The following is a 102,570-nucleotide window of genomic DNA, read 5'->3' as shown; positions in this document are numbered from 1 at the left end:
GCACGGCTTTGATACGGTCACGGACGCGCCCATCACGAGTCGTATCGTGCATCAATTCAAGCGCTTCTTTTTGGGCATCTGTCAGGGTAATTTTCATGGCGCGATTTTGATCTGATAGGAATGAAAAATCAAGCATCTTCAATGACGATGGGTATATAGATATTACAATCTACATATAGGTCAATATTATAATGTTGAATTATGAGCTTTAATTTTGTTTAAAAATAGCTGCTTTCAGTACTACGTAAATTCAAGTCCGGTTACTTAAATTTTAATGTGTTGGTTGTAGTGAGTAACCGGTTTTTTCAGACTTGAATAATAAACTGTTAACTGGGTAATTCAGATTTTCTGAATAATAATATGTTTTAAAATAAACAACTTATTGATGATGGGTTGAGAACATGAAAAATATTATTAATGAGAAGGTTATTGAAGATCTTATTCATTGGATTGAAAAAAACATTGAGAATGAGTTAAACATTGAAATCGTCGCTAAAAAGTCTGGTTATAGTAAATGGCATTTGCAACGGATTTTTAAAAATATAACAGGAACTACTCTAGGTAGCTATATAATCGAACGACGTTTGTCTAACGCTGCTATTTCTATCTGTTCATCGAAAAATACACTTTACAATGTGGCGTTACAGTATCAGTTTGATTCTCAACAATCTTTTTCCCGATCATTTAAAAAACATTTTGGTATAACGCCAAGTGAATGGAGAAAAAATTTGAACTCTAATAATGTTTTTTCCTTGGTTTATAAGGCGGAATAGTGACATCAATAAGAAAGAAGAGTTGATGTGCTTAATTAAGTTTCTGCCGTTTGGTCATTATCAGATTATGGCCTTGACCGATGACTAGAGACACGATGAATAAATTGGAATTCTGGCCCAATTTACGAAAAAACGGTGAAGTATTTGACCAATTGGCAGAAACGTTAGATTTTTTTCATAAAACTGAAAGTTAACCCGGGTTACATAGCAATGAAAAAAAATAGGGCCATTAATTTAAATAGAGCATTAACGGTGGGAGAAGTAGCAAAACGTAGTGGAGTGACGGTAGCGACAGTACATTTTTATGAATCTAAAGGATTAATCAAAAGCTCACGCAATCAGGGAAATCAGCGCCGTTTTCCTGCGGTTGTGCTGCGTTATATCGCAATTATCAAAGTAGCACAGAGCACAGGTATTCCTTTGAAAGAAATACAGGAAATACTCAGTCAGTTTCCCCCTAATAGTAAACTTACAGCTGAACAATGGCGAATAATTTCCTTGCACTGGCGGGATTCGCTGGAGCAGCGCATAACAAAATTAACCCGGTTGCGTGATAATTTGGATGGTTGTATTGGTTGTGGCTGCCTTTCATTGACAGAATGCCCATTACGTAATCCCAATGATATTTTAGGCGAAACAGGTTCAGGGCCCATCATTTTATTACAAAAAGAAAAATAATTTATTCCACAAAGGGATCGGTAACATAGTTCCCGGCATTATGTTCTCAAAGGGACGGTTTTTTTAGCGAAAACAAGAATACCAAATCATCATGTCGTTCAGTTTCTTTTCACAAAACGTTAACCACTTTTAATAAAAACCCCTCAAAAAATAGTGACATTTCTCACGGTATTGATTTTTTTGTCGTCCAAAATACGCGTTTTAGGTTCGTTTTTGTTCCTTATCAAACAATTCCTATCCATTTTGGATATATTTTTATCATCAATCGGATTTACTGGCCGGATATGTGACTGGCAAAGAAAGGAGCATCTCTGATGAATGGCTCTCCTGTAACAGAAACTGATGTCATTATTATTGGTGGAGGCGCAACAGGTGCCGGTATTGCAAGAGATTGCGCCCGCAGGCGTTTACGCTGCGTTTTATTGGAGCGGCATGATATTGCAACAGGTGCAACCGGACGCAATCATGGTCTGTTGCATAGCGGTGCACGCTATGCCGTCACAGACAGCGAATCGGCAAAAGAGTGTATAAAAGAAAACAGGATCCTCAAATCTATTGCCCGACACTGCATTGAAAAAACACACGGTTTGTTTATTACTTTGCCGGAAGATTCACTGGAATATCAGCAAACTTTTATTGCAGCGTGTGAAAAGGCAGGAATTGATACACAGGCGATTGATCCTGAAGAAGCGAAACGTTTTGAACCGGCAGTTAACCCGGATTTGATCGGGGCTGTGATTGTGCCTGATGGGACGGTTGATCCTTTCCGGCTGACGGCGGCCAATATGCTGGATGCCAGAGAGCATGGTGCACAAATACTGACGTATCATGAAGTCATGGGGTTAATCAGGCAAGGGGATAAAATTACCGGTGTTCATGTTTATGATCATCGCGCTAAGCGCTTGTATAACATTTATGCGCCGATAGTGGTGAATGCTGGTGGAATTTGGGGGCAGAAAATTGCGGAGTATGCGGATCTCAGAGTCCATATGCTGCCGGCCAAAGGATCGTTGCTGATCTTAGGGCATCGCATTAACAATATGGTGATCAATCGCTGTCGTAAACCCGCAGATGCCGATATTCTCGTACCCGGTGACACTATTTCGCTGATTGGCACGACTTCTTCCCGCATTGAATACGATCAGATTGATAACATGCATGTGACTAAGGAAGAGGTGGATATCTTAATCAGGGAGGGAGCAAAATTATCCCCCCGGCTTGCACAAACCCGTATCTTACGGGCTTATGCGGGAGTCCGCCCTTTAGTCGCGAGTGATGATGATCCATCGGGCAGAAACGTCAGCCGTGGTATTGTGCTGCTTGATCATGCCCAACGTGATGGTCTGGACGGATTTATAACCATTACTGGCGGTAAACTGATGACATATCGCCTGATGGCTGAATGGGCAACCGATAAGATTTGCGAGAAACTTAATATTACCGCGCATTGTACAACAGCACAGGAGCCACTGCCCGGCTCAGAGAATTCCGCCGAACAAACACGCCAGCACACGTCACACAGTAAAACCCAACATCGTCGCACAGTAACTCTCTCCGCTCCCATTCGTGAGTCGGCCATTTATCGTCATGGCGATCGCGCCAGCCAGATACTGAGTACCGAACGATCAGATAAAAGTTTGGTATGTGAATGTGAAGCGGTAACTGCGGGAGAAGTTCGTTATGCAACGGAATCTTTGGCGGTTACTAACCTACTGGACTTGCGTCGTCGCACTCGTGTTGGCATGGGAACCTGTCAGGGAGAGCTGTGTGCCTGTCGTACAGCAGGGGTGCTTAACCGTCTCGGTGTAATAACAGAACAGGAATCAGAGCAGCAACTGAAACAATTCCTGAATGAACGCTGGAAAGGGATCCGCCCTGTCGTTTGGGGTGATGCGTTACGGGAAAGCGAGTTCACCAGCTGGGTTTATCAGGGACTGTGCGGTTTAGATGACCATGATACTGATAACCAGACAATAACGGGGGCTGATAATGAAATTTGATACTGTCATTATTGGAAGCGGGCTGGCGGGATTGGCCAGCGGCATTCGGCTGGCAGAGGCAGGTAAATCCTGTGCGATAGTCAGTTCAGGCCAAAGCTCTCTTTATTTTTCTTCTGGCTCGATGGATTTTCTTGCCCGTTTACCTGACGGAAGTGAAGTCACTCATCCCTTACATGCCTTATCTGAATTGACCAGACAGGCTCCGCATCATCCTTACAGTCGGATAGGAGAAAAAAAAGTAGCATCACTGGCTTATCAGGCTGAAAAATTAATCAGGGACAGCGGACTGGTTATGACTGGTTCTGCTTCACAAAATCATTATCGTGTTACGCCCGTTGGCCGTCAGCGCATGACTTGGTTAAGCCCGGCACGAGTACCGGTTCGTGAGCTGGAACGGCCATTTAAATGGGAAAGTGTTGTTGTGATCGGCATTGCGGGATTTCTGGATTTTCAGCCCGGCATCGTCGCCAGTGCGCTACAGAGACAGGGGGTGAAAGCCAGTGCGCAGGAGATTCACTTACCTTTTCTCGACAGACTGCGTGATAACCCCAGTGAATTTCGCTCCGTTAATATCGCCCATTTACTGGATCTGCCTCAGAGCCTGACACTGATAGCGGAGGAAATCAGCCGTCTGGCGCAGGGGTATGAGGCTGTGTTCCTGCCTGCCTGTATTGGTCTGGAAACTGATCAAGTCGTGCAGGCATTGCAGATACAGGTGCAAAAGCCTGTCTATTTGTTACCGACGTTACCGCCTTCTCTGTTGGGGATCCGGGAGGATCAGTTGTTGCATACTCGGTTCCGCCATTTTGGCGGAGTGATAATGACAGGTGATACGGTCAACGGTGTGGAAATGGCAGAGAACCATATTACCGGTTTGTACACCCGTAATCATGGTGATATTCCACTGCGGGCTTCTCACGTGATTCTGGCAACCGGTAGTTTTTTCAGTAATGGACTGAAAGCACAATTTGATCGGGTTTATGAACCCTTACTTGATTTAGATCTGCTGGCGTACTCTTCACGTGAACAATGGACACGGCAAAACGTTTTTACTCCTCAGCCATATCTTAAATTTGGTGTCACCACGGATGAATATTTACGGCCATTAAAATCAGGTCAGGTGGTGAAGAACCTGTATGCTGCCGGGGCTGTGCTGGGGGGATATGATCCATTGTTTGAAGGCTGTGGTGCCGGAGTTTCTTTATTGAGTGCCTTATTTGTTGCTGAACAAATCATCACCGGGCAACGAGTTACAAAACAGCGGATACCGGAGATTGCACAATGAACATAGCGGATAACAGTTTTGAAAGCTGTATTAAATGTACTGTCTGTACTACCCAATGCCCGGTGGTTAAAGCTAATCCGGGCTATCCCGGGCCAAAACAGGCCGGCCCGGATGGAGAGCGCCTGCGTTTAAAAGATCCTGCTTTATATGATGAAGCGCTGAAATACTGCACTAACTGCAAGCGCTGTGAAGTTGCATGTCCGTCTGATGTAAAAATCGGTGATATTATCCTGCGGGCAAAAGCAGATTATCACTCACAGCGGCCTAAATTACGGGATGTCATTCTCAGCCACACCGATATGATGGGCACTCTTTCTACTCCGCTTGCTCCCATCGTCAATTCAGTGACCAGCCTGAAGCCAGTGCGCCATCTGCTGGATAAAACGCTCAGGATTGATCACCGACGTGAATTACCAAAATACTCTTTCGGAACGTTTCGGCGCTGGTATCACAAACAGGCATCCATTCAACAGCAATTTACAGAGCAGGTTGCCTATTTTCATGGTTGTTTCGTCAATTATAACCATCCACAACTGGGTAAGGATTTATTGAAAGTCTTTAATGGAATGGGGATTGGTGTCCAATTACTGACGCGGGAAAAATGTTGTGGCGTGCCGTTGATCGCCAATGGCTTTATGAATAGGGCGAAACGTCAGGCGAAAGCTAACCTGCTCTCATTAACAGAAAGTGTGATTGAGCGACAAATTCCCGTTGTAACAACTTCATCCAGTTGTACTTTTACCTTACGCGATGAATATCCGCATATTCTGGGCGTAGATACCCGCCCGGTACGTGATCATATTGAGCTGGCAACCCGCTATATTTATCGGTTGCTGGATCAGGGGCGTGATCTGCCTTTGAAAACGATGCCTCTGAAAGTGGCTTACCATACGCCATGTCATATGGAAAAAATGGGCTGGGCAGCCTATTCGATTGAGTTGATTAAGCGTATTCCGGGTATTGAATTAATTATTCTGGACTCTCAGTGTTGTGGTATTGCCGGAACTTATGGTTTCAAAAAAGAAAATTATGAAGTATCTCAGGGGATTGGTGCTGGCCTGTTCCGGCAAATCGAAGAAAGTGGCGTTGATTTGGTAATCACCGATTGCGAAACCTGTAAATGGCAGATAGAGATGTCTACCAGCAAAAAATGCGAACATCCGATGAGATTACTGGCGCGAGCGCTGGGTTGAATTAACCTGTTTTCCAACTCATGAGGCAATTAGATCGATTATTTGCCTCATTTTATGAGGCGAATAGTGTTGTTATTTGCCTCATTTAGTGAGTAGAATGACCAACTGATTGATATCATGAGGTGAATGGTCATGTGGATATGGGAACAGAAAAATTGGCCTGATTTCCAATGGAATGAACATGAATTGATCTCCATTCTACGTGAGATTAATTTTAATCAGGGGCTGTTACTCGGTTTATCTGCGACTGAAAATACTGAGCAAGCAACGCTGGATAACCTCTTAGCCAGTATTCTCTATTCCTGTGAGATAGAAGGAGAAAAACTAAACGTAGCATCAGTACGTTCTTCGCTGGCGAATCATCTGGGTATCAGTGAGGAAACTCCGTATCCAATCAGTGAACAATCTGATGGCATCGCACGAATCGCGTTTGAAGTCGTAGAAAAATATCAAGAACCGTTAACTCTTGAACGTATTTTGCAGTGGCATGAGTGGATGTTTCCTGTCGGTTATCGGTTAATTAATCCCATCAGCGGTGGGCAATTGCGACATGGCGGTATCGAAGTTGTGTCGGGCAGAATAGACAAGCCAATTATCCACTTTTCAGCCCCGCCAGCCGAACGGCTACCGCAAGAGGTTGCAGAATTTATCACATGGTTTAACCGTTCCTATTATGACCCTAATCTTGACCCTATTTTGCGGGCAGCGATTGTGCATCTGTGGTTTGTCACTCTTCATCCACTGGAAGATGGTAATGGTCGTATAACCCGTTTTCTGACTGATCTGGCACTAGCGCAGGCAGAAAGCCGATCAATCCGGCTTTATGCGATGTCTGTGAGTATCTGCGAAAGTCGGAAACAATATTATGAAATGTTGGAACAGACACAGCGTGGTGGGTTGGATATTACGGGCTGGATGAGATGGTTTCTACAAACCCTGAATAACACTCTGATTGTTAAATTGAAACAAATTGATGGAACCGTGAAGAAAACCCGGTTTTGGCGTCGTGTTGATCAGAGCCAGCTCAATGAAGAGCAAGTGAAGGTACTGAACAGAATGTTAGACGGTGATTTCTCTCAAGGAATTAATAGCAGCCAATATCAGAAAGTGGCTAAAGTGAGCAGGGCTACAGCCACCCGACATCTAATCTACCTGACAGAATTGGGGTATTTGGAAAAAACAGAAGCGGGAGGGCGAAGCACTCGTTATGTTATCCATCATGTTAATGGCGTGACCAAATAGGGCGAGGGTTCCCGCCCTGAAACCGCAAAAATCACGCTGATACTAAATTAGTATAACCAGTCTTTTCCCATCTGATCTGCTGCCAGAATTGCGGCATAGACCTGCTCTGGGGTGACGGTAAATGGCATATTGTGAATAGTTTCCCCTTCTGCACAACTTACTTTAGCGACCTGCATAATTTTCTGATGCAAATTTTCACTATCGCGCAGGCCAAGTTGTTCCAGCGTAATTGGAAGGCCAACTTGTACACAAAAGTCGAGTACGGTTTCTAGTTCTTCACTGGGGCTATTTTCTAATATGAGCTGTGTCAGCGTACCAAATGCGACTTTTTCACCATGATACAGGTGGTGACACTCTTCCAGTATGGTAAACCCATTATGGATGGCGTGTGCAGCGGCAAGGCCTGCACTTTCAAAACCAATTCCGCTGAGATAGGTATTGGCTTCAACAATATTTTCAACCGCAGGCGTTGTCACTCCGGCTTCTACCGCCAGTTTTGCTTTATAACCTTCTGACAATAATGTGTCGTAACACAATTTAGCCAATGCCAGCCCGGCCAGAGAAGTTGTTCCTCCTGCCATAGTCGGATGATGTGCTGTACTGCTGGCCCTCGCTTCAAAGTAGGTAGCCAGTGCATCTCCCATACCAGCAATAAACAGCCGGACAGGTGATTTTGCAATAATTTTCGTGTCCACTAACACAATATCGGGATTTTTAGGATAGAACAGGTAGCTATCAAATTCCCCCAATTCTGTATACAGAACGGAAAGCGCACTGGTTGGTGCATCCGTTGAGGCCAGAGTCGGAGAAACAAGAATGGGTAATTTTGATTCGTGTGCTACCGCTTTTGCGGTATCAAGCGTTTTTCCTCCACCAATTCCAATTACGGCCTGACATTGATTAGTGAGTAGGATGGCTGACAGGCGTTCTATTTCTTTACGGCTGCACTCGCCGTTGAAGACTTCAAAATGGCTGGTGACTTCATTTTGTTTCAGGCTCTTACTGACTGTATCTCCAATAAGATTGAGTACAAAATTATCAGCAATAACAAAAACATGATCAGCAAGTATTTTCGTGTAGTGGCCAATGTAGGATATCGCATCTGGCCCTTGGATATATTTGGATGGAGACTGGATAACTTTCAGCATAAGAAATATTCCTTCTTCACTGGAAACTCAACATAACCTGTTAATAGCATCGGTATGTGACAGGTTATCAGTCGTTTCGAATAAAAGTGTGTGTTTGCCTGTCCGCCAACACTATACGACAAAACATACCCGTAGGTTATCTGTAAAAGCAGGAAATGCACGATTTGTGAGGAAAAGCTGAAAGGCGATCAGCACCCTGATTAGCTCAGGGCGCAATGTCGTTTTAGCGGGTCTGTGCCAGTGCCTTATCTGATGAGTGAGAGAAAAAGAATTTCAAGATAAGGTTCAGTAAGATGCCATAAGCCGGTAGGAAGAAGAGCATACAAATAAACAGCTTAAATGCATAATCCACTAACGCGATTTCTACCCAGTGAGTTGCCATAAAGGCATCGCTGCTGCGATAAAAAGCGATAAAGAAAAAGGCCAGAGTATCAAGCATATTACCGAAAAACATGGCCGCTGCCGGTGCCATCCACCAACGCTGGTTCTGACGCAGACGGTTGAACACACCGACATCTAATATCTGACCGAGAACATAAGCCATAAAACTTGCTGTTGCAATGCGGGCAACAAACAGATTAAACGTTCCTAAGGCCGAAAAACCCTGCCATGATCCCTGAAAAAATAGCGCAGAGATGAAGTAAGAAATAATCAGAGCCGGAAGCATGACCGTCATAATTATTCGGCGTGCTAATGGTGCACCATAAATACGTACGGTTAAATCTGTTGCCAGAAAGATAAAGGGAAAGGTGAATGCTCCCCAGGTGGTATGAAGACGAAAAATAGAAATAGGCAATTGCACCAGATAGTTACTGGAAGTAATAATCAGAATATGAAACAGCGAAAGCCAGATTAAAGCCGAAGCTTTCTGCTGCTTAGTAAGTTGAAACATATTGTACCTTTTTGCTGGATGGGGTGAGGGAACCCAGAAACAAATTTCCCTGAATTATCAGGAGAGAAGCATCATACGCGGGTTGAGTAATATACTCAATGGATTTCAAAATGCGGTGATTGAGGTGAATATGTAATATAATCCACCGCTATAGATTGTTTGAACCTACAGAGATTGTTATGTCTGATGTTTTTGCCAACCCTGATAAAACCCTTGATACACAGGGATTACGCTGCCCAGAGCCGGTAATGATGGTACGTAAAACTGTCCGTCACATGGATGTCGGGCAGACTTTATTGATCGTTGCGGATGATCCGGCGACGACTCGTGATATTCCCGGTTTTTGTCGTTTTATGGAACATACTCTGCTTGCTCATGAGACAGCGGAAACGCCTTATCGGTATCTAATCAAAAAAAATTAAAAGATTGCTTAATAAACTGGTAGAAATATAAACCCGTGCTAAGCTTATCAATGTGGGACTTGGAAATCTTATCACCTCACTAAGTACCATATTTCCTTTTGTCTTAATAGCAATCTTGAGTAACTGTAGTCTTATTTTGAAAAGGTGCGCCTTAGCACCTTTTCAATTTGTTTTATCTATTATTGGCCTGTTAAATATTTTATCAATAACAGCCTGAAAGCCTACGTGGCTATTATAATACTCTTTGGGTAAAGGATGTCTTTTAGAAAAGGATGCTGATAATTTTCTGATTACATTAAGTTGCAATCAAATAAGAGTATTAAAGGAATAATCTGTATTCCGGCGTTTTTTTATAATAAATCTTGATACATACACAAAATATTTGCCAGTAATCTGGAGAGTATTGTTCAATAATTAATAGCCCGGTGGTTTGGCCACAACCACCGGGCGGGTGTGGATAAAAGAGTGTGAAATATACCTGATTGGTTCGCTATCTTTATTTTCGAGACGAAAAAAGAAGTGTGCTTTTTAATAAACAAGTTGTGAACTCAAGTAGATTAAAAATGGAATAATATGAGGGGAAATAAAAATAATTAGAAAGTTACTCATAAACTATTTCATGAACTTTCAAAGTATTTCTGAGTTAATTACATATCCCCCACTCATATTTGAGTGAGGGAGTATTCATGCAGAGAAATTATTTATTGTTTCTTGTTTTGATGCGCAGCAGACGGATAGCATTCGCTGTCACCAGCGCTGTAGCTCCTGAATCCGCTAACACTGCCATCCACAACCCTGTAATCCCCAGTAAACTGGTGATAAGGAATATAGCCTTCAAGCCTAATGCGATAGTGATATTCTGACGAATATTGTAGTGTGTTGCCCGTGACAGAGTAATAATTTCCGCCAGACCAGTCAGCCGGTTATGAGTCAGTGCGGCATCAGCTGTTTCCAGCGCAACATCCGTACCGCTTCCCATCGCGACCCCAATACTTGATGCTTTCATTGCCGGTGCATCGTTAATACCATCACCGACCATCATCGTTTTGTGTTTTTCATTAAGCTGCATAACCGCAGTGACTTTGTCTTCCGGTAGCAATCCGGCCCGGTAATCAATATCCAACTGGTCTGCAATAGCTGCCGCTGCCCGGGGATTATCGCCTGTTAGCATCACCGCATTGACGCCTTGACGCTTCAGAGACTGGATAGCTTCAATGGCATCCTGACGCAAAGTATCCTGCATGGCAATCAGGCCAATAAACCGCCCATCCTGAACAATGGCAACGGTTGTTTTACCGCTGTCTTCCAGTTCAATAACCCGCTGTTTCCATTGTGGTGATAAAACATTTTCAGAAAGCCGACCGGGAGCAGAAACCAGTATCTTCTGCCCTGATAACTGACCTTCAATTCCAATACCGGCAAGAGCTTTACGGTTCTCTGCTTCGACAACCGTTACACCTTTATTTTCCGCTTCATTAAGAATGGCTTTTGCCAGCGGATGATGAGAACCACTTTCTACCGAACCCGCTAATGCCAGTAATGTTTCCACACTGATATTTTCCACGGGTTCAACATTCGTAACCTGAGGCTTTCCTTCAGTCAGTGTACCGGTTTTATCCAGTGCAATCGTGGTGATGCTGCCGAGTTGCTCTAATGCTGCACCGCCTTTGATAAGTGCACCACGGCGAGTGGCAGCGGCGAGTGCGGAAGTAATAGCAGCAGGCGTTGAAATAACCAGTGCACAAGGGCAGCCAATCAATAGCAGGGTAAGACCGCGATAGATCCACATATCCCACGGTTCGGCGAAAAACAGGGGAGGTATCACGATAACAAGTGCCGAGAGCAGGATAATCAGTGGCATATAGATGCGGCTGAATTTATCAATAAAACGCTCAATCGGAGCACGGCGTTCTTCAGCTTCTTCAATTAACTGTAGGATGCGATCAATGGCATTGTGTCCCGGTTCAGAAACAACCTGCATTTGCACGGATCTATCAATCGAAAGACAACCGGCTGCGACTTTTTCCCCTTGCTGGCGTTCAACAGGGACAGATTCTCCCGTCAGAGCACTTTCATCGAAACTGGCAAACGAGTTAAGAAGTTCGGCATCTGTAGGTAAACGAGCACCCGGAGCGATTTCAATAATGTCTCCCGGACGCAATTCAGCGGCAGGAACCTTTTTCTTGATGCCATCTTTGACAAGTAGTGCCTGTTCGGGAACCAGTGCCATCAGAGCGCTGACACCTCTTCGAGCACGACCTGCGGCATAACCTTCTAAGATTTCGCCTAACTTGAACAGTAAAATTACCATTGCGGCTTCTGAAGTAGCATTGATGAACAATGCACCGATAGCTGCTACGGTCATCAATGTTTCAATGGCAAAGAAAGATCCGGAACGGAACAACCTGATGGCTTTGACCGCGATAGGATATAACCCAATCAAGACCGTTATGATGAAGGCGATTTTTCCGGCAGGAGCACTCATTTTAGCGATGACCCCGCTAGCGGCCATCAGTACCGCAAGAAGGAGAATCGGAGAGAATGTTTTCCAGAGGCTGGTTGCTGGTGGCAGTTTAGATGTTGAATCGGTTTCTTTGATTTCAAAACCCGCTTGCTTCACCGCCCTGACGACATCACTCCGAATATCTGAATCCGCATCCACAACCAGCTTTTCGGTAGTAAATAACACCTTGACCTGTTTAACTTTATCCAGTCTTTTCACTGCATTTTCGATTTTGCCTGCACAACTTGGGCAATCCATACCCTGAATAATCCAGTTAAAACGCTGTCTGGCAGTCAGTTCAGCGGGAGCTGTATCCTGTACAGGGTGTGCGTGAGTATGCGAGCAACTTCCGCCATGATGATCATGCGAATGGCTTTTATTATGGGAGTGGGCATGACTATGGGAATGTTGATGCTTTGTATCACGTGTACGAGATTGCTTACTTTCATTTCTTATGCTGGAAGAACCCTGCAAGGCCCTTTTGGGGGACGAGATAGAGCCACGCTGCGATTGTTTATGTTTTTTGGAAATAGAGAACATAATGGCCTCTCAATGATGTTTATTCAGGTTGATTACCATTAACTCTACACTTTAGAGTTCACTCCAGAGTCAAATAAAAAAAGCAATTATTTTGATGAATTGTGCTATTAGCGATGGGATCTGCAATGTAGCAGACAGCGTTGTAATTGGGAAAAATGGCAATAATATCTGGGTATTGAAGTGAGGCGTTGATGTCAACGTCTCACTTAGGATGAGAATAAAGCAATGATTTAAATAATCAGTGAACGGATAATCAAAAAGTGCCCGATAAAACGGCAGGAAGCTACGATTGCTTTTGAGAGTTTAAAAGGAAAACGGTATTGGCTAATCATGCTGATACTGTGTGCGAGAAGTAACAGAATTGCTCCGACCATAGCTGAGAGACGGCTTTCATTACCGAGCGCAAAATATTGTTCTCCGGCAACCCAAACCATGATGAGAACCATAACCCAGGTATCCAGCACCCGCCAGCGTAATTGATCCAGACGGCTCCAGATAACCAGCATCACTACAATACCTACTACCAATAGAATTAATGGCAGTGGAAAGAATAAATGGAAACTCATATGCAGGGCGAAGCTGATGGTATAGAGCAAATAACTCAGAAATAGCGCGACAAATGAGAATAGTAAATACTTACTGGGGAGCATTCGGAGTGAGTCAGAAAGCAGGGCGGTGATAAGGCCTGCAATAATCAGGTAACCTGAAACTTCAAGGTTTGGAGCCTGAAATGCCCATAATAGCAGAAGCAGCATCGTGACCGGATAGAACACCCATTGCTGCCATTTGATACCACGATAGGCGGCATCAATATATAACCATCCAGAGAAGAACACAGCAAGAAATGGCCAACTCATATTTTTCCTTTCCTTAAATGTTCAGCGCCTGTTTTATCAGGAATTGCTGTTTATGATGGGGATAAAGCGAGAGTACCAACTTTAATTCTATATTAACGAGAAGGTAACGTTTTATTATCAAAAGGAATGTACGTCAATGAGTAATCGTGTGGCGTAAGTTTGGCGTAATAAACGGGAAGACCACTTTTTGTGGTATCTGCCCCAGTCACATTGTTGCTCATATGGCTGGGGAGTTGCTGTTGAGTACTACTTGTTATTTACCGGGAAAATGAAGGTATTATTTTTTTTCCAGACGGGTTTTTTTCTGCCATGACAATAGCTCAAATACCCCGAAAAAGAAGATCTTAGTTTGCAACCAGCCAGAAAGTTTTTGGTCTTTCGGCTGAGAGTGTTTTAACAACAAAAGTTGGAAAGCATGCATGACTACAGTAAAAACCATAGCGATATCCATAAAATACTTTAATGGCTTAGGGAAGGGTTGAACCAGATTTAGGATCATAATCCCCCAGACACAAACCATAATTGCTCTTCCCAATTGGATAAACATCATTGACTCCAGAATTGTATTTAAATAGCCAGACCGTCATTTACTGGCGGCGAATATATAACCTGTATGCAACCTGACCGGCAATCTTTTCCCGGTGTAAGTGCCAGTTTGCAGGGACTGCTGTCGCGGCAGATTCAGATTCTGCTTCGACATAAACCCAGCTTTCCTTAGCCAGCCATCCGTTAGTTTCCAGCAAGTTGATGGTTTCTTCCAGCATTCCTTTCCGAAATGGTGGGTCAAGGAAAATGATATCAAAGGGCGTTCCGGCCTGATTGAGATGTTGTAGCGTATTGTTTTGTATCACCTTGCCGTTGTCTGCTTTCAGTAGCGCTAAATTATTCGATAGCTGTTTTGCTACATTACGATCGTACTCAATCAAAGTGGCACTGTTTGCATAACGTGATAACGCTTCAAATCCGAGCGCTCCGCTGCCGGAAAAACAATCCAGACAATCAGCCCCCTGAATGACGGGCATTAACCAGTTGAACAGAGTTTCTCGGACACGATCGGTTGTCGGACGCAGCCCTTCACTATCAGGAACCGGTAATTTTCTTCCGCGCCATTTTCCGCCAATAATACGAATTTGCCCTAAAGACGAGCGCTGTGGTTTTTTAGTCATAGTTACATAAATTAATTATTTGTCATCGCCGTAATATTATCTACTGCTTATCAGGCCTTGATGGTGAATAAAAAGACGAGGATCAGGAAACCCATTGATTAATTTACCACGAAATCCTCAATAGAATATGTGTTGTGGTGAGATGAAAATGTTAGACTGGATTTTATCACCATTAGAACCTATCTCTGTAGGCGTAATTGTTAAAATAGAGACCTAACAGATTTCAATTTATGTCACAGACAACAAAGAGGCAACTTGAAATATGAAGAGTATAGCGTCTATTGGTCTGAGTTCTTGACTTATCCCGATAAGAACTGATGGCCTGAAATAAAGGTAATTCCAGTCAGTTTCTGGTGTAGGTTGTGATAACGCCATAATTAACCGCGAGGAGTGTAGTGGCCGATGGCAAAAGAAAAAAAAAGAGGTTTCTTCTCTTGGTTCGGACTTGGTCGTCAGGAAAAGAAGCAACAACAAGAAGAACAAATTGAACAAGAAAAGCTGGCAGCGGCAGAAGCGGAACAGCAGCGTTTAGCTGAAGAAGCGGCGCGTCAGGCGGCAGCAGAAGCGGAACAGCAACGTTTGGCGGAAGAAGCGGCGCGTCAGGCGGCAGCAGAAGCGGAACAACAGCGTTTAGCGGAAGAAGCGGCGCGTCAGGCGGCAGCAGAATCGGAACAACAGCGTTTAGCGGAAGAAGCGGTGCGTCAGGCAGCGGCAGAAGCGGAACAACAACGTTTAGCGGAAGAAGCGGCGCGTCAGGCGGCGGCAGAAGCGGAACAACAACGTTTAGCGGAAGAAGCGGCGCGTCAGGCGGCAGCAGAAGCGGAACAACAACGTTTAGCGGAAGAAGCGGCGCGTCAGGCGGCGGCAGAAGCGGAACAACAACGTTTAGCGGAAGAAGCGGCGCGTCAGGCGGCAGCAGAAGCGGAACAACAACGTTTAGCGGAAGAAGCGGCGCGTCAGGCGGCGGCAGAAGCGGAACAACAACGTTTAGCGGAAGAAGCGGCGCGTCAGGCGGCAGCAGAAGCGGAACAACAACGTTTAGCGGAAGAAGCGGCGCGTCAGGCGGCGGCAGAAGCGGAACAACAACGTTTAGCGGAAGAAGCGGCGCGTCAGGCGGCAGCAGACGCGGAACAGCAACGTTTGGCGGAAGAAGCGGCGCGTCAGGCAGCGGCAGAAGCGGAACAGCAACGTTTGACGGAAGAAGCGGCGCGTCAGGCGGCGGCAGAAGCGGAACAACAACGTTTAGCGGAAGAAGCGGTGCGTCAGGCGGCGGCAGAAGCGGAACAACAGCGTTTAGCGGAAGAAGCGGCGCGTCAGGCGGCAGCAGAAGCGGAACAACAGCGTTTAGCGGAAGAAGCGGCGCGTCAGGCGGCAGCAGAAGCGGAACAACAGCGTTTAGCCGAAGAAGCGGCGCGTCAGGCGGCGGCAGAAGCGGAACAGCAACGTTTGGCGGAAGAAGCGGTGCGTCAGGCGGCAGCAGAAGCGGAACAACAACGTTTGGCGGAAGAAGCAGCCCGTCAGGCTGAAGAACAGACCTCCTTATCTAAAGAGCAGGAACGTCCGACTAAAGAAGGTTTTTTTGCTCGTCTGAAAAAAAGTCTGGTAAAAACCCGCCAGAATTTGGGTGCCGGATTTTTAGGATTATTCCGTGGTAAGAAAATTGATGATGATCTATTTGAAGAACTGGAAGAACAGTTACTGATTGCTGATGTTGGTGTCGAAACAACTCGCAAGATCATTAACAATTTGACAACTCACGCCAGCCGTAAAGAATTGAAAGATGCGGAAGCGTTATACGTAAAACTCAAAGAAGAAATGTCGGGTATTCTGGCTAAGGTTGATAAACCACTGGAGGTTGAGGGTAAATCACCTTATGTCATTTTGATGGTTGGTGTGAATGGCGTTGGTAAAACGACGACAATTGGTAAATTGGCTCGCCAATACCAATCTCAGGGTAAAACCGTCATGCTGGCTGCGGGTGACACTTTCCGCGCAGCAGCGGTGGAACAATTGCAGGTTTGGGGTGAGCGCAACAAAATCCCGGTAGTTGCCCAGCATACCGGTGCCGATCCGGCTTCCGTCATTTTCGATGCTATTCAATCAGCTAAAGCTAAAGGTGTTGATGTCCTGATTGCAGATACCGCAGGACGTTTACAGAATAAAGCGCATTTGATGGAAGAGCTGAAAAAAATCGTGCGGGTAATGAAAAAGCTGGATGAAGAAGCTCCGCATGAAATTATGCTGACTTTGGATGCGAGCACAGGTCAAAATGCAGTCAGTCAGGCTAAACTATTCCATGAAGCAGTTGGTTTGACCGGTATTTCACTGACCAAATTGGATGGAACTGCAAAAGGTGGCGTGATTTTCGCCATTGCGGACCAATTCGAAATTCCGATCCGCTATATTGGTGTGGGGGAAGGTATTGAGGATCTCCGTCCATTTAAGGCTGACGATTTTATAGAGGCTCTTTTTACCCGGGAGGATTAACTATCAATGATTCGCTTTGAACAGGTCAGTAAAGCCTATCTGGGAGGACGGCAGGCACTACAAGGGGTGGATTTCCACCTTCGTCCGGGAGAAATGGCATTTTTAACCGGTCATTCAGGAGCGGGGAAAAGTACGCTTCTGAAACTTATTTGTGGCATAGAGCGCCCGAGTGCTGGTTATATCTGGTTTGGTGGGCATGATGTCAGCCGATTGAAAACCCGTGAGATCCCATTCTTACGCCGTCAGATCGGTATGATTTTTCAGGATCACCATCTGCTGTTGGATCGCACTGTGTACGATAATGTCGCAATGCCATTGATTATCTCAGGTGCCAGTACTGAAGATATTCGTCGGCGGGTATCAGCGGCGCTGGATAAGGTTGGCCTACTGGACAAAGCGAAAAATTTCCCGATTCAGCTATCCGGAGGGGAACAACAGCGTGTTGGTATTGCCCGCGCTGTTGTGAATAAACCCACCGTCCTGCTGGCGGATGAGCCGACGGGGAATCTGGATGGTGAACTATCTGAGGGTATTATGCGCTTGTTTGAACAATTCAACCGGGTCGGTACGACGGTTCTTATGGCGACGCATGACACCGCTCTTATTGAGCGCAGGAATTATCGTATCCTGACCCTGAATCAGGGACGTATGCAAGGAGAGCATCATGGCTAAGCCTGCCCGTCATTCAACGAAGAAAACGATTTCTCCCAAATCCCGTTCCAAATCGCTGAAAGGAGGATGGCGCGTACAGTCACGTTATGCATGGAAAAGCACTTTGTCTGATATGTTATTCCAGCCACTGGCGACTTTGCTCACCATCATGGTGATAGCTATCTCGCTGACATTACCGAGTGTATTTTACATCGTCTGGAAAAACGTTAATCAGGCGGTGGAACAATGGTATCCCGTACCACAACTCACGGTGTATCTGGATAAATCACTGAATGACATCAGCTCTAACCAGCTGATTGAAGAGCTAAAAACAATGGATGGCGTGAAGTCAGTGAACTATCTGTCCCGTGAGGAGGCCGTGAATGAATTTCGCGCCTGGTCAGGGTTTGCCAGTGCCTTAGATATGCTGGAGGAAAATCCGTTGCCAGCGGTAGCGATTGTCTCCCCTAAACTGGATTTTCAGAATTCACAGGCACTGACGACATTACGTGATCGTGTTGCACAGCTAAAAGGTATCGAAGAAGTCAGAATGGATGACGGCTGGTTTGCCCGGCTGACGGCACTGGCTGACCTTATTGGCCGGATTGCTGCGGTAATAGGGGGGCTGATGGTCGTTGCGCTGCTTCTGGTGATTGGTAACAGTGTGCGTTTAAGTATTTTCAGTCGTCGTGAAACGATTAATGTCATGAAACTGATAGGGGCAACGGATGGGTTTATCCTTCGGCCTTTTCTCAATGGAGGGGCATTACTGGGAATACTGGGAGCGATCCTTTCACTGCTTCTTTCGTACCTGCTAGTCTGGAAACTTTCCAGTGTTGTCACTGACGTTGCCAGCGTTTTCGGCACCACTTTCAAGTTATACGGTCTGGGTTGGGATGAATCACTATTACTGGTACTGATTTCAGGTATGATTGGTTGGATTGCAGCATGGTTTGCGACTGTCCAGCATTTGCGTCGTTTCAGGCCTGAATAGAACACTTTTGTTGGACTTATGGTGAACTTTTGGGCTTAATCATAGTCGAAGAAACTGTTATTGTTTTGTATACTTTGTATGTGTGGGCATACAATGCAGATAATTTGAATGTGCTCCTCACGATGGTAAAATAGACTCATCTTTGGCCTGAAAAATCTAATAGGTTGATTCAGGAAAGTTTAAAAGACCACTAATTTAGTTTGAGAGAATTTGAATGACAAAAGAAATGCAAACTTTGGCATTAGTTCCGCAAGGGAGTTTGGAAGGGTACATCCGTGCTTCCAATGCTTATCCTATGCTCTCTGCAGAAGAAGAGAAGGAACTGGCAGAAAGGCTGCATTACCAGGGAGATCTGGATGCAGCAAAACAGCTGATTCTGTCTCACCTGCGCTTCGTTGTTCATGTTGCTCGCAGTTATGCTGGTTATGGTTTGCCGCAGGCGGATTTAATTCAGGAAGGCAATATCGGCCTGATGAAAGCGGTTCGTCGATTTAATCCGGAAGTGGGCGTACGCCTGGTGTCTTTTGCTGTTCACTGGATTAAGGCAGAAATCCATGAATACGTACTGCGTAACTGGCGTATTGTGAAAGTTGCAACGACAAAAGCGCAGCGTAAGTTATTCTTCAATTTGCGCAAGGCTAAACAGCGTCTGGGCTGGTTCAGTCAGGATGAAGTTGATTTGGTTGCCAAAGAATTAGGGGTGACCAGCAAAGATGTTCTGGAGATGGAGTCTCGTATGTCGGCGCAGGATATGGCATTTGATATGCCATCTGATGACGACAGTGACAGCCCGCCAGCTCCGGTACTGTATTTGCAGGATAAAGCGTCTGATTTTGCCGATGGCATTGAAGAAGACAATTGGGAAAACCATGCTGCGGATAAACTTACTGTAGCAATGGAAAAGCTGGATGAACGTAGTCAGGATATTATCCGCTCCCGTTGGCTGGATGATGACAACAAATCGACTTTGCAGGAACTGGCAGATAAATACGGTGTATCCGCTGAACGGGTTCGTCAGCTGGAAAAAAACGCCATGAAAAAGTTACGAATGGCGATTGAAGCGTAATTTACACACAGCTAGCTGAGCATGAACGATATATATTTATGCTGAACGCATGCAATAGCAGATTAAAAGGCGATAATTTAGTTATCGCTTTTTTTATGCGCGTTATTTATATAAATGAGTTATGCGTATATACACAATGGATTTCAAGATGCGTCGCGGCAGCAAGGGAGAGACAAATTCGTCGGGAACGAATTTGCCCAGCCAAAGGCTGGCCTTCGGTGAGAGGCAGGAGCTTCTCAGTAATCCCTAGGAGCATAGATAACTATGTGACTGGGGTGAACGAGTGCAGCCAACAAAGAGGCAACTTGAAAGACGAAGTGTATAGTAATCTTTCGGCTTCAGCTCATAATGAAGTCATTGGGGATAATGACAAGATGACGACTGTTTCTGCTATTGGTGCTATTGCTGCATTGTTTGTTTCTATCATTCTGATATTAAGAAAAGTTTCTCCTGTTTATGGCATGATGGTCGGTGCACTGGTTGGCGGTTTGATCGGGGGTGCAGATCTGATACAGACCGTCAATTTGATGGTCACAGGGGCACAAGGGATGACCAATGCTGTCTTACGTATATTGGCAGCGGGTGTTCTGGCTGGTGTGCTGATTGAATCTGGTGCAGCCAGTACCATAGCTGAAACTATTGTACGTAAGGCAGGCGGCAAACGGGTCTTATTGGCTTTAGCAATTGCAACAATGCTATTAACAGCCGTTGGTGTATTTATTGATGTTGCAATCATTACCGTTGCACCGATTGCTTTGGCAATCGCCCATCGGGCTGATTTATCAAAGATGTCGATTTTACTTGCCATGATTGGAGGAGGTAAAGCCGGAAACGTCATGTCTCCCAATCCAAATACGATTGCTGCATCAGAAGCTTTTCATGTACCTTTAACATCGTTGATGGTCGCAGGTATTCTCCCCGGGCTATTCGGGTTAGTAATGGCTTACTATCTTTCAGGAAGAGTGATAACTCGGGGGTATAAGGTCAGAAGCGAAGAGCTGACAATGACCGCACAAGAGTCTCTTCCCTCTTTTATGGCTGCAATTTCGGCTCCTGCCATTGCCATCTTTTTGCTGGCTTTGCGCCCGGTTGCTGATATCACTATTGACCCTTTAATAGCATTACCTGTAGGAGGATTGGCTGGTGCTATTATTATGGGGCATTGGCGTCAATCAAATCGCTTTATTCTCTCAGGGCTGAGCCGCATGTCTCCTATAGCTATCATGCTATTAGGGACGGGGACACTGGCAGGCATCATCGCTAATTCTGAACTGAAAGAAATATTGATCCACGGGATAACAGCATCAGGTCTGCCAGCCTATTTACTGGCTCCGGTTTCAGGGGCGTTAATGTCAATGACAACGGCATCCACCACTGCGGGTACAGCCGTTGCTTCGGCGGTTTTTGCACCTACGCTACTCGATTTAGGCATCAGTGCATTAGCGGGAGCTGCGATGTTACATGCAGGTGCTATCGTACTGGATCAGCTGCCACACGGCAGTTTTTTCCATGCGACAGGAGGCAGTGTATATATGCAGTTACACGAACGCCTGAAATTATTGCCATATGAAACGCTGGTGGGCTTAACTATTGCCTTTATCTCAACCTTAATCTTTGGCGTATTTGGTTTTTCGGGTTAGATAAATTGAAGGAGAGAGAAATTATTATGAAAATTGTAATTGCTCCGGATTCATTTAAGGAAAGTTTAAGTGCAATGCAGGTAGCGGAAGTGATAGAGCGGGGGTTTAGGGAAATTATTCCGCAGGCTGATTACATCAAGTTGCCAATGGCTGATGGTGGAGAAGGCACGGTAGAATCAATGGTGGCTGCGACAGGAGGAAAAAGATTCACATGTACAGTCACTGATCCTCTGGGGCAATCTGTTGAGGCTTTTTGGGGATTACTGGGTGATGGAAAAACCGCAGTGATTGAAATGGCTGCCGCTTCAGGCCTGCATCTGGTGCCACTGGCACAACGTAATCCTCTGATAACGACGAGCTATGGTACGGGGGAGCTAATTCTGGCGGCCTTGGATCATGGCGTTGAAAAGCTGATTTTAGGTATTGGTGGTAGCGCAACCAATGACGGTGGTGCAGGAATGATGCAGGCACTTGGGGCAAATTTAACGGATGGCGATAATCGTCCTTTACCCTTTGGCGGAGTTGCGTTGACACGTTTGGAAAGCATTAATCTCACAAACCTTGATCCTCGTCTCAGTCAGTTAGAAATTACAGTCGCCTGTGATGTCACTAACCCGCTATGTGGTGAATCAGGAGCATCTGCGGTATTTGGCCCGCAAAAAGGAGCGACATCAGAAATGATTAATATACTGGATTCAGCTTTGCTCCATTACGGGATGAAAATTAAAACAGTAACAGGAATTGATGTGCTTAATGCTGCCGGAGCTGGTGCTGCCGGCGGTATGGGAGCTTCTTTACTCGGTTGTTTAAACGCAGAATTACAGTCGGGTGTTGAAATTGTCCTTGATACTCTGAAGCTGGAAAAAGCAATTCAGGGCGCAGACTTGGTTATTACTGGTGAAGGGCATATGGACAGCCAGACTATATACGGAAAAACACCTATTGGTGTTGCACGCATAGCCAACAAATTCGGTATACCTGTTATCGCATTAGTGGGAGGAATGAGTAAAGATTATGATGTTGTCCATCAACATGGGCTGACAGCTGTATTTTCTATTATCCCTGAAGTTTGCACTCTCGCTGATGCTTTAGCTGACAGTACTGACAATCTGCATGTATTGGCTCGTAACATTGCATCGGTTTGGTACATCGCTCGTGCACATAAAAAAGAAGGCGGCGATTGAGAAAGTGAATAAGTACTCAGTAGGGTCAGAAGCCCACATATTTTTCAGTTTAGTGCGGGCTGGCAGGCTTCTGACGGTGGGATATTCCCCATCTAACAACCATTTTTTCCTATAATTGTTTCAGCAATGGGAATATATTGAGTATCAAGTTTATTAACAATGCCTTCCTTGCTCTCTTCTTCAAAACAGTCTTCAAAGAACCAGGAAACATGAGTTTCCAATTCGTTACAAATGGCAACTAAATGAGTAATATTAATTCGATTGGTTCCTCTTTCATAACGCGAAAGTTGTTGCTGGCTGATACCAATTTGTTTCGCTAAGGCAGTTGCCGTGATCCCTAACTCCTTCCTTTTTTGTTGAATTCTTTGCCCGACTAATAGGTTTGCATCTTCTTCCATATCTTATCCTTTCATCTTTAAATCAGTAAGTTATGGCGTTATCAAGGATAATTGCCTTGGAGCTTAAAAATGACTCAGTTTTCCATCGTCATTGTGCACGACATAGGAAATACCCTGACGGATTTACCATCGTTCATGGTATGCCTATTGTTACACCTGATTCGCCGTTTTGTTTTCCGACATGCGCCTTGTTTTTTTTACTGAAATAACCTTTTTTATTAACGTCTTGTAAAAAACAGAACCTTTACTGAGGCAAGGTATACTCTTCCATGATGCAAACCACGTTTCTCTATTTTGTTATTACCTTGCTTCTTGCAACTGCTTTTCCTCGTCATTGAGGTCATTGAGCAAAACAACACTCCGTTCTTCTCATATGAGGAATAATGAACAGGCCTTAAAACGTTAAGTTTGTTATTTTTATATTCATAACATATTGAATTTTAATTAAATTAATATATAAAAATCCAATAATATAATTTTTTATAAACAAATCGCCATTATTTGGCATATTTTTGAGTTTTATAGAAGCTTTCTAAGGTTAGAAACTAAACAAAATATACCAAACTGTTTGGTTTGGATTTATAATCTACATTATCTATATGGTATAGAATTAAGTTCTGTATATGAAAGGATGATGTAATATTAATTCTGGTTAATTTGGGTGCTATTGAGTTATGATAATTAACAATTTGTTATCATTAATACTATTTGAAAGGGATTAAATATGTGAATAACAAAAAAAGTTCATATATTATAATAAATTAAGTGGAATGTTATTTGATATGTAATGAAATTTGACTTAAGTAATGTTATATAGGATTATGTTTACAGTTTGGTATAAAATGTTTTGTTTTTTAATAAAATTTTACAGATTTTGGTTAAATAAATATATTTGAACATTTCATTGTATGATTATTGCCAAATTAAAAAATTTTACTTAGTAAATATTACTTATAAAAACCTTTTCCACTAAATTGACTTTTATTTCGCATAAAATTTCAGTTTACTCGCATTTTTGAACATTTCAGATACAGTTCGTTTTTTTATCAGTGACTCTATGCTGTTGTTTGATTTTTTAAATAAAATCAATGCATTAAGTTTATTAGTGCAAGTGGGATATTTTTTATTTAATTACGCGTGTTTACTTTATAGACTCAATTGTTAGAAAAGCTGTTTATTTAGAGCTTTCCTCATAAAATTGAGTGAAAGTAAGTAAAAGACACTGATTTCTATCTCGTCATCTGACAATGCGCATATTAATATAATTAAGACTTTTGTATGAAGAGATGGTGAAGATTATCTAATTCAGCCTATTATATAAGCTGAAAAATAAACCTTATTTAATAGCTGATAATTTTCTCACCTAACGGCATGTGCTGATTGATTTATCGCCACTTAATTTGTTTTCATCCCATCTAATTCAGAATATCTGCATGAAATATCAATAGTGACATTTGAGAGGTAATACGTTCACCAGAATTAAATATTTATTTGGGATAGTAATAAGATGCGATAATTTAGAGCAAAATTACGCCAGCTAGATAGTGCTGGCGTTTATACTCATATGGTTATCGAAGTGGATTGCATAATCAGTGAACGCAGATAGCAACAGGTTTTTGACGGCTTATGGCTCATCAGCCCTGACTTGTTCTCTAATAGCATCATGCACTTCATGAAAATTAACCTCAGCATCTGGATTTTGTTCGGCTAAAACTTCAGTTAGTGCCTGAGCAAATGAATGAGTTTCGATTGGCGGTAACTCGCTATTCCAATTGATCGCAACTGTTGGGCTATTCGGATCATTCAGCAATGCACGGATAATACCAATATACTCAGACTGGCATTCAGCCCAGCCTTCATCAGTGGATGCCCAAAACCAGCGTGTGAGCGCAAAGTGGTACCACAGATCGTCCCATCCGCTATAAACCATTCGTAACAGTGGGGCGAGCATGAGCGTCCAGTTTTTAGCTTCCTTTTCCGTGATATATTGCAGTTTGCATCCGTTCAGGCACAACATACTGAAACGAACATAGTCCCATGCCAAATATTGGATATTTTGAATATCGTTTTCATTGTCATACATCATGGTATAACGCCAGATGATTTCTTGCTTATCGTATGCATTCATATCACTTTGCTGAATGCCCGCTAAAATTTCATCAAATTCCGGTTTTGATAATTCACTGAGTTCATCTCGCATTTTGTAATAATCAGCAGCATGCCCGTTAACCATTAGTTTAAATAACTGAAAAACTAAATCTTGCCGATTTTCAATTCCCCAGGCTGATGACAAGCCAGCGTCATCTTCTTCTGGAGAATAATCATTACAATTCCATCCATTAAAGTAGGCATAGGGAGCACCCAGTATCACGCCCCAATCAGAGGTTAAAAAAGGCTGTGGATTATGAGGGAGATATATTTCGTTTCTTTCCTCTGGTATATCATCTGCAGTTTGTGCCGAATTTTTTATATGTGTCAGTGTATCTTGATCAAAGATAATGTAATTATCACCATTGTAGATAACGAGATCACATTGAAACTCATCAATAAGATAGTACAAATATTCCGCACCGAATTGATGAAGGTTGTCAGGGTTATTATCGATAGATTCTGCATTATGCCATGAAGCCGGGTTTTCTTCCGAAAGGTAAGCAACAATATAAGGTCTGAAATGAAACTCAGGATCTTCCTTTATCGAAAACGAGTAGGCGCCTTTCTCCTCAGAAACGGGGCTGATAAGCCAAAAATCTGAGGAATGAAATAGATTTAAAAACTCAATAAAAAGTTTTCCCTTTTGCTCTTCTGATGTTGAATTATGCAATTCAATCCATGTGTCTATTAATTTATCTGACATAAAAATAATATCCTGAATGAGTAATCGAAACCTATCTGTATTATAAAATTAAAATTATTTTTTTATGGCTTTAATTGGATGATAAACTATCTGATATAGGAAGAGTAGAAATGAGAGTTAGTGTGTTCTTAATTAAGTTCATTATTCTAATAGTAAAATTTATATTTTACTAATGTAAAAGAAATAACTAATTATATTAATAATACCAATTAATTATGTTTTACCCACTGATTTTTTAATGAAATAGCGATAAACTGAAATTTTATTATTGGCTACTTCCTTTCCGTACTATTAGCGTCTGCCGGACTTAATAAAACAAGGGAGATATGGATAATAGGCGAATCCAAGTTAACGCTGAATGCTCTTAAAGATTAATTATAAGGATTTATGCATATTTTATTTATTTGTAGTCGCAATCAATGGCGTAGCCCGACAGCAGAGCAAATATGGCGTAATGATGTAAATTGGTCTGTTCGATCTGCTGGTACAAGCAGTAATGCTAAAAAGCAGGTGACACCTGATCTTATTTGTTGGGCTGATATTATTTGTGTCATGGAACAGAAGCATAAAAATCGGTTAAAAGCTGCATTTTCCCATTTGCTTAAATCTAAGCCGATCCATGTTCTCGATATTCCAGATGATTATCTCTATGGATCCACAGCTGATAAAGATTCTTGAAGATGTAGTACCTGTTTATATAGCAAGAAATCACTATCTGACACCTTAACGTACTGAGATAAAAAGAAACTTTTTTGTTCTCATAGCTTTTTATTTGCTTCCAGGTTTTCCCTCTGCCTACTTGCTCATACTTAGCGAATATAAACATTTTTCCATGTATAAACATTTGTATAAACATTTGTATAAACAAAAAAGAAAAAAGCACTTCCCCAAAAGAGAAAGTGCTTCTTCAACAGCAAGTTACTAGACTAGGATTAGTTCATGCCGTATTTTTTCAGTTTCTTACGCAGAGTACCGCGGTTGATTCCCATCATCAGCGCTGCGCGGGTTTGGTTACCACGGGTGTATTGCATCACCATGTCCAACAGTGGTTGCTCTACTTCAGCCAGTACCAGCTCATACAGGTCATTGACGTCTTGACCATTCAGTTGAGCAAAATAGTTCTTCAGTGCTTGTTTAACTGAGTCACGCAGAGGTTTTTGAGTTACCTGATCTTGTGAATTTACAGTAGCAACGGTTAGTACGTCAGAATTTACGCGTTGTTCGAACATAGTTCTGTCAGCTCTTTTCTTTATTTACGCAAAAATTTTCGAAGTATGCTTCCAACACCTCCAGCTGTTCGCTGGCATCCTCAATGGCGTTGAATGAGCGCCGAAACTGGTCATCAGGAGCATGTTCCTTGAGATACCAAGATACATGCTTACGTGCAATACGAACTCCTTTGCCTTGACCGTAAAAGTCGTGCAATTCTCGTACATGCTCGTTCATTAAACGCTGCACCTCGCCAAGGGGCATCGGTGGCAGCAGTTCTCCTGTTTCCAGATAATGCTGGATTTCCCGAAAGATCCAGGGTCTTCCCTGAGCAGCGCGGCCTATCATCAGGGCATCAGCCCCGGTGTATTCAAGCACTGCTCTGGCTTTTAGCGGGTCAGTAATGTCGCCATTAGCAATAATTGGAATGGCAACAGTCTGCTTAACTGTCCGAATGTTGTCATACTCGGCTTCACCATTAAACAGGCAAGAACGAGTCCTGCCATGAATGGTAAGCGCCTGAATACCACAACGTTCAGCCAATTGGGCAATTTCTACACAGTTACGTTCTTCCGGTGACCATCCTGTACGGATCTTCAATGTAACAGGTACATCAACCGCATTGACTACCGCAGAAAGGATTTTTTGAACCAGTTCTGGATAACGCAGTAATGCTGAGCCTGCCAATTTACGATTAACCTTCTTGGCTGGGCACCCCATATTGATATCGATGATCTGAGCACCATTGTCGACGTTGATTTTCGCCGCCGCTGCCATTTCATCGGGATCACTACCGGCAATCTGTACAGAACGCACTCCGGGTTCGTCGCGATGAACCATACGTAGCCGGGATTTATCCGTCTTCCAGACCTGAGGGTTGGAAGAAAGCATCTCTGAGACTGTCATACCTGCACCCATGGTGTAGCATAGTGATCGAAACGGGCGATCCGTTATGCCAGCCATAGGGGCTGCAATAAGACAGTTTTTCAACTGGTATTGTCCGATACGCATAGGCGAAGAAAGAGTGGCCAACTGTGACTAAGGGCGCGTATATTACGCATTTTTCACAAGATATGAAAGGCCAAACTTTGAGCGAAACGGTATTTTAACGGAATTTTTCCAGTTGATTTTTTCAAACTTTTCTATTTATCCTTTAATAACATTAAGTTACGTATTTTTGACGAAATTTATTGTTACCTATATTTCTCATGACAAATAGTATGTATTACCACCAATTTGTCCCCCAGAGGATCATTTTAGTGGATAATCCTGTTTTTCAATAGTAGTTTGTTGATTATTTTTTAACCCCGGTAATGCGGCACCATTCTTCTTGTTCAGCGATTGGATCGATAATGAATTCATTGCTATAGGCTTCAGCAACACCTTCAGCCTGACTTGCCAGTACACCGGACAAGCCTAATAATCCACCAGATTTTGGTAACGAGCCGATAACAGGAGCCAGTTCACGCAGCGGGCCAGCCAGAATGTTGGCGATAGCAACATCACATTCTAAATTGTCAGGTTGATCTTTAGACAGATAGAGTGTCAGCAGCTCAGAAACGCCATTACGTTCTGCATTATCCCGGCTCGCCTGAATTGCCTGAGGGTCGATATCAATGCCGATAGCATGTTTAGCTCCTAGCTTCAGGGCTGCAATAGCCAGAATGCCGGAACCACAGCCGAAGTCGATGACAGTTTTACCTTGCAGGTCAAGGCCATCCAGCCATTGTAGGCAAAGAGAGGTGGTTGGGTGTGTTCCGGTTCCGAAAGCCAGTCCCGGATCCAGCATAACGTTAACAGCATCCGGTTCAGGAACTTCCCGCCAGCTTGGGCAGATCCACAGGCGGTTACCAAAACGCATTGGGTGGAAGTTGTCCATCCACTCGCGCTCCCAGTCTTTATCTTCCAGCTGTTCAATTTTGTGGAGAAAACCTTTACCCAGCTGGGGAACCTGCTCCAGTTGGCTAACAACAGCTTTCATATCGGTTTCTGCATCATACAGGCCAATGACATCGGTATCTCCCCATAAGCGGGTTTCTCCCGGCAGAGGTTCAAAAATTGGCGTATCGTGGCTGTCCTGAAAGGTAACGGACACTGCGCCACTTTCCACGAGTTCATCACCGAGTGATTCAGCTTGTTGTCCCGTGGTGTTTAATCTCAGTTGTATCCAAGGCATAAAAATTCTCTTTTAAACGCGATATGTATGAAAAATGATTAAAAATCAGGCTAAAAAAATATCGCCGTCACTGTGATGCGGCGGTTTGTTGTATTTGTTTACTCCCAAACAGATTTCCTATTCCGAATGCCAGTAAGCTCAGCAGCAATGATGGCACAATGGGATGGAATCCAAGGAGGTTAATGCTAAAGCTGGCTAATAGGGTATAGCTTATTGCACCTGTCAGCATGGAGGCTAGCGCGCCATGTGCATTGGCTTTCTCCCAGTACAGGCCCAATACCAGTGGCCAGAGGAACACAGCCTGTAATCCGCCGAAGGCCAGCAGGTTCAGCCAGATCAGCATTTCAGGTGGTTGCCATGCCGCCAGTAACAGTAGTATTCCCAGAAACAGGGTAGAAAAGCTGGAGATACGGGCGAGTTTTTTCTCCTGTTTGATCTGCTGCGGGAACAAATTCAAATAGAGATCTTTAACGATAGTTGCTGAAGATTGCAGCAATTGGGCGTTAATTGTTGACATAATGGCTGCCATCGGCGCAGCCAGAAAGATCCCGGCAGCGATAGGCGGCAGGACGGTGATCATCAGGGTTGGGATCACTTGATCGGGAATTGTCAGATCGGGAATGATCGCACGACCCAGTGCTCCGGCAAGGTGCATCCCAAACATCAGGATAGCCATGACAATCGTGCCGATGATAATACCACGGTGGACAGCTTTACTGTCGCGGTAAGAAATACAACGCACAGCGGTATGTGGCAGCCCGATGACACCAAAGCAGACCAGCACCCAGAAGGAGGCCATAAAAGGGCCACTAAGAATATTGTCAGCACCGTGGGGAGAGACAAGGTTAGGATCGATAGTACGCAGTGTCGAGACCGCTTCTGACAGTCCGCCAGCTTTATAGATCGTGCCAACAAGCAGCAGTATCGTTCCTAACAGCATAACCAGCCCTTGCAGGGCGTCATTAAGTACACTGGCTCTGAAGCCGCCAAATGCTGTGTAGAGAGCGATGGAGAGACCAAAAATCAGCAGACCGGTACCGTAAGGAATACCGGCTGCGGCTTCCAGCAGGCGGGCACCACCAATGAACTGCACCGTCATGGCGCCGACAAAGGCGACCAACAGACTCACGCTGGCAAACCAGACCAGAATACGGCTCTGATAGCGCGCATATAGCATGTCATTGAGTGTCACGGCATTATAACGGCGGGCGAGGATAGCAAATTTTTTCCCCAGTACGCCGAGGGAGAGCCAGATTGCCGGCAGTTGGATCAGGGATAACAGCACCCAGCCGATACCGTATTTGTAGGCTGCACCGGGGCCACCAATGAACGAGCTGGCACTGATGTATGTTGCTGTAATGGTCATCGCCAGGACAAAACCACCCATTGAGCGACTGCCAAGAAAGTATTCATTCAGGAATTCCCCCGTCTGGCGACGGCGATAGGCATAGAATGAGAGCAGAAAAACCAGTGCCAGATATCCTACCAGAGGCAGAATGACTTCATTTTGCATCTTCATCCTCCAGAGGAACTTCTTTGAAGATAAATGTCACCATCATCCAGCACAGGATGATGAAAAGTGCAGGTAATGCTAAACAAGCCAGTTCGAACCAGTATGGCAATCCGGTTAATCCGGTCGTATCACTGGGTAGATAGGCGCTCAGTAGCCAACCCACAAGATAAGCTAACGTCAGGAATACGGCCCAACGCGCTTCTTTATGAGATTGAACAAATCTTTTGTCCATTGATTCTCCGGGAAAGCAGAAAAATAAAGGAAGGAATTGTACGGTAACAGCCGGATTTATTCAGAAGAAAATGTGCGACAAAAACCATGCCATAAAAAATCCCATCTTGAAAAGATGGGATTTTATGCAGAGTGGTGATGTCAGAAAAAAGCCTTACTTATCATGTAAGCCCAGTTTCTTCTCCAGATAGTGGATATTGGTTCCGCCTTTCTGGAAGTTTTCATCATTCATGATGGACATCTGCAAATCGATATTGGTTTTGATGCCATCAATGATCAGTTCTGCCAGCGCGTTCTTCATTCGTGCAATCGCCACTTCACGGGTTTCTCCATACGTGATCAGTTTGCCGATCATGGAGTCATAATATGGCGGTACGGTATATCCTGCATAAATGTGGGATTCCCAGCGCACACCGAACCCACCCGGAGAGTGGAAATGGGTGATTTTACCCGGGCTTGGCAAGAACGTTTTTGCATCTTCAGCATTAATACGGCATTCGATAGCATGGCCTTTGATGACAATATCTTCCTGCTTGATGGACAGTGGCATGCCGGAAGCAATGCGTAGCTGTTCCTTGATCAGATCAACACCAGTAATCATTTCGGTAACAGGATGTTCAACCTGAATACGGGTGTTCATCTCAATGAAATAGAACTCTCCGTTCTCATACAGGAATTCAAACGTACCTGCTCCGCGATAACCGATTTCCATACAAGCGTTGGCGCAGCGTTCACCGATGCTGCGGCGTAGTTCAGCAGAGATACCCGGTGCTGGAGCTTCTTCCACAACTTTCTGGTGACGACGCTGCATGGAACAGTCACGTTCAGCAAGATAAAGAGCATTGCCCTGACCATCAGCCAGTACCTGAATTTCAACGTGACGAGGGTTTTCAAGGAATTTTTCCATGTAAACCATGTCATTATTGAAAGCAGCTTTAGCTTCAGCACGAGTCATGGCAATAGATTGTTCCAGCTCTTTATCACTGCGGACAACGCGCATACCACGTCCGCCGCCGCCGCCGGAAGCTTTGATGATCACCGGATAACCGATGCGCTGTGCGATCGATTTGTTCTTCTCAGTATCATCACCCAAAGGACCGTCAGAACCGGGAACGCAAGGTACACCGGCTTTTTTCATGGCGCTGATGGCAGAAACTTTATCACCCATCAGGCGGATAGTTTCTGCTTTCGGGCCGATAAAGGTGAAACCGGAACGCTCCACCTGTTCAGCAAAATCAGCGTTTTCAGACAGGAATCCATAACCCGGATGGATTGCCTGTGCACAGGTGATTTCAGCCGCAGAAATGATAGCCGGAATATTCAGGTAACTTTTTGCTGATGCGGCAGGGCCGATACAGACCGTTTCATCTGCCAGCAGGACGTGTTTCAGATCACGGTCTGCCGCAGAGTGCACAGCAACAGTTTTGATCCCGAGTTCCTTACAGGCTCTCAGGATACGCAGTGCGATTTCACCGCGGTTAGCTATGACTATTTTCTCAAGCATGGGTTTTTCCCGCGTGATGCGCTTATTCGATGATGACCAGTGGCTCGTCAAATTCAACAGGTTGACCGTCTTGTGCCAGAATTGCCTTCACGACGCCGGTTTTGTCAGCTTCGATCTGGTTCATCATTTTCATGGCTTCAACGATGCACAGGGTATCGCCCTGATTAACATGCTGACCGATTTCGATAAAAGGTTTCGCATCCGGGCTTGGAGAACGGTAGAACGTACCAACCATTGGGGAACGAACGGTGTGACCGCTGATCTCTGCTGCTGCTGGTGCTGCCGGAGCAGCCGGTGCCGGTGCTGCTACAGGTGCAGGCTGTTGAGCAGGCGCAGAGATGTACTGCTGAGTGATCGGCATGCCCTGAACGGCCGTAGTACGGCTGATGCGAACTGATTCTTCACCTTCAGAAATTTCCAGTTCAGAAATGCCAGATTCTTCAACCAGCTCGATCAATTTTTTTATCTTACGAATATCCATGAGTGTGATTCCGTACTCTATTTATGTAAATTAGTTGGATTTTGACAAGCGGTTGACCGCTGCCTGTAATGCAAAACTATAACCATCAGCACCCAAACCACAGATCACGCCAACGGCAATATCAGAAAGATATGAATGATGGCGGAATGGCTCGCGGGCATGCACATTAGAGAGGTGGATCTCAATAAATGGAATATCCACTGCCAGAAGTGCATCGCGTAGCGCTACGCTGGTGTGCGTGAATGCCGCAGGGTTAATCAGAATAAAATCTGTATTCCCCCGCGCAGTATGAATTTTCTCAATCAGTTCAGATTCTGCATTGGATTGCAGATGGAATAATTCAATACCCGACTGGTGAGCTTCTTGTGACAGTTTGCTGACGATGTCATCAAGCGTTAACTTGCCGTAGGTCTCTGGCTCTCGCGTTCCCAATAGATTGAGGTTGGGACCGTTCAAGAGTAAAATGCGAAACTTGTCTGCCATTGTGCGGGTATCTCCGGCAATCTGTCAACAATCGTTCAAGATAACTCGATGACAGCAGTTTGTCATCTTTTTCTATTATCAATATTTGTAAATTTGACGATAAAGCCCGACATTATAAACATATCGTAACATTTAGCAGCAAAATACTGGTCTTATCAGCTTTTCGGGCTTGATTTTATTAGACTTACGCTTATCGGCATAGTTTCAGCGAATCTTTACCACTGTTCTGCCTGTTGACTGATTGTTTACCAACTTATTGGCGTGTTCGATCACCTGATCGAATGAAATTTCGTTTGCGGTTTGTTGATAAAAAGATTCCGGCAACAGTTTTTGTAACCGCTCCCAGATCTTTGGTCTATCAGCGGCCGATACTATTGCTGACTCAACACCCTGTAAGCGGACATTACGCAAGATAAATGGCATGACAGTGGTAGGCAGATTGATGTCGCTTGCCATCCCGCAGGCAGCTACGGTGCCATTGTGGGATACCTGAGCCAGCAATTTAGCCAGAATTGTACCACCGACAGTATCAATAACACCTGACCAGCGCTGTTTTTCCAGCGGGCGAGCGGGTTGATTGAAGTCTGAAACCGGCAGAATTTCTTTTGCTCCCAAAGAACGTAAATATTCCTGACTTTCGGGTTTACTGCTGATGGCAACAACAGAGTACCCCAATAGAGAGAGCAGGGTAATTGCCGTGCTTCCGACTCCGCCAGTGGCACCTGTGACTGCGATTTCGCCGCTTTCAGGGGTTATACCTCCCTGTTCCAGCGCCATAATACATAACATGGCGGTGAAACCGGCTGTGCCGATAATCATAGCCTGTCTGGTACTTAAACCCGCTGGCAATGGTGTCAGCCATTCACCTGAGACTCTGGCCTGTTCTGCCAGCCCACCCCAACGATTTTCACCCACACCCCAGCCGGTTAATAAAACCTGCTGTCCGATATGAAAACGGGGATCTTCTGAGTGACGAACAACGCCGGAAAAGTCGATCCCCGGTATCATCGGAAACTGACGAATGATTTTCCCCTTGCCGGTGATCGCAAGTGCATCTTTATAATTGAGGGTTGACCAGTGAATATCGACGATGACATCACCGGGTGGAAGTTGGGTTGTGTCAATATCCTGAATAGAAGCTGATAATGTATCGTGCTGTTCCAGCAGTAATGCTTTCATAGGTTCTCCCTCTGATGGATTTTGAGTATGACACCATCACGGTTCTCATGATTTCATTTTTTGTGACATTCTCAATATAGATAAAATTAAAAATGCAGAAACGGGCAGTCTGCAATATTGTGATGAATAGTCGCAAAACAGTGATTGCTGATTTTTATTCGGGGTACATGCTGAAAGATAAATATGCCTGATAATGATTTCAATATTGATAATTCACTTATTAATAATGACTTTGTTTTTATATCTTATTGGTTCAGTAATCAACAGATTTATCCGCCGATTACAGGTGTATAAGTGTCGATGAAGAACAATTTTTTCTTTTGAGTGCTGAAGATAAAGTGGGTATTTAATGAATCATCTTTGCTGAGCTTATTGGGGTGTGATATTGGCTAGAGATGGCAAAAGAAATCAAAATATTTGAGAAAAAATTAATTTTTGTTGAACTTGCTGAAATCATTATAGGTCAACATAGAAAAAGTGAATCAGTAACATCGCGGGATGCACTATATACACTATAATGTTGGTTTTTAGGGCATTTGGACATTTTAGGGTTCAGTGACGGGGTTATTGGTGGAATTAACCCATTTTTATGCAGTTTTTTTCTGCTCTGTCAGAAAAAAGTAACGTAGAATATCGTGTTTCTGATGTGAATAACGTAGCCACTTTCATTGAAGTAGTAAAAGTAGTTAATGATGCGCCTTGTCGCTGCTTCATGTGGTTGGTAGAGTAGACGGACAACATCCGTCCCCAGCTTGCAGGATTATCCTTTCGTTATGTTAAAGAAATTTCGTGGCATGTTTTCCAATGATTTGTCCATTGACTTGGGTACTGCCAATACCCTTATTTATGTTAAAGGTCAGGGAATTGTCTTGGATCAACCCTCTGTTGTTGCTATCCGACAAGACAGGGCCGGTTCACCAAAAAGCGTTGCAGCCGTAGGGCTGGAAGCAAAACAGATGTTGGGACGTACTCCGGGGAATATCGCAGCTATCCGACCAATGAAGGATGGTGTGATTGCTGATTTTTATGTCACGGAAAAAATGTTGCAGCATTTTATTAAACAGGTTCATAACAACAGTTTTATGCGTCCTAGCCCGCGTGTGCTGGTTTGTGTACCAGTCGGGGCGACGCAGGTTGAGCGTCGGGCTATTCGTGAATCAGCCCAAAGTGCAGGAGCACGCGAAGTCTTTCTGATTGAAGAGCCAATGGCGGCGGCAATCGGTGCAGGTTTGCCCGTTTCAGAAGCAACGGGCTCAATGGTTGTTGATATCGGTGGTGGTACAACAGAAGTTGCAGTTATCTCCCTCAATGGCGTTGTCTATTCTTCTTCCGTCCGTATCGGCGGGGATCGCTTTGATGAAGCAGTTATCAATTATGTCCGCCGCAACTACGGTTCACTGATTGGTGAAGCGACAGCAGAACGCATTAAACATGAAATTGGTTCTGCGTATCCAACGGATGAAGTCCGCGAAATCGAAGTACGTGGCCGTAACCTTGCTGAAGGTGTACCACGTAGTTTCACACTGAATTCCAATGAAATTCTGGAAGCTCTGCAAGAGCCGCTGACCGGTATTGTCAGTGCCGTTATGGTAGCACTGGAACAGTGTCCGCCAGAGTTGGCTTCTGATATTTCAGAACGTGGCATGGTGCTGACTGGTGGTGGCGCATTGTTACGCAATCTTGATCGCTTGCTGATGGAAGAAACAGGTATTCCCGTGATTGTGGCTGAAGATCCACTGACCTGTGTTGCCAGAGGTGGCGGTAAAGCGCTGGAAATGATCGACATGCACGGTGGCGATTTATTCAGCGAAGACTGAAAGTAACTCTGCGAGCTGGGAGGCGTGTTTATCGGTGCCTCCTTGCTGTTTATCCAAAAGTGTATCGTTTATGACTCTTTTATTGTTTATGACACGAAACCGCTCAATAATGCGCAACTTATGAAGCCAATTTTCAGCAGAGGGCCCTCCCTACAATTACGACTCTTTTTTGCTGTTGCTATTGCCATTATTTTGGTTTTGGTAGACAGCAGGTTTGATTTTTTCCATAAAGTCCGTAGCTATATGGATACGGCAGTGAGTCCTTTTTATTTTCTTGCCAATGGTCCCCGCCAGTTTTTAGATGGTATTTCTGATTCTTTGACTGCCCGCAAACAACTTGAACTGGAAAATTACTCCTTGCGCAATGAATTGCGGTTGAAGGACAGCAAGTTATTACTGCTGGGTCAATTAAAACAGGAGAATATCCGGTTACGTTCATTACTCGGTTCACCTTTGCGTCATGATGAACACATGATGGCTACTCAGGTCATTGCCCGTGGTCTGGATCCGTATCGCGATCAAATTGTTATTGATAAAGGCGCAAAAGATGGTGTTTATGAAGGGCAGCCGGTTGTTAGTGATCGCGGTGTTGTCGGGCAGGTTGTTTCAGTAAGCCAGCTAAGTAGCCGGGTGCTACTGATTTGCGATCCGATTCACGCCCTGCCGGTTCAGGTATTACGCAATGATATCCGCGTGATCGCTGGTGGTACAGGCTGTGCCGATGATCTGCACCTTGAGCCATTACCGAGTGACACGGATATCCGGGTTGGTGATGAACTGGTGACTTCTGGTCTTGGGGGAAGATTCCCTGAAGGTTATCCTGTGGCTGTGGTCTCTTCTGTTAAGATAGATAATCAGCGGGCTCATACTGTTATTCACGCCCGTCCTTTGGCCGAATTACGCCGCCTGCGTTATCTGCTGTTGGTATGGGGGCCGGATAATAACCCCTCTGAACCGTTGCCGCCTTCTGAAGTATATCGAGCCGCAAATGAGCGCATGAAGCAGTTGTTGCCATACGTATTGCCAAATCCTGCTGATGAAAAACCTCACTCTTTGCCTGAAGGTTCAGGTGGAGAGAATAGTAAAAAAGAGGATAACAAAAAGAAACCCGTGGCCGGACAACCATCTTCAACCACTCCATCAGTTAATAAACCATTAGCTACGGAGAATAACTGATGAGTCAGTATCACGGACGTGGTCTCTGGGTTGTCTGGTTGTCTTTCTTGATAGCAATGGTTTTACAGAGTATGCCGTGGCCGGAGCAAGTCGATGTATTCCGGCCAACTCTGCCAGTGTTATGCCTTATCTACTGGCTGCTTGCTATTCCTCATCGTATCAGTGTCGGTACCGGGTTTATTCTGGGTATCCTGATTGATTTATTGCAGGGTAGTATTCTTGGTGCGCATGCACTGGCTTTTAGCCTCGTGAGTTTTCTGGTTGCTTTCAAATTTCAGCTCATTCGCAATATGGCACTCTGGCAACAATCCCTTGTTGTGATGATACTCTCAACATTGATAAACCTCTGTGTTTTCCTGACCCATGCTCTGATCTTACAGACTATTTTCCATTCTGAAGTATTCTGGAATGGCGTGGTCAATGGTATTCTCTGGCCCTGGCTATTCTTATTAATGCGGAAAATCCGCCGTCAATTTTCAGTTCGTTAAAGGCGGGTTCTACTTTTTAATGAACAGCTTTTATATAAATGAACCGCTTTTAAATGAACTGACAGAAAGGATGACTCACTATGAAAACTCTTTACTTGGCTTCTGGCTCACCACGGCGGCGTGAGCTGGTGGAACTGCTGGATTTTAATTTTCAGATCCTGACACCACAGGTTGAAGAGAAATGGCAGGAAGAAGAGTCTCCGCAGCAGTATGTCGAACGATTGGCCAGAGAAAAATCAAAAGCGGGTGTGGCAATTGCGCCGGATGATCTCCCCGTTCTGGGCGCTGATACGATTGTTGTGCTGAATAATCGTATTCTGGAAAAACCCCATAATGAGCAACATGCAGCGGAAATGTTACAGGCGCTGTCAGGGCAGCACCATCAGGTCATGACGGCTGTTGCTTTATCGAACACTCAGCATACCTTAAGTGAGTTAGTGATTACAGATGTGATATTTCGCCATTTATCCCAACGTGAAATACAGGAATATATTGCAACTGGAGAACCAATGGATAAAGCCGGCGCTTACGGCATTCAGGGTAAAGGCGGTTGTTTTGTCAGAAATATTAATGGCAGTTACCATGCTGTTGTCGGCTTGCCACTGGTTGAAACGTATGAATTAATCACACGATTTTTGGCGTTAGCTGATGGGAAGGGTCACTTATGACAGCAGAGTTATTAGTCAATGTAACACCATCCGAAACGCGGGTTGCTTATATCGATGGCGGTATTTTGCAGGAAGTTCATATTGAACGGGAAGCTAAACGGGGAATAGTCGGTAATATTTATAAAGGCCGTATCAGCCGGGTTTTACCCGGTATGCAGGCGGCTTTTGTTGATATCGGGCTGGAGAAAGCCGCTTTTCTGCATGCTTCAGATATTGTGCCTCATACTGAATGTATTGCAGGCGAGGAGCGGAAGAATTTTAATGTCAGGGATATTGCTGAGCTGGTCAGTCAGGGGCAGGATCTGCTCGTTCAGGTCGTCAAAGATCCCCTCGGCACCAAAGGGGCACGACTGACAACCGATATCACTCTGCCTTCACGCTATCTGGTTTTTATGCCGGGTGCCTCCCATGTTGGTGTTTCTCAGCGAATTGAAAGCGGAGAAGAGCGCGATAGGCTGAAATCCATCGTGATGAATTATTGCGATGAACATGGCGGGGTTATTATCCGCACTGCCGCAGAAGGGGTAAGAAAAGAGGAGATTGAGCAGGATGCTGCATTTTTGAAGCGCCTGTGGAGCAAAGTCATTGAGCGTAAAAAACGGAATATCACGAAGACTAAGGTTTATGGTGAACTGGCATTAGCACAGCGTATTTTACGTGACTTTGCCGAAGATTCTCTTGATCGCATCCGGGTTGACTCCCGCCAGACCTACCTGCAAGTGCAGGAGTTTATTGATGAGTATATCCCTGAAATGAATGCCAAGCTGGAACATTATCAGGGAAATCAGCCGATATTCGATCTCTGTGGCGTGGAAACGGAAATTCAGCGCGCACTGGAGCGCAAAGTAGAATTAAAGTCGGGTGGCTATCTGATTATCGACCAAACCGAAGCCATGACGACCATTGATATTAATACCGGTGCTTTTGTTGGGCATAGGAACCTGGAAGAGACTATCTTTAATACTAATATTGAAGCGACTCAGGCGATTGCCCGTCAGTTGAGGCTACGCAATCTGGGCGGGATCATTATCATTGATTTTATCGATATGGCTGACGGGGAACACCGTCGTCGGGTTCTCGCTTCTTTGGAACAGGCTCTAAGTAAAGACCGCGTGAAAACAACCATCAATGGTTTTTCTCAGCTTGGGCTGGTGGAAATGACACGCAAACGTACGCGGGAAAGCCTTGAGCATATTTTATGTGATAATTGCCCGACTTGTCAGGGACGCGGCACCGTAAAATCTGTTGAAACAGTATGCTATGAAATTTTACGGGAAATTGTACGTGTTCATCGCGCCATTAATGCAGATCGTTTTCTGGTCTATTCTTCCCATGCTGTGAGTGAAGCCCTTAAAGGAGAACACTCTCACGCTCTGGCTGAAGTAGAAATCTTTGTGGGTAAATCCGTAAAAGTACAGGCTGAACAGTTGTACAGTCAGGAACAATTTGATGTTGTTATGATGTAATCGTCAATTTTTTGAGTAAATAACATACTCTATGGATTTCAAGTTGCATCGCGGCGGCAAGGGAGAGACAAATTCGTCGGGAACGAATTTGCCCAGCCAAAGGCTGGCCTCCGGTGAGAGGCAGGAGCCTCTCAGTAATCCCCTGAGCATAGATAACTATGCGACTGGGGTGAACGAGCGTAGCCAACAAAGAGGCAGCTTGAAAGACGACGAGTATAACGTGCTGACAAACAAGGAGAAATGAGTGAAGCGACTGCTCGGGATATTATTAGCGACAGCCGCAATAATCATTATCATTGTGGCTTTGTTTGTCAGCGGGTTACGTTTTTTCCTGCCCCATATTAATGATTATCGCCAGCAATTGGCGCGCCAGATTTCAGCGTTGACTGGTGTTTCCGTCAATATAGGTTATATCAGTGGTCGCTGGGAGCCATTTGGCCCTCAGCTGGAAGTCCGGGATCTTCATGCAACAAACGAAGAAACGGATATTAAAGCCAAAAAAGTGACGCTTTCTCTGGATGTCTGGCGCTCATTATTACAGCGGCGCTGGCATTTTCGTGACCTCTCTTTTTATCAGCTTGAGGTTGATTATGATAAGCCGCTGTTTGATGGGGAAAGTGAACAGCAGTTACCCAAACCGGACAAGCTATCCTCCCTGTTTCTCGAACGTTTTAATTATTTCGAATTGCATGACAGTAGCCTGACGTTTCCTACTCCATCGGGAGAAAAAGTCAGATTATTGTTACCGCAGCTGGCATGGCTGAATAAAGACAACCGGCATCGTGCAGAGGGGCATATTAACCTGTCTTCAATTAATGGGCAGGAAGGTGTTGTACAGATTAAATTTGACCTGAAAGATATTAATCATGTTTTAGATAGCGGCACTATCTATTTACAGGCTGATGATATTGATATGCGGTTGTGGCTCAGCCGTTGGTTAAAAGACAGCACCGGTCTGGAAAATGCCCGTTTTAGTCTGGCTAACTGGATTACCCTGAAAAACGGGAGAATCGAGAGCGGGCATTTACAACTCAGGCGCGGGTATGCCAACTGGCATGTGGGGGAGAAGAAGCATCAGCTCACCGTTCATGATCTGCTTTTGCAAATGCGTCGTCAGGGAGAAGGCTGGCTGTTCGATATCCCAAATCTGGCAAGCCTGAACACTAATGGTCAGCAGTGGCTTGCAGGTCGTCTTGCCGCCTTATATATCACGAAGGCAAATCAATATCAGAACAAAGATCACTGGCGTATTCGGGCTGAAAATATTCAGCTTGAACGGCTGAGTGGTGTGTTACCGCTGGTGTCACCTGTGACTCCTGAGAACGTTAATGACTGGCAACATCGGCAGCCAAAAGGGTTAATTCACAGCTTTGCCCTTGATATCACGCCTGAACTGGCTGACGGCATGGATGTTGCTGTTAAATGGCAGGATGTCAGCTGGTCTCGCTGGAAAGAGCTGCCTTCAGTGAATGATTTTAGTGGCACGCTGGCGGGAAATAAGCAGCAAGGAAACTTCATATTTGAATTGAAAAACAGCCTCATTGATTACCGGCAAATGTTTCAGGCACCGTTTGATATTGCCAGCGGCGCAGGGAAGATCGAATGGAAAAGTGATCAGGAAGGTTTGAAAATATGGAGTCAGGGACTGGATTTGCAGGCCAAATCATTATGGATAAACGGCGATTTTAATTATACCGAACTCAGGAATAAGCCCCCGAAGCTGGAAATGCTGGCAGGAATTCGCGTTGATGATGCAGGCGAAGCATGGCGCTATTTTCCCCAAACCCTGATGGGAAAATCGCTGACAGATTATCTGACGAAATCGTTAATTAAAGGGAAAATCGATAATGCCACGCTGATTTTTCAGGGTAACCCTAATGACTTTCCATTCAGGCATAACAATGGCCAATTTCAGGTGTGGGTTCCCCTGCGCAATGCAACATTTAAATACCAACCAGACTGGCCAGCTCTGTTTGGCCTGAATGCTAATTTAAATTTCCGCAATAACGGATTATGGATACAGGCAGATAAAGCGAAACTGGGTAAAGTCGATGCTTCCCGGGTTTCTGCTGTTATCGCTGATTACGATAAAGAAAAACTCTTAATTGATGCTGACATTTCCGGAGATGGTGAAGATATTCACGACTATTTTCACCATAGTTCATTATCCGATACTGTCGGGAATGCGCTGGATAATTTACAGCTTAGCGGCAAGGTTGATGGCAATCTTCATCTGGATATACATCTGGAAGATGGCAAAACTGATGCCCGTGGTGAAGTGGCGTTGAAAGATACTGAACTCTTTATTCAGCCACTGAACAGTAGAATGAAGCACCTCAGTGGCAAGTTCCGCTTTGATAATGGCAACTTGCAAAGTGATAGCCTTTCCACTAACTGGTTTGGTAACCCTCTGTCATTACGATTTACGACACAGGATTTAACGCAGCATTATCAGGTTAATGTTGACCTGAATGCTGGCTGGCCCGTGGCAACACTACCGGAATTGCCGACAGAAATACGCCGCCAGTTATCAGGGCGGCTTGACTGGCAGGGGAAAGTCAATATTACCCTTCCCTCAAAAGGTGAGGGTTTGCAACATGAATTATCACAACAGGGCGCAAAATATCAGGTTGCAATCAATGCTGATTTGTCACATATCAACAGCACATTAGACGGGCTGGAAACCGCCTCTTTGCAGGGATTGAATGATCTCAATATTCAGGCCGAAGGGGATGATAATCAGCTTAGGCTTACCGGTTCATTAGGGAACAGATATAAATTCAATAGCCAATGGTTACTGGAGAAAGGTTATACCCGTTTACAGCGGGGTATTCTGAACACAGATAAAAATGGCATTCCCGCGTTACCTGAAAAATCAATGCTTGAACTGAATTTACCTGATATTGAGGGTGATAAATGGCTGGCACTGTTTGGAACATTGGAAACCAAATCTGGAACGAGCGGGGCTTTCAGGTGGCCTGAGTTATTTGAAATCACAATACCTTCTTTGAATATCGGTGGGCAGCGTTGGCATAATCTTATACTGAGTGCCAGCAAACAATCTGATAGTTTGCATATTAATGCGATCGGAGAAGAAATTGACGGCGATTTGCGGATTTATTCGGATAGGATATGGCAGGGCGCGCTTAATTATCTCTATTATAACCCGATGTTTCCAGACAGTGCTGCCAATGATGACAACTCGTCGGCTTCAACCGTAGTGGATACGCCAAAATATGATTTGAGTCATTGGCCAACACTTAATGTGAGATGTAATGAGTGCTGGTTGGCTGGATTAAAAATCGGAAAAATTTCAGGAACCGTCAAACCGGAAGGCAACTCATTGGTTCTGACTGATGGCCGGGTAGAAAATAGTGCGGGTAAATTGACATTATCCGGTCATTGGAGTGAAAGTAATGAGGGAAACTATACTCGGGCTAAGGGGCAAATATCAGGGGGAAGTTTAGATGATATGGCTGCTTATCTCGGGTTCATTATTCCCATTACCGGTGCCCCATTTAAGTTTGATTTTGATCTTAACTGGAAGGATACGCCGTGGCAGCCTGATATTAAAACGCTTGATGGCCGCCTGACAGGGACACTGGGCAAAGGCACAATAGCTAAACTGGGCGCAGGCAGAGCAGGACAACTGTTGAGGCTGGTCAGTTTTGATGCTTTATTGCGTAAATTACAGTTGGATTTCAGTGACACATTCAGTGATGATTTTAACTTTGATTCTATGCGTGGCGATGCACAGATAAAAAATGGGGTTATGTATACGGATAACTTCCATATTGATGGGCTGGAAGCTGATATCGATGCAAAAGGTCAGATAAACTTTATCCAGCGTCAGCTCAATATGGAGTTGGTGATCACCCCGGAAATATCAGCCACAGTCGGTGTGGCAACCGCTTTTGCGATTAACCCTATGGCAGGTGCTGCTGTTTTTGCAGCGGCGAAAGTGTTAGGCCCGTTATGGAGCAAGATCTCAGTCATTCGCTATCGAATAACCGGCAGTCTGGAACAACCTAAAATTGATGAAGTCTTACGTCAGCTTAAGGAGAATAAAGGGTCATGAGAAACGTCAATGTTGCACTCTTACAATTATGCAGTGGTACAAACATCAAACATAATTTAGCGCAAATTGAACAGCAGATTAAGCAATTGCCTAAAACTGTAAAGCTGGTTCTGACCCCGGAGAATGCCTTGCTGTTTGCAGATGCTGATGCTTATCGCGAACATGCAGAAGAACAGGGAACAGGCCCCTTACAGCAGGCTGTGCGTGAACTTGCACAGCATTATGGTATCTGGTTACTGATTGGTTCAATTCCGATGATCAGTCGGGAAGATCCGAGTCGTATTACCAGCAGTAGCTTATTATTTGATGATCAGGGTGAAATCCGCGCCCGCTATGACAAGATCCACATGTTTGATGTCAATATCAAGGATGAGCACGGTTCTTATAACGAATCTTCCATTTATCAGCGTGGTGAACACATTACGGTTGTTGATACACCTGTCGGTCGTCTGGGAATGACTATCTGTTATGATCTGCGTTTTCCCGGCCTGTTTCAGGCATTGCGGGAACAGGGCGCTGAACTGATTTCTGTACCAGCCGCTTTCACCAGACTGACAGGTAAAGCGCACTGGGAGCCTCTTTTGCGTGCCCGCGCAATTGAGAATCAATGTATTATACTGGCTCCTGCACAGGTCGGTGTGCACGGCACCCGTAGAACGTGGGGGCATTCAATGGCAGTGAGTGGCTGGGGGGAAATCATTAAGAAAAATCCTCTGAGTGTCTGTGCACTCCAGCTCAATATCCGGCGGGATAGCCTGACTCACATGCGTGAACAAATCAGAGTGGTGAAACATAATCGCTTCCGTCCGCAACTGACTTCTTTGATAAAAAAGAATACAAATTTAGATAAAGAGTAAACACTATGAGTTTAACTTATGTCAGTGAACATTTACTGACTGACAATGGCCTGAATCATAACGACTTGTTTTCCGTATTAGGGCAATTGGCAGAACGCCGCCTTGATTATGCTGATCTCTATTTCCAGTCTAGCTACCACGAAACGTGGGTATTGGAAGATCGTATCATCAAAGATGGATCCTATAATATTGATCAGGGAGTAGGTGTTCGGGCTGTTAGCGGCGAGAAAACCGGTTTTGCCTATGCTGATCAGATCACTCTGAATGCCTTGCAGCAAAGTGCACAGGCAGCGCGCAGCATTGTGAGAGAAATAGGAAATGGCACTGCCCATACACTGGGAGCAGTGACACATAACGTTTTGTATCCGGCAGTGGATCCGCTGCAAAGTATGAGCAGGGAAGAGAAAATCGCCTTGCTGCACCATGTTGATAAAATTGCCCGTGCGGAAGACCAAAGAGTACAGGAAGTTAATGCCAGCCTGAGTGGTGTTTATGAGCAGGTACTGGTTGCTGCGACGGATGGCACATTAGCCGCTGATATCCGCCCGCTGGTACGTCTTTCTGTCAGTGTATTGGTCGAAGAAGACGGCAAACGCGAGCGTGGTTCCAGTGGCGGCGGTGCCCGCTATGGTTATGAATATTTCCTGCAAGACACTGACGGGCAGACGCTGGCAGAACAATTTGCCCGTGAAGCTGTTCGTATGGCATTAGTGAATCTTTCAGCAGTTGCTGCTCCGGCGGGAGCGATGCCGATTGTACTGGGCGCAGGTTGGCCGGGTGTTTTACTGCATGAAGCCGTTGGTCATGGTCTGGAAGGTGATTTTAACCGCCGTGGCACATCTGTTTTCTCTGGCCAGATTGGGCAGAAAGTTGCTTCTGAGCTATGTACTGTGGTTGATGATGGCACGATTGAAGGCCGTCGGGGTTCATTATCTATTGATGATGAAGGGGTTCCGGGACAATACAATGTTCTGATTGAGAATGGCATTTTAAAAGGTTACATGCAGGACAAACTGAATGCGCGTTTGATGGGTGTTGCTCCGACAGGGAACGGTCGTCGTGAATCTTATGCCCATTTGCCTATGCCACGAATGACTAACACCTACATGCTGGCGGGTAACTCTACACCAGAAGAAATTATTGCCAGTGTTGATCGTGGCCTGTATGCACCGAATTTTGGTGGTGGTCAGGTGGATATCACGTCAGGTAAGTTTGTCTTCTCGACATCAGAAGCGTATTTGATTGAGAACGGTAGGATCACCAAACCGGTAAAAGGAGCAACTCTGATTGGCTCAGGTATTGAGGCAATGCAGCAGATTTCCATGGTAGGTAATGATTTAGCCCTTGATAAAGGTGTTGGTGTATGTGGTAAAGAGGGTCAAAGTGTTCCCGTGGGAGTTGGGCAGCCTACATTGAAACTGGATAACCTGACCGTAGGCGGAACAGCTTGACACTTTTTGGCGTGATTTGATCCATTAAGTGCAAGAGGTCATTATGAAAAAGAGCGCACTGGCAGGTGTATTTCTGCTTCTGGCGGTTATCTCTATTGTCTTTTTGAAAGACACGGGGTTATCTGGTAGCGGGAAAACACCGAAAAATACGGTGGTAGCAGAAGAGACAGCCACTCCGCATATTGATGTTCTGACTGAACAGCATCGGGTTGCGAATTATCTGAAACAGCATCACAAATTACCTGATTATTACATTACGAAGAAACATGCCCGTCGTCTTGGCTGGGAACCGCGTAAAGGTAATTTATGTGAAGCCGTACCGGGAAAAGCCATTGGTGGGGACAGGTTCACTAACCGTGAGCATAAACTGCCAGATGAGGCCGGACGCCAGTGGTTTGAAGCAGATGTGAATTATAACTGTGGGCGTCGGGGCAGTGACCGATTACTTTATTCTAACGATGGGCTGATCTATCTGACGCTTGATCATTATAACCATTTCACAAGGCTGGAATGATAATATGAAAAAAGTGGAATTCGATTTTAACCATATCCCTGATTTAACCACTTTTTATAATCAGTTCAGGGAACGTTTCGATCTTAGCGATGATTTTGGCGCTAATTTGGATGCGCTCTGGGATGTGGTAACCAGTGAAATTGAGTTGCCTGTTGATATTACCTTTATCCATCTGGATGTGCAGAAAAAACCACAGTTTGCCGCGCTGGTGCTTTTATTTGAGGAAGCCGAAGAAGAGCTGGAAGGGGAACTAAAGTTTGATGTGATGAATTAACTTTTCCCTTCTTATACACTTCGTCTTTCAAGTTGCCTCTTTGTTGGCTGCGCTCGTTCACCCCGGTCACTGTTTTTATAAAGATACGGTTATCTATGCTCCTGGGGATGAACTCCCTTGCCGCCGCGACGCATCTTGAAATCCATTGTGTATATTACACCGCTACATTGGCTGAAATGTGGCGGTATTTCTATATAGAACCAGCGGTTATTTATTTACAACATGGCTTTCATCGCCAGAAAAATAACGCTCAACATTCTTAAATGCACTGTCAAAATAGATGTCGTAGCAGCTTGTTGTGACATAACCTATGTGCGGACTACACAGGACATTGTCTCGTTTTAATAAAGTGTGGCTGGCATCCCAAATCGGTTCAACATCAAAAACATCCAATGCAGCAAAACCCGGCGTACCCAGATCAAGTGCTTTCTCAAGAGCACCGGCTTCTATCAGCGCTGATCTTGCTGTATTGACTAATACCGCACTGTTTTTCATATGAGTCAGATCAGCCAATGTGACATTACCTGTCGTCTCTTTAACCAGACGCTGATGCAGGGTAATAACATCCGATGTTTTAAAAAAATCTTCACGTGATTGAGGAACAATCAGACCGTCCTGACGGGCTTTTTCCTGTGAGCGTTCTGAACCCCACACCTGAACCTTCATATCAAATGCACGTGCATATCTGGCAACCCGTTGACCAATATTTCCATACCCGAGAATACCAAGGGTTTTTTCAGCGACGGTATCGCCCAGTTCAGTTTGCCACTGACCTTTTTTCATCGACTCCACTAAAGCGACGAATTTGCGGATGGAACTTTGAATTAACAACCAAGTTAACTCGGCTGCGGCAACAGGAGAACCGGCACCCTCTACGACAGCAATGCCCTTCTGTTTACATAAATCCAGATCGATATTGTAAGCCACCTTTCCTGTTTGGCTGATCAGTTTTAAGTTGGGGGTTTTAGATAAGAACTGCTCATCAATAATTGTTCTTTCACGGATCAAGATCAGTGCATCAGCCTTAGAGAGTAACTCACTGGCTTTCGGGTCGCGATCCACTGCACCGAGGCTGACAACGTCAAAATCACGGTTTTGATATAAAGCCTGAATCTGTTTTGTTGCAGCTTGATAATCATCTGGAATAACAACGAGAGGCATGTGAAATATCCTTTATGCAAGTTCAGATAATGAAAAACAATTAAGGTTATCTCATTTTTGTTACATTTTCGTAATATTTAACCGGAAGTGTTAAATTAAGCAGTTTTAATATGATGGCGGGATACGGGATAAGAGAAAAGAAAGTTACCGCCATTTCTTAAAGAAATGGCGATCTGAATATCATACTGTTCCAGATAATTCTTTCAGATACTGAAAGATCTGCCGGTAGGATTTTGGTGGTTTGTTCGCTGCTTTCTCTTTTTTGGCATTACGCACCAGCGTCCGTAGTTGCTGGCGATCTGTATGCGGATAGAGTGTCACAACTTCTTCAAGCGCGTTGTCACTTTCCAGTAATTTATCCCGAAGTTCTTCCAATTTGTGCAGGATCACAACCTGCTGGTTATGCCGGTTTTTCAGTTTATCCAATGCGATAGTAATTGGCTCTGGATCGCGGGCACGTAATAGTTTGCCTATCAATTGTAACTGACGACGACGGCCTTCACGTTTGATTCTCTGTGCCAGCTCAATCGCGGCCAGTAAATCTTCATCCAACGGGATGCGTTCCAGTTCGCTTTTGCTCAGTTCAACCAGTTCAGCTCCCAGCTTTTTAAGCTCTTCCGCATCCCGCTTGATTTCACTTTTACTGACCCAGATTATCTCTTCTTCTTCCTCTTCAGCAGGATAATTGTCGAGCCAATCTTCAGGCTGCTTTGCCATAATTGTTTTCCTTCTAAAAAGGCCGGATAAGGTGCACTTTGGAACATGACCAATTTCCCGGTGGGTGTTAACATCTTCTAATATTGTCTATTGTAACTGGGAAAATTGCCTGATTACCACTCGGCATTAATACTGAAAGCCGGAATATAGCACTTTCCCTGGTAAATTCCCTTTTAATTTAAATGGTTATGGTTAATTGATGATAGTTACCAATCAACAAATTACGGAGCAGCGTAAGCAATTGGAAGAGGCTGTTTCCCACGCTCTGGAATTAGCGAAAGCAGGTTGCGATGCTGCGGAAGTCGCAGTCAATAAAACAACGGGGATCAGCGTCAGTACCCGTTTCAGTGAAGTCGAAAATGTAGAATTTAACAGTGATGGCGCATTAGGCATCACTGTTTATAATCAGCAGCGCAAAGGCAGCGCATCATCTACCGATTTAAGCCCGGAGGCTATTGCGCGTACGGTGCAGGCGGCTATTGATATTGCTCGTTATACTTCGCCAGATCCTTGTGCTGGCCCGGCAGATAAAGAATTATTAGCGTTTGAAGCGCCTGATCTGGATTTGTTCCACACAGCTGATTTGGATGCTGATAAGGCGATTGAACTGGCAGCCCGCGCGGAACAGGCGGCACTACAGGCCGATCAACGTATTACTAATACCGAAGGCGGCAGTTTTAATGCTCACTATGGCATCCGCGTCTTTGGTAATAGTCATGGTATGTTGCAGAGTTACTGCTCAAGCCGCTATTCCACATCTAGCTGTGTAATTGCAGAACAAGACGGCAATATGGAACGCGATTATGCCTATACCGTGAACCGTCGTTTTGATGAATTACAGTCACCAGAGTGGGTTGGTCAGGAGAGCGCGCAACGTACATTGTCTCGCTTAGGGGCGCGTAAGCTTTCGACGATGAAAGCACCGGTGATTTTTTCCGCAGAAGTGGCGACCGGTCTGTTTGGTCATTTGGTCGGAGCGATTAGTGGCAGCAGCATCTATCGTAAATCCTCCTTTCTGTTGGACAGTCTGGGTAAACAAATCCTGCCTTCGTGGCTGACAATTGAGGAGCAGCCTCATTTGTTGAGAGGTCTGGCTTCAACACCTTTTGACAGCGAAGGCGTACGTACACTGCCTCGTGAGATTATTAAAGACGGTGTATTACAGTCATGGCTGATGACGTCATACTCTGCTCGTAAACTGGGTCTGACAAGTACCGGTCATGCAGGTGGAATTCATAACTGGCGTATCGAAGGTCAGGGGCTGGGTTTTGATGGGCTGTTGCGGGAAATGGGCACGGGTCTGGTAGTGACGGAACTGATGGGACAGGGTGTCAGCGCAATAACAGGAGATTACTCTCGTGGCGCGGCCGGTTTTTGGGTCGAAAATGGCGAAATTCAGTATCCCGTCAGTGAGATAACCATTGCAGGCAATCTGAAAGATATGTGGGCAAATATGGTAACAATCGGTAATGATATCGAAACACGCAGTAACATTCAGTGTGGTTCAGTTCTGTTGCCGGAAATGAGTATCGCCGGTCAATAAGGGATACTCAATCAACAACAGCCAGTCTGGTCTACTGGGCTGGCTGTGAGTTAACGGTGGTATTCGCCTGCTGCTTCGGGTTGATAAAGTATTTCTAATACTTTTATCCGTGTTTTTTCACCGTTCGGCAATTCCCACGTAATCTCATCATTGACTTTCAGACCTAAAAGCGCAGCGCCTAAAGGTGCCATGACGGATAGCTGTTTTGTGCTGTCCTGTAGCGATGCCGGATAAACGAGAGTACGGATACGCTCTTCATTATTGCTAAAATCAATGAATTTAATTTCACTGTTCATAGTAACAATATCTGCTGGGATTTCTGCTGGTGGTAAGATTTCCGCTCTGTCCAGTTCATCGTTCAGTGCATCTGCGATACTGGTATTGGCAAATGCGGCTTGTTCCAACAGAGAATCTAAACGTTCTGCATCTAATTCATTAATAATGATATTTGGTTTTTTCATACCACGCTCCAAATTAGGCTCAATACAAAATAACACCCCGCAACGCAAGGAGGGGGGTGTTATTTTCAATGTGATTAAAGTGATATTAGGCTGTTCTGTCATGAAAATAAAGAGATCATGATCACGAACTGTTTGGTGCTGCTAATGAAACAAGGTTCAGCCAGATATTATGACAGGTTATAAATTATTGGCCTGTAACGGTGATCTTCGGGTTGGTTTCGCCAAAGATTGAGGTCAGTTCAACAATGTGCATGCCGCTCCATTTTTGAATATCAGCCTGAGTAATTTCTTCGTTACCTTGTTTACCCAAAATCACAACTTCATCGCCACTCTTAACTTCAGGCAGATCAGTCACATCAATCATAGCGGTATTCATGGAAACGCGACCGACAACCGGTGCACGATGACCGTTAATCAGAACATAGGCTTTGTTTGACAGAGCAGTGCTGAAACCATCAGAGAAACCGACTGGCAGGTTAGCAAGGATAGAATCACGTTTCAGGATATGAGTGTTGTCGTAGCTGACACCATTGCCTTTAGGGTATGGTTTAACAGAAGCAACACGGGTTTTTACCTGAATCAGAGGTTTGAACTCTGGATGGCTGTCTTGTAAGATGCCGTACAATGCGCTGCCAACGCGAGCCATATCAAACTGGGCTTCAGGTAAGCTCAGTGATGCAAAAGAGCTGGATGCATGCAGAGTGATTTCGTCTCTTTTCAGGTTTGCTTCTTTAATCAACCAGGCAGTTTGTTCGTTGAAGTTTTTGATACTTTCGCGGATCACATTCAGGTCAGTGAGAGCATGGTGGCTCATGATGCCAACCAATTTCAGGTTAGGCAGCTTAGCAATTTGCAGTGCTTCCTGTTTGCCCTGTTCGGTTTTCATTTCCAGCCCATTACGGCTCATTAAACCGGTGTTCAGCGCTAAATGAACACGGATCTCTTTACCATGTTTTTTAGCTATGGCATCAATAGCTTTAGCGCTTTCCAGATCGCCAACCATCTCTTCCATGTCATAGCTCAGCGTGCTTTCAATTTCATCTGCCATTGCTGCACGGACGCGTACCAGCTGGCCGGTAAAACCACTATCACGCACGATACGGGCTTCTTCATTACTGGTGATCCCAACACAAGGTACTCCGGTTTTAATGATTGACGGCATCAGCAAACCGAGACCATAACCATAAGCATCACCTTTCAGAATTGCACATATTTTGGTGTCTTTGTTCAGGGTTTCTTTCAGTGTTTGGATATTGTTTTCGAAAGTGGTGGTGTTGATTTCTACCCAGGCATTGTTGTTAACAGCGACACGTTCTGCCTGCGTATTATCTAAAGAAAGCACAGGTGCCGCCTGAGCTGCTCCCTGACATAAAGTCAATCCAAGAAAGATAGCTAATGTGGTCTTATTAAAACGCATGAAGTAAATCTCCAGTTTATGAACTGTACGTATAATTCTTTATGTATAAAATCCCGTTAATGATAAGTTTTTTCTAAACTGATTTCATAGAGTTAAATTATTGATGGATAACATTTATTGTTACCTAATGACTATTTGTAAATAGTCGGAATGTTCAGCTTATTTAATTAACAAAACTTCTCAATATATCTTTTCTAATAAATTTATAATTGGAATATATGAAGGTTATTTTATCTTTTGTTGGTTTTAAATATGGCTTTTGCTTCTGTTATTACAGACTAGAAAGCAGTATTAAGAGAAAAATAAAGAGAGTCAGGCGTTATTAACTGAATAAGAAAGGAAGGAGAAAATAGAGAAAAGTGTAATAGAGGGTCTGTGCTACAAACAGGCAAAATCGTATAAGTTTATTCTTCGTCGAAGCCGGAATTGAATAACGCCACAATCGCTGACAAAGCCTGTTGTTCATCAACTCCCGTAGCTTCAACTTCAATGTAGCTACCCTGTTCAGAATCGAGCATCAACATGGCTATGACGCTGTGAGCCTCGGCTTCAACATTGTTGCTGTTGCGCAAAATGACCTGAGACTGAAACTGCTGCACGAGGTCGTGCAGCTTCATGGCAGGCCGCGCATGCATACCGAGTCGGTTTTTAATCTCAAGTCTCTGTTTGACTGTCATGGCCTGCTCTATATAAGGTTACTTACGTTTTTCCAGTGTACGGTGGCGTGACTGAACGTTCTTACCACGGGAACGGAAGTAATCAGCTAATTGTTCTGCTACGTAAACCGAACGATGTTTACCACCGGTACAGCCAATAGCAACTGTCAGGTAGCTGCGATTATTGGTTTCCAGCATGGGTAACCATAGCTCAAGGTAACTGCGGGTCTGGTAAATAAAGTTATGTACTTCGGTATGGCGATCCAAAAACGCAGCAACCGGGCGATCCAGTCCAGTCATCGGGCGAAGTTTTGGATCCCAGTGTGGGTTTGGCAGGAAACGCACATCGAAAACATAATCAGCATCAATCGGAATACCGTGTTTGAAGCCAAAAGATTCAAATACCATTGTCAGTTCACGTTCACGCTTGCCCAATAAACGCGTCCTGAGCATTTCAGCCAGCTCATGAACTGACATTTCAGAAGTATCAATGATCAGGTCTGCCCGGGAACGCAGAGGTTCCAGCAAATCGCTCTCTTTGTCGATGGCACTTTCCAGTGACAGGTTTTTGCTTGAGAGTGGATGCAGGCGACGGGTATCACTGTAGCGACGGATCAGAGTGTTACGATCTGCGTCAAGAAACAGAAGCTGTGGTGAAAAGCTGTCCGGTAATTTTGTCAGAGCTTCTTCGAAAATTTCTGGGGATTCCGGCATATTGCGTACATCAATACTGACTGCCGCTGAAATATCACGTTCAGCCAGTGTATTAGCCAGCTCTGGAAGTAGTACTACCGGCAGGTTATCCACACAGTAGAACCCCATATCTTCCAGCGCACGCAGGGCTACGGACTTACCAGAACCAGAACGACCGCTGACTATCATCAGCACCATGAAATGACTCCCCTTTATTTTGCGGTTCATCAGAACCGCCGTCGTTTATACCTTCTGGGTATATTGCTTTTCAACAATCAATTGTAACCGTAATTGTAATTGTTATTTATTCAGTAATAATTTTGTATAACTCTTCATCACTTTGTGCCGAACGCAGGCGACGACAGAAATTTTTATCTGAAAGACGCTTTGCGATCAAGGATAGTGAATGTAAATGTACCTGACACTGATTAGATGGAACCAATAAAGCAAACAGCAAGTCAACAGGCTGATTATCAATAGCATCAAACGTAATCGGTTGTTCCAGGTGTAAGAATACACCAACAGCATTATCTGAACTCTCGGTCTCCAGTTTGCCGTGAGGAATGGCAATCCCGTTGCCAATACCGGTTGTGCCCACTTTCTCACGGGAAAGGATGGCTTCAAATACGGCACTCTCTGGTACATTCAGCTGCTTTGATGCCAGCTCGCTGATAATCTCTAAGGCGCGCTTCTTACTCGAACAAGGTATATTATTACGCGTACATTCGGATGAAAGCACTGAGCTTAGTGGTAAATCTGTTTCGTTGTTCATTTCTTTATTCGCTTAGGGCTTTAATACCGGATGCCTGAGTTCAGACATCCGGTACTGAGGCACTGTTATTACCATTAAGCCTTCAGGTGCATATAGCAGCCTGAAGGCCGTTAGTTGGTTATACCCTTCGTCTTTCAAGTTGCCTCTTTGTTGGCTGCACTCACTCACCCCAGTCACATAGTTATCTATGCTCAGGGGATTCATTTGCTTGCCGCCGCGATGCAGCTTGAAATTCATTGGGTATACAAATAGAGAACAGTGAGAATCTTATGACAGCCCTGTTGTCTGAAAGCTATTAATGTTGTCTCAATTTACTTTTGTGTTTGGTCAATTGACGAGTCAGTTTATCAACAAGTGCATCAATTGCCGCATACATGTCTTCATGCTCTGAACTCGCATGCAACTCACCTCCATTGACATGCACCGTGGCTTCAGCGATTTTCTGCACTTTTTCCACTCGGAGGATGACCTGAATAAGGTTAATCTTATCGAAATATTGATCCAGTTTGCCGCATTTCGTATTCACAATGTTGCGTAGTGCATCAGTGATTTCAATATTGTGGCCTGTGATATTGAGTTGCATAGTGTTTTCCTTCTCTCTCCGTTGTCTTTCAGGTGGTCTCTTTGTTGATACAACCTGAAATTCATAGGGTCTATGTTATTCAAACCAATTTTTTACGTTGGTTTGAAGGCGGGATGGATAACGACTCTCTATATTTTGCGACAGTCCGACGAGCTACCTGAATACCCTGTTCGGCAAGTAGGCTGGTCAGCTTACTGTCACTCAGTGGTTTGGCCGGGTTTTCTGCCGTGACCAATTTTTTCACCAGTGCCCGTATTGCTGTAGAAGAAGCTTCGCCTCCGCTGTCAGTATTCACGTGACTGGAGAAAAAATATTTCAATTCAAAAATTCCCCGTGGACTATGCAAGTATTTCTGGGTTGTCACACGAGAAATGGTGGATTCATGCATATCAACCTGATAGGCAATATCTGCCAGTACCAGTGGTTTCATGTACTCTGCGCCATGCTCAAAGAAATCCTGTTGCCATTCCACAATGCAATTACTGACCTTTAATAGCGTCTCATTGCGGCTCTCAAGACTTTTTATCAGCCACTTAGCTTCCTGTAGGTTATTGCGGATAAACAGGCTGTCACTCTCATTCTGAGATTGCTGCCCCAGCGCAGCATAGTGCTGATTAATGCACAAGCGGGGAATGCTATCTGTATTCAGCCTGACCTGCCAGTGTTCATTTTCTTTCTGGACGAGTACATCGGGGATCACGTATTCGGATTCACCGGTATTTACCATTAACCCCGGCCGTGGCTCCAGTGACTGTATGATAGCAATAGCTTCTTTCAGAGCACTCTCTTTTAATTTGCTCTGGCGCAATAAATTTCGGAAGTCCCGGTTGCCCAGCAGTTCAAGATACTTGCTGGTAACCAGTTTGGCTTCTTTCAGATAGGGGGTTTCTATCGGCAACAGCGAAAGCTGGATGAGTAGACATTCACGTAAGTCACGTGCCGCGACTCCGATGGGATCAAAATGTTGTACTCTTTTGAGTACGGCTTCGATTTCTTCCGGTGTCAGTTCATCATTGCCGATGCTGATAAGGATATCCTCGACAGAGGCGGTCAGGTAGCCTGTCTCGTCAATAGCATCAATGATTGATGTGGCTATGGCTGAATCTGTTTCAGTAAAGGGCGTCAGCGCAGCCTGCCACGTCAGATAGTCTTGTAGTGTCTGGGTGGTTTCCCCCTGATAGACGGGGAAATCATCCGCACTGTAGTCACTTCGCGTTCCTGAAGATGTACCGGCGCTGTAAATTTCATCCCAGCTGGTATCGAGAGGCAATTCTTCCGGCATATTCTTTTGTTCAAGCGCTTCGAGGGTATCCATAACCGTTGTTTCGGGATCTGAATAATCCTGAGCATCAATCTCCTGAAGTGTGTCTTCCTGTTCAAGCAGGGGATTCGTTTCCAAAGCCAGTTGAATCTCCTGCTGAAGTTCGAGCGTAGAAAGTTGCAACAAACGGATTGCCTGCTGAAGTTGTGGCGTCATCGTCAATTGTTGACTGAGTTTGAGTTGCAAACTTTGCTTCATAACGTTTTCACTTCCTCCTGAATGGATTACCCTCGAACTGTAATTTCCCTGAACTCTGCCTGACAATGAGCCTTAAAGACGGAAGCCTTCACCCAGATAAACACGCTTAACCTGTTCATTGTTAAGGATGTCTTCTGGTGTACCGTGAGCAATCAGATGCCCCTGACTGACAATATAAGCGCGCTCACAAACATCCAGCGTTTCACGGACGTTATGGTCAGTAATCAGGACTCCCAGACCATAATCCCGCAGATGTTGAATGATCTTTTTAATATCAAGGACTGAGATAGGGTCAACACCCGCAAAAGGCTCATCCAACAGAATAAATTTAGGGTTTGCTGCCAGTGCCCGGGCGATTTCCACACGGCGGCGCTCACCACCGGACAATGACTGACCGAGACTGTTACGCAAATGGGAGATATGAAATTCTTCCATCAGCTCTTCAGCGCGCTCTTTACGCTGTTCCTGATTGATATCTTTGCGGATTTCAAGAACAGCCATTAAGTTATCGTATACGCTCAGCCGACGGAAGATAGAGGCTTCCTGAGGTAAGTAGCCGATGCCCCGGCGGGCACGTTCATGCAGAGGCAGCAGGCTGATATCTTCATGGTCAATGGTGATAGTACCTGCATCGCGGGGCACGATACCAACGACCATATAGAAAGTTGTGGTTTTACCTGCACCATTTGGCCCTAGCAGGCCCACAATTTCACCTGATTTCACTTTCAGGCTGACATCCTCAACAACCCTACGCCCTTTATAAGACTTTGCCAGATTGTCTGCGTTTAATATTGCCATACGTCGTTATTTACTCTTTTTATGAACTTCAGTGCTGTTAGTACCGGTATTGTTAACACCCGGGCCTTTTTCCTGTAACTGAGAAGGCAACAGGACGGTGGTAACATGCTTACCTTTATCACTAAAGGCTTCCATTTGCTGTGTTGGTACTAAGTAGGTGATTTTATCGCCTTTGATATTGCTGTCGAGCTGTTCAAGATAAGCATTACCTGTCAGTGTGATCAGCTCATTATTCATCTCATAGCGCATCTTCGAAGCATGGCCTTTGATAGGTTTACCATCATCCTGCAATTGATAAAATGTTGCCGGGTTACCATAAGCTTCAATAACCGTTTTTTTGGAATCCCCGTCAGGGCGGGTGACAACAACCTTATCTGCATGGATATCAATAGAACCCTGCTTTACAATAACATTATCCGTAAATGTGGCAATGTTCCCCGTTAAATCCAGTGATTGTCTGGCTGAATCAATGGTAATGGGCTTTTGGGTATCATCTTTCAGTGCCAGTGCAGGCAAACTGACTGCAACCAATGTACTGGCAATAAAAGTATTACGGATTAGGTTCTTCATGTGGAATCTCATATTGAGTGGTCACCTTTTCAATCAGTTCAGCAGTTTTATCTCGCAGGTTGCCGCGCATTTTCATCCCAACAGATCTCAGACCGACACCTTCTAATGTAATTTTATCGTCGGATGCCACATCCTGCGTCACAAGATTGACGGTCGCGTTTTCTGTTGTAATACGTTTCAGTTGTGATGCGTCATTCAGGCTATCTACCTGAACATCCCCATATAAGTAGAGCATATTATCATGGGTAAGTTTCGCTTTATTGGCACGTACTGTCCATGTTGCCGGTGGCGGTGTGGATTTACTGTTAGCATCAAACGTTGTTAATACTGGCTTGGTAAACCAAGTCAGCTTTGTTTCTGTATAATTTTTAACATTATCTGCCTCTAGTTTATAAACCAGTTTACCTTCTGGATCATAAACAAATGTCGTGGCTTCTTTTGTTTGATAAGTCGGGTAACCCTCATCCAAAACGGGTGAGGAGGCGCCTTCATTTGAATTGGATAAATTCCAGCCAATCAATGCAAGCACAATTAAAGTCAGTATTGCGATCAGCCAGGATTGAGTTCTGCTCATTCTTTTTTCAGTTCATGTGTTATATGGATAAACCTTTGGCATCTTCCAGCTTGTTTTGAGCAAAAAGCACCAAATCACAAAGTTCTCTGACTGCACCGCGACCACCGGCAATCCGAGTGACATAATCTGCTTTGGGCAGCAGTAGCGGGTGGGCATCTGCTACGGCAACAGATAAGCCGACTTTTGCCATTACAGGCCAATCGATAAGGTCATCGCCGATATAGGCAACCTGTTCAGGCTGTAGCGCTAGTTTATCCAACAGTTCCTGATACGCCAAAACCTTATCGTTCTGACCTTGGTAAAGATGTGTAATACCAAGAGTTTTTGCACGATCTTCCAGCAATTTGGCCTGACGACCGGTAATAATGGCGACTTCAAGGCCAGAAGTTATTAAACAGCGGATGCCGTAACCATCACGCACATTAAAGGCTTTCAGTTCTTCACCCTGATTACCCATATATATCAGGCCATCTGACATCACACCATCAACATCACAGATTAACAGACGAATTTTACGGGCTTTTTCGATAATGTTTACATTAACTGGGCCATAACAGGTATCCAGATAGGTATTTTGATTCATTCAGGAATTTCTCTATTCATAATTTGCAACAGGCCCCGGTTGCAGGCCTGTTTAATACATCTTTGCTGATACTGTTTATCAGTATTGCTTACGGGTACAACCCTATTAGCCTCACCATCCTATCAGATTTACATGGCGGCTTTTTATACAACTCCTGCCTGTAATAGATCGTGCATATGTAATACGCCGAGCAGTGTGTCACCTTCAGTGACCAGTAGGGAAGTGATATGACGTGATTGCATCAGATTCAGGGCATCAACCGCCAGAGTATTTGGTTTGATACGGATCCCGCCGGTGGTCATAACGTCAGAAATTTTGGCATTATTTAAATCAATCCCCATATCAAACACTCGGCGTAGATCCCCGTCAGTGAAAATACCGTCGATCTGCATATCATCACCACAGATAACCGTCATGCCCAGTTTTTTTCGGGTAATTTCTATCAGGCCTTCACGAAGGGTAGCTGTGCGGGGAACGCGCGGAATATCATCCCCTGTAGTCATTAATTCGCTGGTCAGCAGTAACAGTTTACGTCCAAGAGCCCCACCGGGGTGAGAGAGGGCGAAATCTTCGGTGGTAAAGCCACGGGCCTCCAGCAGGGCAAGAGCCAGTGCATCTCCCATAACAAGCGTTGCTGTTGTACTGGTGGTGGGAGCTAACCCAAGAGGACAGGCTTCCTGTGGTGTTTTAATGCACAGGTGGACATCCGCAGCTTTGCCCATGTTGCTGTTACAGTTATTTGTCATACAAATGAGAGCAACTTTCTGCCGCTTAAGTACCGGAATAAGTGCGAGGATTTCATTCGATTCGCCGGAGTTGGAGATAGCCAGTACGATATCTTTTGGCGTTACCATACCAAGGTCACCATGACTGGCTTCGCCGGGGTGGACAAAGAATGAAGGCGTTCCGGTACTGGCAAATGTGGCTGCGATTTTCCGCCCGATATGTCCGGATTTTCCCATCCCCATAACAATGACTTTACCTTCACATCCAAACATAAGCTCGCAGGCTTTGCTGAAATCGTCATTGATGTATTGCTCTAATTCCGCCAATCCTTCGAGTTCGATATGTAATACTCTTTTACCTGCTTGCTGAAAATCGATCTTAGGCATTTCTACTCCCACTTATTCCCATTACAACCAGTAATTACTCAGAACATTGATCACCAGACATTGATCATCAAATCGTGATTATCAAACATCAGCCACCATACATTAGTCACCGGATATTAATCACTATGCAGCACAAAAAGTGCAACAAAATATGCAATAAAGCAGCTGAGTAATAGCGCACCACTCAGCCGGTTAAACCGATGTTTTCTTCTCACACAGAATATCGTGAATAGTACACTCGCCGCCATCATGATCCAAAAATCCCGGGAAAAGGCGTAGGATGAAATAACGCTGGGTGAAAATAGGCCGGAAACACCTAATACTAGGGTCATGTTGAAAACATTAGAACCAATAATATTTCCCATTGCCATATCATTTTCACCTTTAATGGCTGCGGCAATAGAGGTGGCGAGTTCTGGCAGGCTTGTTCCCACCGCCAGAATAGTTAAACCAATCACCAAGTCGCTGATACCGTAAATCCGTGCAATGACGGTAGCATTATCAATGACCATTCGGGTGGATATCGGTAGGAGAAGCAGGCCCAATACAACCCAAAGCAGCGCGATACCATTATTACCTTCGTCGGGTAATTCTGCATCTCTCTCCTGTGTATAGCTGTCGACATCATCAGATTGGGTACTGACTGTCATTTTTATCATTATTGATATAAAAAACAGGGCAGTCAGTAATAAAAAAATCCCATCCAGACGGCTCAGGTAGTTATCAGACAGCAGATAACCCACAAAGGCCATAATCAGCAACATTAGTGGTAATTCCCGCCGCAGGATCTCTGATTGCACTGTTATTGGGCGAATCAGTGCTACTGCGCCGGTAATCAGTAGCAGATTGGTAATATTGGAGCCAAGTACATTACCTACGGCCATGTTGGGTAACCCGTTCAGACTCGCGTTTACAGAAACCATCAGCTCAGGCAAAGAAGTGCCGATGCCCATAATCACCAGACCAATAATAAAAGGAGGGACTTTTAATGTACGCGCAAATACCGCAGCACCATATACTAATCTATCAGAACCATACACCAGTAAAATCAACCCGGTAATGAGCAGTAAAATAGTCAGAAACATGTTGTGTTCCTTAGAGAAAATTCATGTGAGCACAATGCCAGTGTTGGTTGATTTCTGGACAAAAATATTTATTTAGCCAGATTTATATATTCTGAAGGCCGAAAGTTAAAAAGTAAAATTTGCTATCACTTTGCTAACGCAAATTGGAAAATTTTTTTGTAGTATGCATTACTAATTATTTAGAAACAGTAAGAAATTCGTTTATTAACGATTAAGGGCTATCAATAATGAGTCAACTAACAGCAAATCTTATTGAGATCTGCGGCATGTCTTTTACCCGTGGTCAGCGCCCGATCTTTTCCGATATCAATCTGACTGTTCCAAAAGGGAAAATAACAGCCATTATGGGGCCTTCCGGTATTGGAAAAACGACTCTGCTGCGTCTGATGGGCGGGCAAATCCGCCCTGAGCGCGGTGAGATTTGGTTTGATGGTGATAATATCCCGGCATTATCCCGCCAGCGCCTTTATGAAGTGCGTAAGAAGATGAGTATGTTATTTCAATCGGGCGCATTATTTACGGATTTGAATGTGTTCGACAATGTCGCTTTTCCCTTACGTGAGCATACTAAACTCCCCGAAGAATTAATTTACACTACAGTGATGATGAAGCTGGAAGCGGTAGGATTACGTGGTGCGGCAAAACTGATGCCATCTGAGCTATCGGGAGGTATGGCAAGGCGGGCTGCACTGGCGCGGGCGATTGCACTTGATCCTGATTTAATCATGTTTGATGAGCCATTTGTCGGTCAGGATCCCATCACTATGGGGGTATTGGTTAAGTTGATCGATGAACTTAACCATGCGCTCGGTGTTACCTGTGTTGTGGTTTCCCACGATGTTCCTGAAGTACTGAGTATTGCTGATTATGCCTATATCGTGGCTGAGCAGAAAGTGATTGCAGAAGGGACGCCTGAACAGTTGAAAATGAATCAGGATCAGCGGGTACGTCAGTTTCTTGATGGTATTGCTGACGGGCCGGTGCCTTTCCGTTTCCCTGCGGGGGATTATAAAACCGAGTTATTAACTAACAGAAATCGTTATTAGGATACTTGAATGTTGATGTTAACACGGGCGCTGGCAACATTTGGCAGGCGTGCGATTGAAGTTGTGGCTTCTTTCGGTCGGGCCGGTTTTATGTTATTCAGCGCGATTATTGGTAAGCCCGAACCTGCAAAGCAGTGGCTGTTATTGCGCCAACAGCTTTATAGTGTAGGCGTTCAGTCACTATTGATTATTGTAGTTTCCGGCTTGTTTATCGGTATGGTTCTGGCCTTGCAGGGCTATTTTGTACTGAGGACTTTCAGTGCTGAAGGCAGTCTTGGCATGATGGTGGCGTTATCGCTGCTGCGGGAATTGGGGCCGGTCGTGACTGCTCTGTTATTTGCTGGTCGTGCGGGTTCTGCCTTGACGGCAGAGATCGGCCTGATGAAAGCGACAGAGCAAATTTCCAGTCTGGAAATGATGGCAGTAGACCCATTGCGTAGGGTAGTTGCCCCGCGTTTTTGGGCTGGTTTTATCAGTATGCCTTTACTGGCATTGATCTTTGTGGCTGTCGGTATTCTGGGCGGTGCGATGGTCGGAGTCGACTGGAAAGGGATTGATGGTGGTTTTTTCTGGTCTTCCATGCAATCAGCGGTGGAATTGCAGAAAGACATACTTAACTGTTTTATTAAGAGCTTAGCTTTTGCCATCACGGTGACATGGATCGCACTGTTTAATGGGTATGATGCTATCCCTACATCAGAGGGGATCAGCAGGGCGACGACGCGTACGGTGGTTCATGCATCGTTGGCAGTATTGGGTTTGGATTTTGTGCTGACAGCACTGATGTTTGGGAACTAATTCGATGCAAAGCAAGAAAAATGAAATATGGGTTGGAAGTTTTATATTAATTGCACTGGCCGCAATCATTTTCTTATGCCTGAAGGTCGCTAATGTCCGATCTTTTGGCAATCAGACCACTTATCATGTCATTGCAGCATTTGACAATATAGGTGGGTTAAAAGAGCGTTCTCCTGTCAAAGTCGGAGGGGTGGTCATTGGTCGGGTAGGGAAAATCTGGCTCGATAAGAAAACGTATACTCCGCAGGTTGAACTGGATATTTTCTCGCAGTACGACAATATTCCAAGTTCCAGTTCGCTGTCTATCCGGACTTCAGGTCTGTTGGGTGAACAATATGTTGCGTTGAATGTTGGGTTTGATGATGCTGATTTGGGGATCACCATGCTGAAAGATGGAGATCGCGTTGAGGATACCAAACCTGCAATGGTTCTTGAAGATTTAATAGGTCAGTTCCTGTACAAAAGCGGAAGTGATGATCATCAAAAATCATCTGAGGCTCCCACACAGGTACATTAACCAGCAATCTACTGCTTAGGAGAAATAGCAATTATGTTTAAGCGATTACTTATGGCTGCCTTATTGGTGGTTGCACCACTTGCCAATGCGGTTGATCAGACTAATCCGTATGCTTTGATGAAAGTCGCAGCAGAAAAAACTTTTTCACGTCTGAAGGGTGAACAATCGCAGATTCGTGCTAATCCGGAAATATTGCCTCAGATCGTGCGTCAGGAGCTATTGCCTTATGTTCAGGTAAAATATGCAGGCGCGCTGGTTCTGGGGCCTTATTATAAACAGGCGACGCCAGAGCAGCGTGATGCCTATTTTAAAGCATTTGAAGATTATCTGGCACAGGCTTATGGCCAGGCTCTGGCAATGTATCACGGGCAGAATTATCAGATTGCCCCGGAGCAGCCATTGGGAGATAAGAATATCGTCGCTATTCGTGTCACCATTACCGATCCGAATGGTCAGCCTCCTGTTCGTCTGGATTTTCAGTGGCGTAAAAACAGTAAAACCGGATATTGGCAGGCTTACGACATGATAGCTGAAGGTGTGAGCATGATTACGACTAAACAGAATGAGTGGTCGGAAATCCTGCGCCAGAAAGGTATTGATGGTTTGACGGAGCAGTTGAAAAGCAGTGCACAGGCTCCAATCATTTTAGAAAAGAAAAAGTGACATGGAAAACGGTGAAATGAAAAACCGGGGGATGGATAAAGCCTCTGACAAAACACCGCTTAGCTGGCAACAGACAGGAAGCACCCTGTTTCTGAAAGGTACTCTGGATCGCGATAGCCTGCTGCCTTTTTGGCAGCAAAAGGATAGCTTATTGGCTCACATTGAAAACATTGATGTTTCAGGGCTTGAGCATGTGGATTCGACGGGAATGGCCCTATTTGTCCGCATAAAAGGCGACTGGCAGCAGAGTGGTAAGGTACTGACATTTTCTGGCATAGGGGAGCGATTGAACACACTGATTGCGCTCTATAGTCTACAAAGTCTCTTTGCTGATAATTCGCCTGAGAAAGGAAATTCACCAGAATAAATATAATGCCTTCATTCTCGACCTAACAGATTTCAGGGTGTTGTTGATAACTCTGTTACCTGAAAGGTGGATATAATTATCGCCCTTATGAGTCATTGTCTTATAAGGGCGTTTTTCTTGGTTTAAGAGTCGTCTGGATTCCATTACGATAGGCATCTACTATTATTTTTTAACGACGAATGTGAGCAAGATATGGATACTAATGAGATTAAACAGGTACTGATGGAAAAATTGGTACTTGATGAAGTTATTGTTAGCGGCGACGGCAGCCATTTTCAGGTAATTGCTGTAGGTGAAATTTTTGGTGAGCTGAGCCGGGTAAAACAACAACAAACAGTTTATGCACCTCTGATGGAATACATTGCTGATAATCGTATCCACGCCCTGTCAATTAAGACCTACACACCTGCGCAATGGCAACGTGACCGCAAGCTCCAGGGTTTCTGAGGTTGTTTGCTTCGCCGCGAACAGCACACTTTGAATTAAATAAGAGAATTATGACAGATGGATAAATTTCAAGTGAAAGGGCCGACCTGCTTGTCAGGCGAGGTCACTATTTCCGGGGCAAAAAATGCCGCATTACCAATCCTGTTCGCAGCGTTGCTGGCGGAAGAGCCAGTTGAATTACAAAATGTTCCTGAATTAAAAGACATTGATACCACAATCAAGCTATTGAATCGTCTGGGAACGAAAGTGGAACGCAAGAATGGTTCTGTCTTTGTTGATGCCAGCGCTGTTAATGAATACTGTGCTCCTTATGAACTGGTCAAAACCATGCGCGCTTCTATCTGGGCACTGGGGCCATTAGTTGCCCGTTTTGGTCAGGGGCAGGTTTCTTTACCTGGTGGTTGCGCCATTGGTGCCCGTCCTGTTGATCTCCATATTACCGGGTTGGAACAACTTGGTGCAAAAATAGTGCTGGATGAGGGCTATGTTAAGGCATCCGTAGATGGTCGTTTAAAAGGTGCCAGCATCGTCATGGATAAAGTCAGTGTCGGTGCAACGGTCACTATCATGGCGGCTGCAACACTGGCGGAAGGCAAGACCATTATTGAGAATGCAGCCCGCGAGCCTGAAATCGAAGATACAGCCAACTTCCTGAATACGTTGGGTGCAAAAATTACGGGTGCAGGAACAGATCGCATTGTGATTGAAGGCGTAGAACGTTTGGGCGGTGGTGTTTATCGTGTCTTGCCTGACCGTATTGAAACCGGTACTTTCCTTATTGCAGCGGCTGTTTCACGCGGGAAGATTGTTTGCCGTCAGGCCAAGCCTGATACACTGGATGCCGTGCTGGCTAAATTACGTGAAGCGGGTGCAGAGATTCAGGTAGGCGATGACTGGATTAGCCTTGATATGCATGGCAAGCGGCCAAAAGCGGTAACTTTCCGTACAGCGCCGCATCCCGGTTTTCCTACAGATATGCAGGCACAGTTCAGCTTACTGAATATTGTTGCTGAAGGTGCGGGCATGATCACTGAAACTATTTTTGAAAACCGTTTTATGCATATTCCTGAATTGATTCGCATGGGGGCACACGCAGAGATTGAAAGTAACTCTGTACTCTGCCACGGCGTTGAGAAATTATCCGGTGCTCAGGTAATGGCAACAGATCTGCGTGCTTCCGCGAGTCTGGTAATTGCTGGCTGCATTGCCGAAGGAACAACAACCGTCGATCGCATTTATCATATTGACCGGGGCTATGAGCATATCGAAGATAAGCTGCGTGGTCTGGGAGCCAATATCGAACGTATTAAGTAAATATACCTTTCGTCTTATAATTTAGCGGCACTCATTCACCCCGGTCACATAGCTATAAATATAGTGTTATCTATGTTTCCGGGGATTTATTTTCGTGCGCTATAGCACTACTTTAAAAATCCATTCTTTCTTTGATTTCCATTTCATTATTGATTTCAATATTCATCAAATTCTTCAATCATAACGTTGAAGGTAAGCGTTTGACCATTACGTAAGACAGTAACAGGAACGACTTTTCCGGGCCGAATTTCTGCAACCTGATCCATTATTTCGGCAGGCGAGAGCGCCGGTTTGTGATTCAGGCTGATGATAATATCGCCCACTTGTATTCCTGCTTTCTTGGCTGGGCTTCCCGGTAAAAGCTGAAAAACCCGCACTCCCTGAATCTGATGGATTTGGGTATCTGACGAGCGGATATTTGGTAGCTCTTTTGTTGAAATGCCGATATATCCTCTGATAACCCGACCATCACGGATCAGTTTCTGCATAATTTTTGTGGCCAGCGCGGTGGGAATGGCAAATCCCAGTCCTTCAGGTGTAGAGCCAAATTCAGATTTATCAAACGACAGTGTATTAATGCCGACCAGTTCACCTAATGTATTAACCAGTGCTCCGCCGGAGCTGCCCTGATTGATTGAAGCATCTGTTTGTAGGAAATTCTGGCGCCGTGTCGGACTCAGCCCGACACGTCCGGTCGCACTGATAATACCTTGAGTAATTGTTTGCCCTAAGTTGTAAGGATTGCCGATTGCCAGCACGATATCCCCGACATGAGGTGCCCTTTTGAGATTAATAGGGATAACCGGCAGATTTTCGGCCTTTATTTTGAGTACTGCCAAATCGGTCGGGCCATCAGAGCCGACCAGTAAAGCTTCGTAGAAACGCCCGTCCTGCAACGCAACAATAATAGAGCCTACTTTGTTGATAACATGCTTATTGGTGAGTACATAGCCCTGTTCACTCATTATGACGCCGGAACCCAATGGAAGTAGTTCCCGGGGTTCATGGGAGAAACTCCCTATACTGGTGCTATATATATTCACAACCGCAGGTGCTGCCCGACGAACACCCTGACTGTAACTGGATGGTTTTTCTGTGTTATCGCTGTACAGGAGATTATTTAACTTATTGGGACGTAGTGAGGGTATGGCAACCAGTAAAATTGCTGCAATAAGTAATCCCGCCAATATGGAGCGCAGTAATTTAATCAACATAGCATTGTTCAGTAATCAATAAGTTAAAAAAGCATAGCACAGAAGCAAGCAGACACAGCCTGCGCTGTGTCTGCTTAATGTACTGCAATCAGAAAAATAATGGCATACCGATTAATTGTTCAATAACAGGTAAATATTGTCACCACCACGCAGGATATTCAGTGCAATAACGGATGGTTTTCCTTCAAGTACCTTTTGTAACTCATTGATATTCTTAACCCGAACATTATTCGCCCCGATGATCAAATCATTCTTCTGCAAACCGACCATTGCGGCTGGAGAATTTTTGGCGACGCCGTCAACTTTCACGCCGGGAGTATTGTTCACAATGCCAGTACTGAGATTCGCACCCTGTAGCGCAATGCTTAATTTCTCTGCTTTGGTTGATGGAGATTCGCTATTTTCCAGAACAACAGACACCTCCATAGGCTTGCCTTTACGCAGCAGACCTACTTTGATTTCTTTGCCCGGTGCAGTCGTACCAATTTTCGCTCTTAGTTCAGCAAAGCTATTAATTTTCTTACCATCAATGGAGGTCAGTACATCTCCGGGTTTAATACCAGCCTTAGCCGCAGCAGATTTAGGAACTACTTCACTGACAAATGCGCCCTGTTGGGCATCAACATTCAGTGCCTTAGCGATATCCGCTGACATTTCAGTACCCTTGATACCAAGCAGGCCGCGTTTTACTTCGCCGTGAGCTATTAACTGGTCTGCCAGATTTCTGGCCATGTTACTTGGGATCGCAAAACCAATACCCACGTTGCCGCCACTAGGTGCAACAATAGCGGTATTAATACCGATCAACTCCCCTCTCAGGTTGATCAGGGCACCACCGGAGTTACCCCGGTTAATTGAGGCATCTGTCTGGATGAAGTTTTCCAGACCTTCCAGATTCAGGCCGCTACGGCCAAGGGCCGAAATGATCCCTGAAGTTACTGTTTGCCCCAGCCCGAATGGGTTACCGATAGCAACAGCATAATCACCGACGCGAAGCTGATCAGAATTGGCAAATTTAATTGCTGTCAGGTTCTTGGCATCTTTAAGCTGCAAAAGTGCGATATCAGTCTGCGGATCACGACCGATGAGTTTAGCGGAGTATTCACGCCCGTCATTGAGCTGGACTTTAATTTTATCCGCGTTATTGATGACGTGATTGTTAGTCAGTACGTATCCTTTATCGGCATTAATAATGACACCAGAACCTAACCCCTGAAATGGGCGGCTTCTTTGTTGTTCCACTGGTGGAAAACCCGGCCCAAAGAAGAACTGAAAATCTTCTGGCAGCTGGAGTTGTTGGGTTTGAACTTCAGTGCCGGCAACATGAACGGTAACAACGGAAGGAAGGACTTTTTCTAACATTGGAGCAAGGCTCGGTAATTCCTGAGAGGCCATAGCAGCGGGTAAAGCCGCATTACTTACCATTGGTACCGAAGCTAAAGATAAACCAATACTGATCGCTAATGCGCTGAGCAATGTGTTTTTACTTTTCATTGAATGCGTTCTCTTACTTACCTAAGCCAGAAAAGGAAAATCGTACTTAAAGCCCCGAACCGACAAGGGAATTCCGTTTTTCTGAGAAACTACACTCATCAGAACAGGTTTCAAGCATAATTGTTTCGTTGCAGTTATGACTACCAAGTATTCAGCAAAGTTCACTAATAATGTCGTTTTGTCGAATGTCTTTACAGGGATTTACCTGAAAAAACATTTAAATACAGTGGGATAAATAATATTGCCGTGGGCATAAATTATGGCCACGGCGAGAAAAATTACTGTTTTTGTTCCTGAACGGGACGCAATAGCCCGGATGAACCTTCAGAATAGTCCCGTGGAGGTACATCAGTGACAATTTGATTGGTATCGTTCTTAGATTCGTTAAGACGATAATTAAAGGGATTTTCCTGCATTGGCATATCTGGCATTAATTCACTGGAACTTTTAGCCATATGTTGATACAGCTGGCGATAATCCCGGGCCATATTATCCAGCAACTCAGCGCTGCGGGCAAAATGGCTGACCAGCTCTTTGCGATATTCTTCAAGCTCTGCCCGGTTTTTCTCCAGCTCAGCCTGTGCCGCATTTTGCTGGCGCAGTTTTCGGCTGCCAAAGCGGACAGCCAATGCTCCGATGATAAAACCAACAATTAATCCTATCAGTGCGTATTCCCAAGTCATGGCAACTCCTTTCTTAACATCATAGCTACCACTATAACCGCTAATTCAGTCAGAGTGGAATATTGATTATTATTTAATTAATTTATATATCACCTGAGGTGTTAATTTTATACGAATTTGTCATGATAGGCTGTGAATTAGACCCAATGTATATACTCAATTGAAATCTATTAAGTATATATGGTGGGGATAAAAATTTTTAAGGATTACTATATTAATGTCACCGATTACACCTACGTCTCTTTACCAGACCGCACTGTCTGAAGGGCAGTATCAACCTGATGAAGTGCAGCGTAATACTGTCGCCCGTCTGGATATGATTTACCATGAGCTTGTACAGAACTTAGCCAAAAATGCGGCGCATTCAGATGGCTCCGGCGGATTAAAAAGTCTGTGGAATAAACTATTAGGGCGTTCATTAAAGGACAATATCCGTCCCGTGCAGGGACTGTATATGTGGGGTGGTGTAGGGCGGGGGAAAACATGGCTTATGGATATGTTTTTCCAGAGTTTACCGACTGAAAGGAAGCTACGCCTGCATTTCCACCGTTTTATGCTGCGGGTACACGAAGAATTAACTGAATTGCAGGGGCATGAAAATCCACTGGAAATTGTGGCTGATGGTTTCAAGGCACAGACTGATATCCTCTGCTTTGATGAATTTTTTGTTTCTGATATTACGGATGCCATGATCCTCGGCACGTTACTGGAAGCGCTGTTCAGGCGCGGAATCGCGTTAGTGGCGACATCAAATATTCCACCGGATCAACTCTACCGTAATGGCTTGCAGCGAGCCCGTTTCCTGCCGGCTATTGAACAGATCAAAAAATATTGTGATGTCATGAATGTGGATGCGGGCATCGATTACCGGCTGAGAACGCTGACTCAGGCCCATATTTACCTGACGCCGTTATCGGAAGAGAGCCGACAGGAGATGCATCAAGTGTTCCTGCGTCTGGCGGGGCGGGAAGGGGAACCAGCTCCGGTACTGGAAATTAATCATCGTGATATGCCAGCGATAAACAGTGTTGATGGTGTGCTGGCAATCAACTTTAAAACGCTGTGTGAAGATCCCCGTAGCCAGCGGGATTATATTGCGTTATCTAAGATCTACCATACCGTTTTACTGCATGATGTGCCGATCATGACCAAACTGGATGAAAGCGCTGCACGTCGATTTATTGCACTGGTTGATGAATTCTATGAGCGCCATGTGAAACTCATCATCAATGCCGAAGCCCCGATGGAAAGGATTTATCAGGGAGAATTGCTCCGTTTTGAGTATCAGCGTTGCTTGTCCCGTTTACAGGAGATGCAGAGTGAAGAATATTTACAGCGACCGCATTTACCCTGATATCTATGCTCTTTCGTCTTTCAGATTAACCCTTTGTTGGTTGTCAGACAGAGAGTTCAGAGTCAACAGTTTGGATAATTATTGAATTTGGGGTCGATTTTTTATAACGACTTCTCTATAATCTTGCGACCCCACGTTACAGCAAGATTTTTTATTTCCCAAAAAACTTGCATTAGTGCCGGCATAGGCTATTCGAAGGGGTAGGTTTGCTGGACATGAGTCGTGTGAACCTCAACAAAGTTTCTGAACCTCGAGTGTTCACCAACGTGTAACTTATAATTGGGTAAGCTTTAATGAAAACTTTTACAGCTAAACCAGAAACCGTAAAACGCGACTGGTATGTTGTTGACGCAGATGGCAAAACTCTGGGCCGTCTTGCAACTGAAATAGCTCGTCGCCTGCGCGGCAAGCACAAGGCGGAATATACTCCGCACGTTGATACTGGTGATTACATCATTATTGTTAACGCAGAGAAAGTTGCTGTAACTGGCAACAAACGTGCTGACAAAATCTATTATCACCACACTGGCCACATCGGTGGTATCAAGCAAGCGACCTTTGAAGAGATGATTGCCCGCCGTCCTGAGCGTGTCATTGAAATCGCGGTTAAAGGCATGCTGCCAAAAGGGCCTCTGGGTCGTGCAATGTACCGTAAAATGAAAGTTTACGCGGGCAGCGAGCACAACCACGCGGCACAGCAACCACAAGTTCTGGACATTTAATCGGGATTATAGGCAATGGCTGAAAATCAATACTACGGCACTGGTCGCCGCAAAAGCTCATCCGCTCGTGTCTTCATTAAGCCAGGTAGCGGTAACATCGTAATCAACCAACGCAGCCTCGAAGTTTACTTCGGTCGTGAAACTGCGCGCATGGTTGTTCGTCAGCCACTTGAGCTGGTTGACATGCTGGGCAAACTGGATCTGTACATCACTGTTAAAGGTGGTGGTATCTCTGGTCAGGCAGGCGCAATCCGTCACGGTATCACCCGTGCACTGATGGCTTATGACGAGACTCTGCGTTCTGATCTTCGCAAAGCTGGCTTCGTTACTCGCGATGCTCGTGAAGTTGAACGTAAAAAAGTGGGTCTGCGCAAAGCACGTCGTCGTCCACAGTTCTCCAAGCGTTAATTTTTTGTCACTACGGTGGCATTGGATTAATGTTGAAACCCGCCATGTTTATGGCGGGTTTTTTATTGCCGGGTTTTATTTCCTTAGTGAATACGCTTTTTTTGCAGAAAAAAAAGCATATTGCAGAGATAATTCCCTGAACTCCGATATATCATCATTAATTCTCAATCTACTTCCCCACAAAATGTTCAAAATCTGGTAGACTAGTGACAATTTTTTGCCTTATCCATGAGTTTGCCTGACTTGTCTTAATAATCCTCGGATAATAAGTGCGAAACCGGATGAGAATATGAGCGAGAATAGCCATTGTTCATTGAAGGGCTGTTCGTTCCTTTTTTTAGATAAACTTGGAGGTTTTCATGGCTGTCGCTGCCAACAAACGTTCGGTAATGACTCTGTTTTCCGGCCCGACCGACATTTTTAGCCATCAAGTGCGAATTGTACTGGCGGAAAAAGGGGTCAGCGTTGAGATAGAACACGTTGAAGCAGGCAATTTGCCTCAGGATCTGATTGATCTGAACCCTTATCAAACGGTTCCTACCCTCGTAGATCGTGAGCTGACTCTTTATGATTCTCGCATCATAATGGAATATCTGGATGAGCGTTTCCCGCATCCACCGCTCATGCCTGTATACCCTGTTGCACGTGGCTCCAGTCGTCTGATGATGCACCGAATTGAAAAAGACTGGTATTCCCTGATGTATAAAATTCAGGAAGGAAGTGCTCAGGAAGCTAATGCTGCGCGGAAACGCCTTGCTGAAGAGTTGCTGGCAATCGCACCGATTTTCAGAGAAATGCCTTTCTTCATGAGTGATGAATTCAGTCTGGTTGACTGCTATCTTTCTCCGTTGTTATGGCGTTTGCCTGTGCTGGGCGTTGAGCTGTCTGGCCCGGGAGCCAAAGATCTTCAGGTTTATATGCAGCGTGTATTTGAACGTGACGCATTTCTGGCTTCATTGACAGAAGCAGAGCGTGAAATACGTTTACAGTCACGGGGTTAATGTATGGATATGACTCAAATGTCTCCCCGCCGCCCTTATTTACTGCGGGCACACTATGAGTGGCTGCTGGATAATGATTTGACTCCGCATATCGTTGTGGATGTGACTCAATATGGTGTCAACGTCCCGATGGAATATGCGCAGAATGGACAGATAATCCTGAATATTGCTCCACGGGCGGTTGGTAATCTGGAATTGGCTGATGACGAAGTTCGTTTTAATGCCCGTTTTGGTGGTGTCGCGCGTCAGGTATCTGTTCCTATGTCTGCTGTAATTGCGGTTTATGCCCGTGAAAACGGTGCCGGGATGATGTTTGAGCCAGAAATCGCCTATGAAACAGACTCAGAGTTGGAAGTTTCAGAGTCTCCGGTAGCCGATAATCTGGTATTGATTCGTGATATGAAAACATCTCATGATGATAACCCGCCGGATGATGAGCCACCTCAGCCTCCAAAAGGTCGTCCGACGTTACGTGTTGTAAAATAAAGCGTTATAAAGGTAATACGAAAAAATAGAGGAGATAATTTCTCCTCTATTTTTTATAAAAATGCAGCATAAGATTTATTTAACGCGAACTGACACAATTCTATATTTTCTTCATCTTTTCTACTTGCTGATGTTTTGGCTTTCTTTAAGCTTACAACGACATCCAGAAAAAATTTTTCTTTGCTTTGTGTTCCTATTAGCGTTGATGGAATATTGCAGATGTTATTGGTTGACGATGGCTGATATTTATCTGCCATTGCTAAAACTTCAATCGGATTATTAATTAGAGCAAAGGATAATGAATTAAAGATCTGGTTGGAAAAATCGTGGTGGATGTTAGGAACTAATTGAAAAGCGACTTCTAACCACTCAGTCTCTCCGGTAGTAATAAAGTCAGCGATTTCTTCTCTTTTTCTTCTCTCACCAATCTCAGCAACAACAGAATTTACACCCCTCTCCTTCACCTGTTGAATAATTTCTTTTGGTGTAGATAAACCGGCGACAGAAGGTGAACTAATCAAGAATATGAAAGAGAGCAGGGATATTTTAGTTAGTAAACGCATTTATCTCTCCCAATTATTATATCCATAGTTTTCAATTTACGGCTTTGTTTGCTGCACGTTGAAATCCACAGGGTATATCATGTAATGAATTTTTAATTGGTTATTATTTAATGTTGTTATATGTATTTTACTTAAAAGTATTAGGGTCAAATCTGTAATTTACGTATGAAATATTATCTTATTTCACTCATACCCTATTTTCTGAAATCTTTCTTTAAGAAAAATCTTTATATGTTGAGTTGGAAATTAGCTTTTAAAGACGTAGGAGATTATTTGAAGATATTTTTCTTTCTAAAACAGGAGAATAATTAGGATTGAAACTAAACTCAGCTTCAATCACTTTTATAAAGATGGGGAGAAAAAAGTAGGTTAACCAATTGGGAGTATTTTAAAAATATCTAGGATATACTTGGTTCAACTTCAAAATACACCTTTCTATATTTTCTTTATCTTTTCTTTTTGCGGATTTTTCAGCGCTCTTTAAACTCGCAACTATGCCTTTGATAAGTTTATGCTTGTTTTTCTCTGCTATAACTGTCAATGAAAGATCACAGATGTTATTTGTTAAGCTAGGCCTGTATTTGTTGGCCTGAGCTAAGACTTCAACCGGGTTATTGAGCAGAGCAAGTGATAAGGAGTCAAAGATCTGATTGGAGAATTCCCGATGGGTATTGGGAGTCAACCGAAAAGCAACTTCTAGCCATTCAGGATCTCCGGTAGCAATAAGTTTAGCAATTTCATTTCTTTTATTTCTTTCACCTATTTCAGCAACAGTGGAATTCACTCCCCTTTCTGTAATTTGCTGAATAATCTCCTTTGGCGTGGATAAACCGGCGATAGAAGAAAAACTAATCAAGAGTACGAAAGAAAACAGGGATGTTTTAGTTAATAAACGCATTTATTTCTCTCTGTTATTATATCTTCCGGATTTCAATTGAGCGCTTTACCTTCTGCCCCCAGAAATCCTGTTCAATTAATTATTATGTAATCGGCTTGAGATAGCAGATGTTAAATCTGTTGTTTTTGTAATAAACGGAATTTTATTTCATGGGTACACTGTATTCCTGAGGTTTTTTTAGGAAAAATATTTATTTGGTAATTTTCAGGATATTAAATTTAAATATTTGTTTTTGGGATATAGGAATAATCGCATAATGTAAAAAAACATAATCATTATGGTAGTAAAAAGATAATGATGCGAGTATCGATTATTTGGCAGGAGTTTCTCCGGCCAAAAGACCGGAGAAGAGTTCAGGAGAAAATGGAATTAGACTTCAAGGTAGTCGAGAATACCGGAGGCAGCTTTTCTGCCTTCGGCAATGGCAGTAACGACTAGGTCTGAGCCTCGAACAGCATCCCCGCCAGCGAAGATTTTAGGGTTACTGGTCTGAAAGGGTAAAATACTGGATTCGGGAGCGATAATACGTCCTTGTCGGTCAAGATTGATCTGATGGTCATCCAGCCATGTCATGGAATGTGGCTTGAAGCCAAATGCCATAATGACTGCGTCAGCATTAATGACAAACTCCGAATCGGGGATAAGTTCCGCCTGACGACGTCCTTTTTCATCCATTTCGCCTAATTGCGTCTGAGCCATTTTGACCCCATTAACATGCCCGTTATGATTGATTTCAACGCTGATAGGTTGAAGATTGAACTGGAAATCGACGCCTTCTTCCCGGGCGTTCTTCACTTCGCGGCGGGAACCCGGCATATTCTCTTCATCCCGTCGGTAGGCGCAAATCACATGACTTGCTCCCTGACGAACCGCAGTACGTACGCAATCCATCGCAGTATCACCACCACCTAAAACCAGAACCCGCTTACCTTTCATATCAATATAAGGCTGCTCTGGTGATTCTTCATAGCCCATTAACTGGCGAGTGTTGGCAATGAGAAAGGGCAGGGCATCATATACTCCGTTGGCATTTTCATTTTCCAGACCGGCATGAATAGACTGATAAGTCCCGACTCCCAAAAAAACGGCATCAAATTGCTTTGTGAGTTCAGCAAGAGCAACATCTTTACCTATCTCCGTGTTTAAGCAGAACTCGATACCCATTCCGGCGAAAATTTCACGGCGGCGGCTCATCACTTCTTTTTCCAGTTTGAATGCTGGGATCCCAAACGTCAGTAAACCGCCAATTTCAGGATGACGATCATAAACGACAGCCTGTACCCCATTGCGGGCCAGAACATCAGCACAGGCCAATCCGGCCGGGCCTGCTCCAATGACAGCCACCCGTTTATCGGTCGGGATCACCTGTGACATATCAGGCGTCCAGCCCATGGCAATGGCGGTATCATTGATATAGCGCTCAATATTGCCGATGGTCACAGCGCCAAAATCGTCATTCAGCGTACAGGCACCTTCACACAGACGATCCTGCGGACAAACCCGCCCACAGACTTCCGGCAGGCTGTTGGTCTGATGAGATAGCTCTGCGGCTTCAATAATGCGTCCTTCATTGGCTAATTTCAGCCAGTTCGGAATATAGTTATGTACCGGGCATTTCCACTCACAGTAAGGATTACCACAGTCAAGGCATCGATCTGCCTGAGCTTCTGCCTGAATTTCAGAGAAAGGTTCGTAAATCTCCACAAATTCTATTTTGCGGACTTTCAGCGCTTTTTTTGGAGGATCGACACGCTGTAGATCGATAAACTGATAAACATTCTGACTCATTCCTGACTCCTACTGTGCCTGAACCCGTAATTCTGCGCTGGAACGGCTACGATGCCCCAGCAGCGCGTTGACATCACTGGATTTAGGCTTAACCAGTGCGAATTTATTGACCCACTGTGACCAGTTTTCCAGAATGCTTTCACCATGTGGGGAGCTGGTCAGACGAACGTGTTCAGTGATTAATCCGCGCAGATGTTCTTTATGAATGGCAAGGGTATCGATTGAGAGAACTTCGACTAATTCTGGATTAACCCGTTTGCGGAAATCATCGGATTCATCGAGAACATAAGCGAATCCTCCGGTCATGCCTGCGCCGAAGTTGACGCCAGTGCCACCCAGCACGCAGACTATCCCGCCGGTCATATATTCACAGCCATTATCGCCGATACCTTCAACCACAGTGATGGAGCCTGAATTTCTTACGGCAAAGCGCTCACCGGCACGACCTGCTGCAAAGAGTTTTCCACCGGTTGCCCCATAAAGGCAGGTATTGCCAATAATAGTCGCTTCATTACTTTTGAATGCTGAACCAACCGGAGGCAGGATAACAATTCTTCCACCAGCCATACCCTTGCCGACGTAGTCATTGGCATCGCCGGTGAGTGTAAGTTCAACCCCGCCAGCATTCCAGACGCCAAAACTTTGCCCGGCTGTTCCTGAAAAATGCAGTTTTATGGGATTACCAGCCAATCCCTGATCACCGTGCATGGTTGCTATGATGCCGGATAATGCTGCACCGACGGAACGGTCCGTATTCTGGATATCGAAATAGAATGATTTACTCTGCGATTTTTCTACGTAAGGCAGAGCCTGTTTGACAATCGCTTTATTCAGAATTCCCGGATCAAAAGACGGATTATCTTCTGTACAGTGTTGTTCCTTGCCTTCGTGGGGCTGCACGGTTTCCAGCAGAGGCGCAAGATTAAGTTTACTTTGTTTAGCAGAGATACCTTCCAGTATTTCAAGTAAGTCTGTGCGGCCAATTATATCTGTTAGTTTACGGACTCCCAGTTGCGCCAGAATTTCACGCGTTTCCTGCGCAATAAAATGGAAGTAATTAATCACTCTTTCCGGCAGGCCGTGATAATGGGACTGGCGCAGTTTCTCATCCTGCGTTGCCACACCGGTAGCACAATTATTGAGGTGGCAGATCCTCAGATATTTACAGCCGAGGGCGACCATCGGCCCTGTGCCAAAGCCAAAACTTTCCGCACCTAAAATAGCAGCCTTAATAATATCGACTCCGGTTTTTAAACCGCCATCAACCTGAAGGCGGATTTTATGGCGTAGGCCATTTGCAACCAGAGCCTGCTGGGTTTCTACCAGACCAAGTTCCCAGGGACAGCCGGCATATTTAACTGAGGAGAGAGGACTTGCACCTGTTCCGCCGTCATAACCGGCGATAGTGATAAGATCTGCATAGGCTTTTGCTACCCCGGTGGCAATCGTTCCTACTCCCGGCTCAGAAACCAGCTTAACGGAAATCAGTGCTCTGGGGTTGATTTGTTTCAGGTCGAAAATTAACTGAGCTAAATCTTCGATAGAATAAATATCATGATGCGGTGGTGGTGAAATAAGTGTTACACCGGGGATTGAGTAACGTAGTCTGGCTATATAAGGCGTGACTTTATCCCCCGGTAATTGCCCGCCTTCTCCGGGTTTTGCTCCCTGAGCAATTTTAATCTGAATCACATCGGCACTACTTAGGTAAGCCGGTGTAACACCAAAGCGTCCGGAGGCAACTTGCTTAATGCGGGAGACTTTTTTCGTGCCATAACGGGCAGGATCTTCTCCGCCTTCCCCTGAATTGGAGAAACCACCCAATGTATTCATTGCTTCAGCCAGCGCCTCATGAGCCTCGGGACTCAGAGCGCCAATTGACATGGCGGCGGTATCAAAACGCTTAAACAGTTCCTCTGCGGATTCGACGTCTTCAATGGGAACGGGTTCACCTTTTGGTGAGATAGCCAGTAAATCGCGCAGTGTCGTTACCGGACGACCATTGACGAGTTGTGAGTATTTTTGGTAATCGCTGTAATTACCGCTGTGAACGGCTGCTTGCAACGTGCTGACAACATCAGGGTTATACGCATGATACTCTCCGTCGTGGACATATTTCAGCAGCCCTCCCTGCTCGATAGTATGACGGTGCAACCAGGCCCGTTTGGAGAGATTATGCAGATCCTGCTCAAAATCACTGAAATCAGCCCCTTCAATACGGCTGACGACACCATTGAAGCAAAGTTCTGTGACTTCGGAATGCAAACCGACGGCTTCAAACAATTTAGAGCAACGATAGGAGGATATTGTGGAAATCCCCATTTTGGACATGATCTTATATAGCCCCTTATTGATGCCATTACGATAATTCAGCATCACGCGGGCGTATGGGGTTGTGAGCGTGCCGTCATCGATCATTTTGCCTAAGGATTCGTACGCCAGATAAGGGTAAACAGCGGTAGCCCCAAATCCAAGCAGTACGGCAAAATGGTGAGGATCGCGGGCACTGGCCGTTTCGACTATCAGGTTGGCATCGCAACGCAGGCTTTTTTCTACCAGACAATGCTGGATGGCCCCAACAGCCATGGGTGCAGGGATCGGTAATTTTTCAGGAGAAATATGACGGTCAGACAACACCAGTAAGACGGCACCATCACGGACAAGTTTTTCGGCCTGTTCGCACAGGGCTGAGACGGCATTTTTGAGAGTGCTCTCCTGTGGATTAAAGGTTAAATCCAGCGTTTCTGCCCGGTAATAAGATTCCTGCTGCTTTGTCAGTTGCACAAAATCAGGGTAAAGCAGTACCGGCGATTCGAAACTCAGGCGGTGAGCCTGACCTTCTGCTTCACAAAAGACGTTCATTTCCCTGCCGATGCGGGTGGAGAGCGACATGACATGGGATTCACGCAGCGGATCAATAGGAGGGTTGGTGACCTGAGCAAATTGCTGGCGGAAATAGTCATAGATAATGCGTGGTCGGCTGGAAAGGACGGCAAACGGGGTGTCATCGCCCATTGATCCGGTTGCCTCCTGACCATTCTCACCGAGTACGCGGATAATCTGATCCAGCTCTTCATTACTGTAAGCAAACTGTTTGTGATAGGTTGCCAGCATACGATCATCCAGATCTCGCTTGCCAACCTGCGCTTCCGGTAATTTTTCGAATGGTGTCAGGTGCCTGACATTTTTTTCCAGCCACTCTTTATAAGGATGGCGATTTTTTAAATCGTTATCTGTTTCCGCAGAGTGCAGAATCCGGCCTTTTCGGGTGTCGATCACCATTAATTCGCCTGGCCCGACCCGCCCTTTCTCTACGACTTCATCGGGCTGATAATCCCATATTCCCACTTCTGAAGCACAGGTAATCAGTTTATCCTTAGTAATCACATAACGGGCCGGACGTAAACCGTTGCGGTCAAGGTTACAAGCTGCATAACGCCCGTCAGAAATAACAATACCGGCAGGGCCATCCCATGGCTCCATATGCATGGAGTTAAAATCAAAAAAGGCGCGCAGATCATCATCCATATCGGGATTGTTCTGCCATGCTGGCGGGACAAGTAAACGCATTGCGCGGATTAAATCCATCCCTCCGTTGAGAAACAGCTCCAGCATGTTATCCAGTGAGCTGGAATCGGAGCCGGTTTCATTGACAAAAGGAGCCGCCGTTTGTAAATCGGGGATCAAAGGAGTACGAAACTTGTAAGCTCTTGCTCTTGCCCACTCGCGGTTGCCGGTGATGGTATTGATTTCTCCATTGTGAGCCAGATAGCGGAACGGCTGAGCCAGCGGCCAGCGGGGAACGGTGTTAGTTGAAAACCGCTGGTGGAACAGGCAGATCGCAGATTCCATCCGCAAATCGGCTAAATCCGGATAGAAGCGTGGTAAATCAGCCGCCATACATAGCCCTTTATAAATAGTGACTACATTGGAAAGGCTGCAAACATAAAAATCTTCATCAGTAATACGTTTTTCCACGCGCCGCCGGACAATGAACAGCCTGCGCTCTAAATCCTGCGATCGCCATCCGGCTGGGGCGTTGACAAAAACCTGTTCAATACGGGGAAGGCTCGACAGGGCGATATTACCCAAAATATCCTGATTGGTGGGGACTTCCCGCCATCCAGCGATAGACAGGGTTTCATGTTCTAACTCCTGCTCAATAATATTGCGGCATGCCTGAGCGATTTGGCTATCCTGACTCAAAAACAGCATACCGACGGCGTAGTTTTTTGCCAGTCGCCACGATTGTTCATGAGCGAGCATCTGGAAAAAACGGTCAGGTTTTTGCATTAATAAACCACAGCCGTCGCCGGTTTTCCCGTCTGCCAGAATAGCTCCCCGATGTTGCATTCTGGCTAATGCATGTATCGCTGTACGCACTACTTTATGGCTTGGTTCTCCTTCAATATGTGCGATTAGCCCAAAGCCACAGTTATCTTTTTCCTGTAATTTGTCATACAACATGGTAAATCCCTCAAGTTCTGTCCGACTCTCACATCAATTACGTGATGATATAAATCATTATTTCTACAGGCGTCTGAATTGCGCCCTCAGTCAAATATTGCTTGTCTTATCGGCAGTACCATTTACCGCTAATAACAGACAGCAAAATGATGTTGTGTTTCTGTATAAGGGTACTGCATAAATATGAGCTAGCTAAAAAACTAGCAGGTGATTTTCAGTGAATTCCCAACTTAGCGAGAAAAATAAAGTAGGTCAAATTGTGTCTAAAGGTGTTTTTAGCCATGATGATGAGGTTAATTAATTGAATATATGTAATATATTCGTTAATAATCCGTTTTGTGACCTGTGTCATGACTTGGATATGATGTGATTTATATCACCATTCTACACCTAAAGTGCGTTTTAAATGTGCTTTAAAATTGTGTTTTATTGGTTTATTAATCTTTTTTTATTGCTTTTTTAAGAATGTAGTTATGTATTTTATGTTTGTTAAGTATAAATTATTGTTTGTTTTTTAATCTTTTGTGGGTAATTAAATTCAGAATTGATTTATTATTCTGTTTTTATGCTTTTTTATTCTTTTTGGGAATTGGAAATAATATCCCCTAACGAAGTCAGGCTTTTTTTAAGCTATGATGCAATCTGGTGATTTTACTTGGAGCTGTTATGAAGTTTATCAGGGGGCTTGCCCAATATTACGTTGATTTAATGATGAAACTCGGGCTTGTGCGTTTTTCATTACTACTGGCGTCTGTTCTGGTAATTCTGGCAATGACGATGCAAATGGCCGTCACTTTCGTCTTGCATGGGGAAGTGCAGCGTATTGATTTAATCCGTTCTATTTTCTTTGGTTTATTAATTACACCATGGGCTGTCTATTTTCTCTCTATTGTTGTGGAACAGCTAGAAGAGTCACGCCAGCGTTTATCCAGTCTGGTGGCAAAGCTGGAGGAAATGCGCCAGCGTGATGCCAAACTGAATCAACAGCTAAAAGACAATATTACCCAACTGAATCAGGAAATCAGTGAAAGAGAAAAAGCGGAACAGGCGCATCTGGTTCTGCTGGATAAATTGAAATTAGAAATGGAGCATCGTGAAAAAACACAGATTGAACTTGAACAACAATCCGTTCTGTTACGTTCGTTTCTTGATGCTTCGCCTGATCTGGTTTATTACCGCAACGAAGACAATGAATTTTCCGGTTGTAACCGCGCAATGGAGTTGCTGACCGGTAAAAGTGAAAAGCAGCTGATTGGCCTGACACCGACAGAAGTCTACGATAAAGAAATTGCCAACAAGGTAATGGAGACGGATGAAAAAGTTTTTCGGCACAATGTCTCACTGACCTATGAGCAGTGGCTGGTTTATCCTGATGGGCGAAAGTCCTGTTTTGAGCTGAGAAAAGTGCCTTTTTATGATCGTATCGGCAAGAGGCATGGTCTGATGGGATTCGGTCGCGATATAACCGAGCGTAAACGCTATCAGGATGCACTGGAGAATGCCAGCAGGGACAAAACTACTTTTATCTCTACGATTAGCCATGAGCTTCGTACGCCTTTAAATGGCATTGTCGGTTTAAGCCGTATTCTGATGGATACTAACCTGACACCAGAACAGGGCAACTACCTGAAAACAATACATGTCAGCGCAATCACGTTGGGTAATATTTTCAATGACATCATTGAGTTGGATAAGATTGAACGCCGAAAAGTCCAGCTCGACAGCCAGCCCATTGATTTTACCAGTTTTATAGCGGATTTGGAGAACATATCCGGATTACTGGCGCAGCCAAAAGGTATCCGTTTTGTATTGGAACCTGAGCTGCCACTACCGGCCAGAATATTGGCTGATGGAACCCGCCTGCGCCAGATCCTATGGAATTTAATTGGTAATGCGGTGAAGTTTTCCCAGAAAGGGGAGATCAAAGTTCGTATCTGGCGTGAAAAAGGGGATCGCCTGCTGTTTGAAGTGACTGATTCTGGTATTGGCATCCCGGCTGATGAATTAGAAAAAATCTTCGCCATGTATTATCAGGTCAGAGACAGTGCTGGTGGTCGTCCGGCAACAGGAACAGGGATCGGCCTGGCAGTATCGAAACGGCTTGCACAGGCTATGGGTGGCGATATCACAGTTAATAGTATAGTCGGAAAAGGCTCTTGTTTTACTTTATCTATCATCGCTCCTGCGATTGATGAAAACCCGGAAGGGACGGAAGAAGAAGACGCATTGCCATTACCAGCCCTGAATATTCTATTGGTTGAGGATATTGAACTGAATGTGATTGTTGCCCGTTCTGTTCTGGAGAAACTGGGTAATAGTGTGGATGTGGCCATGACTGGCGGCGATGCTCTGGATATGTTTGATCCTGATGAATATGATCTGGTGCTGCTTGATATTCAGTTACCGGATATGACGGGTCTGGATGTTGCCCGCGAATTACATCAACGTTACCCGAATCACACGCTTCCTCCTCTGATCGCTCTGACTGCCAATGTATTGAAAGATAAAAAAGAATATCTTGATGCAGGCATGGATGAAGTACTCAGTAAGCCGCTTTCTGTTAAGGAACTGACTGCGGTAATGGAAAAATTCTGGGGTAAGTCAACGGAGGCTGGAACTGTATTACCGGAATTCATTGAGCCGAAGAAAGAGGAAGAGTTACTCGATACTGAGATGCTTAACCAGTATATCGATTTGGTCGGGCCGCAAATGGTCATCGATAACCTGACCATTTTTGAGGACATGATGCCAGGCTACCTTGCCCTATTGGACTCAAATATGACGGCGAGAGACCAAAAAGGGATTGTAGAAGAGGCTCATAAAATTAAAGGCGCTGCTGGCTCTGTCGGATTACGTCATCTGCAACAGTTAGCACAGCAGATCCAGTCACCGGATTTACCCGCGTGGTGGGATAACGTACAAGAGTGGGTAGATGAGTTAAATCTGGAATGGAAAAATGATACGGAAACATTAAGAAACTGGTTAACGGGCGCTACAAAAAAATAACCCCAACCGAAGTTGGGGTGCGCGAATACTGCGCCAACACCAGGGAAACTTGTTTACCCGCTAATCTAAGATTTTTTTTAGGCGCGAGTAATTTGAGAATTCTTTCACACAGAACACAAGTACCAACATAGCAAAGATAAGATTTTTTGTTACAAGATTCATTAAAATCTGTGATGAAGATTGGTGTTTAACCCTCTAAGGGGTTAAGCATTAATCTACTACAAATGGAGATAAATATGAAATCTGTTGCAGTGATATTAAGTGGATGTGGGGTCTATGACGGGAGTGAAATCCATGAATCAGTCCTAACTATGCTCTCTTTGAGCCGTTTAGGCGCTGAAGTGTCTTTTTTTTCTCCAGATGAGTCACAACATCATGTAATTAATCATCTTAATGGAGAGGAAAAACAAGAAATACGTCACATAATGGAAGAATCATCCCGCATAACAAGAGGTAATATTCAGCCATTATCTGAAATTAATGCCGATACATTGGATGCACTTATCGTTCCCGGAGGTTTTGGCGCAGCTAAAAATTTAAGTAATTTCGCATTTAAAGGATTTGAGTGTGAAATAAATAAAGAATTTTTTAGTATTGTTCAGGATATGCACAAAAAAGGTAAGCCAATGGGGTTTATGTGTATTGCTCCTGTGATGGTGCCTAAAATATTAGGCGAATCGATAAAAGTCACTATAGGTAATGATCCTGAAACGGTATCACAGATAGAGAAAATGGGCGGGATTCATGTTGAATGTCCGGTTGACGACATTGTTATTGATTTTGAAAACAAAATTGTAACAACCCCAGCATATATGCTGGCTCAATCCTTGTCTGAGGCTGAAATAGGGATCGATAAATTAGTCAGAAAAATATTGGAAATGATTGAGTAATAGGATGAGAAATCCTTTTTCAATATTATGGCGCTGGTTGAAGAAAATTGTGCTTGCGATCACTCTTTTATGGTTTGTTGCTGTAATCACATTTTCATTTCTGCCAGTGCCGTTTTCTATGGTGATGCTGGAAAGACAGGTAGATGCGTTAATCTCAATTAATTTATCTTATGTTTCTCGCTCTATTTGGGTGGACCAAGATCAAATTTCACCTTATATAGCATTAGCCGTGATTGCTGCCGAGGATCAACGATTTCCGGAACACTGGGGATTTGATTTTTCTGCGATAAAAATGGCAGTGGAACATAATAAAAAAGATCAGAAACGGATACGTGGTGGTTCCACCATTACTCAGCAAACCGCCAAGAATTTATTCCTGTGGGAAGGGCGCAGTTGGGTAAGGAAAGGTCTGGAGGCGGGAATGGCAATGGTTCTGGAACTGGTGTGGTCAAAAAAACGTATTCTAACTATCTATCTGAATATTGCTGAATTTGGCAGAGGAATTTTTGGTGTGGAAGTCGCTTCCCGGCACTATTTCGGTAAACCAGCCAGTCGTCTGACTGCTTCTGAAGCGGCTCTTCTGGCGGCAGTATTACCTAATCCGATACGCTACCGGGTTGATGCACCTTCTGCCTATGTGCTGCAACGCCAGCAATGGATATTACGTCAAATGCAGTTATTGGGAGGGAAGCATTTTCTGACTCAAATAAACTGAAGATATCGTGTTGTGGTATTGCTGGAAAGACGGTGCATATCGAAGTACAAGCAGAGCAGCCCTGTTTTTATGCTGACCTGCTTGTAAAAATAACCCGGCGGTTAGTCGAGATAAGTAAATGCGGTGGTTACACGTTTAATGCCATCAGTTTCACTGGCAATTTTCGCCGCATCAGCGCCTTCCTGTTTGGTCACAATCCCGAATAAAAAGACTTCTCCATTTTCAGTCACCACTTTGATATTTGATGACTTCACAGCATCACTGGCCAGAATTTTTGAACGTACTTTCGTTGTCAGCCAGGCATCCACTGATGCAGTACCGAGAGAAACGGGCTTCCCTTGTCTGATTTCGTTATAGACCACACTGACACCTTCAGTTTTTGACGCTATCTGTTTTGCCCGCTCTGCCAGCTGCATATCAGGGCTTTGCCCGGTTAACAAAACCTTTCCCTGATAAACCGTCGTTACGATACGGGTCTGAGACTTAATTTGTGGATCTTTGCTTATGGCATTACTGACACGAGCTTCCAGAGTCGTATCGTCCACTTGTTGCCCGACCGATCGTGGATCTGTGCCTGCTTTGGTCGCAATTGCTGCAGAGCCTACAAGGGCTGCACCAATACATCCCTGTAGTAACATTGTGCTGCAAAATACCAGTAATAGAGAGAGTAACCGCATTATTTGGCTCCTTAGTCATCCTGATGAGGAAATAAAGTATTGTCGATTAAGTCACACAGACAGTTGATTGTCAGCATATGGACTTCCTGAATCCTGACACTGTGATGGGAAGGAATACGGATTTCCACATCCTGTGGTCCCAGTAACCCTGCTAACTCACCGCCATCGAAACCTGTCAGTGCAACAATGGTCATATCGCGGGTAACGGCTGCTTCTACGGCTTTAATGATAGCCCGGCTGTTACCATGCGTAGAAATAGCCAGCAGAACATCTCCGGCCTGCCCCAGCGCCCGGACCTGCTTAGCGTAGATTTCTTCCGGCTGCCTGCTGCCGGCGATGGCAGTGATAACAACATTATCAGCATTCAGCGACAATGCTGGCAGACTTGGCCGCTCTGTTTCAAATCTATTTATCATACTGGCGGCAAAACGCTGTGCTGTTGCGGCGGACCCGCCATTGCCACAGCACAGGATCTTGTTGCCATTCAGCAGTGATTGAACCATCATCATTGCGGCGCGTGAAATGGCGTCCGGTAATGCCTCTGCTGCTGCGATTTGCGTTTGAATACTTTCTGTAAAGCAGACTTTAATTCTATCCAGCACGTTATGACCTATATTATTGATAATATATTTATTGAAATTCAGAACCTATCAAATAGGTTTTCATTTAAATTGAAGGCATCTTTCAGCCATTCAAATTTCTGACCGGTAATTGCGCAAACATCAAAACGGCAGGCCGCAGTATCAAGAGATTCGTTATGCTGGTAAAGCCAGACCGAAGCCGCATGCAATAACTTTCTGCGTTTGCTCTGGGTAATTGTAGCAATGGCATCACCATATTGTGCATTCTGGCGGAAACGAACTTCAACGAAAACCCAGATCTGCTTGTCACGCATGATCAGATCGATTTCTCCACCACTAATTTTCACATTCTCTGCAATAAACACAAGACCCTGTTTTTGCAGAAACTGTTTAACCTGCTGTTCGTAATGGCATCCCTGCGCGTAACGATTAATTCGGGGCTTTTTCATCCTGAAATTACCACTCAAAAGAAGATGTTATTTATCGGGCTGACTTACTGCATTCAGGCTCTACCCAGCATGATTGTCAGTAGCTGAGCTCTCTGTAGTACTGTTCAGCGTGTTGTCAGTATTTCCGATTGCGTTATTTTCTGTCATGCGGCTCTCCAGCATAATGCGCCCATTGCTGAATTGCATCCACGGCAGTTGGCGATATATTGTACAATCATTTGTGGCAGAGAGTTCACCAGATTCGCCATTCATATTGAAACCGCTGGCTTGTTGTAGTTGTGCAAAATGATTAGCCAGTGACCAAGCGTCAATTCCCATTGCGTAGAGGCGCATCAGAGAGTAATCATTCCCGAATTTACTGGCAGCCTGCTTCATCAATGGAACATTCGCTCCCGTCAATAATGGAACATCGCTGAACTGCATACCATCCATTTCCAGACGAAAATCCGGGCCTGCATCGGCTTTATTACTGCGTGAGCTGGCATAAAGAGCCGGTTTTTTGCGGGAGCTGATTGCCATATCAATCATTGGCTTGATAAGTGTTAGCTCATCGGTGGTTGCCACAATATAGACCGCATCAACCGGGCCACGAGATGTGCTGGTGACAACGGCTAAGCGCTTATCGGCTTTTGTTGTATCGGCAAATTGCTTTTCATTATCGTCAGAAACGGGACTGCTGACCGGAATTGCGGTTCCGGACATACGGATGCCGACACCACGGTTCATGGATTGCCTCATTTCCGCCACTGTGCCGAAGGATTGTTGTAATACTTCGGAACCCCCTAATTTCTGCCATTCAGTTGCGAAGGCATTTGCCACTCTGCTGCCTAATACAGAGCGTGGTACTAATACCAGTGGATTATGTTTCTGTTGCTGCCAGATATGCTGCGCTGCGCTTTTAGCCTCGTCCTCAGGTGACAGGGAGAAGTAACAGAAATTAGGATGAAGTTGTGTTGTATCCGGTTTATTCAATGCCAGAATATTTAACGGCGTATTTATCTGTACTAACTGTTCTACCTGAGGTTTCAGCAGAGGGCCAACGACGAGTGTTACTCCGTCCTGCTCCGCCTGTGCCAGCAGATTAGCTAAAGGCTGGCTGTCGGTATCATAGATTTTCACCACTTGATGATTGACAGGAACTGAATTAATGGTGAATTGCCCTGCCATATCTGTTTCCGCTGTATCAGTTGTGATCGCCTGATCAGCTTCCACCGCATTGGTAATGCTGCTATCAACAGAATTCGTGTCAACAGAATCGGTATCAACGGAAGTATTATCAACGGCACTACTAGGTGTTACAGCTGATGCACTTACAGGTAGTTCAGTTTTTGGCAGCCCTTTTTGTGCATCCAGAAACCCCTGACGAATCGCATCACCAAATGCTTTAGCCTGACCACTCAAAGGCAGGAAAAGCCCGATACTGGCCTGTCGGTCTTGAATGACATGTAACATTTGTTTCAGAGGGGAAGGCAAGCTCTGAACAGCAGGGTTTTCCGGATAACGAATTTGCCAGTCCCGAATGGCTGAACGAAGTTTGTCCGCATCCTGCTTATTAGCCTGATAAGCGTTGAGCAGGTCGAGCCAACCCTGAAGAGTGTATTCATTGGCATTAATGACCAGTTCGCTGAGCTGCTGGGCAGTGAGATGAGTCAGGGCCTGCCAAGTATCATCAATATTTTGCTGATGTGCGGCTTCATTTTCTATATTGGGTTCCAGTGCAATATAAGCACGGATGACTTCCAGAGAAGGCTGGTTGCCTGCATTATCAATAATGGCTTGATAGCGGTTAATCTCTGCGCTGATCTTGTCTTGTGGCTCAGAAGGTGGTTGCCCTTGTGGTGTAGGCATGGTACACCCTGCAATAATCATAGTTGTCAGCAATGCTGTGCAGACTAAACCAGTTTTGAAACGCACAAAAATTGAGGGAAGCATACTGTATCCAGTGATGTTTTTTTCAAAGATGCTCAATTTTAAATCGGTCATTCGGATGAAACAATGAATCAAACCAATCGAGCAGTGGTTACGACATCTACGCTGTATGTTGTGCCAACTCCTATCGGGAATCTGGGGGATATCACTCAGCGCGCACTTGAAGTTCTTAAACATGTCGATTTGATTGCTGCCGAAGATACGCGACATACCGGCCTGTTACTTCAACATTTTGCCATTAATGCGCGCATGTTCGCACTTCATGATCATAATGAACAGCAGAAAGCAGATCAATTAATTGCGAAATTACAACAAGGTTTAAGTATTGCGCTCGTCTCTGATGCCGGAACGCCATTAATTAATGATCCGGGTTATCACCTTGTCCGCCGCTGTCGTGAAGCCGGGATTAGTGTTGTTCCGTTGCCGGGGCCTTGTGCGGCAATTGCGGCATTATCTGCTGCGGGTCTGCCTTCAGATCGGTTTTGCTATGAAGGTTTCCTGCCAGCCAAAAGCAAAGGGCGTCAGGATGCGCTGCGTGATTTGGCTCAGGAATCAAGAACAATGATTTTCTATGAATCCACTCATCGTTTGCTGGACAGCTTAGAAGATATTGTTGAAGTCTGGGGAGCTGAGCGATATGTGGTGTTGGCGCGAGAGCTGACGAAAACATGGGAATCTATTCAGGGTATGCCTGTGGGGAAATTACTGGCGTGGGTCAGGGAAGATGAAACTCGCCGTCGGGGAGAAATGGTGTTGATTGTTGAGGGGTATCACAAACCCGCTGATGACAGTCTCCCGCCTGAAGCATTACGGACACTGGCATTATTACAAAAAGAGCTTCCGTTGAAGAAAGCTGCGGCTTTGGCTGCTGAGATTCATGGCGTGAAGAAAAATGCTCTGTATCGTCATGCTATTGAGCAAAATGAAACTGAAATGTGAAATCCATTGTGTATAAAGGGATGTGTGAAAACTCCTATACATCAGGAAATAAACCCCTTATAATCCGCGCCGGAGTTGGCTAGACAGTCGCTGCTTTACTGCTCTCTTCGGGGAAGAGTAAAGGGGAGGAAAGTCCGGGCTCCACAGGGCAGGGTGCCAGATAACGTCTGGGAGGTGAAAGCCTACGACCAGTGCAACAGAGAGCAAACCGCCGATGGCTCAGCCTTTCTTCGTGAGAAGCTGAGATCAGGTAAGGGTGAAAGGGTGCGGTAAGAGCGCACCGCGCGGCTGGTAACAGTCCGTGGCACGGTAAACTCCACCCGGAGCAAGACCAAATAGAGGTTCACATGGTACGGCCCGTATCGAACCCGGGTAGGTTGCTTGAGCCAGCGCGTAAGTTCTGGCCTAGATGAATGATTGTCCACGACAGAACCCGGCTTATCGGCCAACTCCACAGATTCAGCCCCATAAAGCGTTAGCTTTATGGGGCTTCTTCTTTTATTCAGGATATTAATCAGAAAGCGGGTCAGGGTGATTGGTTTCCCAAATCGATCAGCAGCCCCTGAAATGCAGAAGTTGCTCGCAGGTTCAGTTGTGTTTCATCCTGAATAAATACCCCATCTCCACACCTGATATTGGCATGAGTTGCTGTGCCAGATTTTCTGTCAGTATGAATTTCAGCATTACCGCTAACTGATTGTAGGTAGGCACGTTTCCCCTGTAACGGTACGTTATGAGACTCACCAGCTTGTAGCATAAGGTAGCTTATCCACGCTGATTGGCGCAGGTGCATGCTGTTTTTTCCGGAAGCAGGTGAAGCGAGTAATGTTAATGGCTGAGCTGACAGCCTCCTGCACTGTACCGGTTGCGGAGCCTGATGTGGCTTGGCATCAAGCCAGATTTGCAGGCGATGCAGCGATTTTTTCTTACTGAGATTATGCTCGCTGTAGCGTAGATCCTGACGCGTGGAAAATAGCAGACAGTCTCCCTGATGAGCCTGAATGTAGTTTCCTGCACTATCACGGTATTCCGCTTCACCCTGTAGAATAATATTCAGGATATCGACATGAGGATAAGCCTTTGGCTTGAGTTCTGTTTGTGGGGCAAGTATTTCCTGATTAAGTACTCGTAGTGCCCCGTAGTTCAAAAAATTTGGGTCAAAATAGTGACCGAATGAAAAAGTATACTTAGCTTTTAACCAACCGTAGTCGGCTTTTCCACACTGATTTGCTGTTCTGGTTATTATCATAAGTATGTTCTCCTTGCCACACACTGTCAGTCTCAATCTTAATTATCTGGACGTTGAAATGTTAGCCAGTTAATCTGCTCCCTATATTCAAATTTACTGATTGAGAAATTATGGGTAACGGACATATATGGGTAAAGAACGAGCGTTAACACTGGAATCCCTGCGGGTTATGGATGCAATAGAACGTCGAGGAAGTTTTGCGGCCGCAGCGGATGAGTTGGGAAGAGTACCTTCTGCATTAAGTTATACCATGCAGAAACTGGAAGAAGAGCTGGATGTTGTGCTGTTTGACCGCTCCGGACATCGCACAAAATTTACCAATGTTGGCCGAATGTTGCTTGATAGGGGCAGGGTACTGCTTGAAGCCGCAGATAAGCTCACCACAGATGCACAGGCACTTGCCCGTGGCTGGGAAACCCATTTATTTATCGTCTGTGAAGCCTTGTTTCCGGTTGAGTCACTCTTTCCCCTTGTGGACAAGCTGGCGAATAAATCGAATACTCAGCTTTCATTGGTCACAGAAGTGCTGGCAGGTGCTTGGGAGCGTCTGGAAACTGGCTATGCAGATATTGTGATTGCGCCAGATCTTCATTTCAGGGCATCAGCAGAGATCAACTCACGCCCTCTTTACTCCATCAAAAATGTTTACGTTGCCAGTGTGGATCATCCTATCCACAATGAGCCGGAACCTTTATCCGATGCTACGCGGGTTAAATACCGCGGGATAGCGGTAGCTGATACGGCAAGAGAACGCCCGGTGCTGACAGTTCAGCTACTGGATAAGCAACCCCGGTTAACGGTCAGTTCACTGGAAAATAAACGGCGGGCGCTGTTGGCCGGTCTGGGGGTCGCAACAATGCCCTATCCGATGGTGGAAAAAGATATTGCAGAAGGTCGTCTGCGGGTTGTTGGTTCGGAATATATCCATGAAACTAACATTATTATGGCATGGCGGCGTGACCGGATGGGAGAAGCCAAGGCGTGGTGCCTGCGGGAAATTCCTAAATTATTCAAGTAGCCATTATCAAAAAGCCCCTGAGTGAGGGGCTTTGCTGTTTATGGCAGGAGGTAATTACCAGTTCTTTTTCAGCAAGCGGTCAATACTGAATTTGCCCGGTCCCATCATTGCCAGCAACAGATAACCTGCACCGATAGAGAAGTTTTTCAGGAACATCGTCTGGTTCATATCGTCTGAAAAATCATAGTGGAACAGCAGTGCGGTCAGGATACAGAAAATAAAAGTGAATACGGCTGTCGTACGGGTAAACAATCCGAACAGCACAGCGAGGCCACCGCCGAGTTCAAGTAAGATAGTGAGTGGCAGTAAAATTCCGGGCACGTGCATTGCTTCCATGAATTCTTGTGTGCCTGCATAAGCACTCCCTAACTTCCCATAGCCTGCAATAATGAACAGGACTGAAATTAAAATACGTGCGACTAATAAACCACTATCTTCAAATTTTTTCATGAACGTCTCCAGGCGTGTGTTCTAAAAAGCACAATTAAGCTCATCATTTATTGATGGTATTTGTTGATGGAGGGTATTCTAAGGAGAGGTGTTACTGGTTGATAGTAAGGAATATTAACAATTTAATGCAATTTTTTTGAAGGAATACCTCAATATACGTAAAGAGATTTGAAAAAGAATAATCCGGTAGAAAATATTAACGGCTGTTAAAGATATTGCGGGTAGTATCAATGAGTTTCCAGATCCCAAGCATGCGGAGCGACCAACGATAAAGCTTTTTAGGATGGCGGATGCCATAAAGCAGTAATATACCACTGCCGACCGCAAAATAAGGCTTGAAAGAGAGCAGTGTCTGCCAGCTATGATCGTAAGTGCGGGTAAGGGCGAGCCATTGTTGACCATGCTCTGAAAGAGACTGACGCTGTAGCTGGATTTGTTGCAGTAATGCCTGCTTGCGCTGTTCTCGTTGCAGGCGTCGCGACTTATTCATGGTCATTTTCCAACATATTGCGATCGATTCTGAGTTGCTCTCGGGTAGCATTGAAAAAAGCCAGATGGCGGGATTTTCTGATAGTCCAAATCGTGCCAAGCACGGCGAGAAGCAGCAAGGTTCCTGCGGCAATAGCGATAATAGTAATCTGGTAGAGCGGATCAACGGCCAGAAAAACCAGTATCAACAAACATGTTATGCCAAGGGCTGCGAATAACAGCGTGAACCCTACCAGCAACAATAATTTCACCAGCGTGGCGGCTCCCTCTTCCAGCTCAAGTGCTGCAAGCTGAACTCGGGTTTCAACCATGCCGACAATCAGAGTTGCTACTCGCCGTAAGGTATTAAATATTCCTCTCCCCGGGCCTTGTGAATGGGGTAATTGCGTCATATTAGCGTCTTGCCAGTAATACACCCAGTACGATACCTACTGCTGCACCAATACCCACACCGGTCCAGGGATTATCGCGGACATAATTATCTGCACGACCGGCTATTTCTTTGGTCTGGTCTGTGAGTTTATCGCCGGCATCACTGATAACAGTGCGGGCATCTTTCAACATCTTCTCTGCTTTATTGCGAATTTTCTCCAGTTCTGCTTTGGATTGTTCACCGGAGCTGTTGAGAACTTCCTCCAGAGTATCTGCAAGGGACTGTAATTCAGCACGTAATTCGTCAGAGTTTTTTTTCTGTGGCATGGAACTCTCCTCGTATATATACGGTGAATGAATTTCTACCATAGACGTTTTTATAAGGAGTTTAAAGGCAAGATGGTGAAAAATTATCACATGATGCGACAGATTAATCCTAAATACATAGCAGGAATTGGTGCTCAAACCCCTGCAACATGGTTATCCGCAATGCTACAGGGGAAATAAAGAGGGAGAATTATTGTGGAGAATTATTTGTGCGTTTTTTGCGCCAGATAAACGTCAGGCTACCAATTAAACCGATCAGTAACAGACCTACAGGCAATAGCACCAGAAAGTTCATCAGATAGTGTTCATACTCGCGGAATAGGGGGCTTTTACCGAGAGCATAGCCCAGAGTCATCAGGATAATGACCCATAGGAAACCACTGAGCCAATTGAATATCTGAAAACGTGTATTATTCAGTCCGGCAAGGCCTGCCAGTGTGGGTAATAATGTTCTGACAAAAGCAATGAAACGGCCGATGAGCAGTGCTGACAAGCCATGACGATGGAAGAGATTATGGGCACGTTGATGATAATGGGGAGGAAGATGGGACAGCCATCCCTGCACTAATTTTGTGTTCCCCAGCCAGCGTCCCTGAAGATAGCCAACCCAACAACCGAGACTTGCACCCGCGGTAAGAACAATTAATGTAATGGAAAAATCCATTGTATCCTGAGCAACCAGAACGCCAACTAATATCAGTAAACTATCGCCGGGCAAAAATGCCGCAGGTAACACCCCATTTTCCAGAAACAGGATTGTGAATAGCAGAAGGTAAATGACCCAAACTAATGAGGGGTTAGATAGTGTTGCGTAATCTTGGTGCCAAAGTGCATAAATAAGGTCTGTTACAATTTCCATCAAATGTTCCTAAAACACGGGTTAAGGATTACATCTTACTTTTATGGTGTATTTATGATTTTTTACTATTAAATAATCATAATATACAAAAAGTTATATACGGATTGACAATTATGAGCCTTCAAACTCCTTTCAAATGGCATGAATAAATGACAGGGACACTCTAACAAAATCATCAGTAGTGAAACAGAAAATTTTGGTGAGCAATTGAACATTTGTATGAAAATAAAAGTAACATCGTCCAGAGATATCAATTAATTAATTCAGTTACGAAGTTTGCATAAAATAACTCTGTTTTCTGATTTTCCCTGTTGTATGGCTGTATTTCTGTCTTTTCCAGCCAGAAAAACTTCGTTTTATCATCACATAGTAAAAAAAATCCATAAATAATATTGGAGATAATGCCGATTATGGTGACTATCGCCAAAGCGGGTAATTCATATAACTATTTGATTATAAAATACAAATACTAATCTTTATTCCTTTTGAGATTTCAGGGATGCCTGATGAAATAGGAAATGTGTAGAATGGATCACACAAATGTGACTATTTTGTTATCACTTGTTGAGTTGGTTGTATATTTTTATTAATTATTATTTTCAGTTTTATGAACTTTCCTACTACTGGAAAAGCAAACACAAAACCAACAGGCTGATTAAGCCAAAATATCAAATGGATAGGCTATGGAAAAACAACAAAAAGGCTTTGTGCAATATATTGTACAGGGAAGCCTAGTCACACAAATTATTATTGGATTAATTGCAGGGGTATTACTGGCATGGGTAGCGCCTTCTGCTGCTCAATCAACCAGCTTATTAGGCGAGCTCTTTGTCGGTGCTTTGAAAGCGGTTGCACCGATTCTGGTGTGGGTTCTGGTTATGTCTTCTATTGCGAACCATAAGAAAGGCCAGAAAACTAATATCCGACCGATTGTCGTTCTCTATATTATGGGAACCTTCCTTGCTGCTGTTGTCGCTGTGATCGGCAGTATTTTATTCCCATCAACATTAATACTGGTGACTAATGATGCTCAAATGTCACCACCGGATAATATCGTTGAAGTATTGAAGGGAGTATTGCTCAATGTGGTTGCTAACCCGATTGATGCGATATTAAAAGGGAATTACGTTGGTATTCTGGCATGGTCAATCGGGTTGGGTATCGCATTACGCCACGCGAAGGAATCAACTAAATCAGTGGTTCAGGATTTGGCTGAAGCGGTGACTCAGGTTGTTCGTGTTGTTATTCGTCTGGCTCCTCTCGGGATTTTTGGTCTGGTTGCTTCCACTATTGCCACAACAGGCTTTGATACATTGCTCGGTTATGGACATCTATTGGTTGTACTTCTGAGCTGTATGATTGTTGTTGTACTGGTTGTTAACCCATTAATTGTATATTGGAAAATACGTCGCAACCCTTACCCACTGGTTTTTGACTGCCTGCGTGAAAGTGGTGTGACCGCTTTCTTTACCCGCAGTTCTGCTGCCAATATTCCGGTTAACATGGCAATGTGCCGCCGTATGAATCTGGATGAAGATACTTATTCAGTCTCAATTCCGTTGGGAGCAACGATCAATATGACTGGTGCTGCGGTGACCATCACGGTATTGACGTTGGCAGCGGTAAATACACTGGGTATATCTGTTGATATTCCAACGGCGATACTATTGAGTGTGGTTTCAGCAATTGCAGCATGTGGAGCATCGGGGATAGCAGGTGGATCATTATTATTAATCCCTCTGGCGTGCAGTATGTTCGGTATCTCCAATGAGATCTCCATGCAGGTTGTTGCGGTAGGTTTAATTATTGGTGTATTGCAGGATTCGGCTGAAACCGCCCTGAATTCCTCAACAGATGTATTGTTTACTGCCGCAGCCTGTCAGGCTGAAGACGCAAAACGGGTGCCTGAAGAGTTAGCCCGGCGCTAATGATAAACAGCAAGAGTGACAATAAGCGGTAGGTTTATTGTCACTCTTCTATCCGCTCTTTATCTGTATTAACTTTTCACTTCTGCACTAAGTTCTGCGTTCTGCACTAAATCTTTACTGCCAGCCGGGTTCCCTGATCAATCGCTCTGCGGGCATCCAGCTCGGCTGCGACATCGGCTCCACCAATTAAATGTACACTTTTACCCATATCCTGTAGTGGCTGATACAGCGCTTTCAGCGGCTCCTGCCCTGCGCAGATCACCACATTATCTACTTCAAGACATTGCTGCTTCCCCTCACGGCTGATATGTAACCCTTGATCATCAATTTTCAGGTATTGGACATTATTCAGCATCGTGATGCCACGCATCGAGAGACTGGTTCGGTGGATCCAACCAGTGGTTTTACCCAGACCTTCCCCGACTTTAGTCTCTTTACGCTGTAACAGATAAATCTTCCGGGGCGAGAGTTCCACTCGTGCGCCTTCTGGCTGTAATCCGCCTCGGTGAGAAAGCGTTTGGTCTATTCCCCATTCCTGAGAGAATGCGTGGCTGCTCAGGCTGCTGCTTTGCCCACTCTGGCTCAGATACTCCGCCGTATCAAAACCAATCCCACCGGCACCGATAATAGCAACGCGCGGCCCGACATGACGTTTATGCTTTAACACATCCAGATAAGTCAGGACTTTTTCATGGTGAATGCCATCAATAGCGGGAGTCCGTGGTGTAATGCCGCTGGCAATGACGACTTCATCAAATGAAGCAAGTTGTTCTACTGTTGCAGTGTGATTAAGTCTGACGTCAACACCATTTAGCGCCAGCTGGCGTTCAAAATAGCGCAGTGTTTCATGGAATTCTTCTTTACCCGGGATCTGCTTAGCAATATTAAATTGCCCGCCAATTTTATTTTCACGTTCAAATAATGTGACATGGTGCCCGCGGCTGGCGGCTGTGGTAGCGAAAGATAAACCAGCCGGCCCGGCTCCGACTACGGCAATAGTTTTAGGAGAAGTCACGGGTTCAGCAATAAATTCTGTTTCATGGCAGGCGCGTGGATTGACCAGACAGGAGGTCAGTTTGCCGACAAATATTCTGTCCAGACACGCCTGATTACAGCCAATACAGGTGTTGATTTCATCCGCCCGATTTTGTTCTGCTTTTAGCATAAATTCCGCATCAGCGAGAAAAGGGCGCGCCATAGAAACCATATCGGCACAGCCCTCGCTGAGTATCTGTTCTGCAACATGGGGGTCATTGATACGGTTAGTCGTAATCAAAGGGATTTTTACTTTCCCCATCAGCTTTTTGGTCACCCAGCTAAACCCGGCTCTGGGCACCATTGTGGCGATTGTCGGGATACGGGCTTCATGCCAGCCAATACCGGTATTGATGATGGAAGCTCCAGCCTGTTCAATGGCCAGAGCCAGTTGCTCGATTTCCTGCCAGTCGGATCCCTCTTCCACTAAATCCAGCATGGAAAGGCGATAAATAATGATGAACTGCTTCCCGACGATAGCGCGCACAGCTTTGACAATTTCTATGGCAAAACGCATGCGGTTTTCGAAACTGCCTCCCCATTGATCCTGCCGATGGTTAGTGCGGGCAACCAGAAACTGATTAATGAGGTAACCTTCTGAACCCATGATTTCAACACCATCATACCCGGCTTGTTGCGCCAGTTGAGCACAGCGGGCAAAGTCACTGATGGTTTGTTGTATATCCTCTTCAGTCATTTCTTTAGGGATAAATGGATTAATCGGAGCCTGAAGAGCAGAAGGCGCAACCAGTTTTTTTTGATAGCTATAACGCCCGGTATGCAAGATCTGGAGAGCAATTTTGCCACCGGCCTGATGTACTGCATCTGTAATGAACTTATGGTGAGGTAACTCATTTTCACTGTTCAGCACACTTGCACCTGCTGAAACTACGCCTTGTGGATTGGGAGAAATACCGCCTGTAACAATAAGGGCAACCCCTCCAGCAGCTCGTTCGGCATAGAATTGAGCCAGCCTCCGGGTTCCGTCAGGATGTTCTTCAAGCCCTGTATGCATCGAACCCATCAGGACGCGGTTTTTTAAGGTAGTAAAGCCTAAATCCAGAGGGGTAAATAAGTGAGGGTAATTGCTCATTACAGTCTCCATCGAATAATTTGACGACTCACACATTATTATTGTTTTCAATATGGCTTAGCGATTCGCTAAGTGGTCGGATGAGATTGGTACAAATTTAGACGGTTCCAGTCTGATTGGAATCACTTTGTTAATTGATTGTGACAGATATCATGAAATCATCTTACTCAATGGGTTTGAAGATTTAGTTAAATAAAATTTCATTTTGAATAAATCCCACAAAAAAACTTCACATGAATGTAATATTTATTTAACTTTCATTTAAGATAATGAGGATTTTTTCAGTTACCCTGCCGCCGGTAAAAATCAGCCTTGTTTATAGGTTGTCTTTAAAAATAGTGCATAGCAGTAAAAAGTAAAAATATCCAAGGATAACAATATGATGCAAAACATAACTGAACAAGTCACTTTAACAGGAAAACATGTCACTTTAGTACCTTTGACGCAGGAAAGGCATGATGAGTTCGTCAACGCTATTGAAGATGGTCAATTACATCAGTTGTGGTGCGCCAATGTACCTGCTCCGGATGGTTTGAAAGCTGAAATTGAACGCCGTCTGGGCCTACATGCGCAGGGAAAAATGCTCCCTTTTGCTGTTATTGATAATCAAAGGAATGTGGCAGTAGGTATGACATCCTATATGAATATTGATGCCACGCTTCCCAGATTGGAGATTGGTTCGACCTGGTATGCTAAATCAGCGCAACGCACGCCTATTAATACAGAAACAAAATACCTGTTAATGGAGTACGCGTTTGAAAAACTCGGTTGTGTTGCTGTGGAGATACGCACTCATTTTCTGAATCAGCAGAGTCGCAGAGCAATTGAACGCTTGGGGGCAAAGCTGGATGGTATTTTGCGCAATCACTTACGGGCAAAAAATGGCACAATTAGGGATACTTGCGTATACAGTATAGTACTCAGCGAATGGCCTGCCATAAAAACGCATCTTACATGGTTAATGGCGAAGCCTCGCTGAATGTCGTATCAGAAAACTCGTTTTTTGTGATGATTATTAACGGGTGAGAGCGCTTTTAATATGGCTCTCCAAATCATCCAGTAACTGATAACGGCGACGATATTCTGAGCGCTTTTTACTGGGGATCTCATCCAATGGTTTTCTTTCAATGATTGATGGCAGATGAAAATCATTGTTATCTTTTCTGGAACCACTCAGAGATTCCCAAAACGCATTATAGTCAGCCACCATCAGGTGTTTTTTCTTATGCCAATAACGGATACTGCGATAGATATGAGTTTCGTTGCTGACGGCTAAGATCTGCTCACAGTTGGTATGTTCAGCAAAACGGCAAATAGATTCGAGCAATAAACGTTTAGGGAATAAACCATGACACTCTTTTGTTGCATTACGGATAATATCCAGAGAATTATCCCCTTTAGCTGGGCCTTGTAATACTCCGATAAATAATGTTTGCTTGCCATTTACTTTTAATAAAGTGAATGCACATTTTGCCAGAATGACATTATCTTCTGTAGTCATATATAAAGATAGTTCACCTTCTTTATTCAGATTATCTAAAGAGTCTATATATATATTGAACGACTCGTTTTTTCCCTGAATAGTTGCCAATAAATAAGCATCAGTATTAAATATTTTATCAATAACAGTTGGAGTAAGCTGTTGAAATAAAATTTCATAATGCTCACTAATTGCATGAACAATCTGGTTTCGTTTGAAGTTAATACTCAAATATGGACGATGTGGTTTACAGGGCAAACTCGGTTGTTTTTTTAAAATATCCTGATAAATAGGTGTGCTGGCAATTCTGTCCAATAGTTTAAATGTAGAAACTGGTGTAAAAAAACTGCGTAAAGCAAATTTCGCCCGATTGCTCGAGGAATGCCAGTGTAGCCCTGGTGTAATACGTTTCCCGACAAGGTCGGTAAACAGTTTTATGCCTGAATACGTTTTAGTTTCAGATTGTTGTAGATACTTCATTAGTTATAAATCCAAAATAATAAAAGCAGTGGCGCTATTCTACCACTTTTTTATTGAATATATACTCATCATCTTTCAGATTTTCTCTTTGTTATCTATAGTTACTCGCTAAAGTTACTACTTTAATGAGTAGGTGATTATCGATGATCCCTAGAAAGCTGGCTATCTGAGCATTATAATGTAGTTATGAATCTGCCAAATATACCATATTGACTTTAAAGCACTCTTTGATTTTATCTAAATTATTTTTACATAACTTTTCATTTTACAGCGTTTTCAATACAGACTGTTTTTTAATAAGTGTTGAGTAATTTAATTTATTAATCACTGATTATGCTTATTTCTTATTTAATGAGTGCATGAAATTTGTCTGTAAATAATAATGCAATTTTTTATAAACAATTAACCCGGAATATTAATTAACCTGAATTCTGGATAAGAAATTGACGAGAGGCCTGTTCCAGGAGCAAAGTTTTGGTGAAAGCCTAAAACGACTCCGGGGAGGAACAGGCCATGGACAAGTTAGTTGAAATTTTCTGCGATGTCGACGACTTTTGTCGTCTTTTCATCCCCCAGTGGGCGCAGTTTTGTC

96 protein-coding genes, 1 other RNA gene and 1 pseudogene are annotated in these 102,570 nt (G+C 44.6%); 47 read left to right on the top strand and 51 right to left on the bottom strand.

What is annotated here, in order from left to right:
- Positions 1 to 401: 401 nt before the first annotated feature.
- The 6 genes from Xsto_RS10690 (at position 402) to Xsto_RS10665 (ending at position 7,171) form a co-directional block, all read left to right on the top strand.
- The gene (locus tag Xsto_RS10690; RefSeq protein WP_099109596.1) at positions 402 to 773 is read left to right on the top strand and encodes a helix-turn-helix domain-containing protein; all 372 of its coding nucleotides are present in this window, start codon (positions 402 to 404) and stop codon (positions 771 to 773) included.
- Between the two features lie 210 nt (positions 774 to 983).
- Positions 984 to 1,451 carry a redox-sensitive transcriptional activator SoxR gene (gene soxR / locus Xsto_RS10685; RefSeq protein WP_099109597.1) on the top strand — a complete coding sequence of 156 codons (468 nt, stop codon included), beginning with the start codon at positions 984 to 986 and terminating at the stop codon, positions 1,449 to 1,451.
- Between the two features lie 311 nt (positions 1,452 to 1,762).
- On the top strand, positions 1,763 to 3,451 hold the full coding sequence (gene glpA, locus Xsto_RS10680; protein ID WP_099125048.1) for an anaerobic glycerol-3-phosphate dehydrogenase subunit A: 1,689 nt from the start codon (positions 1,763 to 1,765) through the stop codon (positions 3,449 to 3,451).
- The gene (glpB, locus tag Xsto_RS10675; RefSeq protein ID WP_099125047.1) at positions 3,441 to 4,736 is read left to right on the top strand and encodes a glycerol-3-phosphate dehydrogenase subunit GlpB; all 1,296 of its coding nucleotides are present in this window, start codon (positions 3,441 to 3,443) and stop codon (positions 4,734 to 4,736) included. Before glpA ends, glpB begins: the two co-directional genes overlap by 11 nt.
- Positions 4,733 to 5,929, top strand: coding sequence for an anaerobic glycerol-3-phosphate dehydrogenase subunit GlpC (glpC, locus tag Xsto_RS10670; RefSeq protein ID WP_099125046.1), 1,197 nt, complete (start codon positions 4,733 to 4,735; stop codon positions 5,927 to 5,929). The genes glpB and glpC overlap by 4 nt, the downstream gene beginning before the upstream one ends.
- 132 nt (positions 5,930 to 6,061) lie before the next feature.
- Entirely contained in the window at positions 6,062 to 7,171 is a 1,110-nt protein-coding gene (locus Xsto_RS10665; RefSeq protein ID WP_099109601.1) for a Fic family protein, read from the top strand.
- A gap of 47 nt (positions 7,172 to 7,218) precedes the next feature.
- Here Xsto_RS10665 and Xsto_RS10660 read toward each other — a convergent pair whose 3' ends face one another.
- Together Xsto_RS10660 and Xsto_RS10655 are read right to left on the bottom strand one after the other, a co-directional pair.
- The gene (locus Xsto_RS10660) at positions 7,219 to 8,319 is read right to left on the bottom strand and encodes a glycerol dehydrogenase (protein WP_099125045.1); all 1,101 of its coding nucleotides are present in this window, start codon (positions 8,317 to 8,319) and stop codon (positions 7,219 to 7,221) included.
- Between the two features lie 223 nt (positions 8,320 to 8,542).
- Complete coding sequence (locus tag Xsto_RS10655; RefSeq protein ID WP_099109603.1) at positions 8,543 to 9,211, bottom strand: 7-cyano-7-deazaguanine/7-aminomethyl-7-deazaguanine transporter; 669 nt, start codon at positions 9,209 to 9,211, stop codon at positions 8,543 to 8,545.
- A gap of 179 nt (positions 9,212 to 9,390) precedes the next feature.
- Here Xsto_RS10655 and tusA point away from each other — a divergent pair, with 179 nt between their 5' ends.
- Positions 9,391 to 9,633, top strand: a complete 243-nt coding sequence (tusA, locus tag Xsto_RS10650; protein WP_099109604.1) for a sulfurtransferase TusA — start codon at positions 9,391 to 9,393, stop codon at positions 9,631 to 9,633.
- A gap of 697 nt (positions 9,634 to 10,330) precedes the next feature.
- Here the strand turns inward: tusA and Xsto_RS10645 are convergent.
- From Xsto_RS10645 to rsmD, 4 genes are all read right to left on the bottom strand, one after another.
- Positions 10,331 to 12,676, bottom strand: a complete 2,346-nt coding sequence (locus Xsto_RS10645) for a zinc/cadmium/mercury/lead-transporting ATPase (protein WP_099125044.1) — start codon at positions 12,674 to 12,676, stop codon at positions 10,331 to 10,333.
- 230 nt (positions 12,677 to 12,906) lie between these two features.
- The gene (locus tag Xsto_RS10640; protein WP_099125043.1) at positions 12,907 to 13,533 is read right to left on the bottom strand and encodes a lysoplasmalogenase; all 627 of its coding nucleotides are present in this window, start codon (positions 13,531 to 13,533) and stop codon (positions 12,907 to 12,909) included.
- Between the two features lie 277 nt (positions 13,534 to 13,810).
- Positions 13,811 to 14,080, bottom strand: a complete 270-nt coding sequence (locus Xsto_RS10635) for a DUF1145 family protein (protein WP_099122777.1) — start codon at positions 14,078 to 14,080, stop codon at positions 13,811 to 13,813.
- A gap of 40 nt (positions 14,081 to 14,120) precedes the next feature.
- Complete coding sequence (gene rsmD / locus Xsto_RS10630) at positions 14,121 to 14,699, bottom strand: 16S rRNA (guanine(966)-N(2))-methyltransferase (RefSeq protein WP_099125042.1); 579 nt, start codon at positions 14,697 to 14,699, stop codon at positions 14,121 to 14,123.
- Positions 14,700 to 15,101: 402 nt separating this feature from the next.
- Between rsmD and ftsY the strand changes: the two genes are divergently transcribed.
- The 6 genes from ftsY to Xsto_RS10600 all read left to right on the top strand — a co-directional run bounded on the left by ftsY (position 15,102) and on the right by Xsto_RS10600 (position 22,721).
- Complete coding sequence (gene ftsY, locus Xsto_RS10625; RefSeq protein ID WP_099125041.1) at positions 15,102 to 17,186, top strand: signal recognition particle-docking protein FtsY; 2,085 nt, start codon at positions 15,102 to 15,104, stop codon at positions 17,184 to 17,186.
- 6 nt (positions 17,187 to 17,192) lie between these two features.
- Positions 17,193 to 17,858: a cell division ATP-binding protein FtsE gene (ftsE, locus tag Xsto_RS10620; RefSeq protein WP_099109610.1), complete on the top strand. Its 666-nt coding sequence runs from the start codon at positions 17,193 to 17,195 to the stop codon at positions 17,856 to 17,858.
- Positions 17,851 to 18,831: a permease-like cell division protein FtsX gene (ftsX, locus tag Xsto_RS10615; protein ID WP_099125040.1), complete on the top strand. Its 981-nt coding sequence runs from the start codon at positions 17,851 to 17,853 to the stop codon at positions 18,829 to 18,831. The genes ftsE and ftsX overlap by 8 nt, the downstream gene beginning before the upstream one ends.
- A gap of 214 nt (positions 18,832 to 19,045) precedes the next feature.
- Entirely contained in the window at positions 19,046 to 19,897 is an 852-nt protein-coding gene (gene rpoH / locus Xsto_RS10610; RefSeq protein ID WP_099122781.1) for an RNA polymerase sigma factor RpoH, read from the top strand.
- A 374-nt stretch (positions 19,898 to 20,271) separates the two neighbouring features.
- A complete protein-coding gene (locus Xsto_RS10605; RefSeq protein WP_099125050.1) occupies positions 20,272 to 21,537 on the top strand; it encodes a GntP family permease in 1,266 nt (421 codons plus the stop codon).
- Between the two features lie 26 nt (positions 21,538 to 21,563).
- On the top strand, positions 21,564 to 22,721 hold the full coding sequence (locus tag Xsto_RS10600) for a glycerate kinase (RefSeq protein ID WP_099125039.1): 1,158 nt from the start codon (positions 21,564 to 21,566) through the stop codon (positions 22,719 to 22,721).
- 92 nt (positions 22,722 to 22,813) lie between these two features.
- Here the strand turns inward: Xsto_RS10600 and Xsto_RS10595 are convergent, their stop codons facing one another.
- Both Xsto_RS10595 and Xsto_RS10590 read right to left on the bottom strand, forming a co-directional pair.
- Positions 22,814 to 23,119: a helix-turn-helix domain-containing protein gene (locus Xsto_RS10595; RefSeq protein ID WP_099109614.1), complete on the bottom strand. Its 306-nt coding sequence runs from the start codon at positions 23,117 to 23,119 to the stop codon at positions 22,814 to 22,816.
- 1,624 nt (positions 23,120 to 24,743) lie between these two features.
- Positions 24,744 to 25,973: a DUF1266 domain-containing protein gene (locus Xsto_RS10590; protein WP_099125038.1), complete on the bottom strand. Its 1,230-nt coding sequence runs from the start codon at positions 25,971 to 25,973 to the stop codon at positions 24,744 to 24,746.
- Positions 25,974 to 26,360: 387 nt separating this feature from the next.
- Here Xsto_RS10590 and Xsto_RS10585 point away from each other — a divergent pair.
- Positions 26,361 to 26,700, top strand: a pseudogene (locus Xsto_RS10585) (low molecular weight protein tyrosine phosphatase family protein).
- 205 nt (positions 26,701 to 26,905) lie between these two features.
- On the opposite strand, the gene fis reads toward Xsto_RS10585, so the two are convergent.
- From fis to acuI, 9 genes are all read right to left on the bottom strand, one after another.
- Positions 26,906 to 27,202 (bottom strand): DNA-binding transcriptional regulator Fis, encoded by a 297-nt coding sequence (fis, locus tag Xsto_RS10580; RefSeq protein ID WP_010847912.1) that lies wholly within the window; start codon positions 27,200 to 27,202, stop codon positions 26,906 to 26,908.
- Between the two features lie 7 nt (positions 27,203 to 27,209).
- Positions 27,210 to 28,193 carry a tRNA dihydrouridine synthase DusB gene (gene dusB, locus Xsto_RS10575; protein ID WP_099125037.1) on the bottom strand — a complete coding sequence of 328 codons (984 nt, stop codon included), beginning with the start codon at positions 28,191 to 28,193 and terminating at the stop codon, positions 27,210 to 27,212.
- Positions 28,194 to 28,476: 283 nt separating this feature from the next.
- Entirely contained in the window at positions 28,477 to 29,358 is an 882-nt protein-coding gene (prmA, locus tag Xsto_RS10570; RefSeq protein ID WP_099125036.1) for a 50S ribosomal protein L11 methyltransferase, read from the bottom strand.
- Positions 29,359 to 29,425: 67 nt separating this feature from the next.
- Positions 29,426 to 30,871, bottom strand: a complete 1,446-nt coding sequence (gene panF / locus Xsto_RS10565) for a sodium/pantothenate symporter (RefSeq protein ID WP_099109619.1) — start codon at positions 30,869 to 30,871, stop codon at positions 29,426 to 29,428.
- A complete protein-coding gene (locus Xsto_RS10560; protein ID WP_099109620.1) occupies positions 30,861 to 31,103 on the bottom strand; it encodes a YhdT family protein in 243 nt (80 codons plus the stop codon). Before Xsto_RS10560 ends, panF begins: the two co-directional genes overlap by 11 nt.
- Before the next feature lie 153 nt (positions 31,104 to 31,256).
- Positions 31,257 to 32,606: an acetyl-CoA carboxylase biotin carboxylase subunit gene (gene accC / locus Xsto_RS10555; protein WP_099109621.1), complete on the bottom strand. Its 1,350-nt coding sequence runs from the start codon at positions 32,604 to 32,606 to the stop codon at positions 31,257 to 31,259.
- A 22-nt stretch (positions 32,607 to 32,628) separates the two neighbouring features.
- Complete coding sequence (accB, locus tag Xsto_RS10550) at positions 32,629 to 33,087, bottom strand: acetyl-CoA carboxylase biotin carboxyl carrier protein (RefSeq protein ID WP_099109622.1); 459 nt, start codon at positions 33,085 to 33,087, stop codon at positions 32,629 to 32,631.
- Between the two features lie 30 nt (positions 33,088 to 33,117).
- Complete coding sequence (gene aroQ, locus Xsto_RS10545; RefSeq protein WP_099125035.1) at positions 33,118 to 33,570, bottom strand: type II 3-dehydroquinate dehydratase; 453 nt, start codon at positions 33,568 to 33,570, stop codon at positions 33,118 to 33,120.
- 204 nt (positions 33,571 to 33,774) lie between these two features.
- Positions 33,775 to 34,749 (bottom strand): acrylyl-CoA reductase (NADPH), encoded by a 975-nt coding sequence (gene acuI / locus Xsto_RS10540; RefSeq protein ID WP_099109624.1) that lies wholly within the window; start codon positions 34,747 to 34,749, stop codon positions 33,775 to 33,777.
- Between the two features lie 589 nt (positions 34,750 to 35,338).
- Between acuI and Xsto_RS21410 the strand changes: the two genes are divergently transcribed.
- The 12 genes from Xsto_RS21410 (at position 35,339) to Xsto_RS10485 (ending at position 47,538) form a co-directional block, all read left to right on the top strand.
- Complete coding sequence (locus tag Xsto_RS21410; protein WP_169926627.1) at positions 35,339 to 35,479, top strand: hypothetical protein; 141 nt, start codon at positions 35,339 to 35,341, stop codon at positions 35,477 to 35,479.
- Positions 35,480 to 35,522: 43 nt separating this feature from the next.
- A complete protein-coding gene (mreB, locus tag Xsto_RS10535) occupies positions 35,523 to 36,566 on the top strand; it encodes a rod shape-determining protein MreB (RefSeq protein WP_086113213.1) in 1,044 nt (347 codons plus the stop codon).
- 120 nt (positions 36,567 to 36,686) lie between these two features.
- Positions 36,687 to 37,742 carry a rod shape-determining protein MreC gene (gene mreC, locus Xsto_RS10530; RefSeq protein ID WP_099109714.1) on the top strand — a complete coding sequence of 352 codons (1,056 nt, stop codon included), beginning with the start codon at positions 36,687 to 36,689 and terminating at the stop codon, positions 37,740 to 37,742.
- A complete protein-coding gene (mreD, locus tag Xsto_RS10525) occupies positions 37,742 to 38,230 on the top strand; it encodes a rod shape-determining protein MreD (RefSeq protein ID WP_099109625.1) in 489 nt (162 codons plus the stop codon). The genes mreC and mreD overlap by 1 nt, the downstream gene beginning before the upstream one ends.
- Positions 38,231 to 38,310: 80 nt before the next feature.
- Positions 38,311 to 38,898: a Maf family protein gene (locus tag Xsto_RS10520; protein WP_099125034.1), complete on the top strand. Its 588-nt coding sequence runs from the start codon at positions 38,311 to 38,313 to the stop codon at positions 38,896 to 38,898.
- On the top strand, positions 38,895 to 40,364 hold the full coding sequence (gene rng / locus Xsto_RS10515; RefSeq protein ID WP_099125033.1) for a ribonuclease G: 1,470 nt from the start codon (positions 38,895 to 38,897) through the stop codon (positions 40,362 to 40,364). Before Xsto_RS10520 ends, rng begins: the two co-directional genes overlap by 4 nt.
- Before the next feature lie 88 nt (positions 40,365 to 40,452).
- The gene (locus tag Xsto_RS21405) at positions 40,453 to 40,608 is read left to right on the top strand and encodes a hypothetical protein (protein WP_169926626.1); all 156 of its coding nucleotides are present in this window, start codon (positions 40,453 to 40,455) and stop codon (positions 40,606 to 40,608) included.
- The gene (gene yhdP / locus Xsto_RS10505; RefSeq protein ID WP_099125032.1) at positions 40,609 to 44,442 is read left to right on the top strand and encodes an AsmA2 domain-containing protein YhdP; all 3,834 of its coding nucleotides are present in this window, start codon (positions 40,609 to 40,611) and stop codon (positions 44,440 to 44,442) included.
- Entirely contained in the window at positions 44,439 to 45,299 is an 861-nt protein-coding gene (nit1, locus tag Xsto_RS10500; protein WP_099125031.1) for a deaminated glutathione amidase, read from the top strand. The genes yhdP and nit1 overlap by 4 nt, the downstream gene beginning before the upstream one ends.
- 5 nt (positions 45,300 to 45,304) lie before the next feature.
- Positions 45,305 to 46,750: a metalloprotease TldD gene (tldD, locus tag Xsto_RS10495; protein ID WP_099109631.1), complete on the top strand. Its 1,446-nt coding sequence runs from the start codon at positions 45,305 to 45,307 to the stop codon at positions 46,748 to 46,750.
- A 43-nt stretch (positions 46,751 to 46,793) separates the two neighbouring features.
- Complete coding sequence (locus tag Xsto_RS10490; RefSeq protein WP_099125030.1) at positions 46,794 to 47,264, top strand: ribonuclease domain-containing protein; 471 nt, start codon at positions 46,794 to 46,796, stop codon at positions 47,262 to 47,264.
- A gap of 4 nt (positions 47,265 to 47,268) precedes the next feature.
- Entirely contained in the window at positions 47,269 to 47,538 is a 270-nt protein-coding gene (locus tag Xsto_RS10485; protein ID WP_099109633.1) for a barstar family protein, read from the top strand.
- Positions 47,539 to 47,745: 207 nt separating this feature from the next.
- On the opposite strand, the gene Xsto_RS10480 is transcribed toward Xsto_RS10485, so the two are convergent.
- Together Xsto_RS10480 and yjgA are read right to left on the bottom strand one after the other, a co-directional pair.
- A complete protein-coding gene (locus Xsto_RS10480; protein WP_099109634.1) occupies positions 47,746 to 48,699 on the bottom strand; it encodes a D-2-hydroxyacid dehydrogenase family protein in 954 nt (317 codons plus the stop codon).
- 180 nt (positions 48,700 to 48,879) lie between these two features.
- Positions 48,880 to 49,416, bottom strand: coding sequence for a ribosome biogenesis factor YjgA (gene yjgA, locus Xsto_RS10475; protein WP_099109635.1), 537 nt, complete (start codon positions 49,414 to 49,416; stop codon positions 48,880 to 48,882).
- 199 nt (positions 49,417 to 49,615) lie between these two features.
- Here yjgA and pmbA point away from each other — a divergent pair, with 199 nt between their 5' ends.
- Positions 49,616 to 50,959, top strand: coding sequence for a metalloprotease PmbA (pmbA, locus tag Xsto_RS10470; protein ID WP_099125029.1), 1,344 nt, complete (start codon positions 49,616 to 49,618; stop codon positions 50,957 to 50,959).
- Positions 50,960 to 51,009: 50 nt separating this feature from the next.
- Here pmbA and rnk read toward each other — a convergent pair whose 3' ends face one another.
- From rnk to Xsto_RS10405, 13 genes are all read right to left on the bottom strand, one after another.
- Positions 51,010 to 51,420, bottom strand: a complete 411-nt coding sequence (gene rnk / locus Xsto_RS10465; protein ID WP_099109637.1) for a nucleoside diphosphate kinase regulator — start codon at positions 51,418 to 51,420, stop codon at positions 51,010 to 51,012.
- Positions 51,421 to 51,604: 184 nt separating this feature from the next.
- Positions 51,605 to 52,837 (bottom strand): alanine racemase, encoded by a 1,233-nt coding sequence (alr, locus tag Xsto_RS10460; RefSeq protein ID WP_099109638.1) that lies wholly within the window; start codon positions 52,835 to 52,837, stop codon positions 51,605 to 51,607.
- Between the two features lie 404 nt (positions 52,838 to 53,241).
- Positions 53,242 to 53,514, bottom strand: coding sequence for a PTS phosphocarrier protein NPr (npr, locus tag Xsto_RS10455; RefSeq protein ID WP_099109639.1), 273 nt, complete (start codon positions 53,512 to 53,514; stop codon positions 53,242 to 53,244).
- A gap of 18 nt (positions 53,515 to 53,532) precedes the next feature.
- Positions 53,533 to 54,384 (bottom strand): RNase adapter RapZ, encoded by an 852-nt coding sequence (gene rapZ, locus Xsto_RS10450; RefSeq protein ID WP_038259562.1) that lies wholly within the window; start codon positions 54,382 to 54,384, stop codon positions 53,533 to 53,535.
- 106 nt (positions 54,385 to 54,490) lie between these two features.
- On the bottom strand, positions 54,491 to 54,958 hold the full coding sequence (gene ptsN / locus Xsto_RS10445) for a PTS IIA-like nitrogen regulatory protein PtsN (RefSeq protein ID WP_099109640.1): 468 nt from the start codon (positions 54,956 to 54,958) through the stop codon (positions 54,491 to 54,493).
- 295 nt (positions 54,959 to 55,253) lie between these two features.
- The gene (gene hpf / locus Xsto_RS10440; RefSeq protein WP_099109641.1) at positions 55,254 to 55,541 is read right to left on the bottom strand and encodes a ribosome hibernation promoting factor; all 288 of its coding nucleotides are present in this window, start codon (positions 55,539 to 55,541) and stop codon (positions 55,254 to 55,256) included.
- 79 nt (positions 55,542 to 55,620) lie between these two features.
- Positions 55,621 to 57,060: an RNA polymerase factor sigma-54 gene (rpoN, locus tag Xsto_RS10435; protein WP_099109642.1), complete on the bottom strand. Its 1,440-nt coding sequence runs from the start codon at positions 57,058 to 57,060 to the stop codon at positions 55,621 to 55,623.
- Between the two features lie 72 nt (positions 57,061 to 57,132).
- A complete protein-coding gene (lptB, locus tag Xsto_RS10430; protein WP_099125028.1) occupies positions 57,133 to 57,858 on the bottom strand; it encodes an LPS export ABC transporter ATP-binding protein in 726 nt (241 codons plus the stop codon).
- Between the two features lie 6 nt (positions 57,859 to 57,864).
- On the bottom strand, positions 57,865 to 58,428 hold the full coding sequence (lptA, locus tag Xsto_RS10425) for a lipopolysaccharide ABC transporter substrate-binding protein LptA (RefSeq protein WP_099109644.1): 564 nt from the start codon (positions 58,426 to 58,428) through the stop codon (positions 57,865 to 57,867).
- A complete protein-coding gene (lptC, locus tag Xsto_RS10420; protein WP_099109645.1) occupies positions 58,409 to 59,002 on the bottom strand; it encodes an LPS export ABC transporter periplasmic protein LptC in 594 nt (197 codons plus the stop codon). Before lptC ends, lptA begins: the two co-directional genes overlap by 20 nt.
- 19 nt (positions 59,003 to 59,021) lie before the next feature.
- Positions 59,022 to 59,585 (bottom strand): 3-deoxy-manno-octulosonate-8-phosphatase KdsC, encoded by a 564-nt coding sequence (gene kdsC, locus Xsto_RS10415; protein ID WP_099109646.1) that lies wholly within the window; start codon positions 59,583 to 59,585, stop codon positions 59,022 to 59,024.
- A gap of 143 nt (positions 59,586 to 59,728) precedes the next feature.
- Positions 59,729 to 60,697, bottom strand: coding sequence for an arabinose-5-phosphate isomerase KdsD (kdsD, locus tag Xsto_RS10410; RefSeq protein ID WP_099109647.1), 969 nt, complete (start codon positions 60,695 to 60,697; stop codon positions 59,729 to 59,731).
- A gap of 116 nt (positions 60,698 to 60,813) precedes the next feature.
- Positions 60,814 to 61,782: a calcium/sodium antiporter gene (locus tag Xsto_RS10405; protein WP_099109648.1), complete on the bottom strand. Its 969-nt coding sequence runs from the start codon at positions 61,780 to 61,782 to the stop codon at positions 60,814 to 60,816.
- A gap of 227 nt (positions 61,783 to 62,009) precedes the next feature.
- Between Xsto_RS10405 and mlaF the strand changes: the two genes are divergently transcribed.
- From mlaF to murA, 7 genes are all read left to right on the top strand, one after another.
- Complete coding sequence (gene mlaF / locus Xsto_RS10400; protein WP_099109649.1) at positions 62,010 to 62,828, top strand: phospholipid ABC transporter ATP-binding protein MlaF; 819 nt, start codon at positions 62,010 to 62,012, stop codon at positions 62,826 to 62,828.
- A 15-nt stretch (positions 62,829 to 62,843) separates the two neighbouring features.
- On the top strand, positions 62,844 to 63,626 hold the full coding sequence (mlaE, locus tag Xsto_RS10395) for a lipid asymmetry maintenance ABC transporter permease subunit MlaE (RefSeq protein WP_099109715.1): 783 nt from the start codon (positions 62,844 to 62,846) through the stop codon (positions 63,624 to 63,626).
- A gap of 4 nt (positions 63,627 to 63,630) precedes the next feature.
- Positions 63,631 to 64,143, top strand: coding sequence for an outer membrane lipid asymmetry maintenance protein MlaD (gene mlaD, locus Xsto_RS10390; RefSeq protein ID WP_099109650.1), 513 nt, complete (start codon positions 63,631 to 63,633; stop codon positions 64,141 to 64,143).
- 33 nt (positions 64,144 to 64,176) lie between these two features.
- Positions 64,177 to 64,806 carry a phospholipid-binding protein MlaC gene (gene mlaC / locus Xsto_RS10385; RefSeq protein ID WP_099109651.1) on the top strand — a complete coding sequence of 210 codons (630 nt, stop codon included), beginning with the start codon at positions 64,177 to 64,179 and terminating at the stop codon, positions 64,804 to 64,806.
- Between the two features lies 1 nt (position 64,807).
- A complete protein-coding gene (gene mlaB, locus Xsto_RS10380) occupies positions 64,808 to 65,173 on the top strand; it encodes a lipid asymmetry maintenance protein MlaB (protein WP_241537921.1) in 366 nt (121 codons plus the stop codon).
- A 192-nt stretch (positions 65,174 to 65,365) separates the two neighbouring features.
- Positions 65,366 to 65,620, top strand: a complete 255-nt coding sequence (gene ibaG / locus Xsto_RS10375) for a BolA family iron metabolism protein IbaG (protein ID WP_099109652.1) — start codon at positions 65,366 to 65,368, stop codon at positions 65,618 to 65,620.
- Between the two features lie 57 nt (positions 65,621 to 65,677).
- On the top strand, positions 65,678 to 66,934 hold the full coding sequence (gene murA / locus Xsto_RS10370) for a UDP-N-acetylglucosamine 1-carboxyvinyltransferase (RefSeq protein ID WP_099109653.1): 1,257 nt from the start codon (positions 65,678 to 65,680) through the stop codon (positions 66,932 to 66,934).
- Positions 66,935 to 67,089: 155 nt separating this feature from the next.
- Here the strand turns inward: murA and degS are convergent, their stop codons facing one another.
- From degS to zapG, 3 genes are all read right to left on the bottom strand, one after another.
- Entirely contained in the window at positions 67,090 to 68,148 is a 1,059-nt protein-coding gene (degS, locus tag Xsto_RS10365; RefSeq protein WP_099125027.1) for an outer membrane-stress sensor serine endopeptidase DegS, read from the bottom strand.
- 111 nt (positions 68,149 to 68,259) lie between these two features.
- Positions 68,260 to 69,642 carry a serine endoprotease DegQ gene (gene degQ, locus Xsto_RS10360; RefSeq protein WP_099109657.1) on the bottom strand — a complete coding sequence of 461 codons (1,383 nt, stop codon included), beginning with the start codon at positions 69,640 to 69,642 and terminating at the stop codon, positions 68,260 to 68,262.
- A gap of 278 nt (positions 69,643 to 69,920) precedes the next feature.
- A complete protein-coding gene (gene zapG, locus Xsto_RS10355) occupies positions 69,921 to 70,325 on the bottom strand; it encodes a Z-ring associated protein ZapG (RefSeq protein WP_099125026.1) in 405 nt (134 codons plus the stop codon).
- A 217-nt stretch (positions 70,326 to 70,542) separates the two neighbouring features.
- On the opposite strand from zapG, the gene zapE reads away from it, so the two are divergent.
- The 5 genes from zapE (at position 70,543) to sspB (ending at position 74,296) form a co-directional block, all read left to right on the top strand.
- Entirely contained in the window at positions 70,543 to 71,679 is a 1,137-nt protein-coding gene (gene zapE, locus Xsto_RS10350; RefSeq protein WP_099125025.1) for a cell division protein ZapE, read from the top strand.
- 293 nt (positions 71,680 to 71,972) lie between these two features.
- Complete coding sequence (gene rplM, locus Xsto_RS10345) at positions 71,973 to 72,401, top strand: 50S ribosomal protein L13 (protein WP_086954482.1); 429 nt, start codon at positions 71,973 to 71,975, stop codon at positions 72,399 to 72,401.
- Between the two features lie 15 nt (positions 72,402 to 72,416).
- Positions 72,417 to 72,809 carry a 30S ribosomal protein S9 gene (gene rpsI / locus Xsto_RS10340; protein ID WP_012990148.1) on the top strand — a complete coding sequence of 131 codons (393 nt, stop codon included), beginning with the start codon at positions 72,417 to 72,419 and terminating at the stop codon, positions 72,807 to 72,809.
- Positions 72,810 to 73,168: 359 nt separating this feature from the next.
- Entirely contained in the window at positions 73,169 to 73,810 is a 642-nt protein-coding gene (gene sspA / locus Xsto_RS10335; protein ID WP_086954480.1) for a stringent starvation protein SspA, read from the top strand.
- A 3-nt stretch (positions 73,811 to 73,813) separates the two neighbouring features.
- Entirely contained in the window at positions 73,814 to 74,296 is a 483-nt protein-coding gene (gene sspB / locus Xsto_RS10330) for a ClpXP protease specificity-enhancing factor (RefSeq protein WP_099109661.1), read from the top strand.
- Positions 74,297 to 74,349: 53 nt separating this feature from the next.
- On the opposite strand, the gene Xsto_RS10325 is transcribed toward sspB, so the two are convergent.
- The 4 genes from Xsto_RS10325 to gltB form a co-directional block, all read right to left on the bottom strand.
- Positions 74,350 to 74,859 carry a hypothetical protein gene (locus tag Xsto_RS10325; RefSeq protein ID WP_244590375.1) on the bottom strand — a complete coding sequence of 170 codons (510 nt, stop codon included), beginning with the start codon at positions 74,857 to 74,859 and terminating at the stop codon, positions 74,350 to 74,352.
- Between the two features lie 388 nt (positions 74,860 to 75,247).
- Positions 75,248 to 75,757 (bottom strand): hypothetical protein, encoded by a 510-nt coding sequence (locus tag Xsto_RS10320; RefSeq protein WP_241537923.1) that lies wholly within the window; start codon positions 75,755 to 75,757, stop codon positions 75,248 to 75,250.
- 369 nt (positions 75,758 to 76,126) lie between these two features.
- The gene (locus Xsto_RS10315; RefSeq protein WP_099125024.1) at positions 76,127 to 77,545 is read right to left on the bottom strand and encodes an FAD-dependent oxidoreductase; all 1,419 of its coding nucleotides are present in this window, start codon (positions 77,543 to 77,545) and stop codon (positions 76,127 to 76,129) included.
- A 9-nt stretch (positions 77,546 to 77,554) separates the two neighbouring features.
- The gene (gene gltB / locus Xsto_RS10310) at positions 77,555 to 82,012 is read right to left on the bottom strand and encodes a glutamate synthase large subunit (protein ID WP_099125023.1); all 4,458 of its coding nucleotides are present in this window, start codon (positions 82,010 to 82,012) and stop codon (positions 77,555 to 77,557) included.
- A 666-nt stretch (positions 82,013 to 82,678) separates the two neighbouring features.
- On the opposite strand from gltB, the gene arcB reads away from it, so the two are divergent.
- The 3 genes from arcB (at position 82,679) to mtgA (ending at position 86,623) form a co-directional block, all read left to right on the top strand.
- Positions 82,679 to 85,018: an aerobic respiration two-component sensor histidine kinase ArcB gene (gene arcB / locus Xsto_RS10305; protein ID WP_099125022.1), complete on the top strand. Its 2,340-nt coding sequence runs from the start codon at positions 82,679 to 82,681 to the stop codon at positions 85,016 to 85,018.
- A 236-nt stretch (positions 85,019 to 85,254) separates the two neighbouring features.
- A complete protein-coding gene (elbB, locus tag Xsto_RS10300) occupies positions 85,255 to 85,908 on the top strand; it encodes an isoprenoid biosynthesis glyoxalase ElbB (protein ID WP_099109665.1) in 654 nt (217 codons plus the stop codon).
- A 4-nt stretch (positions 85,909 to 85,912) separates the two neighbouring features.
- Complete coding sequence (mtgA, locus tag Xsto_RS10295; RefSeq protein WP_099125021.1) at positions 85,913 to 86,623, top strand: monofunctional biosynthetic peptidoglycan transglycosylase; 711 nt, start codon at positions 85,913 to 85,915, stop codon at positions 86,621 to 86,623.
- Positions 86,624 to 86,724: 101 nt separating this feature from the next.
- Here the strand turns inward: mtgA and dolP are convergent, their stop codons facing one another.
- From dolP to Xsto_RS10275, 4 genes are read right to left on the bottom strand one after another with little or no spacing between them, the layout of a single operon-like run.
- The gene (gene dolP, locus Xsto_RS10290; protein WP_099109667.1) at positions 86,725 to 87,300 is read right to left on the bottom strand and encodes a division/outer membrane stress-associated lipid-binding lipoprotein; all 576 of its coding nucleotides are present in this window, start codon (positions 87,298 to 87,300) and stop codon (positions 86,725 to 86,727) included.
- An 11-nt stretch (positions 87,301 to 87,311) separates the two neighbouring features.
- Positions 87,312 to 87,902, bottom strand: a complete 591-nt coding sequence (gene diaA, locus Xsto_RS10285; protein WP_099122317.1) for a DnaA initiator-associating protein DiaA — start codon at positions 87,900 to 87,902, stop codon at positions 87,312 to 87,314.
- 38 nt (positions 87,903 to 87,940) lie between these two features.
- Positions 87,941 to 88,330, bottom strand: coding sequence for a YraN family protein (locus Xsto_RS10280; protein WP_099125020.1), 390 nt, complete (start codon positions 88,328 to 88,330; stop codon positions 87,941 to 87,943).
- A gap of 60 nt (positions 88,331 to 88,390) precedes the next feature.
- Entirely contained in the window at positions 88,391 to 90,262 is a 1,872-nt protein-coding gene (locus tag Xsto_RS10275; protein WP_099125019.1) for a penicillin-binding protein activator, read from the bottom strand.
- Positions 90,263 to 90,325: 63 nt separating this feature from the next.
- Here Xsto_RS10275 and rsmI point away from each other — a divergent pair, with 63 nt between their 5' ends.
- Both rsmI and rnpB read left to right on the top strand, forming a co-directional pair.
- Positions 90,326 to 91,198, top strand: a complete 873-nt coding sequence (gene rsmI, locus Xsto_RS10270) for a 16S rRNA (cytidine(1402)-2'-O)-methyltransferase (RefSeq protein ID WP_099125018.1) — start codon at positions 90,326 to 90,328, stop codon at positions 91,196 to 91,198.
- Positions 91,199 to 91,269: 71 nt separating this feature from the next.
- An RNA gene (gene rnpB, locus Xsto_RS10265) (RNase P RNA component class A) lies at positions 91,270 to 91,655 on the top strand.
- A gap of 69 nt (positions 91,656 to 91,724) precedes the next feature.
- Here rnpB and Xsto_RS10260 read toward each other — a convergent pair.
- Positions 91,725 to 92,447, bottom strand: coding sequence for a pirin family protein (locus tag Xsto_RS10260; RefSeq protein WP_099125017.1), 723 nt, complete (start codon positions 92,445 to 92,447; stop codon positions 91,725 to 91,727).
- A 127-nt stretch (positions 92,448 to 92,574) separates the two neighbouring features.
- On the opposite strand from Xsto_RS10260, the gene Xsto_RS10255 reads away from it, so the two are divergent.
- A complete protein-coding gene (locus Xsto_RS10255; RefSeq protein ID WP_099109673.1) occupies positions 92,575 to 93,465 on the top strand; it encodes a LysR family transcriptional regulator in 891 nt (296 codons plus the stop codon).
- Positions 93,466 to 93,519: 54 nt separating this feature from the next.
- Here Xsto_RS10255 and Xsto_RS10250 read toward each other — a convergent pair whose 3' ends face one another.
- From Xsto_RS10250 to Xsto_RS10230, 5 genes are all read right to left on the bottom strand, one after another.
- On the bottom strand, positions 93,520 to 93,915 hold the full coding sequence (locus Xsto_RS10250; RefSeq protein ID WP_099125016.1) for a DoxX family protein: 396 nt from the start codon (positions 93,913 to 93,915) through the stop codon (positions 93,520 to 93,522).
- Positions 93,916 to 94,111: 196 nt separating this feature from the next.
- A complete protein-coding gene (locus tag Xsto_RS10245; protein WP_099125015.1) occupies positions 94,112 to 94,405 on the bottom strand; it encodes a YqjK-like family protein in 294 nt (97 codons plus the stop codon).
- The gene (locus Xsto_RS10240; RefSeq protein ID WP_099125014.1) at positions 94,398 to 94,796 is read right to left on the bottom strand and encodes a phage holin family protein; all 399 of its coding nucleotides are present in this window, start codon (positions 94,794 to 94,796) and stop codon (positions 94,398 to 94,400) included. The genes Xsto_RS10245 and Xsto_RS10240 overlap by 8 nt, the downstream gene beginning before the upstream one ends.
- A 1-nt stretch (position 94,797) precedes the next feature.
- Entirely contained in the window at positions 94,798 to 95,103 is a 306-nt protein-coding gene (locus tag Xsto_RS10235) for an ElaB/YgaM/YqjD family protein (protein ID WP_099109677.1), read from the bottom strand.
- Between the two features lie 190 nt (positions 95,104 to 95,293).
- Positions 95,294 to 95,962 (bottom strand): DedA family protein, encoded by a 669-nt coding sequence (locus tag Xsto_RS10230; protein ID WP_099109678.1) that lies wholly within the window; start codon positions 95,960 to 95,962, stop codon positions 95,294 to 95,296.
- A 683-nt stretch (positions 95,963 to 96,645) separates the two neighbouring features.
- Here Xsto_RS10230 and sstT point away from each other — a divergent pair.
- Positions 96,646 to 97,890 carry a serine/threonine transporter SstT gene (sstT, locus tag Xsto_RS10225; RefSeq protein WP_099109679.1) on the top strand — a complete coding sequence of 415 codons (1,245 nt, stop codon included), beginning with the start codon at positions 96,646 to 96,648 and terminating at the stop codon, positions 97,888 to 97,890.
- 106 nt (positions 97,891 to 97,996) lie between these two features.
- Here sstT and Xsto_RS10220 read toward each other — a convergent pair whose 3' ends face one another.
- A complete protein-coding gene (locus tag Xsto_RS10220; RefSeq protein ID WP_099125013.1) occupies positions 97,997 to 100,018 on the bottom strand; it encodes an NADPH-dependent 2,4-dienoyl-CoA reductase in 2,022 nt (673 codons plus the stop codon).
- Between the two features lie 382 nt (positions 100,019 to 100,400).
- On the opposite strand from Xsto_RS10220, the gene Xsto_RS10215 reads away from it, so the two are divergent.
- Positions 100,401 to 100,997, top strand: coding sequence for a GNAT family N-acetyltransferase (locus Xsto_RS10215; RefSeq protein ID WP_099109719.1), 597 nt, complete (start codon positions 100,401 to 100,403; stop codon positions 100,995 to 100,997).
- 36 nt (positions 100,998 to 101,033) lie between these two features.
- On the opposite strand, the gene Xsto_RS10210 is transcribed toward Xsto_RS10215, so the two are convergent.
- Positions 101,034 to 101,978, bottom strand: a complete 945-nt coding sequence (locus Xsto_RS10210; RefSeq protein ID WP_099125012.1) for a VirK/YbjX family protein — start codon at positions 101,976 to 101,978, stop codon at positions 101,034 to 101,036.
- Between the last annotated feature and the right edge of the window lie 592 nt (positions 101,979 to 102,570).

The organism is Xenorhabdus stockiae (assembly GCF_002632825.1).
Classification (GTDB): domain Bacteria; phylum Pseudomonadota; class Gammaproteobacteria; order Enterobacterales; family Enterobacteriaceae; genus Xenorhabdus; species Xenorhabdus stockiae.
This window is presented reverse-complemented; position numbering and strand designations above follow the sequence as displayed.

Excerpts from the sequence above, each read along its gene's own strand:
- Xsto_RS10690 (WP_099109596.1), top strand. The coding sequence starts at position 402 with ATGAAAAATATTATTAATGAGAAGGTTATTGAAGATCTTATTCATTGG.
- soxR (WP_099109597.1), top strand. The coding sequence starts at position 984 with ATGAAAAAAAATAGGGCCATTAATTTAAATAGAGCATTAACGGTGGGA.
- glpB (WP_099125047.1), top strand. The coding sequence starts at position 3,441 with ATGAAATTTGATACTGTCATTATTGGAAGCGGGCTGGCGGGATTGGCC.
- glpC (WP_099125046.1), top strand. The coding sequence starts at position 4,733 with ATGAACATAGCGGATAACAGTTTTGAAAGCTGTATTAAATGTACTGTC.
- Xsto_RS10665 (WP_099109601.1), top strand. The coding sequence starts at position 6,062 with ATGTGGATATGGGAACAGAAAAATTGGCCTGATTTCCAATGGAATGAA.
- Xsto_RS10660 (WP_099125045.1), bottom strand. The coding sequence starts at position 8,319 with ATGCTGAAAGTTATCCAGTCTCCATCCAAATATATCCAAGGGCCAGAT.
- Xsto_RS10655 (WP_099109603.1), bottom strand. The coding sequence starts at position 9,211 with ATGTTTCAACTTACTAAGCAGCAGAAAGCTTCGGCTTTAATCTGGCTT.
- tusA (WP_099109604.1), top strand. The coding sequence starts at position 9,391 with ATGTCTGATGTTTTTGCCAACCCTGATAAAACCCTTGATACACAGGGA.
- Xsto_RS10645 (WP_099125044.1), bottom strand. The coding sequence starts at position 12,676 with ATGTTCTCTATTTCCAAAAAACATAAACAATCGCAGCGTGGCTCTATC.
- Xsto_RS10640 (WP_099125043.1), bottom strand. The coding sequence starts at position 13,533 with ATGAGTTGGCCATTTCTTGCTGTGTTCTTCTCTGGATGGTTATATATT.
- Xsto_RS10635 (WP_099122777.1), bottom strand. The coding sequence starts at position 14,080 with ATGTTTATCCAATTGGGAAGAGCAATTATGGTTTGTGTCTGGGGGATT.
- rsmD (WP_099125042.1), bottom strand. The coding sequence starts at position 14,699 with ATGACTAAAAAACCACAGCGCTCGTCTTTAGGGCAAATTCGTATTATT.
- ftsY (WP_099125041.1), top strand. The coding sequence starts at position 15,102 with ATGGCAAAAGAAAAAAAAAGAGGTTTCTTCTCTTGGTTCGGACTTGGT.
- ftsE (WP_099109610.1), top strand. The coding sequence starts at position 17,193 with ATGATTCGCTTTGAACAGGTCAGTAAAGCCTATCTGGGAGGACGGCAG.
- ftsX (WP_099125040.1), top strand. The coding sequence starts at position 17,851 with ATGGCTAAGCCTGCCCGTCATTCAACGAAGAAAACGATTTCTCCCAAA.
- rpoH (WP_099122781.1), top strand. The coding sequence starts at position 19,046 with ATGACAAAAGAAATGCAAACTTTGGCATTAGTTCCGCAAGGGAGTTTG.
- Xsto_RS10605 (WP_099125050.1), top strand. The coding sequence starts at position 20,272 with ATGACGACTGTTTCTGCTATTGGTGCTATTGCTGCATTGTTTGTTTCT.
- Xsto_RS10600 (WP_099125039.1), top strand. The coding sequence starts at position 21,564 with ATGAAAATTGTAATTGCTCCGGATTCATTTAAGGAAAGTTTAAGTGCA.
- Xsto_RS10595 (WP_099109614.1), bottom strand. The coding sequence starts at position 23,119 with ATGGAAGAAGATGCAAACCTATTAGTCGGGCAAAGAATTCAACAAAAA.
- Xsto_RS10590 (WP_099125038.1), bottom strand. The coding sequence starts at position 25,973 with ATGTCAGATAAATTAATAGACACATGGATTGAATTGCATAATTCAACA.
- fis (WP_010847912.1), bottom strand. The coding sequence starts at position 27,202 with ATGTTCGAACAACGCGTAAATTCTGACGTACTAACCGTTGCTACTGTA.
- dusB (WP_099125037.1), bottom strand. The coding sequence starts at position 28,193 with ATGCGTATCGGACAATACCAGTTGAAAAACTGTCTTATTGCAGCCCCT.
- prmA (WP_099125036.1), bottom strand. The coding sequence starts at position 29,358 with ATGCCTTGGATACAACTGAGATTAAACACCACGGGACAACAAGCTGAA.
- panF (WP_099109619.1), bottom strand. The coding sequence starts at position 30,871 with ATGCAAAATGAAGTCATTCTGCCTCTGGTAGGATATCTGGCACTGGTT.
- Xsto_RS10560 (WP_099109620.1), bottom strand. The coding sequence starts at position 31,103 with ATGGACAAAAGATTTGTTCAATCTCATAAAGAAGCGCGTTGGGCCGTA.
- accC (WP_099109621.1), bottom strand. The coding sequence starts at position 32,606 with ATGCTTGAGAAAATAGTCATAGCTAACCGCGGTGAAATCGCACTGCGT.
- accB (WP_099109622.1), bottom strand. The coding sequence starts at position 33,087 with ATGGATATTCGTAAGATAAAAAAATTGATCGAGCTGGTTGAAGAATCT.
- aroQ (WP_099125035.1), bottom strand. The coding sequence starts at position 33,570 with ATGGCAGACAAGTTTCGCATTTTACTCTTGAACGGTCCCAACCTCAAT.
- acuI (WP_099109624.1), bottom strand. The coding sequence starts at position 34,749 with ATGAAAGCATTACTGCTGGAACAGCACGATACATTATCAGCTTCTATT.
- Xsto_RS21410 (WP_169926627.1), top strand. The coding sequence starts at position 35,339 with ATGCAGTTTTTTTCTGCTCTGTCAGAAAAAAGTAACGTAGAATATCGT.
- mreB (WP_086113213.1), top strand. The coding sequence starts at position 35,523 with ATGTTAAAGAAATTTCGTGGCATGTTTTCCAATGATTTGTCCATTGAC.
- mreC (WP_099109714.1), top strand. The coding sequence starts at position 36,687 with ATGAAGCCAATTTTCAGCAGAGGGCCCTCCCTACAATTACGACTCTTT.
- mreD (WP_099109625.1), top strand. The coding sequence starts at position 37,742 with ATGAGTCAGTATCACGGACGTGGTCTCTGGGTTGTCTGGTTGTCTTTC.
- Xsto_RS10520 (WP_099125034.1), top strand. The coding sequence starts at position 38,311 with ATGAAAACTCTTTACTTGGCTTCTGGCTCACCACGGCGGCGTGAGCTG.
- rng (WP_099125033.1), top strand. The coding sequence starts at position 38,895 with ATGACAGCAGAGTTATTAGTCAATGTAACACCATCCGAAACGCGGGTT.
- nit1 (WP_099125031.1), top strand. The coding sequence starts at position 44,439 with ATGAGAAACGTCAATGTTGCACTCTTACAATTATGCAGTGGTACAAAC.
- tldD (WP_099109631.1), top strand. The coding sequence starts at position 45,305 with ATGAGTTTAACTTATGTCAGTGAACATTTACTGACTGACAATGGCCTG.
- Xsto_RS10490 (WP_099125030.1), top strand. The coding sequence starts at position 46,794 with ATGAAAAAGAGCGCACTGGCAGGTGTATTTCTGCTTCTGGCGGTTATC.
- Xsto_RS10485 (WP_099109633.1), top strand. The coding sequence starts at position 47,269 with ATGAAAAAAGTGGAATTCGATTTTAACCATATCCCTGATTTAACCACT.
- Xsto_RS10480 (WP_099109634.1), bottom strand. The coding sequence starts at position 48,699 with ATGCCTCTCGTTGTTATTCCAGATGATTATCAAGCTGCAACAAAACAG.
- yjgA (WP_099109635.1), bottom strand. The coding sequence starts at position 49,416 with ATGGCAAAGCAGCCTGAAGATTGGCTCGACAATTATCCTGCTGAAGAG.
- pmbA (WP_099125029.1), top strand. The coding sequence starts at position 49,616 with ATGATAGTTACCAATCAACAAATTACGGAGCAGCGTAAGCAATTGGAA.
- rnk (WP_099109637.1), bottom strand. The coding sequence starts at position 51,420 with ATGAAAAAACCAAATATCATTATTAATGAATTAGATGCAGAACGTTTA.
- alr (WP_099109638.1), bottom strand. The coding sequence starts at position 52,837 with ATGCGTTTTAATAAGACCACATTAGCTATCTTTCTTGGATTGACTTTA.
- npr (WP_099109639.1), bottom strand. The coding sequence starts at position 53,514 with ATGACAGTCAAACAGAGACTTGAGATTAAAAACCGACTCGGTATGCAT.
- rapZ (WP_038259562.1), bottom strand. The coding sequence starts at position 54,384 with ATGGTGCTGATGATAGTCAGCGGTCGTTCTGGTTCTGGTAAGTCCGTA.
- ptsN (WP_099109640.1), bottom strand. The coding sequence starts at position 54,958 with ATGAACAACGAAACAGATTTACCACTAAGCTCAGTGCTTTCATCCGAA.
- hpf (WP_099109641.1), bottom strand. The coding sequence starts at position 55,541 with ATGCAACTCAATATCACAGGCCACAATATTGAAATCACTGATGCACTA.
- rpoN (WP_099109642.1), bottom strand. The coding sequence starts at position 57,060 with ATGAAGCAAAGTTTGCAACTCAAACTCAGTCAACAATTGACGATGACG.
- lptB (WP_099125028.1), bottom strand. The coding sequence starts at position 57,858 with ATGGCAATATTAAACGCAGACAATCTGGCAAAGTCTTATAAAGGGCGT.
- lptA (WP_099109644.1), bottom strand. The coding sequence starts at position 58,428 with ATGAAGAACCTAATCCGTAATACTTTTATTGCCAGTACATTGGTTGCA.
- lptC (WP_099109645.1), bottom strand. The coding sequence starts at position 59,002 with ATGAGCAGAACTCAATCCTGGCTGATCGCAATACTGACTTTAATTGTG.
- kdsC (WP_099109646.1), bottom strand. The coding sequence starts at position 59,585 with ATGAATCAAAATACCTATCTGGATACCTGTTATGGCCCAGTTAATGTA.
- kdsD (WP_099109647.1), bottom strand. The coding sequence starts at position 60,697 with ATGCCTAAGATCGATTTTCAGCAAGCAGGTAAAAGAGTATTACATATC.
- Xsto_RS10405 (WP_099109648.1), bottom strand. The coding sequence starts at position 61,782 with ATGTTTCTGACTATTTTACTGCTCATTACCGGGTTGATTTTACTGGTG.
- mlaF (WP_099109649.1), top strand. The coding sequence starts at position 62,010 with ATGAGTCAACTAACAGCAAATCTTATTGAGATCTGCGGCATGTCTTTT.
- mlaE (WP_099109715.1), top strand. The coding sequence starts at position 62,844 with ATGTTAACACGGGCGCTGGCAACATTTGGCAGGCGTGCGATTGAAGTT.
- mlaD (WP_099109650.1), top strand. The coding sequence starts at position 63,631 with ATGCAAAGCAAGAAAAATGAAATATGGGTTGGAAGTTTTATATTAATT.
- mlaC (WP_099109651.1), top strand. The coding sequence starts at position 64,177 with ATGTTTAAGCGATTACTTATGGCTGCCTTATTGGTGGTTGCACCACTT.
- mlaB (WP_241537921.1), top strand. The coding sequence starts at position 64,808 with ATGGAAAACGGTGAAATGAAAAACCGGGGGATGGATAAAGCCTCTGAC.
- ibaG (WP_099109652.1), top strand. The coding sequence starts at position 65,366 with ATGGATACTAATGAGATTAAACAGGTACTGATGGAAAAATTGGTACTT.
- murA (WP_099109653.1), top strand. The coding sequence starts at position 65,678 with ATGGATAAATTTCAAGTGAAAGGGCCGACCTGCTTGTCAGGCGAGGTC.
- degS (WP_099125027.1), bottom strand. The coding sequence starts at position 68,148 with ATGTTGATTAAATTACTGCGCTCCATATTGGCGGGATTACTTATTGCA.
- degQ (WP_099109657.1), bottom strand. The coding sequence starts at position 69,642 with ATGAAAAGTAAAAACACATTGCTCAGCGCATTAGCGATCAGTATTGGT.
- zapG (WP_099125026.1), bottom strand. The coding sequence starts at position 70,325 with ATGACTTGGGAATACGCACTGATAGGATTAATTGTTGGTTTTATCATC.
- zapE (WP_099125025.1), top strand. The coding sequence starts at position 70,543 with ATGTCACCGATTACACCTACGTCTCTTTACCAGACCGCACTGTCTGAA.
- rplM (WP_086954482.1), top strand. The coding sequence starts at position 71,973 with ATGAAAACTTTTACAGCTAAACCAGAAACCGTAAAACGCGACTGGTAT.
- rpsI (WP_012990148.1), top strand. The coding sequence starts at position 72,417 with ATGGCTGAAAATCAATACTACGGCACTGGTCGCCGCAAAAGCTCATCC.
- sspA (WP_086954480.1), top strand. The coding sequence starts at position 73,169 with ATGGCTGTCGCTGCCAACAAACGTTCGGTAATGACTCTGTTTTCCGGC.
- sspB (WP_099109661.1), top strand. The coding sequence starts at position 73,814 with ATGGATATGACTCAAATGTCTCCCCGCCGCCCTTATTTACTGCGGGCA.
- Xsto_RS10325 (WP_244590375.1), bottom strand. The coding sequence starts at position 74,859 with ATGCGTTTACTAACTAAAATATCCCTGCTCTCTTTCATATTCTTGATT.
- Xsto_RS10320 (WP_241537923.1), bottom strand. The coding sequence starts at position 75,757 with ATGCGTTTATTAACTAAAACATCCCTGTTTTCTTTCGTACTCTTGATT.
- Xsto_RS10315 (WP_099125024.1), bottom strand. The coding sequence starts at position 77,545 with ATGAGTCAGAATGTTTATCAGTTTATCGATCTACAGCGTGTCGATCCT.
- gltB (WP_099125023.1), bottom strand. The coding sequence starts at position 82,012 with ATGTTGTATGACAAATTACAGGAAAAAGATAACTGTGGCTTTGGGCTA.
- arcB (WP_099125022.1), top strand. The coding sequence starts at position 82,679 with ATGAAGTTTATCAGGGGGCTTGCCCAATATTACGTTGATTTAATGATG.
- elbB (WP_099109665.1), top strand. The coding sequence starts at position 85,255 with ATGAAATCTGTTGCAGTGATATTAAGTGGATGTGGGGTCTATGACGGG.
- mtgA (WP_099125021.1), top strand. The coding sequence starts at position 85,913 with ATGAGAAATCCTTTTTCAATATTATGGCGCTGGTTGAAGAAAATTGTG.
- dolP (WP_099109667.1), bottom strand. The coding sequence starts at position 87,300 with ATGCGGTTACTCTCTCTATTACTGGTATTTTGCAGCACAATGTTACTA.
- Xsto_RS10280 (WP_099125020.1), bottom strand. The coding sequence starts at position 88,330 with ATGAAAAAGCCCCGAATTAATCGTTACGCGCAGGGATGCCATTACGAA.
- Xsto_RS10275 (WP_099125019.1), bottom strand. The coding sequence starts at position 90,262 with ATGCTTCCCTCAATTTTTGTGCGTTTCAAAACTGGTTTAGTCTGCACA.
- rsmI (WP_099125018.1), top strand. The coding sequence starts at position 90,326 with ATGAATCAAACCAATCGAGCAGTGGTTACGACATCTACGCTGTATGTT.
- Xsto_RS10260 (WP_099125017.1), bottom strand. The coding sequence starts at position 92,447 with ATGATAATAACCAGAACAGCAAATCAGTGTGGAAAAGCCGACTACGGT.
- Xsto_RS10255 (WP_099109673.1), top strand. The coding sequence starts at position 92,575 with ATGGGTAAAGAACGAGCGTTAACACTGGAATCCCTGCGGGTTATGGAT.
- Xsto_RS10250 (WP_099125016.1), bottom strand. The coding sequence starts at position 93,915 with ATGAAAAAATTTGAAGATAGTGGTTTATTAGTCGCACGTATTTTAATT.
- Xsto_RS10245 (WP_099125015.1), bottom strand. The coding sequence starts at position 94,405 with ATGAATAAGTCGCGACGCCTGCAACGAGAACAGCGCAAGCAGGCATTA.
- Xsto_RS10240 (WP_099125014.1), bottom strand. The coding sequence starts at position 94,796 with ATGACGCAATTACCCCATTCACAAGGCCCGGGGAGAGGAATATTTAAT.
- Xsto_RS10235 (WP_099109677.1), bottom strand. The coding sequence starts at position 95,103 with ATGCCACAGAAAAAAAACTCTGACGAATTACGTGCTGAATTACAGTCC.
- Xsto_RS10230 (WP_099109678.1), bottom strand. The coding sequence starts at position 95,962 with ATGGAAATTGTAACAGACCTTATTTATGCACTTTGGCACCAAGATTAC.
- sstT (WP_099109679.1), top strand. The coding sequence starts at position 96,646 with ATGGAAAAACAACAAAAAGGCTTTGTGCAATATATTGTACAGGGAAGC.
- Xsto_RS10220 (WP_099125013.1), bottom strand. The coding sequence starts at position 100,018 with ATGAGCAATTACCCTCACTTATTTACCCCTCTGGATTTAGGCTTTACT.
- Xsto_RS10215 (WP_099109719.1), top strand. The coding sequence starts at position 100,401 with ATGCAAAACATAACTGAACAAGTCACTTTAACAGGAAAACATGTCACT.
- Xsto_RS10210 (WP_099125012.1), bottom strand. The coding sequence starts at position 101,978 with ATGAAGTATCTACAACAATCTGAAACTAAAACGTATTCAGGCATAAAA.